Below are 115343 nucleotides of genomic sequence, written 5' to 3'. Positions count from 1 at the left end.
GCGGTTCTCGTCGAACACGATCAGCTTGGCGAGCAGCGAATCGTAGAACGGCGGCACCGCATAGCCCGGGTACAGCATCGAATCGATCCGCACGCCCGGGCCGCCGGGCCAGGTCAGCGCGTCGATCCTGCCCGGCGCGGGCCGGAAATCATGGTCGGGATCTTCCGCGTTGATCCGGCATTCGAGCGCGGCGCCGCGCAGCGCGATGTCGCCCTGGCGGAACCGCAGCGGCTCGCCGTCGGCGATGCGCAGCGTCTCGCGCACCAGATCGATGCCGGTGACGGCTTCCGTGACCGGATGCTCGACCTGGATCCGGGTATTCATCTCGATGAAATAGAACTCGCCGCGCGCGTCGTCGAACAGGTATTCGAGCGTGCCGGCGCTGCGATAACCGACTTCGCGGGCGAGCCGCGTCGCGGACGCGCACAGCGCCTCGCGCAGCGCCGGGGTCAGCGACGGCGACGGCGCTTCCTCCAGCACCTTCTGACGGCGCCGCTGCAGCGAGCACTCGCGTTCGAACAGATGGATCGCATCCCGTCCGTCGCCCAGCACCTGCACCTCGATGTGGCGGGCGCGGCCGATGAAACGCTCGATGTAGACCCCCGCGTCGCCGAACGCCGCCTGCGCCTCGCGCTGCGCGCTCGGCAGCTCCGCGTCGAGCTGCGCCGCGTCGTGCGCGATGCGGATGCCGCGGCCGCCGCCGCCCGCGGCCGCCTTGATCATCACCGGATAGCCGATCCGCTCGGCGACGCGGCGCGCCTCGTCGGCCGAGATCACCACGCCGTTGCTGCCCGGCACCGTCGGCACGCCGGCGCGCTGCGCGGTCTCGCGCGCCTTCGCCTTGTCGCCCATCGTCGCGATGGTGGACGGTGCCGGCCCGACGAACAGCAGTCCCGCCGCTTCGACCTGCGCGGCGAATCCCGCGTTTTCCGCCAGGAAGCCGTAGCCCGGATGCACGGCATCCGCGCCGCATTGGCGGGCGGCGGCCACGATCGCATCCGGATTCAGATAGCTCTTCGCCGCGTGGGCGGGACCGATGTGCACCGCATCGTCCGCGAGGCGGACGGCGAGACTGTCGCGATCCGCGTCGCTGTACACGGCCACCGCGCGCATGCCCAGCTCGCGCGCGGCGCGGATCACCCGGACCGCGATCTCGCCGCGATTCGCGACCAGCACGGTGCGGATGCGGCGCGGCCGGTAGAACGCCGCGCCCGGTTCGATCGTCGTCATCGCGCTCACTCCTCGACCCGCATCAACACCTGCCCGGCATCGACGGGCTCGCCGTCGTCCACCAGGATCTCGATCACCGTGCCCGCCACCGGCGACTCGATGTCGTTGAACTGCTTCATCACCTCGACGATCCCGACCACCGTGCCGCGGCCGATCACGCCGCCCATCTCGACATACGGCGCGGCGTCCGGCGACGCGCGCCGGTAAAACGTGCCCGGCAACGGGCTGACGATCTCATGCTGTGCCATCTTTCGGTACTCCTCGAATCAAACGGAATCTCAGTGCGCGGACGCGGGCAGCGGCGCGGCGATGCGGATGTCGTGCTGGATCAGCGCGGCGCGGGTCGCCTCGACCAGTTGCAGCGCGCCGGGCGTGTCGCTATGGATGCACACCGAATCGAAATCGATCGCGATGTCCGCGCCGTCGACGGTCGCGACGCGGCCTTCCGTGCACGCGCGCAGCACCTTCGCGGCCACCTGCGCGGGATCGAGCCGGCCGACCCGCCGCGTGAAGACGATCGAGCCGCTGCTGTCGTAGTCGCGGTCCGCGTAGAACTCGCGCACCACCGGCTGGCCCAGTTCGCGCGCGATCCGGCAGGTGACGGAGGCTTCCATGCAGTACAGCAGCAGCGTCGGGTCGAGCGTCTGCAGCGTTTCGACGAGCAGCCGCGACAGCTGCTCGTCGCGCGCGGCGAGCATGTAGAGCGCGCCGTGCGGCTTCACGTGCTGCACGCTGACGCCGTGCAGCCGCGCGAACTCGCGCAGCGCGCCGAGCTGGTAGACGATGTCGTTGACGAGCGCCTGCGGCGTCTCCGCGATCGTGCGGCGGCCGAACCCGACCAGGTCGCGAAAGCCCGGATGCGCGCCGATGCCGACGCCCGCGCGTTTCGCGAGCTGCACCGTCAGCGCCATGATGTTCGGGTCGCCGGCATGAAAGCCGGTGGCGACGTTGGCCGAGCTGATGAGCGGCATGATCGCCTCGTCCACCCCATCGCCGATCTTCCACGGGCCGAAGCCTTCTCCCATGTCGGAATTCAAGTCGACGACGTGCTTTTTCATGCTGAGGGTCTCCTAGATTGACGTCCCGTGCGCGTCGGCGCCCGGTGATGCATTCACCTTAACGCCCCGCCCGTCGCCAAAATAGTTCTATTTTTATATGCGCTCATATCTATTTTTCAGATACCTCGAAGGCCGGGCTGCGGATTCGTCGGAGCCCATCCCGGCCCGCGCCGACCAGCGCCGTTATCCATATCGGCCGGAATTTTTTAAAGATATGATAATTACCTCGGGCATTATCGATTTTTCAGGTGACACGATGGCGTTGACCTTGCGGCAACTGAAGTACTTCGTCGCGACGGCGGAACTCGGCCAGATCTCCCAGGCGGCGATCCAGCTGACCATCTCGCAGTCGGCGGTCACCCATGCGATCAAGGAGCTGGAGGACAGTCTCGGCACGCAGCTGTTCGTGCGCAATGCCGCCGGCGTCACGCTGACCAACACCGGTCGGCGCTTCCTCAACCAGGCGTACACGATCCTGTCGTCGGTCGACGAGGCGATGCGCACGCCGAATCTCGAAAGCACGCTCACCGGCACGCTGACGCTCGCCGCGAGCTACACGGTGCTCGGCTATTTCCTGCCGCACCATCTGCAGCGCCTGAGCACGCTGTATCCGCGCCTCGCGATCCAGCTGCACGAGCTGAACCGCGAATCGATCGAGGAAGGGTTGATCGCCGGCCGCTACGACATGGCGGTGCTGCTGACATCGAACGTCGCGAATCCCGAGCTGATGCTCGAACCGATGATCCACTCGGTGCGGCGGCTGTGGCTGTGCGCGCAGCATCCGCTGCTCCGGCGCGACAGCGTGACGCTCGCGGACGTCGCGCCGGAGCCGTTCGTGATGCTGACCGTCGACGAAGCCGCGTACACCGCGCTGCGTTACTGGAACGAAACGCCGTACCGGCCCAACGTGAAACTGCGCACGTCGTCGGTCGAGGCCGTGCGCAGCATGGTGGCGAACGGCAGCGGCGTCGCGATCCTGTCGGACATGGTGTACCGGCCGTGGTCGCTCGAAGGGCGGCGGATCGAGACCATGCAGTTGCGCGACCCGGTACCGCCGATGAGCGTCGGGCTCGCGTGGCGGCGCAATACCGAATTCAGCCCGGCGATGCACGCGGTGCGCGAATATTTCCGGCACACGCTGATGGAGCCGCGCGCGCCGGCCGGCAGCTGACCGGCGCGTCGCGCGCGGCGGCCCCGTCCGTCAGGCCTGCGGATCGACGCGCAGTACCCGCTTGCCGCGATAGCGGCCGCCGAACCCGCAACGGGCGTGCGGCCCCATCCTCCGATGACCGGCATCGCGTCGCCGCGGTTCATCCCACGGCGCCATTTCGCTTCTCTCGCCGTCCATGCATGCGCTGCCCTCGCGCGCAAACCCGCGCCGCGTCACCCGCTCACGAGCCGTGTAGTCCAATCGGTTCGACGCACATGCCCACGTTCAACGTGAACGATCCCCGTCTCCCGAAGCACGCCAGGTATCGCGGCACGCAAGACGGCGGGCGATCAGACGTGGACGGATCGACAAGAAATATGGACGAAGAGAAACCTCGAATCGATACCGCCGACCCTAGAATTTGTCGTGCGAGGTGCCTGCCCCGTGAACCCATCGATCCGCGCATTCACCCCGCCAAACGCACGACGGAATCCAAAACAAACGTGCGGATACAACAAAATATCGAAGCAATGACGCGACTGGAGATCGGCATTTCGCCAAACGAATCATTTCGTTCGCCCATCACTCGAGAGAAGGGATGTCATGAAGAACAGAAAAGTTTTCGTTGCGCTCGCCATGAATACGCTCATGGTGGTTGGCATGGCCATGGCTGCGCCGTCGTTCGCGGAGCCGGAGCGGCCGTCCATATCCGATCAGATCAAGCAGCTTCAAGCGAGCGGCGCGCTCAACGGGGTGAACGTGAGCCCCAACGTACAAGTCACTCAGACTTTCTCCGGCTCGGCGAATCGTCCCACCTATCAGGACGCGTTCAACCTGGCGGTACAAGGTGCCGTTACTTCGGCCGTTCAGGCGGGATATAAAAGCAATGAATGCACCGTGACCAAATATGTGTCGTATCCGATTCCGGTGCTCCCCGGATCGTCCAATTACACATGGAACGTGACGGTGTTCATCAATTGTACGAAGCAAATGTAGACGGACGGCCCGGGCGGCCACACTGCGTTGCCTCGTCGGTCCCGGCGCGTCGAGCCGGACCGGTCCCGATAGGCAGCAGCGGCGAAAGCCGCCCCACCGGCAGCGAAGCCGAGCGCGTCGATCTCCGCTTTTTCCCGGGTCGCCATGCGCGCGGTGCTCGCGCCTATCCGGCACCGCGCCGCTTGAGCCGCGCGCGGCGGCCCCGTCAGGCCTGCGGATCGACGCGCAGCACCAGCTTGCCGCGGTGGCTGCCGTCGAACAGGCGGTTCAGCACGTCGGGCGCATTCGTCAGGCCGTCCGCGACGGTTTCCTCCGCCTTGAGCCGGCCGTCGCGCAGCCAGCCGCCGAGCGCCTGCACGGCTTCCCGGCTCTTCCGGTAATCGAGGATCAGGAAGCCGCGCATCGTCAGGCGCTTCGCGATCAGCACGCCGACGTCGTCGGACGGGCGGCTGTTGTTGTAGTTCGCGATCACGCCGCACAGCGCGACCCGCCCGCCGATCACCATGCGCGACAGCACCGCCCGCATGATCTCGCCGCCGACGTTTTCGAAATTGACGTGCACGCCGTCCGGCGTCGCGCTCTTCAACGCCTGCTTCCAGTCGTCGGCCTTGTAGTCGACGGCCGCGTCGAAGCCCAGTTCGTCGGTCAGGTAGCGGCACTTGTCGGGGCCGCCCGCGATGCCGACCACGCGCGCGCCGTGGATCTTGCCGATCTGCCCGGCGATCGAGCCGACCGAGCCCGCCGCGGCCGACACCACCAGCGTCTCGCCCGGCTGCACCGGCGCGATCTCCGTCAGTCCGTAATACGCGGTCAACCCGCTCATTCCGCAAGCGCCGAGCAGCGTCGGGATCGGCAGGCCCGGCTGCGCCGGCAGCTTCAAGAGCTGCGGCGCCTGCGCGGCCGGAATCCGCGCGTAGTCCTGCCAGCCGACGAGCCCCTGCACCAGATCGCCCGCCGCGAACGCGGGCGAGCGGGACGCCACCACGCGCCCGATGCCGAGCGCGCGCATCACCTCGCCGATCGCGACGGGCGGCAGGTATTGCGGAATGTCGCTCATCCAGACCCGGTTGGTCGGGTCCATCGACAGATACAGCACGCGCACCAGGACCTCGCCCTCGTCCAGCTCGGGCAGCGGCGCTTCGACGAGCGTGAAGTGCTCCTGGCCGACCCGCCCTTCGGGGCGCGTCTTCAGACACAGTTGCCGGTTGATGAGTGTCGACATGTCAGATCACCTGTTGGAATGGAAACGGCGCGGCGCGCGCGTCAGATCGCACAAAGGCCGCCGTCGATCACGAGTTCGGCGGCGGTCACGTAGCGGCTTTCGTCCGACGCGAGATAGACGGCCGCGTACGCGACGTCGTCGGGCTCGCCGAGACGCTTCATCGGCACCCCGCGCGTGAGCTTGCGCATCGCGTCCTTTTCGCCCATCTGCTGGAAGAACGGCTCCACGATGCCGGTGCGGATGAACGACGGATGAATGGAGTTGCAGCGCACGTCCATCTGCTGGCGCGCGCAATCGACCGCAACCGATTTGGTCAGCGACGCAACGGCTGCCTTCGATGCGTTGTACGCGGTGTAGTCCGGTTCCGACTTGAACGCGGCCACCGACGAGATGTTGATGATCGATCCCGGCCGGCTCGCGCGCAGATACGGCAATGCGTGCCGCGTGCCGAGCACGATGCTCTCGACGTTGATCTCCATCACGCGGCGCCATTCCTTCTGCCCGATCTGCTCGACCGTGCCGATCGAGCCGACGCCCGCGTTGTTGACGAGGACCGACAGCCCGCCCATCGTCTCGTTGGCTTCGGCGAGCAGCGCCTGCCAGCGCGCGTCGTCGCGCACGTCCTGCACGGCGGACCACGCGACTTGCGCGCCCGCCGCCGCGTTCAGTTCGGCCGCGAACGCATCGAGCACCACGGCGTCGACCACGTCGGTCAGGAACAGCTTCGCGCCGTGTTCGGCCATCCGCGCGGCGATCGCGCGGCCGAGGCCGCCGGACGCGCCTGTGATGAACGCACATTTGCCGGCGAGACGCCGCGCAGCGATTTGAGTCATGGATACTCCGGGATAGTCAGATTGGAACCGTGCGGCGGCCGCGGGCCGCCGCGCCGATGCGCGGGCGCGCCCTCACGCGGACAGATAGCCGCCGTCCACGTTGAGCACGGCGCCCGTGGTATAGCTCGACGCCGCCGACGCAAGATACAGCACGGCGCCCGCCATCTCCGACGGCTGCGCGGCGCGGCGCATCGGCACGTGCGCGAGCACCTGCTTCAGCACCTCCGGCGCCTTGGTCAGCGCCGACGCGAACTTCGTATCGGTCAGGCCGGGCAGCAGCGCGTTGCAGCGCACGCCCGACGCGGCGCACTCGATCGCGAACGCCTTCGTCATCGAGATCACGGCGGCCTTGGTGATCGAGTAGATGCCCTGCCGGTCGCCCGGAATCACGCCGTTCACCGAGGCGACATTGACGATCGAGCCGCCGTCGCGCTTCGCCATCAGCCGCGCGCCGTGGCTCGACATGAAAAAGTAGCCGCGGATGTTCACGTCGACGGTTTTCTGGAACACGTCCACGCCGGTGTCGACGATCGGGCCGTAGTAGGGATTGGTCGCCGCGTTGTTGACCAGCACGTCGAGCCGCCCGTGTTGCGCTTCGATGGCGGCGTACAGCGCGTCGATCTGGTCCAGTTCGCCGATATGGCACGCGGCCGCCTCCGCGGAGCCGCCGTCGCCGGCGATCTCGTCGGCGATCCGCCGGCAGTCGTCGATGCGGCGGCTGGTCACGATCACGTGCGCGCCGGCCGCGCCCAGCAGCTTGGCGGCTTCCGCGCCGATACCCCGGCTCGCGCCGGTGACGAGGGCGATCTTGCCGGTCAGGTCGAACAGGTTGGGAACGGTCATCGAACAGATCCTGAGTGAAGTAAAGGGGGAATCAGCGGTGCGTGACGAGCGATTCGCCGGCGTCGCCGTCGGATTCGAGATGCGCCCATCCGTTATAGCTGATCAGCTGCCGCGCGCGGCGGCCGATGTGAATCCGGCTCACGCTCGTGTTGACGAGCGGCCAGCTCAGGTCGAAGCTGCGCTCGGGCGGCACGCCGAGCAGCGCGGCCGCGATCACGCCGATCGGGCCGCCCGACGTGAACACCCACAGCTCGCGCGCCGGCTGCTGCGCCAGTTCGTCCCACGCGCCGCGCACCGCCGCCTGGAACTGCGTCCACGTGACACGGTACGCGTGATCGTGCGTGCCCGCCATCCAGCGCGCCACCGCCGCGGCGAACAGCGTTTGAAACGCGCGGCGCGGGTCCGCTTCGGCGGCCAGCACCCGCCGCAGCGCGTCGGGCGACGTCAGATCGGGACGGTAGCCGGCCAGCAGTTCGTCGGCATCGAGTTCGTCGAGCCCCGGCAGCACCAGGGCCGGCGCCTCGACGCCGGCCGCCCGCAGGCATCCCTGCGCGGTCTGCGCGTGCCGCCGCAGCCGGCCCGTGACGATCCGCCCGGGCCGCCGGCCGCGCCGCGCGAACCATGCGCCGAGCAGCGCCGCCTGCCGCTCGCCGAGCGGCGACAGGCAATCGTAGTCGTCCGCGCCGAAACTCGCCTGCGCGTGCCGGATCAGGAAGAGGTCGGTCATGCGTGTCGCCCGCTCTCGGCGATGCGCCGGCGGCAGCGCTCGCCGAGATAGCGCGCGGCCTGCCCGAAGCCCGCGAACTGTTCGTTGGTCGTCTGGCCGAGCACGAAGCGGCGGTAGATCTGCTGGACGATCACCATCAGGCGGAACAGCCCGAACACCTCGTAGAACGCGAAGCCGCTCACGTCGAGACCGGTCCGCGCGCCGTAGTAGTCCACCACCTCGCGGCGCGTCAGCATGCCCGGCGCATGGGTCGGCTGGCGGCGCAACGACTGGAACATCGGGTCGTCGCCGGCTTCCACCCAGTAGGCGAGCGCGCTGCCGAGATCCATCAGCGGGTCGCCCAGCGTCGCGAGTTCCCAGTCGAGCACGCCGACGATCCGCAGCGGATCGGCCGGATCGAGCACGACGTTGTCGAAGCGGTAGTCGTTGTGAATCACGCACACGCCGTTGGCGCGCGCGGGCTGCTGCCGGTCGAGCCAGCCGAGCACGTCGTCGCACGCATCGGTGCCGTCGGTCAGCGCGTCGCGCCAGCGCGCGCGCCAACCGCCCACCTGACGCGCGACGTAGCCGTCGCCCTTGCCGAGCGCGGCCAGCGCCGGCTGCGATGCGTCGATCCGGTGCAGCTCGATCAGGCGATCGACGAACACGGTGCACAAGCGCCGCACGCCGTCGCGATCGAGTGCCAGCGCGGCCGGCAGTTCACGGCGCAGGATCACGCCCGCGAGGCGCGCCATCACGTAGAAATCCGCGCCGAGCACCGCCGGATCGTCGCAGCGCGCGAGGATCGCGGGCACATACGGGTAATGCGGCCCGAGCGCCGCCATCACGGCGGCCTCGCGCAGCATGTCGTGCGCGGAGGCCGCCTTCACGCCGGCGGGCGGACGGCGCAGCACCAGTTCGCGCTCGCCATAGGCGATCAGGTAGGTGAGATTCGACGCGCCGCCGTGGAACTGGCGAATGTCCGGCGCGCCGTGCAGCCCGTCGACGTGCGCCTTCAGGTAGGCATCGAGCTTCGCGACGTCGAGACGATCCTCGGCGCGCACGGCGCGCGCGGTGTCGAGCAGCCCGCTCATGCGGCGGCACCCGGCGCGGCGGCCGACATCGCCGCCATCTGGCGCTTGACCTCCAGCTTCGCGATCACCGCGCGGTGCACCTCGTCCGGGCCGTCCGCGACCCGTAGCACGCGCGCATACGCATACAGCGCCGCCAGCGGAACGTCGTTCGACAAACCCGCGCCGCCGTGGATCTGGATGGCCGCGTCCGCCGCCTGCTGCGCGACGGCGGGCACCGCCACCTTGATCTGCGAGATCAGGCTCAGCGCGGCCTTCACGCCCTGCGTGTCGATGGTCCACGCGGCCTTGAGCGTCAGCAGCCGCGCCTGGTCGATCGCGATGCGCAGGTTCGCGACGACGTCGCCGTTGCCGCCCAGCTCGATCAGCGGCTTGCCGAACGCGGTGCGCGACACGGCCCGCGCGCACAGCAGCGCCAGCGCCTTCTCGGCCGCGCCGAGCGCGCGCATGCAGTGATGGATGCGGCCCGGTCCGAGCCGCCCTTGCGCGATCTCGAAGCCGCGGCCCGGCCCGAGAATGACGTTCGCGGCCGGCAGCCGCACGTCGGTGAAGCTCACCTCGCCGTGACCCGACGGTTCGTCGAACGTGTGGAAGACCGGCAACATCCGTTCGATCTTCACGCCGGGGGCGTCGAGCGGACAGATCACCATCGTGTGGCGGCGATGCGGCTCCGCCTCGGCGTCGGTCAGCCCCATGAAGATCACGAAACGCGCATGCGGATGACCGATGCCCGTCGACCACCACTTGCGGCCGTTCAGCACCACGTGGCCGCCGTCGAGCGCCGCGCGCGCCTGCATGTTGGTCGCATCGGACGACGCGACGTCCGGCTCCGTCATGCAGAACGCCGAACGGATCTCGCCCGCCAGCAGCGGGTCGAGCCACGCGCGCTGCTGAGCCGGCGAGCCGTAGCGCGCCAGCACTTCCATGTTGCCGGTGTCCGGCGCGTTGCAGTTGAACACTTCCGGCGCGATCAGCGAATGCCCCATGATTTCCGCGAGCGGCGCGTAGTCGAGATTGCTCAGGCCCGCGCCATGCTCGGCGTCCGGCAGGAACAGGTTCCACAGACCGGCCGCGCGCGCTTTCTTCTTCAGCGTCTCCATGATCTCCGGCTGCCGCCAGCGGCGCCAGTCCGCGCCGCCCGCCAGCTGTCCGGCATACGGCGCTTCGGCGGGCGCGACTTCGTCGCGCATGAAGCGTTCGAGGCGTTCGCTCAGTTCCCGGCAGCGGGCGGTAGGAGAAAAGTCCATGGCATCCGTTCCTGTTCAATGACCGCCAGCGTAAGCGATCCCCGGAAATCGATGAAATGAATATTCCTAATACAAGGATATAGACAGGATTAATATGTCGATTCCTTCCCGCTCCGCCCCGGAACGCGCACCGTGCCGCACGACCATCGCCTCGACCTGAATCTGTTCCGCGTGCTCGACGCGGTCTATGCGCACGGCGGCATCAGCGCGGCCGCGCGGGCGCTGCACCTGACGCAGCCGGCCGTCACCCACGCGCTGAACCGGCTGCGCGCGCACTTCGACGATCCGCTGTTCGTCCGGCAGGGCAACCGGGTGCTGCCGACCGAGCGCACCCGCGCGGTGATCGCCGACGTGCAGCTGCACCTGAAAGGCCTGCAGGACGCGTCGCGCGCGCAGGCCCGCTTCAGCCCGGACACCCTCGACCTGAGCATGGTGGTGGGCATTCGCGACGTGCTGGAATCGATCGCGCTGCCGCAGCTGGTCGCGACGCTCGCGCGGGAGGCGCCGCATCTGCGGCTCGTGAGCCGCCGCGTGCCCGTCGCGGAAGTGGAGCGCGAACTGGCGTCGGGCAACCTGGATCTCGTGCTCGAGCGCCGCCTGCAGACCGGACCGCGCATCGCCAGCGACTACGTCCTCGACGATTCGCTGGTCGTCGCGATGCGGCGCGATCATCCGCTCGCCGGCGAGCCGCTGCGCCGCGGCGAGTACTTCGCGGCGCGGCACGTGACGGTGTCGCCGCTCGGCGAAGCGAATTCGCTCGACGTGCTGCTCGGCAGCGACGGCCGGATCCGTCACATCCAGCTGGTCTGCCAGCATTACTTCGCCGCCTGCCAGATCGCCGCGTCGGGCGACCTGCTGCTGACGCTGCCGCGCTCCTACGCGGTGCGGATGGCGGGCATGCTGCCGATCGCGATCCGGCCGCTGCCGCTGCGGCTCAAGCCGTTTCCGATCCTCGCGTACTGGCACGAATCGCGCGAGCCGGACCGCGCGCACCAGTGGTTCCGGCAGCGCGTGATCGAGATCGTCCGCGACGCGTCCGACGCCGCTTGAGCGGCCTGCCGCACAGAGCGGCAGCGCAGGTTCGCGCCGGGACGTTTATGCTGCACGTGGGCGGCCGGGCATCCCCGGCCGCTGCCCCAACTCACCGCCTGCTGCCAGCGAGAACCGTCATGCCGCTCATTCACGCCTCGGCCGAAATGGCCGCCGATGCACCCAACTACGTCGTCGACATCGAGGCGGGCGCGCACCGCTTCCAGGGCGACGAGAACGAACACGAAGGCGGCGCGAACCGCGGACCCGCGCCCTACGAACTGGTGCTGTCCGGGCTCGCCGCCTGTACGGCGGCAACCTTGCGGATGTACATGCAGCGCAAGACCTGGCCCGATGCGCGCATTCGCGTGCGCACCGAGCTGCACGTCGATCGCGACGGCGCGCAGTACGTGCGGCGCACGATCGCGGTCGAGGGCGCGCTCGACGACGCGCAGCGCCAGCGCCTGGCCGAGATCAGCGAGAAAACGCCCGTGACGCTGTTCGTCAAGCGCGGCACGCGGATCGAAACCACGCTGCGCTGATGCGCGACCCGGGGCGCGGGGCCGGCCGGCGTCGAATCCGCGCGGCGCCGCCGAACGCCCCGTCCGGTCTCCCGCTCGCGGCGCTCAGCCGCGCCGCGCGTTCGCCGTCGTTCGCGCGGCGCGCTCGACGATCATGTCGTACAGCGCCTGCGCGGCCGGCGACAGCTGTCCGGTACGCCGGCTGACCAGCACCAGCGCGCGCGAAATCACCGGCTCGACCAGGTCGACCACCTTGATGCGCGGGTACGCGCCCTTCTGCACCGCGAGGCGCGGCACCACCGCCGCCGCCACGCCCTCGGCCACCAGCCCGACCGCCGTCGAACTGCGCTGCACCTCGTAGTGCGATTGCAGCGCGAGATCGCCGAGCGCCGAATCGAGCAGCGCGCGGTTCGCGCTCACCTGGCCGGCGAAGATCAGCGGGTACGGCGTCAGCTCGCGCCAGGCGACCCGCCGCCGCCGGCCGAGCGGATGCGTGTCGTGACAGATCAGCACGAACTGATCCTCGGCGATCGGCTCGCCGACCAGTTCCGGGTGCCGCGCGCCCGCGATATGAATGCCGAACTCCGCCTCGCGATGCAACACCGCGTCGGCCACCGCCGACGACGCATGATCGAGCACCTTCACGCGGTTGTGCGGATAGCGCGCCGAATACGCCTGCAGGATGCTCGGCAAGAACTGCACGCCGACGGTCGGCACGCACGCGATCGACACGTCGCCGCGCGCGGCCTGGCCGCTCTCCCGGATCTCGGTCAATGCATCGGACAACTCGCCGAGCAGGCGCCGCGCCTGCGGCAGAAAATCGCGGCCGATCCGCGTGAGCGCGACCGACCGCGTGGTGCGCTCGAACAGCGTCACCCCGAGAAAATCCTCGAGCTTGCGCAGCCGCTGCGTGATCGCGGTCTGCGTCACCGACAACGCATCGGCCGCCGCCTGAAACCCGCCGCGATCGGCGATCGCGACAAATGCCTGTACGCCGAGGATGTCGATTTTCATCAGAAAAATTGAGTAATCGGATTAATAAATTCATTTTACTCGTCCTCCCGGCACGCTCACACTCCGCGCTGCGATCGCACCACCCCCACACCACACCGATATCAGAAAGGAGTGATCGAAATGTCTCAATTCATTCCCCACGCGGCGCTCGCGCGCCTGTACGCCGACATGGCGCGCCGGCTCGCCGTCGTGCGCCGGCGCGTTGCGCGGCCGCTCACGCTGGCCGACAAGATCCTGCTCGGCCATCTCGACGATCCGCACACGCAGGCGCTCGTGCCCGGCGAAAGCTATCTCGCGCTGCGGGTCGACCGCGTCGTGTTCCAGGACGTGCTCGGGCAAACCGGCATGCTGCAGTTCATGCAGACCGGACGCGACCGGGTCGCGGTACCCGCCAGCATCCACTGCGACCACCTGATCCAGGCGCGCGTCGAAGGCCGCGCCGACCTCGGCGCGTCGATCGCCGAGAACCGCGAGGTCTACGCGTTCCTGCGCAGCGCCGCGGCGAAGTACGGGCTCGGCTTCTGGGAGCCCGGCGCGGGCATCATCCATCAGGTGGTGCTGGAGAATTACGCGTTTCCCGGCGCGCTCATCATCGGCACCGATTCGCATACGCCGAATGCGGGCGGACTCGGCGCGTGCGCGGTCGGCGTCGGCGGCGCCGACGCGGTCGAAGCGCTCGCCGGACTGCCGTGGGAAGTGCTGTATCCGAAGCGCATCGCCGTGTACCTGACCGGCCGGCTCGGCGGCTGGACCGCGCCGAAGGACGTGATCCTGAAGGTCGCGGGCGAACTGACGGTCGCGGGCGGCACCAATGCGATCGTCGAATACATCGGCCCCGGCGCGCGCACGATCAGCGCGACCGGCAAGGCGACCATCACCAACATGGGCGCCGAACTGGGCGCGACCACGTCGCTGTTTCCCGCCGATGCGCGCATGGCCGCCTATCTGCGTGCGACCGGCCGCGCCGACCTGGTGCCGCTCGTCGACGCGCACGCCGATCTGCTCGCGCCCGACCCCGCAATCGAACAGGATCCCGAAGCATTCTACGACCGCGTGGTGCGGATCGACTTGTCCGCGCTCGAGCCGCACGTCGTCGGGCCGCATTCGCCGGATCGCGCGCGCACCGTGTCGCAGTTGGCCGCGCAGATGAAGACCGCGCGGCCCGAGGACGGCCTGGCCGCGCACGACGTCGTCGAGGACCGGCTGTCCGCCGCGCTGATCGGCAGCTGCACGAATTCGTCCTACGAGGATATGAGCCGCGCGGCCGACGTCGCCGCGCAAGGCGCCGGCCACGGCGTGATGGCGGCCGTGCCGTTCCTGGTCACGCCGGGTTCGGAGCAGGTGCGCGCAACGATCGCGCGCGACGGCCAGCTCGACGCGCTGTCGGACATCGGCGCGACCGTGCTCGCGAATGCGTGCGGGCCGTGCATCGGCCAGTGGCGGCGCGACCCGTCGGCCGTCGCCGCGCCGAACACGATCGTCACGTCGTACAACCGCAATTTTCCGCGCCGCAACGACGGCGCGTCGACCACCGTCAACCTGATCGCAAGCCCCGAGATCGTGACCGCCTGGGCGCTGGCCGGACGGCTGTCGTTCGATCCGCAGCACGATGCGCTGACGGCCGCGGACGGCACGTCGTTCCGGCTCACGCCGCCGCGCCCCGCGCCGGAAGTGCCGCCGGGTACGTTCGAGCGCGGCCAGGAGCGTTACGTGGCGCCGCCCGCCGACGGGCGCGGGATCGACGTGTCGGTCGACCCCGCGAGCGAACGGATTCACGTGCTGCGCCCTTGGCCGGCGTGGAGCGGACGCGATTTCACGGGAATGCCGGTGCTGATCAAGACGCTGGGCAAGACCACCACCGACCACATCTCGCCCGCCGGTCCGTGGCTCAGGTTCCGCGGCCACCTCGAACGCTTCAGCGACAACCTGCTGTCCGGCGCGACCAACGCCTTCACGCTCGCGACCGGCAGGACGCTCGACGTGCTGGGCGGCGCGCAGGACGTCACGCCGGCCGAGGCGGCGCGCGCCTACCGGGCGGCGGCGCTGCCGTGGGTGATCGTCGGCGATTTCAACTACGGCGAGGGAAGCAGCCGCGAGCATGCGGCGCTGTCGCCGAGGCTGCTGGGCGGCGTCGCCGTGATCGCGCGCAGCTTCGCGCGGATCCACGAGACGAACCTGAAAAAGCAGGGGCTGCTCGCACTGACCTTCGACGATGCGGGCGACTACACGCGCATCCGGGCGGACGACCGCATCGACATCGTCGGCCTCGACCGTTTCGCGCCGGGCGAGCCGGTCGCATGCCGGATTCATCATGCGGACGGCGGTGTCGAGACGATTCGTCTGCGGCACAGCTACAGCGGCGTGCAGATCCCGTGGTTCAAGGCGGGATCGGCGCTGAACGTCGTGCCGAAGGGCGTGGTGGGGGAATTGGCGTAACGGACGGCATCGGCCCGGCGGTCATGCGGATGGGCTGCCGGGTATTCGACGCGCGACGGCGGGGGATATAGCGGTACATTCGCCGCCGAATGTTTGTCGCGGTGTCGCGACGACGCGGGGCTGCCGTGTCGCGCTACCCCGTTCTCGGCCCGCCCGCGCAGCGAGCGAGCCCCGAAAAAAACGCCCGCATCGAGCGGGCGTCCGGCTGACGAATCTCGCGCTTCAGGCGCGCATCACAAGCCGAGCGCCGACAGATCCAGCTTCCCGTCCTTCATCGGCGGACACCAGAAGAACGACCCCGTGATCGGCTGCGTGAAGCGGAACAGGCCGTCGTGGATGCCGTCGACGGCGCCGACCATCCGGCGCATCTGCACGTCGAACGCCCGGAACGAAAAACCGAACGCGACGAAGTAGAGACCCGCGCGGCGCTCGTCGGCCCACGGCGCGGAACGGCGCAGCACGTGCGCTTCCGGCGTGAAGCTTTCCTGCTCGGTGCGCTTCACGTGCGCGTAGGCGGGGGCTTCCTCCAGTTCCTCGTTGTCGCTCTTGCGCCGGCCGATGATGTTGTCCATCTCGCCGCCGGGAATCGCCGCCATCCGGTCGAAATCGTGCACCCACTGCTGCACCGCGACAAAGCTCGACCCGTCGAGCCCCGCGCCCTTGCCCGTCACGAACGCGGTCTCGATCGCCTCGTCGCCTTGCGGATTCTCCGTGCCGTCCTCATAGCCGGACAGGTCGCGATCGTCCGAGTAGCGGAACGCGTTCGCCGCGCTGTCGAGTTCGAACGCCGGCGCGACGAGCCGCTCGATCGCGCGCGAGCGCAGCACCACCTCGCCGTGGTCCTCCGCACGCAGCCAGATCCACAGCGCGGCGGGCGTCGACGGCACCGGCGCACCCGGCACCGACAGGTCGGGAAACTCCTTCAGCCCGTCGATCCTCGCGCCGAGGCCTTGCACGAGCGACGGCCCCACGCCGATCACCGTATCGCTGCCGTCGACCGTGTCGCGCAGCGCGGACAGCACGCGCGTCACCTGGCTCGCGTCCGAGATCCTGAAAGAAAGGTAGCGGCCCGCCGACGAAATCGGCGTCAGGATGCCTTGCTGAAAGTCGCTCATCGATTCCCCAAACTTCACGTCGTTAAACGCCGGATTGTCCCATAACGGCTCGACCGCCCGTCGGCCCGCGTCGAGAACCGCCCGCCGCGGCCGTACACAAGGACACGCCCTCCGAAGCGCGAACCTCGGAGGGCGTGCTCGCCTCTCGGCACGGGAGGCGCTCGCTAACCGTGCGCGATGTCCGCCGCGGCCTCGGCGATCAGCGCGGCGACCTCGACCGGCTTCGACGCAAGCGATGCGTGGCTCGCCTTCAGCGTGATGACCTTGCGCGCATTCATCCGCGCCGACATCCGCGCTTCGTTTTCCGGGGCGATCATCCGGTCGTCGCTCGAAATCTGATACCACGACGGTTTCGCACGCCATGCCGGCGAGCCGATCGTGTCGCCGAACGTGCTGGCGAGCGGCGCCTTCTGCGTGACAGCCATCACGAGCCCCTCGTCGGCGCTCAGATCCTGACAGAAGCTGTCATGAAACGTGTCCTGCCGGACCCACAGATAGCCGTCGCTGTCGGCCGACAGGTTCGCGATCGCCGCAGGCGGATGCTCCTGCGAGATGCTGCCGGGGCTTTCGCCCGTGTCCGGCGCGAACGCCGCGATATAGACGAGCCCCGCGACATTCGGATGATTGCCCGCCTCCGTGATCACCGCGCCGCCGTACGAGTGGCCGACGAGCAGCACCGGCCCCGGTTGCTGCGCGACCATCTTGCGGGTGCGCTCGGCGTCGTCCGCGAGCGACGTGAGCGGCATCTCTACCGCGTGCAGCGACGTGTGCCCGTTGCGCGCCAGCTCGACGATCACCTTGCTCCAGTGCGCCGCGCCTCCCCAGAAACCGTGTACCAATACAATCGCAGGTGTGTTGCTCATGGCCTGACTCCCATCGATGAATGAAGCGGTTCGCCGAAGCTTCGCGTACTGCCGCGGCCCATCGGCGGGTGGGCCGCTGCGTGAGATGGCGGGTCGTTGCGGCGGCCGCCGCCCCGCCGCGGCAAGGTCGGACTCGCAGTGTAGTGCACCCGTTCGCGGCCGGTCGTCTCGCGGCCCGATTGTCGTATGCGCGATGGGCAATGCGGCGACGCGCGCGGCTTTGCTTCGCGCCCGGCGTTGATTCCGGATGCGCCGCACCGCACCATCCCGCACTGCGATCGCATGCCGCGCGCATTCGCGCGGCATGCGTCGTATCGAATCGGCAACATCCGGCCGATGGCCATTGCGGTGCGCTCAAAGCATCGCTAGAATCGCTCCACCAGCTATCGCTCGGTCTCGTTTTTTCAATTCACTCAACACTCAAGGGAGGTGCCAGATGTCACGATCGCCAGCCGCCTCCCTGTACGTGGTCCCACGGCACGAGTCGTAAGTCGCCGTCTTTGCAGGCCGCTCAATAGCCTGCGATCTTTCCAGACAATCCGCCGAATTTGCAAGCCTGCGCGTCGATGCGCATCGGTGTCTGGTTTTTAATTCTCCCGATCGACAAGTCCTGGTGCGCCCGACGCAACCAGGCCATGACAAATGTTCCGCAAAAAAACCAATCCAGGTGGACAGGCGTTCAAGGACGTTCTCGGTTTCACCTTCAGGTACTGGGGCGCCCAGCCCCTGCGTACCCTCGTCATCGCCCTGCTCGCGCTGCTCGGCGCGCTCGTCGACGTGCTGACCCCGCTGTTCGCCGGACGCCTCGTCGACGCGCTGGCGCTCGGCGTCACGAACCGGCAGGCCGCCTGGCAGGCGGCGCTGCACGCGTTCGCGCTGCTCCTGAGCCTCGGCCTCGCCGGCACCCTGCTGCGCCAGGCGATGTTCATGAACATCATCCGCCTGACGCTCAAGATGATGAGCGAGGTCGCCGCGAACGCGTTCCATCGCGTCCAGCGCTTCTCGACCGACTGGCACGCGAACAGCTTCGCCGGCTCGACCGTGCGCAAGATCACCCGCGGCATGTGGGCGATCGACCTGCTGAACGACACGCTGCTAGTCGCGCTGCTGCCGTCGGTCGTGATGCTGACCGGCGCCACCGTGCTGCTCGGCCTGCACTGGCCGATCATGGGCGCGGTGGTGGGCGGCGGCTCGCTGCTGTTCATCGTGGTGACGGTCTGCATGTCGCTCGGCTTCGTCGCGCCCGCTGCCCGGCTCGGCAACGCGTGGGATACGCGCATGGGCGGCGCGCTCGCCGACGCGGTGAGTTGCAACCCGGTCGTGAAGGCGTTCGGCGCCGAGGCGCGCGAGGAAGTCCGGCTCGGCCGCGTGATCGACAAATGGCGCAAGCGGACCCGCCGCACGTGGGTGCGCGGCACGCTCAACGCCGGGCTGCAGGGCATGATGCTGGTCGCGATGCAGGCGGCGATCCTCGGCGCGGCGCTGTGGCTGTGGTGGAACGATCGCGCGAGCGTCGGCGACATCGCGTTCGCGCTGACGATGTTCTTCGTGCTGCAGGGCTATCTGCGCGACGTCGGGATGCATATCCGCAACCTGCAGCGCTCGGTCAACGACATGGAAGAGCTCGTGTCGCTCGAACGTCAGCCGCTCGGCATCGACGACCGGCCGGGCGCGCCCGCGATCAGGATCGAACGCGGCGAGATCCGCTTCGACCACGTGACGTTCCGCTACGGCCCGCGCGCGGCGCCGCTCTATAGCGACTTCTCGATCCGCATCGCGCCGGGCGAGCGCATCGGGCTGGTCGGCCACTCCGGTTCGGGCAAGACGTCGTTCATCAAGCTGATCCAGCGGCTGTACGACATCGATGCCGGCCGGATCCTGATCGACGGACAGGACATCGCGAAGGTGCGTCAGGACTCGCTGCGCAGCCAGATCGCGATCGTCCAGCAGGAGCCGGTGCTGTTTCACCGCACGCTCGCGGAGAACATCGCGTATGCGCGGCCTGCCGCGACGCGCGCGGAAATCGAGCGCGCGGCGCGTCAGGCGAGCGCGCACGATTTCATCGCGGCGCTGCCGGACGGCTACGACACGCTGGTGGGCGAGCGCGGCATCAAGCTGTCGGGCGGCGAGCGTCAGCGCGTGGCGATCGCGCGCGCGTTCCTGGCCGACGCGCCGGTGCTGATCCTCGACGAAGCCACGTCGAGCCTCGACAGCGAAAGCGAGGTGCTGATCCAGCAGGCGATGGAACGGCTGATGGTCGGACGCACCACGCTGGTGGTCGCGCACCGGCTGTCGACGGTCCGCGCGCTGGATCGCCTGCTCGTGCTCGACAAAGGCCGCATCATCGAGGAAGGCAGCCACGACGCACTGATCCGGCTCGAGGGCGGCCTGTATCGGCGTCTGTTCGAACGGCAGGCGCTGGAGCTGGCGAAGGGCTTGATGGAGCAGACCGGCGCGACGGGTGTCGAGGTGAAGCTCGCGCCGGGACACGGCGGGATCGGCGAGCTGGATGTCGTGGTGGCGAAGTAGCCGCCGCGTCAAACGGCCGGCGGCGGAAAGGGCGACAGGGATCCTGTCGCCCTTTTTGCGTTCGGGGGCGCGTGCAATACGGTCGGGGCGGCTCGCCCGGCGGCGCTCCCGCGCCCGCCGAGTTACGGTGCCAGCAGAAGCGAAGCGAGGAACGCCAGCACGCGTTGCTGCGCATCGGCACGCGCGGTCTCGTCCGTCCCTTCGATCGGCACGACGCCCGCCTTCGTCGTATATGCGGGCACGTCGTGCACCGGCATGTGCGGCCAATCGAAGTCATGGTAAGCGTTCGGGTAGATGCGCATCGTCGCCTGCGTGCCCGGCGTCAACGTGCCGAGCAGCGTCTCGCAGCGGGCGAACGGGGTCCAGACATCCTTCGCCCCGACCAGCAGCAGCAGCGGCACCGCGCTGGACCACTGCGGGCCCTGCGCGTCGGTATTGCAGCTTGCCGGATAGAAGGCCACCGCCGCGCGGAAATCGCCCGCGGGCAGGGATGCGGGACGCGCGTCACTCGTGGTCCGGATCGTGTTCAATACCGTTCCCCCGCCTTGCGACCAGCCGATCAGGCCGATGCGATCCGGCCGGATCGTGTCCAGCCCTTGCAAATAGCGAAGCGCGCCGTAGGCATCCGACGGCCGCGCGCGATAGATCGCCCGGTCGAAATGCTCGGGCGCGCACATTTCGCCGTGGCGGCGCGGCCCCAGGCTGTCCACCATCAGCACGGTAATCCCCGCATCGTTCAGGCGGCGCGCCCAGTCCCGCTCGCGGGCATAGATCGCGCCGGCGCGATTGAACAGCCCCGAACAACCATGCAGGAACACCGCGGCCGGATGCCGGCCCGGCCCCGGCGCGGGGAACAGATAGCCGTCGAGCCGAGTCGCCGACGGGAGGTCCAGCGAAGGAAAGTGCACGGGTTCCTGCGCATGCGCGAGCACCGTCAGGCAGCACAGGAACGCGACGAATGAACGACGCATGAGGGTTTCTCCATTGGCCGGCCGGGCGCGATGACCGATCGTGCACAGTCTCCATGAGGCGATACTCGCTATCGCAGCCGCGCGAGCGCGGCCGGCGCGACATCGCCGATCCACGCACGAACTGCCTGCCGGGTTCCATTATCCGCCGCGAGGCGAGCCTCCCGCCGCCCGCGTCTTGGGGACTCGACATGTTCAGCCAGGACGCGGAATCGCGCTCGCCTCAGCCGCGGACAGTCTTCCGGCAGCCCCGTCAACGCGCCGCGAGCGGCGCATCCAGGCGGGAGCCGAAACGCGCCAGCCTCGGCAGGTAGAAACGCGCCGGATCGAGCGAGAACGCCACGCGCCGCGCGCGTCCCATCATTTCATCGCGGGGAAAGAAGCCGAAATAGCGGGAATCCGCGCTGTTGTCGCGATTGTCGCCGAGCATCAGGTACTGGCCCGCCGGCACCGTCACCGGCCCGAACGAACTGCGCGGACTCGGCGCGTACACCGACAGGCGCACGGTATGCGCGACGTTGCCGAAGCGTTCGGTCAGATACTCGCCCGGCGAAGCCGCGTCGCCCGCCAGCGGACGCTGCGCGAGCGGCTGATAGTCGGCCCGCGCACCGTTCAGGTACAGCACGTTGTCCCGCATCGCCACGCGATCGCCGGGCACGCCGATCACCCGCTTGACGAGCAGTTCGTGCGCCGCCGCCGAATCGATCGTCACGATGTCGCCGCGCCGCGGGTCGCCCAGGTGCGCGATCGCGACGTGCGTCAGCGGAATGCGCAGGTCATAGGCCATCTTGTCGACCAGGATGCGATCGCCCTCGCGGATCGTCGGCAGCATCGACCCGCTCGGCACGACGTTCCAGTCGGCAATCGCGCTGCGCAATATCGCCATCAGGAACAGGAAGGCGACGAGGTGCTGGTTGTCGTGCCACAATTTCTTGAGCATGCGCATGTCGGGCGGGATTCTCTCGAAAGCTGATCGAAGGTTTCGATGCGTCGCGCCGGACACGGCGCGTCGCCAGGAATCTATCATGATGCGGCGCGGCATGAGTTCCCGCGACGAGAAACAGGCGGGCGCCGGACAACGCGATGGCTCCGTTGCCCGAGCCGGTCGGGCGGCCGATGCGCCGGACGCCGCCGGGATGCCACGGCGACCGATCCGGTATCGGCACACGCCGACATGAAACGTATTGCGCGCGCGACCACGACCGACCATTCATGACCCTGCTCGATACCCCGCCGCGGCGCCTCGCCGACGAGATCCTCGCGCTCGATCTGCTCACCTTGCGCGACCACACCGAGCGCGCGGGCGATCGGATCGATCCCGTTGCGCATCGCCGGCGCCTCGACGCTTCCATCGAATCCGGCGCCGCGTGCGTGGTGCGCCGCAACGGCGGGCTCGCCGCCTATGCGCTCTTGCGTCGCGAATCGGCTGCCCGCTGGTTCGTCACCGGCCTGAGCACGCATCCGGCGCACCGGACGATCACCGTCGTCGGCGAGTTGCTGGCGCAGCTCGCGGCGCTCGCCGCCCGAATGGGAATCGAGGATCTCGTCAGCCATGTCTACAAGACCAACCGGCTATCGATGGCTTTCCACCGGAAACTGGGCTTCCGCATCACGCGCGAGAACGACAAGGGGGTCGAGTTCCAGGCGTCGGTCGCGACGCTGGCCGGACACCCCGCCGTCCGACGCGTCGTCGACAAGCATCGGGACGCCGCCCGCCGATCGATCGGTGATCCGCACCCGTCCCGCCCGGACACGCCCGCCTTCACGCCGCCCGGGACACTGTTGCGCGGCATCCCGCCCATGCCCGATCGATAGCGGGCAGCCGGAATCGCCGCGCAACGAACATCGGCATGGCGCGGCAACGGGCGAACGGCGTCCGCGTCGACCGCCGCCGAAGCCCGCCCGGACTCACTGCACGTAGATCGACGGCGTGATGGTCACGATGCCGCCCGTCACCGCGTAGTGCGCATGCGGATTCCCCGTCAAGCCGAACGTCGCGCCCGACGTGGCGTTATTCCATCCGACCGACATATCGAGCGCGTAGGCATCGATCGGATCCAGCGACGTCATGTAGATGCGCGCGAGCATGACCTGCGACGTCTGCGGGATCAGCGTGAGCCCGGTGATGCGCATGTCGCGCAAGTTATCGCACGCATCGCTGCCCGAGCGCGTGATCTTGTCGAACACGATCTGGTCGGCCTGGGTGATGCCGGAGAAGGTGTACGTGCATCGTCCGGCGCTACCCGGCGTCGTGACGAGGCTGCCGGTTCCCACCACCGGGATGTTGGCGGGGATGATGGTCTGGGCGTGAGACGAAGCGGCACAACCGAGCGCGGCGACGGCCGCCGCGATAGCGGCGATACGGGACAGGAACATTTTCCCCTCCTGTGAATAGGATCCGATCGGTCCATTCGAATCATCCGACCGATTGCTGCCGATGCTACGAGTGGAATCGCACCGCTACTGTTCGCCATCCCACTCACTGAAACGAATCGGCCCGCTCGAATTCGTGCGATGTCCATCACGCATTCGAGTGCCGAATCCATTGCGAATTTTTCAAACGGGGCATGCCGTCCGTGCCTCGGATCTCGGCGATTTCGTATTCGCGCGAGCAATACGTTCTCTCATGGAAAGCCGCCGAGCGGCGGCGGCTCGACGATTCGCCGGAATCAATCGATACGCCGTCATCGGCGCGATCGAATGCCTCCCCGCCATCGATCTCGAAACCCAAGCCTTCGCCGCTTCTCGAATGGATTCAGCGAAACGCAACAACACGGCAAATCCGAAGCGCGCCGCCGATCGAATGAAAACGGCGCAATCGGCGCCGCCATTGCATTGCCCCGCTTCATCGCGATTGAATGGGCATTCGACTTGATTGCCGCCGGTTCGCGGAATCGCCGCGTCAAACGCGATATATTTTCTTCCGCTTCGCAGTGCGCACCCGCGCATCGGTCCAGTGCCCGGTTCGTGTTCCGACGATCCGGTCGCCGCCATCGGCCGTTGAGCGAAATAATTTTGAAAGAATATCGCGAACCGTGCCGTGCCCGGCATCGCCGGCCGACCGGCTATACTCCGCTTGTCCCCGTAGCCCAGAACCCTACCCTTATGAGGCGGTTATTTTTCCTGCTGTGTGTGTCGTTGAATCTCGCGCAGCCCGCGCTGGCGCAGCAAGACCCCTCCCCGCCGCCTGCGCAGTTGCCGTCGCCGCCGCCCGATGACGGCCGGCTGCCTGCCTACCTGAGCAGAAAGTTCGGACTGGCGAAGGAAAAGGCGCTGCAGATCTCGAACGCCGTGGACCTCGCGGCGGCCAAGTATTCGCTGCCGCCGGCGATGCTGCTCGCGATCATCTCGATCGAATCCCGCTTCAAGGAAAAGGCCCGGGGCTCGCGCGGCGCGACCGGCCTGATGCAGGTGGTCCCTTCTGCGCATCGCAACCTGCTCAGGAATACCAAGGATCTGACCGAGCCGGGCACCAATATCGATACCGGCTCCGCGATCCTGTACGGCTATCTGAAGTCGGCGGGCGGCGACGTGAACGCCGCGCTGAAGAAATACGGCGGCTCGCAGGCCTATGCTGAAAGAATCCAGAAACGGACCGGCGAATTCACCCAGGTGGTCGCCCCGCCCGTCCCGCTGCAAGCCGATGCCCCCGCCGCCAGCGCGCCGAGCGCGAACCCCGCGAACTGATCCCGCGCTTCGGCATCGCCATGCCGTGCCGATCCGGCGGCCGCGCCGCGCGCGGCCGCTCCTCGGCATTTCAATCGCTATCCGAAACGAATCCCCCCGGCACCCGCATCGCGTGCCGCTCCCGCCGGCGCGGCGCAGCACCAGAACCTCCCGGCCCCTGTACGTCGCCTCGCCGTCGCGCCGATAGGCGAACGTGTCCGCCACTTTCAGCGAAGCGGCATTCGTGCCGGAGATGATGCAGACGGTTTCCCTGCCCGGCCAGCGCCGGTCCGCCCACGCCAGCGCCGCCTGGACGGCCTCCGTCGCATAGCCCTTGCGCTGCGCCGCCCGGCAAAGCATCCAGCCGATTTCGGGGGCGTCGTCGAACCACGGCGCGATGCCGCGCCGCAAATGCACGAATCCGACTTCGCCGACAAACTCCCCGCTGCGCTTCTCCCGGACGACCCAGTGCCCGCAGCCCAGCAGCGCCCAGTGCCCGAGCCCCTTGAGCAGCCGCCCCCAGGTTTCCTCCACCGACAACGGCGTCCCGGTGACGTGGCGCATCACCTCGGGATCCGACCACATCGCATGGATATCGTCGTAGTCGTCGACACGAGGCGGACGCAGGGTGAGGCGTTCGGTATCGAGATGCGCGGGCTGTGGGGACATGGTTCGGGAGAGGGCGAAGTCAAGGAAACGGCGGCCGACGTGCGGGGCGGATGAACGACGATGACGCTCGCTATCACCCGACCGCGGCGGCATCGCGCGGCGCGGCCTCGGTGCCGTCGTCCGGCCACGGCGTGAGGATTTCGTGCCCGTCGTCCGTCACCGCGACCATGTGCTCCCACTGCGCGGACAGCGAACGATCCTTCGTCACCACGGTCCAGCCGTCGGCCAGTTCGCGGGTGTCGGGACGCCCCGCGTTCAGCATCGGCTCGATCGTGAAGATCATCCCCGGCGCGAGCGTCAGCCCGGTGCCGGGACGCCCGTAATGGAGCACCTGCGGCTCGTCGTGATAGATCCGGCCGATCCCGTGCCCGCAGTACTCGCGCACGACGCTGAAGCCCTCGCGGCGCGCCACGCTCTGGATCGCGTGACCGACATCCCCCAGCGTCGCGCCGGGCCGCACCTGCGCGATGCCCGCCGTCATCGCGTCGTGCGTCGCGCGCATCAGGCGCTCCGCCAGTTCGCCGGGCCTGCCGACGCGATACATGCGGCTCGTGTCGCCATACCAGCCGTCCTTGATGACCGCGATGTCGATGTTGAGGATGTCGCCGTCCTCGAGGCGGCGGTTCGACGGAATGCCGTGGCAGACCACATGGTTGACCGACGCGCAGATCGTTTTCGGATAGCCGTGATAGCCGACGTTGGCCGGAATCGCCTGCTGCACGTCCACGATGTAGTCGTGGCACAGCCGGTCCAGTTCGTCCGTCGTGACGCCCGCGCGGACATGCGCGCCGATCATCCGCAGCACGTCGGCGGCCAGTCCGCCCGCGCGGCGGGCGAGCGCGATTTCCGCCTGCGTGCGGATGGCGACCTTGCGTTTGGCCACCATCACGCGACCCGCGCCATGCCGCGGCGGGACCCGTCGTCCCCCGCCGGGTCGGCCATCTCCGCCTGGATCAGCAGATGGCAAATCTCGGTGTAGCTGAGGGTGGGGTGCAATTCGGCCATCATGCCGATGCGCAGCCAGTGCTCCGCCTGCGCGTTGATCGAGCGGCTCAGCGCGCCGCTGGCATGGCGCAGCGACGCATGCATCTGCTCGGAAATCTTGACGATGCCCATAATCGATCCTTATACGATTCATATACAAATCGTATATTAACAAAAGCGGCGCGCGCACTGCCGCGCGGCGTCAATTTTTCGATTTTATTTCGATATTTTTTCATGGAACCTGATCGCCGCATGCGCGCACGCCATCCCGCGACGCGGTACGCCAATGCGGGCCATCTCTATCGCGACAGACGGGAATCGAACGATGGAACATCGGGTGCAGGAGCTTACGGGGTTGCGCGCCGTCGCGGTCACGATGGTCGTCGCGGGTCATGCCGAGCACACGCTCGCCGGGGGCTACACGCATGGCTTGGCGGTGCTGCGCCTCTTCTCAGACGGCCGACTCGGCGTGCTGGTCTTTTTCGTGCTGAGCGGCTTCCTGATCACCCGTCTGCTGCATGCCGAACTGCAGCGCAGCGGCCGGTTGCGGCTCGCGCGGTTCTACGTCCGCCGGGCGCTGCGGATCTGGCCGGCGTTCTATGCGTACATCGCGACCGTGGCGCTGCTGTCGGTCGCCGGCTGGATCGACGTCGATCGCCATCAGCTCCTTTATGCCGGTCTGCATCTGTGGAATTACTCGGCGCTGCTCGGCCTGTCCGCCGACAACGCGCTGCATCCCGACGGCGCGTGGTATCTCGGCCATTTCTGGACGCTCGCGCTCGAGGAGCAGTTCTACTGGCTGTGGCCGCTGCTGCTGGTCCGGCTGTGGCGCCGCGGCAGCCAGCGCGCGCTGGTCGCGCTGATCCTGCTCGTGCCGCTGATCCGCGCCGCCACCTATTTCGCCGCGCCGTCGCTGCGCGGCCAGCTGGGCATGATGTTCCATACCGGCATCGACCCGATCCTGATCGGCTGCTTCGTCGCGCTCAACCTCGACCGATTGAGCGGCTGGATCCGCGCGTGGCCCGACGCGTCGCCGCGGCCCACCGTCATCGTGCTGGTGCTGCTGTTCGCGATGCCGGCGGCGGCGGCCAGGCTCGGCGGCTTCTGGACCGCCACCTACGGCACCACGATCGAGTCCGCGCTGGTCGGCCTGCTGATCGCCGTGCTGTGCTGCCGGCCCGGCTTCTGGTTCGCGCGGCTCCTGCGGACGCGGCTGTTCGGGTTCGTCGGCACGATCTCGTTCAGCCTGTATCTGTGGCAGCAGCTGTTCGCGCATCCGGGCCTGCCGATTCCGCACGCGTTTCCGCTCGGCGTGCTGGAGGCGCTGGCCGCGGCGACCGTCAGCTACTACTGCATCGAAGCGCCGTTCCTGCGTCTCAAGGATCGTCTGGCGAAGCGGCCGATGCGCGCGCCGCTGGGCGGCCGGGAGCCGGCGGTCGCGGTCGCCGACGGAATCGTGCCGAAGATCGCGGAATAGCAGCCGCCCGGCGGCGCCTGCGCGCGCCCGGGCAACATTCATGCCGCGTCGCGCGAGCCGGCGCCGGCGCCAACGCCCCGCCTTGCTCCGCATCAAACAACCGAAAGTGAATCGTGGGCGAAACCTAAAGTTCTCCGCCAGCCTGCCGTAAGAATCCCCAAACGCACCACGACAAGCGCCAGCCAGGCGCGCTGCCGGAACACGTCCGCGACCCGTCGCGCACGCATGCTTTCCAACCCGAGGAGACCTCATGAGAGTCGCCAGGATGTTCGGCTTCACCGCTTTATCCCTGCTCACCCTCGCCGCCGCCCCTGCCTGGTCGGCCGCCGGGACGCTCACCGCCCAGTCGCACGTGATCGATTCACCGTCCTCCGATCTCGGCGCGGTGGCCGAACGGCTCAGGGCCGCGCAGGCCCAGGCCCGCACGATTCCCAAGCCCGCCCTGACGCTGTCGGCCCGCGACGTGCAGCAGGCCCAGCTCCGCTCGGCCCGCGCCGCGCGCCAGACCAGCTTCAGCGCGGCCGCCGTCGCGCCGCCCGTGGCCGGCTGCTACGACATCGACCTGAACGCCGCGTACAACGCGCCCACGGCGCCCGCGGGCCAGCTGGACTGCTTCGAGTTCGTCGCGCCGGACGTCACCAAGCTCGTCGCCTACGTGGTGAACCTGCCGGCCGGCGAGGAGCACGATGCGCTGCTCGTGCAGGTCAACGCCGACGGTTCGCTGACCACGCTCGACAGCCAGGTGGACACCGCAACGAACAAGGTCGTCGAGGCGATTCCCGGCGGCCCGGTGCGCGTACTGCTGCTGGTGCAGGCCAAGCAGGGCGCCGGCGGCTCGACCTTCCAGTTTCAGGTACTCGGCACCACCGGCTACGACAGCTACGAGCCGAACGATTCGCCCCGTCATGCGACCAAGCTGAGCGGCGGCCAATCGATCAACGCGAACCTGGATTCGGTCAACGACGTCGACTACTACGCGCTGCAGACGCCGGCGGCGCAAACCGCCACCGCGATCACCTTCGCCGGCACCGGCACGCAGACCGCCGCGCTCGAAACCCAGCCGGGCACCTGGGCCACGCTCGCGTCCAATACCCGCTACACGGTCAACAGCTCCGCGGGCGCGACGCTGATGCTGCGCGTGTCGAACACCGGGACCACCGCGCCGGCGGCCCAGCCCTACACGCTGCGCGCGGTCGACGGCAAGAGCACCGCGGGCATCAACCTGGTCCGGGACAACGAGAACATCACCAATCTCGTGAAAGGCAAGCTCAACTCGGCGCGCACGATCACGATCGGCGTCGCGGCGTGGGACACGACGGGCAACATCCCGCTGCCGCCGGGCGAGCATGTGACGATCCAGGCCTACGATCGCGATCTCAACAACAACAAGGTCCTGCTCGCTCAGGCGAGCGGCTATACGGGTCCGTCGGGCAGCTTCGTCGCGGACTTGAATATCGGCGAATGCAAGAGCGGCGGGATCGCCGGGCCGCAGACGTTCTCGACGCTGTCCGTGCCGTCCGACTGGTGGTCGATCACCTGGAACCCGAATGCGTTCGTGGTGGCGTACACCGACAGCACCGAGATCCGCGACACGTCGTCGATCATCTACTTCTATCACATCTGCGCCGAGACCTACCTGGGCCGGCACTGAAGCACCGCGCGGGCGCCGGAAGCGGGGCGGACGCCCTCGGCCGGCGCCCCGCGCACGAACGGCCGGCGTCTCCGCGACGCCGTTCGAAGGGCGCGCGGACACGATGCGCCACCGCCCGCGCCGCCCGCCTTCCGCCGCGGCGCATCGGCCCCTTCGGGGCCGCTTTTCCCCGATGTCACGTTACATGTTCCGTAACACCGGCCGCCGGCCTGCCCGATCTCGACGGCGCCATCGGCCTCGCGGCGCGCTGCCTCGTGCATTTCCAGTTGGCACCCTTATTGCTGCTGTTCAGGAAAGACAGGCTCAGGGAGGCCACATGGACAGCGTCGAGCACGTGCTGCAGCCAGCACTCGTCAACGATCTCGACATCATCGACGGCGCACGCCTGATCACGGAGCGGGCCGCCGGATCGATTGCATGCGCGCGCAACGTTCTCGGCATCCGGAACCCGCCGCTGACGCTGTACGGCGCGTATCGGCAAGGCGTCGAGGATTATTTCGCGCGCCGGCCCAACCCGTATCGGGCCGGCAGCCGCTTCGCGGCGATCTGGCGGGAAGGACATAACGAAGCGTCGACTCACGACGCATGACGCGGGCGGGCCGCTGCCGATCGGGGTCGCCTCCGACATGACACGCCAGACGACCGGCCCGGCCCGGCCGGGCGGCGGCGCCGTCGGCCCGGAGGGCCGGACATTCGCGTTCCCGGTGTCCACGTTCATCGCATGGCGCGCGTTGCGGGCAACGGCGCAATCCGACGGACCACGCCGCGCGCACTGACGCGGCATCGCACGCACAGGCGAGTCGAATCGAAGAACGCGGCGCGCCACGCCATCGCGCTCCCCGCACCGACCAACCCTCAAACGCCGCGCGACTCCCCCGCCCCATCGCGACGCACATGCAACGCCGCCTCCAGTTCCGACGCGCGCACGCCTTCGGGCAGCGCGCGGTGCTTGCCGTGGCCGGTCCGCTGCGCGCGATAGATGCCCGCGTGCCCCGAGAACAGGTACGCGACGACACAGGCCAGCGCCGCGTAGATGCCGATCGGCGCGCCGAACAGCTCGATCGCCATGAGGGTCGACGCGATCGGCGTATTCGCCGCGCCCGCGAACACCGCGACGAAACCGAGCCCGGCGAGCACCGGCATCGGCAGCGCCAGCACATGACTCAGCGCATTCCCCAGCGTCGCGCCGATGTAGAACAGCGGCGTCACCTCGCCGCCCTTGAATCCCGATGCCAGCGTCGCCACCGTGAACGCGAACTTGCCCGCGAAATCGTAGACCGGCAGCGGTCCGCGAAACGCGGCCTCGATGGTCGGAATGCCGAGGCCGAGGTACTGCGGCACGTTCAGCGCGGCCGCCGCCGCCGCGACCACCGCGCCGCCGACGAACGGCCGCAACGGCACATACGCGATCCGATGCCTGACGAACGCGCCGAGCCGGTGCGTCGATTCCGCGAACAGCATGCCGACCACGCCGAACGCCATGCCCGCCAGCACCGCCGACCCGAAGCCGGCCGGCGTCAGCGCCGGCACCGACGGAATCAGGTAGACGGTATGGCGGATGCCCCACAGCCGGCACACCTGGTCCGCGACGATCGACGACGCCACGCACGCCAGCAGCGCGTCGTAGCGCAGCCGCCCGATCGCCAGCACCTCGAGACCGAACACCGCGCCCGCGAGCGGCGTGCCGAACACCGACGCGAAGCCGGCGGCGATCCCGCTCATCAGCAGGACGCGGCGCGCGTCCCGGTCCAGCCGGCACAGCACGGTCAGCCGATCCGCGAGCGCGCCGCCCATCTGGACCGCCGTGCCTTCGCGCCCGGCCGACCCGCCGAACAGATGCGTGACGACGGTCGCCGCCAGCACCAGCGGCGCCATCCGCTTCGGCACGATCCGGCGCGGATCGTGAATCTCGTCGATCAGCAGATTGTTGCCGCCCTCGACGGCACGGCCGACCCGGTGATACACCCACCCGGTCGCGAACCCCGCGACGGGCAGGCACGCGAGCAGCCACGGATGCGCGACGCGCGTGCCGGTCGCGACGTCGAGCGCGAACAGGAAGCCGGCGGACGCCGATCCCGCCAGCACGCCGAGCACGCCCGACAGGACAAGCCAGCGGCAGAGATGCGGCAGCATCGCGACCGGTTCGATCGATTGAAGGTTTTTCATGAGAAGCAGATTTGACGGAACATCAAACCCGGGCGGCAGAACGCCACCATTTCAGACGGCCTACGACCTCCTGCACCCAGGAACGCGTAGGCATCATCAGCCGGCTGGCCGGCGGTTGTTTGGAGGTATGCCATCTTCAGTAGCGTCGAATTGTACGCGATTCCGGGCCGCGCGCGGCAAACGCCGCGCCGCCCGCGCTCACGCGCCGAAGCGCTCCGCCAGGTCGATGAAATCGGCCGCCACCACGTCCCAGTCCTGCTCCGCGTGCAGATCGGTGGTCTGCGCCGGGCCGTGCTCGCGCGGCCGCGCGACGAACGCGGTGCGGTAGCCGCACGCGCGCGCGGCGGCCAGATCGTAGTTGTGCGCGGCCACCAAGCAGATTTCGTCGGGACGCAGCGCCAGCATGTCGGCCGTGCGCAGATAGACTTCGGGCGCGGGCTTGTAGGCCTGCGCAACCTCCGCGCCCAGGATCGCATCCCACGGCAGGCCCGCATGCTTCGCGACGTCGATCATCAGGATCACGTTGCCGTTCGACAACGGCGCGATGATGTGATGCGCCTTCAGGCGCGTCAGCCCCCGCACCGCGTCGGGCCACGGATCGAGCCGATGCCATGCGAGATTCAGATCGGCGAGCGCCGCCTCGGGCACCGCGGCCCGGTCGATGCCGAACTCGGGCAGGATCGCGTCGAGATTCTCCCGGTGCAGCACGTCGAGCCGGACAAACGCACGCTGGCCGCTGCGCACCGCCTTCATCGCCGGCACATAGCGCAGCCGCCAGGCATCCGCGAACACGACCGGATCGGCGTCCGCGGCGCCGTATTTCGCGAGGAACGCGCCGGCGTCGCGGATCACGCCGGAACGCCAGTCCACCACCGTGCCGAACACATCGAAAACCAGTGCCTTGACGCCTGCTGATTGCATCGCGCGCTCCCGAGTGCCATCGCCTGTTCATGCGAGCCGGCCGGCACTGCGCGGGTGCGGCGTCGATGCGCCGCTCCGCGCGTGCGGGGCTCGCGCCGCCGTCGATTATCCGGTATCGCGGGCCGCTCCGCTGGCGGCCGCGCCGGGCGGGGCGGCCGAGTCGGCGGGATGCCGTCCCATCCGGCGCGCCAGCGCGGGGCTCACCGCGTGGGCGGGATCGAAACCGAAGAATGCGAGCACCTGCCGCGCCACGTCGTCCCGATCGTTGTCCGCGCAGATCATGTGATAGCTGTTTTCCAGCACGACGCTACGCGCATCCGGCAGCGCGGCCTGCAGGAATGCCGCCGAGCGCAGGCTCGTCAGTTCGTCCTCGCGCGCGTGCATGATCAGCGTCGGGCAGGACGTTGCCGGCGCGGCGGCGCGCACCCAGTCGCGCATCCGGTCGACCTCGCGGACGCACGCGAGCGGCACCCACGGGTAGTGGAACGCGTCCTGGCGCTCGAACTTCTTCTTCACGATCGCCCGGATCAGCGGGTTCTTGATGCCGAACGGCTCGCCCTCTTCCACGCGAATCCGCTCCGGGACACCCGGCACGTGATACAGCAGATGGCGCAGCGCGCGATACCACGGCGTCGACCAGCCGTCGATGAACACCGGGGTCGCGAGCAGTGCGAGCCGGCCGCGCGCATGCTGCACGCGATGGCACAGCAGCAGCGCGACGAGCGCGCCCATGCACATGCCCGCGACGTGCAGCGTGTCGTATTCGGCTTCGAGCGCCCGGTACTGCTCGGTGACGGCGTCGAGCCACGCCTCCGCGCGCACGCCGGCCAGATCCTCCGGACGCGTGCCGTGGCCCGGCAGCGTCATCATGTGCGCGTCGCCGCCCGCTCGCCGCATGGCCTTGTGCAGCGAGCCGAGGTCGTATTGCGTGCCGCCGAGTCCGTGGATCAGCAGAACGCCTGTGCGGCCGGTCATGGTAGTCGCGCGCTCCGCCGGTTAAATCCGGACGTCCGCATACTGGCGCTCGATCTGCCAGACGCCCGCGACCACCGTCACGTCGACGTTCGAATCCAGCAGCGGCGCACCGTGGTCGGTGACCACCTGCGTGATGCCGCCCGGCAGCAGGATGCGCAGCGACACGCCGGGACGGTCCTCGCCCGCCGCTTCCGCGCGCCAGTAGTTGCGCAGGGTGTCCCGGTCGTCGGGATGAATCCGTTCGAGCACGAGCGGCACGCTCGCGAGCTGCCCGGGAGCGGCGCCGACACCGAACGCGCGCTGCACGTCCCCGCTCCACTCGATCCGGCCCGACTCGGGATCGAGCACGTAGGCAACCTGGCGGGCGCTCGCGAGCGCCAGTTCCACGTTGTTCTGCACGATCGCCGCCTGTTCGTGCACGCGCTCGCGCGTGGTCTTGAGCGTGCTGACCGTCAACACCAGCAGCGACGCGACGGCCAGGTACAGCTGCGCTTCGAGCAGCGAGCGGCCGTGATGCTCGTCGAGCAGCGCGAACGGGCCTTCGCGCTGCGCGGTCTGCAGGATCACGATCAGCGCGAGCACGAGCACCGACGACGAACCGCTGCGCCCGCCCAGCAGCACGGTCACGACCACGGTCAGGAACAGCGGAATGTAGGTGATCGCGTAGCCCACGCCGGCGCCGAATTTCTCCGCGCTGTCGCCGTCGAAGATCACGATCGCACCGGCCGCGAGCAGCACGAACATCACGATGCCGAGCACCACGTCGAAGCGCTCGTGGTCACCCGACCGGTGCGCGCGAAAGCGCGACCAGGACGCGAGCACCGGCGTGATCAGCAGCACGCCGACAAAATCGGATGCGGCCCACACGAAGCCCACATCCCAGAACGACGCGCCCTTGACGATCGCATACCAACCCGCGCCGCCGATCGCGCCGAGCACGCCCGCGATCAGCGCGGCCACGATCACCGAGCGCAGGAAGTACAGCCCTTCGAGCGAGAAGCGCGTGCGGCGCACGAGCCAGACCGCGAGCGCGGCCGCGCCGACCTCGTCGATCGTGAACAGCAGCGCGTTGAACAGATTGCCGCCTTCGATGCCGGCCAGCACCAGCTGCGCCGCGAGGAACGCGCCGGCGAGCCGCGGCCATTCCCGCACGGGAAGCAGCATGAACGCGCCCACCGTGACGCCGGCGGGCAGCCAGATATAGCCGGTCAGCCGGACCGGCCCGTTGAACTGGTGCGAAATGTAGCCGCTCGCGAGGTACAGCGCCGCCCACAGCAGCGCGGCCACGAGCCCTGGCCTGGAGCGTGAGGTTTCCATCGAGATTTCCTACCTGGGTACTGACGTATTCGCAAGAATGGCCGCGCGGCGAGCGCCCTTTCCGGGAGCGTCCCGGACTGAAACGGCCGGCCGGGGAACACCCGACACCGGCCGCGTATCCGTTCCGGCCGGACCCTGCCGCCGGCGCGCGCGGCCATCGAATGATATTCGTTTATGAGACAAGCCGTTCGACACTCGTCGCCGGACATGCCGCGCCGTGCGGATGCGCGGTGCGTACCTGGCATGCAGGAACCCGGAACGCGACGATGCGCGAGCGCACCGGCCGATGCGGGTTCGCGAGTCGATTCAGGGGAAGTGCGGCGATTTGCCGGAGTAGCGATTTGCCGGCAGGGCGGCCGATTGACGGCGAAGTCGCGGCGCGGGCTGCCGGGCGGATGCCGCCCGGCCCGTGCCGTCCGCCGGACCGCGCGCCACAGGAGCAGACGGGTTATCCGCCCGCGTCGTGCTCAGGCCTGGCGCAGGATCTGCGCGACCGATTCCGCCGACGGCAGCGCATAGGTCCGCCAGATCAACGCACCGTGCCGGTCGATCACCTGCACTTGCGTGCTGTGGTTGTCGAGCCCCGTCACGCCGCCGCCGAACAGCGCCTGCAGCGCATCGACGTCCTTCAGTTCCGGCGCCGCAGCCACCCACCCCGGCCGGGCGTCGAAACGCGCAAGCCACGCGCGCATCCGCTGCGGCGTGTCTTCCAGCGGACTGATGCTGAGCGACAGCAGTTGCACGCCCGGCTTCTCGTGCGCGCCGAGCAGCGCCTGGACGCGCTGGAACACCGCCCCCTGGATCGGACAGGTCGACGAACAGCCGGTGAAAAACAGCTGCAACGCGGTCACCCGCCCGTTCAGCAGCGTTCGCAGCCGGGTCGAGCGCCCGTTCGCCAGCAGGACCGGCAGGTCGGGAACCGGTACCGGCGGCGCGATGCGGCCGCCGTGATAGCCGACCGGTGCCGGCGGCGCGGCCACGCACCGAACCGCCCCGAGCGAAGCCGCCGCCGCGCCCAGCGCGGCCGCCAGCAGCGCGCGACGGCGCGGCGCGAAGACGTCCGGTTCATCCATGCGATGCCCCGTCGAGAAATTGCCAGAGCGCGCCGCAATCCCGATCGCTGATCCGGTAGCGCGGCATTTCGACGTTGATCAGCACATACGCGGGATCGAGCCCGGTGCGCAGCAGCGCACAGAACGACGCGCGATCGTACTGGCTCGGCGGGCCGCCGCGACGGCTCTGCAATTCACCGAGCCACGATGCGTTCAAGCGCGGCGCGATCGAATTCGCGACGCGCGCGTCCTGCCCCGCCGCATGGCAGTTCGCGCAGCGCACCACGCCGGCGGGCAGGTCGGACGGATGCGTCGACAATCGGCCCCGCAGCGGCGCGGCGCCGGTGAACAGCGCCCGCCCGAGCGCCGTATCGTCGGCGTGCGCGCCCGCCGGCAGCCAGCCGAGCAGCACGGCGAGCGCGAGGACGAGGCGCCCCCCGAACGCTCGCCGCCGGGATCGAGTCGCCCGCGAGCGCATCACTGGATCTGGATCGACGCGGACACGCTCGGCACGCCTTGCGCATTCAGCGCGAACAGCATGTAGTAGCCGGGCAGCACGACGCCGGGATCGGACGGGATCGCCAGCTGATACGACGCGCCGCCCGACGACGTCATCGCGAGCGGAATCCGGCGCTGGTCGTTGTTGGTCGTGTGCGTGACCGACGCAAGCCGCATCAGCACGAACGACGCGACGGGCGACTGGGTCGACACGCCGATCGACGCGCCGCGGCTCGCCGTCGCCGGCGCGGACTGGATCACCGGCCGTGCCGCCGCCGTGCCGTCCGCGTTGAGCAGGTACGGCGGCGTCAGGATTTCCGCGTTCAGGTGATTCTGCGCGCATCCCTGGCCGCACTGCCCGCCGCCGCCCGCGAACACGCGGCCGTCCGGCAGCAGGATCGCGGTGCTGTGATAGGTGCGCGGCGTCTGCATCGGCTTCAGCAGGTTGAAGCGCTGCGTGGCCGGATCCCAGATTTCCGGCACCATGATCGCGCTCGTATCGGTGAACGGCATCGGCACGCTCTGGCCGCCGATGATCACGATGCTGCCGTTCGGCAGGATCACGCTGTTCGCGAACGCGCGCTGGTAGGTCATCCCGTTGAGCCGCTGCACCGACACCGGCTGGTTCGGACCGCGAGAGATGTCGATCAGGTACACGGCGTTCGACGCATAGGTCGACGCGCTGCCGTTCTGCTGATACGACTTCGCGCCGCCCACCTTCAGGATCTTGCCGATGTCGAACAGCGACGCGGTGCCGTTGATGCTGAACGGGTCCGCGCCGCGGTTGCCCGCCGACTGGATCGAGCCGTTGCCGCTCGTCGAGATCCAGTTCATCTGCGAACTCGGGCCCGCGTGGAAGACCGTGCCGCCGGCTTGCGCGAACAGCCAGAGATGGTTGTCGCCGCGATAGATGCCCTGCGGATCGGGGCCGACGATGTTGGCCTCGGGCACGCCGGACAGCACCGTCCAGCGGCCGCCGCTCGACCAGATTTCCGCGCTCTTGCCGCCCTGGCCGCCGCTCCACGATCCGCCGAGCGTCAGCACCGATCCGTTCGACAGCAGCGTGTCGCCCTGATAGCCGCGCGCGATGTTCATCGTCGCGGCCGCGCTCCACGTATTGGTCGCCCAGTCGTACAGCGTCGTCTTCGGGCTGCTGTCGCCGCCGTTGACCAGGACCTTGCCGTCCGCGAGCATCGCGGTTCCGGGGCAGAACATGTCCGAGCCGGCCGAGGTCTCCAGATACTGCGTCGCCTTGCCGGTCGCCGGATCGAACAGCGCGGTCTGGGTCTGGGTCACCTTGTTGCCGACGTCGTTCTGGAAGCTGAACTGCTGGTCGGCCGACCACATCACGAGCTTGCCGTTCGGTACGTTGGCGACACCGATCGGGTTGACCGGCAGCGGCATGACCGGGCTCCACGCGGACGGCAGCGTGACGGGGAACGATGCGGGCAGACTCAGCGCGAACTGGTCGTTGGTCGTGTTCGCGCCCTGGCACGGATACTGGATCAGCGGCGCGCCGTCCGAGCGCGAGCCGCCGCTCACGTTCAGGCACATGCCGCTCGCCACCGACACGAGCCGGTAGTTCGATCCCGCCGAGACGAGGGTCCATTGATCGTTGGTCTGCGCGTCGCCCTGGCAGCCGTACTGAATCACCGGCGTCCCGCTCGCGCCCGCGCCGCCCGATACGTTCAGGCACTGCCCGGTGCTCTGCGACACGACGTGATAGCCGCTGCCGGCAGGCAGCAGCGACCAGCCGGTGCTGCCCTGATTCGAGCACGCGCCCTGCACGATCGCCGCGCCGGATGCCGACGAGCCGCCGCTGATCGTCACGCAGCGTCCGCTGTTGACGGACGAGATGGGCGTGAACGCCGTGAGCGGCAGGTACAGGTTGAACTGATCGTTGAGCGTGCCCGCGCCCTGGCAGGGATACTGGATCAACGCGGCGCCCGCGCTCTGCGAACCGCCCGCGACGTTGACGCACATGCCGCTCGATACCGACATGATCCGGTAGCTGGAACCGGCCGCGACGATCGTCCACTGGTCGTTGGTGACCGCGTTCGACTGGCACCCGTACTGAATCAGCTGCGTGCCGCTCGTGCGCGAGCTGCCCGGCACGTTCAGGCACAGGCCGCTGCCCTGCAGCACGATGTGATAGTTGCTGCCCACCGGGACGAACGACCACGTCGTATTGCCCAGGCCGGAACATGGCGTCTGGACGACGCTCGCGCCCGACGACGTCGCGTTGCCGGCGATCGACGCGCACTGGCCGCTGGCCGCGGAAACCACGTCCGTATACGATGCGGCGCCGGCCGCGAACGCGCCCGACGACATCAACATGGCGGCCAGCCACACGCATAGCCCCGCCCCCACCCGTCTCCAGGCGTCCCGATACACTCGCATGAACCCACCCCGTTGCTGATTTATTTGTTACCGGCCGTTTTATACGGGGAGTCGCGAAAACGCTCGGTGCGGTGGATCACCGAATACCCGGGACGGCGAGCACGCGCCTGTCCGTCGCTTTTTGGCAGACCCATGTCCGATTCCGCACATCGCGGGTGTTTTTGCGCGGAGATGCTGATCCGGCCATCCGATGTCCCTCTCGCGCGCCGCCCGCTCGGCCGCCGTCCCGATCCGCTCGATGTATTCGTCAGGAGAACCCGGAATGAACATGAAACGCCGACATTTCGTCCACGCGTTCGCCGGCACGTCGGCCGCCGCGCTTACGCTCGCCTGGTCGCCCGCGCGGGCCGCGGCGCCCGCGAGCGCCGAGGTGCTGTCGCTCGCGCCGGGCCGCTGGGCGCCGCACAATCGCGCGCGGCTGGAGGCGGTGCTCGCCGCGCACGGTCTGCGCAGCCCGTCGTACCGCGACGATCGCAAGCCGTACGCGGTATTCGACTGGGACAACACCTGCATCATGAACGACTGCGAGGAGGCGTTGATGATGTACCAGATCGACGGCCTGCGTTACCGGCTGACGCCCGACCAGTTCGCGGCGATCCTGCGGCAGGGCGTGCCGGACGGACCGTTCAGCACCGAGCTGGGCTACGCGACCGTCGACGGCAAGCCCGTCCGGCTCGCCGACATCGCGGCCGACGTCGAGCACGATTACCGCTGGCTGTACGCGAACTACCAGGGGCTCGGCGGCAGCCGGCCGCTGGCCGAGATCCAGCGCAGCGAGGCGTTCAAGGATTTCCGCGCGAAGCTCTACTTCATGTACGACGCGATCTGCGACACCTATCCGGTCGAGATCGGCTACAAGTGGATCATGTACTGGTATGCGAACATGAGCCCGCGCGAACTGGCGGCGATGGCGTACGAGAGCAACACGCTCAATCTCGGCGACGCGCTGCGCAAGGTGACTTACGAAAGCTCGCGCGAGCAGCCCGGCCGGGCGGGCGTCGTCGCGGCCACGCATTTCCACGGCATCCGGATTCACGAAGAAATCCGCGCGCTGATGGATACGCTGCGCTCGAACGGCATCGACGTCTACGTGAGCACCGCGTCGCTCGACGACGTCGTGCGGGTGTTCGCCGGCCATCCCGCATTCGGCTACGGCGTGCCGGAAGCGAACGTGATCGGCATGCGTCTCGCGATGAAGGACGACGTCTATGTGAACGCGTACGCGCCGGGCTGGCATTTCAACTACGGACCGGGCAAGACCGTCGGCATCCGCAACGTGCTGCAGTCGAAGAAAGGCTACGGGCCGCTGCTGGTGTTCGGCGACAGCGACGGCGACGCTTGGATGCTGCGCGATTTCGACGACACGGCGGTGGGCGTGATCGTCAACCGGATGAAGAAGGGTGAAATCGGGCTCGACAGCCAGCGGGCCGCCGCGCAGATCGGCACGTCCGACGCGCGGCTGGTACTGCAGGGACGTAACGAAAACACCGGCCTGATGGTGTCGGACGAGCGCTCGCTGAAGTACGGCAAGACGGAGCCGAAGCTGCTGGCGTAGCGTTCGCGGGCGGCGGATGCGGCGTGCGCGAGAAAACGCGGCGCAAGGCGGTCTCCGTCTCCCCGCCGCGCGCCGCGCGACCGCTCGAATGGCCGGCGCGGCCGTCTGGCGGAGGTCAGGGTTCCGCTGCGAAGCGAGACGCACCGCGCGCCGCCGCGATCGCCGGGCGCCGCGCTCCGGCGGTTACTTCGAATCGGCGGTGTGCCGGCGGATCGCGTCCGCGGTCTCGCCCGCCTTTTCCTGCACCTTGCCGGCCGCCTTCTCCGCGAGGCCTTCCGCCTCGGTCTTGCGATCGCCCGTCACCTTGCCGAGCGCTTCCTTGACCGAACCCTTCACCTGCTTGATCTTGCCGTCGATACGATTCTTGTCCATGACCGACTCCTTCGAGAGATTCATCGGAACCGGCACGATATCGCGCCGGGGTAGAAGCATCGTCTCAAAGCGCCGCTCGGCCCGACAGGTGCAGATGCGCGTGCCCGGCTAGTGCATCCGCACCGCCCCGACGCCGCCGCGGCGGTCAGCGGCGGCCGTTCTTCGGCGCGCGCGCGCCGGCGGGATCGACCGCGCCGGCAATCCCGCGCTCGCGCGCCCACACGATCGCCTCGCTGCGACTGTGCACGTCGAGCTTGGTGTAGATGGTGGCGACGTGATTGCGCACCGTGTTCGGCGCGAGCCCCAGACGGCTCGCGATTTCCTTGTCGGCCAGACCGTGGCACAGCAGGTCGAACACGTCGCGTTCGCGCGACGTCAGGTCGGCGAGCTGCGCGCCCGCGTCGGGCGCATTCGCGCGGCGCACGTTCGCCAGCTTCTCGATCAGCGTGCGGCTGAACCACGACGCATCCTGCATCGCGGTTTCGATCGCATGCACCAGCTCCATCTCGGTGCGCTTTCGATCGCTGATGTCGAGCAGCGCGATCAGGATGCAGTCCTGACCATGGATCGCCACCGTGTCGGCCGACACCACGCAGTCGCACAGCTCGCCGCCCTGGGTGCGGATCCGCACATCGCCGTTGCGCACGCCGCCCGCCCGTTCGAGCAGCGCGGCGATCCGCCGCTGCGCGCCGTCCTCGCCCCACAGCCCCAGCTCGTCGGCGGATTTGCCGAGCGCCGCCTCGTGCGCGTGCCCCGTCATCGCGACGAACGCATCGTTGACGTCCAGCAGTTCGAAGCGTCCGGCCGTGAGAATCGCCATCGCCACCGGCGCCATGCGGAACGCCTTCGCGAAACGCTCCTCGCTTTGCCGCAGCGCATGCTCCGCCCGCTTGCGCGGCTCGAGATCCATGAACGTGAACAGCATGCACGCTTCGTCGCCGATATCGATCGGCTGCCCGGCGACCACCACCGCCTTGGTGCCGCCGCCCGGCAGCTTCAGCAGCGCCTCCATCTGCGGAATCGTCATGCCGTCGCCGAGCCGCTGGATCGCCAGATCGCGGTCGTCCGCGTGTTCGAGCACGTCCAGCTCGTAGACGGAGCGACCGAGCACGTCGTCGCGCCCGTAGCCCGTCATGTCGAGAAAGCCCTGGTTGACCTTGATGTAGCGGTAATCGGCAAGCCGGCAAATGGCGGCCGGCGCGGGATTCGCGTTGAAGGTGCGCTCGAAGCGCTGCTCGGCGCTCGCCCATTCGGTTGCGTCGTGCAGCACGAGCGCCAGGCAGTCCGGCTCGCCCGCGTGGTTCGTCAGCACCAGGCTGCGGATCCGGTGGACCCATAGCGTGTCCGAGTCGGCGGCCGGCGCGACCTCGACCGTGACATCGCTGAATTCCTCGCCCGCCACCACCCGGTCGAGCGGGTAATGACCGTGCTGCACCGGGTGATTGTTCCGGTAGCGCAGGCGAAAGCGCTCGCGGTATTCGGTGACGTTCGCGCCCAGTCCGGCGACGTCGGATACGCCGTGCATCGACAGCGCGGCCTCGTTCGCCCAGACGATGCGCTGATCGGGCTCGACCAGGATCACGCCTTCCGTCAGGCCGGTGATGATCTGCTGCAGCTGGCGCCGGTCGGTATGCGACTTGAGCGTCTGGTCGTCGGGTACGTCGTGTGCGGGATCGGTCATCGGCTCGTTTCCATCATGCTGCGCCAGCATCGGACGCACCGGCACACGGTGCCATCTTCGCGGCGCTAAGCGCCGCGCGACAGGCGCGAATGCACTACCCGTGGTGGTGCATTCGCATCGAGACGCGCCGGTCCGCGGCTTTCTACACTGCGCTGGCATCGTCAACGGAAGCGCGGCCGCACCGGCGGTTCGCGCGATCGATGTGACGCAACGATCCAAGGGAAAAACAACATGGTGACGTATTCAAGCACATCGGCCGCGATCCCGCTTCCGCGATCCGCGCCGCTTTCGTGGGGCGCGATAGCCGCGGGCTGCTTCGCGTCGTTCATCGTCGGCCTGCTGCTGAGCCTGATCGGCACGGCGCTCGGCGCATCGACGGTCGATCCGTGGCGGCCGGGCAATCCGCTCGCGGACAGCGGCACGGGGATCGGCCTGTGGCTCGGCGCGACCGCGCTGCTGTCCGTCGCCGCCGGCGCATTCGTCGCCGGCTTCACGGCGCCGCGCTTCGGCGCGCTGCACGGCATGCTGGCCTGGTCGGTCACGGCCGCCGCCAGCGTGTGGCTGTTCGCGTCGGCCGCGACGGGCGTGGCGGGCATGGGTCTCAACGCGATCGGCGGCGGCCTGTCGCTCGCGGGCCGCGGCGTCGCCGCCGCGGCGCCGGGCCTCGCATCCGGCGTGCAGGCGCAATTGGGCAAGGCGGGCGTCAGCCTCGACTGGGATACCTTGCAGCAGCAGCTCGACCAGTTGCTGCGCGACACCGGCACACGCGACTTGCAGCCGTCGGCGTTGCGCGCCGAGGGCCGGCAGCTGGCGAGCGGCGCGGCGGCGGCGGCCAGCGATGCGGCCGCCGCGCCGCAACAGGCGGATACCGCGTTGAGCGGCTGGTTCGCGCAGGTCCGCGCGAAGTCGAGCGCGACGCTCGACGCAGCCGACAAGGATGCGCTCGCGAATCTCGTCGCCGCCCGCACCGGCCGTTCGCATGACGAAGCGGTCAAACTCGTCGACCAGTACGCGCAGACCTACCAGCAGGCGCTCGCGAAATATCAGGCCGTGCGCGGGCAGGCGGAACAGGTCGCGCGCGCGGCGGCGGACCGGGCCGCTGCCGGTATCGCCAAGGCCGCGTGGGCGTCGGTGGCGCTACTCGTGCTCGGCACGCTGTTTGCGGCGCTCGGCGGCACGCTGGGACGCCGGGCGGGGCTGCGCACGCCGCTGGACGCCTGAGATCGGGTGGACGATGGCGGAAGGTTCGGCGCGGCGGGTTGAAAACGCTTCGGCGCAGCCGCCGGGGAAAGCGGCCCTTTTCTCTTGAAGTGCGTATCGAATCCGGCATCGATCGTCTCCAAGGCCTCTGCGGGCACCCACGGCCCCGGAGGGCATTGGAGCCGGCACCCGAACGTCGGGCGCCGGCCGGGCGGCTCGGGATGCCGGCCATCACGCCTGCCCCACGCCCGATACGTGCCGCCTCCCCTCTTCTCTATCCCGGCGGGGGATGCCTGTCGGCCATCGATGCGCGATCCCGTGCTAGCGGCGGATCATCTTGATGACGCGTGACACCTGTCCCGCCGTGAAGCTGCACTTCTGGATATAGGGTGCGCAATCCAGCGGGATGGTCAGCGATTCGCCGACGGCGAACTGGCCGACGTAGCGGAACAGATCGGCTTCCATCTTGATGAAGACGGGGATCTCTCCGGCCTGCCTGGCGAGCGTCTTGCCCGCCGCGCGCGCCGAGGCCGCGCCGTTGCAGATGATCACGTCAGGCGCTTGCGGGTTGAGATCGGGCCGCAGGCACGCCGCGACGACCTTGCCGTTCTTCGTCGGAAGAAAGGCCTGCTTGCTGCCGCCGCAGACGGCGTGGATGTACTCGCGGGTATAGTTTTTGTCGATTTCGAACATGATGGACCTCGGTGGAATGCATCGCACAACATTGAAAAATTAAGCATGGCTGAATATGCAATGTCGACGCGGCCGGCAGGAATGCGGCTCCCGGCCGCGTCGACAAACCCTCGAGCCGGCAAACCGCCGTGGCCTCGGCATCGACCGCCGGCCGGACCCGATCAGCGCCGGTCGCGCAATGCGCCCAATGCGCGCAGCACCGCATTGCCCTCGTTCGTGATCGCGAATCGGTACTCCCCGCTTTCCGATTCGATCAGCTCGGCCAATCCCGCGCTGTGAAGCGCGACGACGTCAGGCGTCCTCATTCTCGATTCGATCGGCGCGTAACGCAGCAGGACGAGCGCCGCCATCTCATGCGCGCTCAGGCACCGAGCCTCTTCTGAGAGGCGGCCGTATTCGATCGTTTTCATCACAGTTCCTTTCCCGGACGGGACGCGCGCGTGTCGCCCGGCGACCATCGGCGCAGGCGGGCACACGCACGCGTCACAGGTTCACGCTTGCGCGTCACGGCCGTCCCGGACAGGGGCGAACCCATGCCGGGGCGGCGCTAATCGAGGTGCACGGAGAAAATGACTGCGGCGCGCACCGTCTGCCCGTGGGCAGGACGGCGGCTGAGAAACGAAGAGCGGGCGTCCTGCCGGTCAGGCAGCGAGAGCATTCGGCGGTCGGCGACATCGGCGCTTCATGGCGGCAATGAAAAATTGAAGTTGAGAATATTGTAGAGATCCCGATCGCGGCGACAAGTAAAAAGGTGGTAAAGATCGAGCCGCCTCTTCATTCCCGCCCGCGAGGATTCCCGGGGCGCGCGCTCCCCGTTTCCCGCAAACCCGTCTCGATGATTTAGCATGGGCGGCCCCCGACCTCGCCCCCTCGCCGCCATGCCCATCTCGCGAAAAATGCTGTGCGCCGCCTACGGCCTGATCGCGCTGCTCGCACTGATCGGCACCTGGGGCAACACCCTGCTTGACCTGCCGCCCGGCTTCCTGCGGAGCGGCCCGAGATTCCTGCTCGACACGATGGCCACGCCCGCCAGCCGCTCGATCACCGTCGACATCGGCTTGCTCGCCGTCGCGCTGTTCCTCTGGCTGTTGCTCGAAGCGCGACGTCTCGCGCTACGCGGCGCGTGGCGCTATATCGCGCTCAGCATCGTGGTGGCGATCAGCGCGGCGTTTCCGCTGTGTCTGATTCACCGGGAATATGGATTGGCCGCAAGGAACGGGGCGGCACCCGAAACAAGCAATCTGCGCGCCGGCGATCTGGCGGGACTGCTGCTGATCGCGCTGCTCGTGATCGGATACGGAGTCGCCGCGCTGCGCGGCGCATAGCGGGCCCGGCGCGGCCCGGCGGGGAACGCCGTCCGGCGGCGCATTCCGGTAGCGTCTACCGGAACCGGTTCTTACGTTGCACCAAAGCAATCAGCTGATCGGCGATCCGGTCCAGCGGCAGGATGGCGCTCGCCGCGTCGATCGCGGCGGCGGCCTTCGGCATTCCGTACACGGCGCTCGTCGCCTCGTCCTGCGCGATCGTGTAGTAGCCCTTGGTCCGCATCGCCTTCAGGCCGAGCGCGCCGTCGCGGCCCATGCCGGTCAGCAGCACGCCGATCGCCTCGCCCTTCCAGTGCTCGACGATGCAGTGAAAGAACACGTCGACCGACGGCCGGTACGGCGTTTCCTCCGGGTAGCGCGTGTAGCCCAGCAAGCCGCGCGGCGACAGATTCAGGTGATCGTTGGTCGCGGCGAGCAGCACCTCGCCGCGCTGCGGCACGCTGCCCTGTCGGGCGATCCGGACCGGCAGCAGCGTATGGCCGTCGAGCCACTGCGCCATGCCGATCGCGAACGCCTGATCGACATGCTGAACGATCACGATGGCCGCCGGAAAATCGATCGGCAGACGCTTGAGCAGCGCCGTAAGCGCCGTCGGCCCGCCCGCCGATGCGCCGATCGCGACGAGCGGCGGATAGGTGCCCGGCGGCACCGGCGCCGGCGCGGGCGGCGGCAGGATCGTGGTGCGGGTCGCCAGCAGCCGGCCGATCTGGTCGATCTTATCCAGCAGCGGCGCGGCCAGCACGCCCTGCGCGAGGGTCGGCGTATCGACCGCGTCGAGCGCGCCCGCGCCCATCGCCTCGTAGATATACGACGTATTCGCGTCGACGCTCGCCGTCACGATCAGGATCGCGCACGGCGAGCGCTCCATGATGCTGCGCGTCGCCGCGACGCCGTCCACCTTCGGCATCACGAGATCCATCAGCACCAGATCCGGCGGATTCGCCACGCAAAAATCGACCGCCTGCGCGCCGTCGGTCGCGACCCACAGCACGCGGTGCTCCGGCCGCTGCGCGATCGCGCGGCGCAAAGCCTCGATGGCAAGTGGCAGGTCGTTGACGATGCCGATGTTCATGGCCGGGCGTCCCCAATCAAATCATGGACGGCGTCGAGCAGCGCCTCGTCGTGGAAGCTGCCTTTCGCCAGGTAGTAGTCGGCACCGGCTTCGAGCCCGCGCCGCCGGTCCTCGTCGCGATCCTTGTACGACACAATCATGACGGGCACGGCCTTCAACAGCGGATCGCTCTTGATCAGCGTCACGAGCTCGATGCCGTCCATCCGGGGCATGTCGATATCGGTGACGACGAGATCGAACGTATCGCTGCGGATCGCGTTCCAGCCGTCCATCCCGTCGACCGCGATCGTCACGCCGTAGCCGCGCTTCTCGAGCAGCTTGCGCTCCAGCTCGCGCACGGTCAGCGAATCGTCGACCACCAGCACCCGCTTGCTGCGCTGCGCGAGCGCATGCTGTTCGCCGCGCCGCACCTTGGTCAGCTGGCCGCCGCGAATCAGCTTGTCGATCGAGCGGATCAGATCCTCGACGTCGACGATCAGCACCGGATCGCCATTTTCCAGCAAAGCACCCGCAGCGATGTTTTGAATTTTGTGAAGTCGGCTATCGAGCGGCTGGACCACCAGCATCCGCTCGCCCAGGAAGCGGTCCACGGCAACCCCGTAGGTTTCCGGCTCGCCGCCGACCACCACCACCGCCGTGCTCGGCCGGCTCGCGTCGAGTTCGCCCGCCTCGAGCAGCTGGTGCGCGGTCACGAGCCCGACCCGGCGGTCATCGAGCGGGAAATGCTGCTGCCCTTCCAGCACGTCGATGTCGGCCCGATCCAGTTCGAGCGTGCGGCGCACCTGCACCAGCGGGAACGCGTAGGGCTCGCCGCCCACCTCGACCAACAGGCTGCGGATCACGGAGAGCGTGAGCGGCAGCTGCAGCACGAAGCGCATCCCCTGCCCCGGCTCGTTGAAGATCCGCACCGCGCCGCGCACCGCCTTGACCATCTCCTGCACGGCGTCGAGCCCGACGCCGCGCCCGGACACGTCGGTCACCTTTTCCCGCATCGAGAAGCCCGGCAACAGCAGGAATTCGAGCAGTTCCTGGTCGGACAGCCGCGCGGCGGTCTCCTCGTCGGTCAGGTTGTGCCGGACGATCGCCGCGCGCACCGCGCTCAGATCGGCGCCCGGGCCGTCGTCGAACACGCTGACGAGCAGCGAGCCCGCGCTGTGCCGCGCCTCGAGCGTGATGCTCGCCTCGGCCGGCTTGCCGCGCGCGACCCGCGCCTCGGGCGGCTCGACACCGTGGTCGATCGCGTTGCGCAGCAGGTGGCCGAGCGGCGCATCGAGCATGTCGAGGATGTCGCGGTCGACCTGGGTCGCTTCGCCGACGATCGAGAAGCGCACGCGCTTGCCGAGCGAGCGGGCAAGATCCCGCACTACCCGGGGATACGCGCGGGTCGCGTCGCCGAACGGGCGCATCCGGCATTGCAGCGCCTCGTCGTAGAGCTGCTCGGCGATATGCGTGCTGCGCCGTTCGAAGCGGTCGAGCTCGTCGATGCACGCGGCGAACGCCCGCTGCAGATCGGTCATCATCTGCCGCGCATCGCCGAGCGCGGCGTGCAGGCGCGGATCGAACCGCTCGGGCAGCGCCTCGTAGACGGTATCGAGCACGCGGGCGGCGTCGCGCTGCCCGCGCTTCACGCGCAGCATCGATTCCGCGAACGGCTTGAGCCAGCGCGATTCGACCAGCGATTCGCCGGACAGGCTCAGCAGCCGGTTCAGGCTGTCGGCGCGCACCCGGCGCATCTTGCTCGCGGAACGGTCGAATTCGCCCGGCGCCCCGTCTCGCCCATCCGCATACCGCGCCGGCTCGGGCGATTCCGATACGGGGGCCTGCCCGGTAGCCGGTCCGGAAACCGGCTGGAGCGGCTGAGGCGGCCGGATCGGCTCGGACGGCAACGTGTCGGCCGCCGGTCCGCCTTGCGCGGCCGCATCGAGCGCCGTGGCGAACCGGTCGATGTCGGCCTGCGTCACCGCCGCCGCCGTCTGCGGATCGCCGACCCGCACCAGCAGGTCGACCCCCGCGAGCAGCGCATCGATGTGCGCGGCGGTCAGCACCAGTTCGCCGTGCTGGGCGGCAACGAAGCAATCCTCCATCCGGCCCGCGATGTCGACCCCCTGCGGCACGCCGACGATGCGCGCCGCGCCCTTCAGCGAATGCGCGGCCCGCATGCACGCCTCGAAGGCCGCCGCGTCCCGCGCGCCGTGTTCGAGCGCCAGCAGGTGCTCCGACAGCGCGTGCGTCTGGTTCAGGCTTTCCTCGCGATACAGCTCGAGCAGCGAAAGCCGGCTCAAGTCGTCGTCGACACTCATCGCAGGCTCCGGATCAACGAATCGAACAAGCGGTCCTCGTCGAGCAGCCCGATCGCCTTACCGCGCCAGACGAATACCCCGCGCGAATGGGTCACGCTCGCCCGCGACACGGCCGCCGGCACCGACACCCATTCCGACGGGGTGAAGCGCAGCACGCCTTCGACCTCGTCGACCGGAAACACGACCGGCTCGCCTCCGTGCGCCACCACCAGCATCCGTGTAAACCCGGAGCGGGTGCCGGGCTGGTCGGCGCGTGCGTCGAGATGCAGCAGTTCGGCCAGCGACACGGCGATACGCAGCGTGCCGCGCACGTTGACGATGCCGAGCACGGCGCGATTGCGGCGGTGCGGCAGCGAATGGATCGAACGAGTATCGGTGATTTCGCGCAGCACGCCCGTCGGCAGCGCGAGCCATTCGTCGGCGACGCGAAACGCGAGCACCGAATGCAGCGTCTCGTCCGTCTCGCCGCGCGCCGGGCCCCCCGTCGCGAGTGACGGGCTCGCGGCGCCCGCGAGCCGGGCGGCGGCGCTCAGATCCGCGCCGGTGAGCGGACGGTCGAGCAGCACCGCCGCATTTTTTGCAAATACGGGACAGTTCAGGCAGCGCGAGTACTCGTCGAGCCGCGGGCACGACTGATCGCCGCCGCGCGTACCGATGCGGTTCCAGCAATCGTCGACATCCAGCGTCGTATCGGGGGACTCAACGGCGTCGCGGTCCATGGGTTCCTCTTGAGGTGCCGGCGCCCGTCGGCAGCGATGCCTGATCGTACTGGGCCGCGCGTCGGGCCCGCTGCATCAGCCATTGTGCGCCTGCCCGGTCGCCGGCGACATCGAGCAAAGTAGCAAGGTGTGTCAAGGCTTCGTGGTGGGTGGGTTCAAGATACAACGCTTTACGGTAGAAATCCCCCGCCTCTGTAGCCCGCCCCCGCGCATCCGCGATCAATCCGAGCAGGTAGAACGCGTCGGCGGTGGGGCCTTCCGATTCCGCGAACACCTCGACCGCCTGCTGCGCCGCATCAAACGCGCCCGCGTCGGCCAGTTCCCGCGCGGCATCGAGGGAGCGCACCGGCTTCAGCCCGTGCCCGGGCCACTCGGGCGCCGCCGCGACCGGCACGGACGGCGCCGCGGCCGGCGCGGGCAGCGGCCAACTGATGTCGGCGAACCATTCGTGCACCGGCACGCTGGGCGGCGCCACCAGCGTCGACAGCACGTCGACCGGCGGGACGAACAGCGGCGCCGGCCGCTTCTGGCCGGCGCCGAAGCCGTTGCTGTCCGGCAGCCCGCCGTCGAAGCGGCCGAACCGCAGCGGCGGCGCGTCGGCGGCCGTCGAGCGCCGGAACGCGAACGCCAGCGGGATTTTCGCGGACATCATCCCTTGCCGCATCACCACGCCCGTCTCGGCCGGGCCGACGAACACCATGCCGTCCGGCGCGAGGCGCGCGTCGATCCCGCGCACGACCCGATCCTGCGCATCTTGCTCGAAATAAATGAGCACATTGCGACAAAAAATGAAATCGTACCGCTCCTGGCCGTTCGCGAGCATCTCCAGCAGGTTGGCTTGCCGAAAGCGCACGCAGGCGCGCACCCGCTCGTCGAGCTGCCAGCCCTCCGCCGACGCCTTGAAATGCTGGTCGCGGAATTCGAGCGCATGGCCGCGAAACGAATTGCGGCCGTAGCAGGCCCGCTCCGCATGCGCGATCGCGCGGCCGCTGATGTCGATCCCGTCGATCTCGAAGCGCACCGGGTCGATGCCCGCGTCGAGCAGCGCCATCGCGGCGGAATACGGCTCTTCGCCCGTCGAGCACGGCGCGCTCAGCACCCGCAGCACGCGGGCGGGATTCGCGAACAGCCGCTCGTGCGCGCCGCGCGCGAGCGCGGTGAACGCCTCGCGCTCGCGGAAGAACCAGGTCTCGGGCACGACGAACAGTTCGATCAGCGCGCGCCGCTCGTCGCACGACGTATTGAGCAGCCGCCAGTACGCGTCGACCACGTCTTCCGACACCTGCTGCGCGCGGATCGCGGTCGGCACCGGCCGTTCGGCGTCGCCGTACTGCGTCGCACCGATCCGCTCGAGCAGCGCGCGCGCGACGAAATCGTTGCCGAGCGACGCGGGATCGATGCCGGTTTCGCGGGACAGCCACGCCTGGAAGCGTGGATCGAAGACGTTCATCGCCCGGACCCCGGCGAATCCCCGGGCGAATCGGCGAGCGGCGCCGCCTCGTCGAACAGCAGCGTGCGCGCCGCGCCGTCGAGGATGTGCTTCACCGCGACCCACTGGACGACGCCGTCGGCATCGTTCGCGACCGGGCCGAGCCAGCGCGCGTGCGGCGTGGCGATGCCGCTGTCGTGGAACGCGTCGCGGTCGATCCGGATGGTCTGGGTAGCCCGCTCGACGATCAGCCCGAGCAGGCGTTCGCGCGCCGGCGCCGCCGGCCCGGCCGCGAACGGATAGCGAACCAGCACGAGCCGCGTCGAACGCCACGCGTGCGCGGCGCGGCCGAGCGCGAGCCGCGCCACGTCGATCACGGGGACCGGCAGCCCGCGATGCATCAGGATGCCGGATACCCAGTCGGGCGCGCCGGGAATGGTTTTGGTGGCCGCGAGCGGCAACACCTCGGCGATCTCCGTCGCGTCAAGCGCGTAGCGATCGCCGTTGAGTTCGAACGACAGGAAAAGCATGGCGGTTTCTCGGACGGATTACGCCGTCCTCATGCCTCGACCTTGAAACGGGACACGCTCGTGCGGAGCTGGTTCGCGACGAGCGTCAGATCGTCGATCGCCTGCGACGACTGCCGCAGCGATTCGGCCGTCTGCTGCGCCGCCTCCGAGAGCTGCGACAGCGCCTGCGTGATCTGCTCCGCGCCGCTCGCCTGCGTCTGCATGCCTTCGTTGACCATCTGGAAACGCGGCGCGAGCGTCTGCACCTCGGCGATGATCTGCGACAGCTGGCCGCCGACCTGCTGCACGTCGCGCATCCCGCGCCGCACCTCCTCGGAGAACTTGTCCATCCCCATCACGCCGGCCGAGACGGCCGACTGGATTTCCTTCACGGTCTGCTCGATGTCGTAGGTCGCGACGGCCGTCTGATCCGCCAGGCGGCGGATTTCGGTCGCCACCACCGCGAAGCCGCGGCCGTATTCGCCGGCCTTCTCCGCCTCGATCGCGGCGTTCAGCGACAGCAGGTTGGTCTGGTCGGCGACCTTGGTGATCGTCGCGACCACCTGGTTGATGTTGATCGCCTTCTCGTTCAGGATCGCGAGCTTCGCGTTCACCGAACCGGCCGCGTCCATCACGCTGCGCATCGTCTCTCCCATCCGGGTCAGGCCGCTCTGGCTCACGCCGGCGAGCGTCGCCGACTGCTCGGCCACGCCCGACACTTCGTTCATCGTGCGCAGCAGATCGCGCGAGGTCGCGAAGATCTCGCGCGACGTCGCGCCGATCTCGGTCGTGGTGGCCGCCGTCTCGTTGGCGGTCGCCTGCTGTTCGCGCGACGTCGCGGCGATCTCGGCCACCGAAGTCGTCACCTGCAGCGACGATTGCTGCGCCTGCGCCACCAGCGCGGTCAGTTCGTCCGCCATCCGGTTGAAGCCGGTCTCGAGCGTGCCGAATTCATCGCCGCGGCCCAGATTCAACCGCTGCGTCAGGTTGCCGGTGCGCATCACGTCGTGCACCTCGACGAGCCGCGCCATCGGCACCGTCACCGCGCGGTACAGGAAGTAGCCGAAAGCGAGCGCGGACACCAGCACGACGCCCAGCGCGACCGCGAGCGTGACCACCGTGCCCTGCACGGATTCGCGGATCAGCCGCGCCGACTGTTCGGCGAACGACCGGTTCTCCTGCACCAGGATGTTCGCGTCGCGGATCACCTCTTCCCAGACCGGCGTGACCTTCGCGTACGCCGTCTGGGCGTCGGCCTTCGAGCCGCGGGTTTTCTGCACCGCGTCGTTCAGCAGCGGCAGGTAACGATCGTAGGCAGCCCGAAAGGTGTTGAAGCGCTCGCGGTCGTCGTCGCGGAACGTGGCGTTCTGGTAGGCGACCGACAGCTTGTCGAATTCCTCCAGCACGCCCGGCAGCTTGCCGAGGTCGCGCCGCGCGGTATCCGCGTCGTCGTCGACGAAAATCGCGCGCTGCAGCGCGCTGTACGACTCGTTCGCGGCAGCCCGCAGCGACGATGCGAGATACACGCCGGGCAGGGAGTCCCGCTCGATGCTGACGGCTTCTTCGTTGATCGCGCGCAGCCTGACGTAGGACAGCGCCGCGGTGAAGACCATCAGCACGAACAGCACGCCGAAACTGATCAGGATCCGGTTGCCCAGCGTCAGGCGGCTGCCGGCGAGGGATTGATGAAGGCTCTCATTGCCTGCGCGAGGCGTCACGGTGGCCATGTTCTGTTTGGCTTTCAAGAAAAGCGTTTAAAAAAGCTCCAGGCATCGAGCCGGAGCGGTCGCATCAACCCAAATACTGCAATGCTCAACGCCCTTCGCGATCACATCCGCCATGCCGGGGACAAGGATCGGTCGGGGGTGAACCGACCCTAGGCATGACTTGAATACTTTATACCTGCTAAAACCGAACGAAGCGAGATTCGGTTGGACGCGCGGCATGCGCGCGACGCGGGACGGCGTCGCCGCCCGGCCCCGGCGGATCACGCCGGCGGCGCCTCCTTCGGGAGCTTGAGCCCGGCCATGAAACCGCGCGACGTATAGCGCATCAGGATTTCCCCGCGATGTTTCGCCGCCGTCGCGCGCACGAACGCGAGGCCGAGTCCGAAGCCGCTCTTCTGCGCGCCGTTGGCCGGCACGAGCCGCACGAACGATTCCGTCGCCGAATCGCGCAGCTCGGGCGCGATGCCCTCGCCCTCGTCCTCGACGCAGATCAGCCAGCCGTCGTCGCCGTCGGCGAGCAGGCAGCGGACCTCGGAACCCGCCGGTCCGTATTTGAGCGCGTTGTCGATCAGGTTCGCGACCGCGCGCGTCAGCATCATCCGGTCGCCGATGCACAGGCACTCCACGTCCGGCACCTGCGCGCCGACCCGGCTGCCGAGGCTGCCGGCCTTCTCCCACAGCTGGTCGACCGCGTCCAGCACGATCTCGTTGAGGCTCACGATCTCGCTCGGCCGCTTCTCGGACTGCGCGCGGGTCAAGTGGATGAAGCCGTCGGCCAGCGCGAGCGCGCGCCGCGCGTGCGTCTCGATCCGCTCGAGGATCGGCGGCACCGTGCCGTGCTCGTTGCGGTAGACGTCGAGCAGCGCGAGGATCGAGGTCTGCGGCGAACGCATGTCGTGCGACAGGAAGTCGAGCACTTCGTCGCGCTGGCGCAACGTCAGATAGGAACTGGAGTGATAGCGGATACGCGCGATCAGTTCGATCGCGTCGGGCAGCTTCACCAGATAGTCGTTCGCCCCGGCGACGAACGCCGCCCGCTTCACCACCGGCTCCTCCTTCGCCGACAGCACGATGATCGGCACCTTCGCGGTCTGCGCATCGGCGCGCCATGCTCGCACCAGATCGAGTCCGTCGATGTCGGGCATCACCAGATCCTGCAGGATGACGGCCGGCTTGACCTCGCGGGCGACCGCCATCGCCCGCTGCGCATCGGTGCATACGTGCAGCACGATGTCGCTGTCCACCATCAGCGAACGGCGAATGACTTCTCCGACAAAAGCCTGATCATCGACGAGCAGCACCGAAATGCCGGATTCCATCGAATTTAACGCATTATCCCCAGTCGATTCTTTCATATAGTTAACTAGCACTACTTAATCGTTGCCTTTCCCGCGAACGAAATCCATCGTTCGCCGCCGTGCTGGCCCTGAATCATTGAGCGCTGGGCCACCGTTTTGCACGAAGTGTACCTAGCTTGCTCTCATTATTTCTCAAATTAATTATAAGCCGCTGATTTTAAATGAATTAAGACTAAGACGCTTATCTCGTCACGGCTCCGTCTTCGAGTGTGTGTTCGAAATCGAATCAATCGTCCGCCCGATGAAACGGCAAGGTTCTCAATCCGCTTCGACGTGCCGCGTGTCGGCTATTGCATTGCACAATTTTTGACGCGAAATCCCCGATGCGCCGGCGCGATGCAAAAAAGTATCAGTCCACGGTTTCAATTTTGGTGGCCGCTCGAACACCGCTAGGCTACTTTTCGTGTTAACGATGACAGAACGATGATCGCCCCGCACTCAGGGGCGACGCCGATATGGAGACACAGCCATGACCCCGGTTCACGCCGCCGCGCGCCCGCGCGGTTCTTCCGATTTCCCGGCCCCGGCGGGCCGAGCCGGCGCGTGACGCGGCGGATTCAGGAGAACGCGCGATGCAACCCGATCTCGAGCTCGTGGCCGTGCGCCGCGACGAATCCTTCAAGGTCTGGTCCCACGGCTACCCGTACCGCACGGTGCGCTGGCATTTCCATCCCGAATACGAGATCCACCTGATCACGGCCACCACCGGCAAGATCTTCGTCGGCGACTACATCGGCAGCTTCGCGCCGGGCAACCTGGTGATGACCGGCCCGAACCTGCCGCATAACTGGGTCAGCGACGTGCCGCCCGACACGACGGTCGACGAGCGCTGCCTGGTGCTGCAGTTCGGCGCGGAATTCATCGCGAAGTGCATCGACGTCTTTCCCGACATGCGCGGCATCGAATCCATGCTCGCCGACGCGCGCTCGGGACTGCTGTTCCCGGTGGAAGCCGGCGCCGCCGCGCAGCCGCTGCTGGCCGGGCTGCTGCATGCGCGCGGCCTGCGCCGGGTCGTGCTGTTCATGCAGCTGCTCGAACTGCTGGCGGACTGCGGCGCGCGCCGCCAGCTCGCCAGCGTGTCGTGGCACGCCGATCCGTCCGGCTACGCGTCGACCCGGATCAATCACGTGCTGGCGTACATCGGCGAGCACTTCGCGCAGCCGCTGCACGAAGCCGATCTGGCGCAACTCGCGGGGCAAAGCGTCAGCGCGTTCTCGCGCTATTTCCGCCGGCATACCGGCCTGCCGTTCGTCCAGTACGTGAACCGGCTGCGCATCAACATGGCGTGCGAACTGCTGACGACCGACACGCTGAGCATCACCGACATCTGCTACCGGGTCGGCTTCAACAATCTGTCGAATTTCAACCGGCAGTTCCTGCAGCTGAAGGACATGCCGCCGTCGAAGTTCCGCGCGTACCAGCAACTGAACGAACGCCGCGCGGCCGGCCCGCCGGCGCGCAACCCGAGCGAGGCGCGCGCCGCCGGCTAGGCGCGCCCTCTCCCCCTCCCGTTTCGATCCGGACGCCAGGCGCCACGCCTGGCGCGGGTGAAGCCGCGCCCGCATTTCGGAACGCCGCCGCCGAGCGCCCCGGCGCGACGCGGCAACGGCCAAGCCGCGGCTGATTCGACAATCACGACATACGGAGACATCCATGTTGACGAAGACTCTCTTTTCCGCGCGCCCCGTCGCGACGACGCTCGCGTGCGGCGCGGCGCTGCTGATCGCGGCCGCTCCCGCGTCGGCCGCCGCGCCGCTCAGGATCGGCATGACGTTCCAGGAACTCAACAATCCGTACTTCGTCACGATGCAGAAGGCGCTGAACGACGCCGCCGCGACGCTCGGCGCGCAGGTGATCGTCACCGACGCGCACCACGACGTCGGCAAGCAGGTGAGCGACGTCGAGGACATGCTGCAGAAGAAGATCGACATCCTGCTCGTGAATCCGACCGATTCGACCGGCATCCAGTCGGCGATCACGGCGGCGAAGAAGGCGGGCGCGGTCGTGGTCGCCGTCGATGCGAACGCGAACGGGCCGGTCGATTCGTTCGTCGGCTCGAAGAATTTCGACGCCGGCGCGATGTCCTGCGACTACCTCGCGAAGGCGATCGGCGGCAGCGGCGACGTCGCGATCCTCGACGGCATCCCGGTCGTGCCGATCCTCGAACGCGTGCGGGGCTGCAAGGCGGCGCTCGCGAAGTATCCGAACGTGAAGATCGTCGCGACGCAGAACGGCAAGCAGGAGCGCGCGAGCGCGCTGTCCGTCACCGAGAACCTGATTCAGGCGCACCCGTCGCTGAAGGGCGTGTTCAGCGTCAACGACGGCGGCTCGATGGGCGCGATCGCCGCGATCGACGCGTCCGGCAAGGACATCAAGCTGACCAGCGTCGACGGCGCGCCGGAGGCGATCGCGGCGATCCAGAAGCCGAACTCGAAGTTCATCGAGACCTCCGCGCAGTTCCCCCGCGACCAGGTGCGCATCGCGCTCGGCATCGCGCTGGCGAAGAAGTGGGGCGCCGCCGTGCCGAAAGCGATTCCGGTCGACGTGAAGCTGATCGACAAGCGCAACGCCCAGGGCTTCAGCTGGTAGGCGCGACGGGAGGAGTCCGATGAACACGGTACTGAAGCTGTCCGGCATCGCCAAGCGGTTTCCCGGCGTGCAGGCGTTGCGGCACATCGACCTCGACATCGAACGCGGCGAGATCCACGCGCTGCTCGGCGAGAACGGCGCGGGCAAATCGACGCTGATGAAGATCCTGTGCGGCATCCACCAGCCGGACGAGGGTGCGATCGAGCTGGACGGCGCGCCGCGCACGTTCGCGGACTACCACGACGCGGTGGCGGCGGGCATCGGCATCGTGTTCCAGGAATTCAGCCTGATTCCGGATCTCGACGCGGCCGACAACCTGTATCTCGGCCGCGAGCTACGCACCCGCTTCGGGCTGCGCGACCGCGCGCGGATGCGCGCGCACGCGGCCGCCATCTTCCGGCGGCTCGGCGTCGCGATCGATCTCGACGCGCCGGTCGGCACGCTGTCGGTCGCGCAGCAGCAGTTCGTCGAGATCGGCAAGGCGCTGTCGCTCGACGCGCGCATCCTGATCCTCGACGAGCCGACCGCGACGCTCACGCCGGCCGAAGCGGCGCATCTGTTCGCGATCATGCGCGACCTGCGCCGCCAGCAGGTGTCGATGATCTTCATCTCGCATCACCTCGACGAGATCTTCGCCGTCTGCGACCGCATCACGGTGCTGCGAGACGGACAGCGGGTCGGCATGACCCCGGTGGCGGATACCGACGTCGGCCGCCTCGTCGAAATGATGGTGGGCCGCCGGATCGACCAGAGCTTTCCGCCCAAGCCGGCGCCGCGCGCCGACGCGCCGACTGTGCTCGACGTCCGCGCGCTGCAGTTGCACCGGCACGCGCCCGTGCTGCGTTTCGCGCTGCGCGAGGGCGAGATCCTCGGCTTCGCCGGCCTCGTCGGCTCCGGGCGCACCGAGACCGCGCTCGCGATCATCGGCGCGAGCGCCGCGTACCGCAAGGAGATCCATGTCGGCGGCCGCGCCGCGCGGCTCGGCGATCCGGCCGCCGCGCTTGCCGCCGGCATCGGCATCCTGCCCGAGAGCCGCAAGACGGAAGGGCTCATCACGCCCTTCTCGATCCGCGACAACATCTCGATCAACAACCTCGGCAAATACCGCGCGTGGCGTTTCCTGCTCGACGGGCGGCGCGAGGCGCAAGCGACCGCCGACATCATGCAGCGCATCGGCGTGAAGGCACCGTCGATGGACACGCCGGTCGACACGCTGTCGGGCGGCAACCAGCAGAAGGTCGTGATCGCGCGCTGGCTGAACCACCACACCCGCATCCTGATCTTCGACGAGCCGACCCGCGGCATCGACGTCGGCGCGAAAGCCGACATCTATCAACTGATGCGCGCGCTCACCGCGCGCGGCTACTCGATCATCCTGATCTCGTCGGAGCTGCCCGAGATCGTCGGGATGTGCGACCGGGTGGCCGTGTTCCGTCAAAGCCGCATCGAGGCGCTGCTCGAAGGCGACGCGATCGATTCGCACAGCGTGATGACCCATGCGACCACCGGCGCTCAAGGAGCCGCACATGAACCTGCCTGATTCCTCCTCCTCGCCGAACCCGGCCCCGGCCGCCGCCCGCGCGGTGCCGCATCGCATCGCCCGCTGGTGGGCGAACGCGCGCCGCTCGACGGTGTGCTATCCGCTGCTCGGGCTGCTGGCCGTCTGCGTCGCGATGACGCTCGGCAGCGACAGCTTCCTGTCGGCCGCGAATCTCGAGAACGTGCTGCGCCAGGTATCGATCAACGCGATCATCGCGGTCGGCATGACCTGCGTGATCCTCACGGGCGGCATCGACCTGTCGGTCGGCTCGGCGATGGCGCTGTCCGGCACGCTCGCGGCGGGCCTGATGGTGGCCGGCATGAACGCGGCGGCGGCGCTCGCGACCGGCGTCGCGATCGGACTGGGCCTCGGCATCGCGAACGGCTTCTTCGTCGCGTTCGCCGGCATGCCGCCCATCATCGTCACGCTCGCGACGATGGGCATCGCGCGCGGCCTCGCGCTGATCTACACGGGCGGCTATCCGATCGACGGCCTGCCCGACTGGGTCGCGTTCATCGGTAGCGGCAAGGTCGCCGGGATCCAGACCCCGGTGCTGATCATGCTGGCCGTGTACGCGATCGCGTGGCTCGCGCTCGAACGGATGCCGTTCGGCCGCTACGTGTACGCGATCGGCGGCAACGAGCAGGCGACCCGGCTGTCCGGCGTGCGGGTGGCGCGCGTGAAGCTGATCGTCTATGCGGTGGCGGGCCTCACGTCGGCGCTGGCCGGGATCGTGCTCACGGCCCGCCTGATGAGCGGCCAGCCGAACGCCGGCGTCGGCTTCGAACTGGACGCGATCGCGGCCGTCGTGATGGGCGGCACGTCGATCTCGGGCGGACGCGGCTCGATCGTCGGCACGCTGATCGGCGCGCTGCTGCTCGGCGTGCTCAACAACGGCCTCAACATGGTCGGCGTCAACCCCTACGTACAGAACGTGATCAAGGGCGGAATCATCCTGCTCGCGATCTACATCAGCCGCGAACGCCGCCGCTGAGCGGACGGCCGCACCCTTTCCTCCCCGCTTCGCCAGGAACCGTCATGACAGACCGAAACACCCCGCAGATGACCGCCGTCGTCTGCCACGCCCCCGAGGATTACCGCGTCGAGCAGGTCGACCGGCCGCGCGCCGGACCGAACGAGCTCGTGATCCGGATCGCCGCGTGCGGCATCTGCGCGAGCGATTGCAAGTGCTACGCCGGCGCGAAGATGTTCTGGGGCGGCCCGAGCCCGTGGGTCAAGGCGCCCGTGATCCCGGGCCACGAATTCTTCGGCTTCGTCGACGAACTGGGCCCGGGTGCCGCCGAGCATTTCGGCGTGCACGCGGGCGAGCGCGTGATCGCCGAGCAGATCGTGCCGTGCGGCAAATGCCGCTACTGCCGCAGCGGCCAGTACTGGATGTGCGAGGTCCACCATATCTTCGGCTTCCAGCGCGGCGTCGCCGACGGCGGCATGGCCGAATACATGCGGATTCCGGCAACCGCCATCGTGCACAGGATTCCCGACGGCATCTCGATCGAGGACGCCGCGATCATCGAGCCGCTCGCGTGCGCGATCCACACCGTCAATCGCGGCGACCTCCAGCTCGACGACGTCGTCGTGATCGCGGGCGCCGGGCCGCTCGGCCTGATGATGACCCAGGTCGCGCACCTGAAGACGCCGAGGAAGCTGGTCGTGATCGACCTGGTCGACGCCCGTCTCGACCTGGCGCGCGAGTACGGCGCGGACGTGACCATCAACCCCCGCGACGACGATCCGCTCGAGATCGTCAAGGCGCTGACGGACGGCTACGGTTGCGATGTCTACATCGAGACGACCGGCGTGCCGGCAGGCGTCACGCAGGGGATGGACTTGATCCGCAAGCTCGGGCGCTTCGTGGAATTCTCGGTATTCGGCGCGGAGACGTCGGTCGACTGGTCGATCATCGGCGACCGCAAGGAACTCGATGTGCGCGGCGCGCATCTCGGCCCATACTGTTACCCGATCGCGATCGACCTGCTCGCGCGCGGGCTCGTCACGTCGAAGGGCATCGTCACGCACGACTTCACCCTCGCCGAATGGGACGACGCGATCCGGACCGCGAAATCGCTCGATTCGATCAAGGTCCTGCTGAGGCCGTCGCGATGAGCCGCCCGCGCCGGCCCGCCCGCCTTCCCGCGGCACACTGACGGAGCACGCATGGAATACGTCATCGGCGTCGACATCGGCACGCAGAGCACCAAGGCGCTCATCGCCGACCGCCACGGCGCGCTGGTCGCGCAGCACGCATCGCATTACCAGCCGGACACGCCCAGGCCGTTCTGGGCCGAGCAGTGGCCGTCGGTCTGGCGCGACGCGCTCGCCGACAGCGTCGGCCGCTGCGTCGACGATGCGCGCGCGCGGGGCATCGCGCCCGCATCGATCCGCGCGCTGTGCATCAGCAGCCTGTACGGCGGCTCGGGCATCCCGGTCGACCGCGCGATGCAGCCGCTGCATCCGTGCCTGATCTGGATGGACCGGCGCGCGACGGCCGAGGTCGACTGGATCCGCCGGCATGTCGACGTCGAGCGGCTGCAGGCGATCACCGGCAACGGCGTCGACAGCTACTACGGCTATACGAAGATCCTGTGGCTGCGCGAGCATGCGCCGCAGGTGTGGGCGAACACCCGCTGCTTCCTGCCGCCGAACGCATACCTGGCCTATCTGCTGACGGGCGAAGTCGCCGTCGACCACAGCGCGGCGGGCAACCTCGGCGGCGTCTACGACGTCGCGCGGCGCGGCTGGTCCGCCGAGGCGCTGGCGATGCTCGGCATTCCGGCGGCGATGATGCCCGAGCGGCTGGTCGACTCGTCGGAGCCGGTCGGCACGCTGCTGCCGGAATGGTGCGAGCGGCTCGGACTGGGCGCGGATACGCAGGTGATCGCGGGCGGCGTCGACGCGGCGGTCGCGACGTTCGCGGCCGGCGTCACGCGCACCGGCCAGCACGTCGCGATGATCGGCACCAGCATGTGCTGGGGTTACGTCGACCAGACCGCCGACGCGCGGCACGGCCTCGTCAGCATGCCGCACGTGTTCAACGGCGCGCATGACCTGTACGTGTTCGGCGGCGCGATCGCCGCGGGCGCCTCCGTGACCTGGTATCGCGAGCAGTTCTGCCACGCGGAGGTGGAAGCCGCGCGCGCGACGCCGGACGGCGACCCGCACCGCCTGCTCGAGGCGCAGGCCGCGCGGGTGCCGGCCGGCGCGGGCGGCGTCACGTTCCTGCCGTACCTGATGGGCGAGCGCAGCCCGGTATGGGACGCGCAGGCGAGCGGCGCGTTCGTCGGGCTCAGCCTGTTCCATACGCGCGCGCATCTGTACCGCGCGGTGCTCGAAGGCGTCGCGTTCGCGCTGCGGCACAACATCGAGGCCGGCCGCCTCGGCACCGGGACGCTGGACGACCGGCTGATCGTCGTCGGCGGCGCCGCCCACTCCGATCTGTGGATGCAGATCATCGCCGACGTCACCGGGTTCCCCGTGTGGACCCTCGAACAGGACGTCGAAGCCGCGATGGGCGCGGCGCTGCTCGCCGCGCTCGGCGCGGGGCTCGTCGATCGCGACGCCGCGCGGCGCGGCTGGGTCACGCTCGCGGAACGCGCGCGCCCCGATCCCGTCCGGCGGGCGCTGTACGACGAACGCTTCGGCGTCTACGCCGATCTCTATCCGGCATTGCGGCCGCTCATGCATCGGGTCACGCCATCATGAAGATCCACTGCGATTTTTCCGGGGCGTCGGTGCTCGTGACCGGCGCGTCGAGCGGCATCGGGCGCGCCGTCGTCGAGGCGCTGTGCGCGAGCGGCGCGCGCGTGATCGCGGCGGCGCGCGGCGCGGCCGCGCTCGACCGGCTCGCCGACGCAACCGGCTGCACGCCGCTCGCGCTCGACGTCGGCGACGAAGCCGCGATCGAACGGGCATTCGACGGCCTCGCGCCGCTCGACGGGCTGGTCAACTGCGCGGGCGTCGCGCATCTCGCGGCCGCGGTCGACACGACCGGCGCGGCGTTCGATACGGTGATGGCGGTCAACGCGCGCGGCGCGGCGCTGGTCGCGCGGCAGGCGGCGCGCGGGATGATCGCGGCGCGGCGGCCGGGCAGCATCGTGAACGTGTCGAGCCAGGCGGCGCGGGTTGCGCTCGACGGGCACCTCGCCTATTGCGCGTCGAAGGCGGCAATGGATGCGATCACGCGAGTACTGTGTCTCGAACTGGGGCCGCACGGGATCCGCGTCAACAGCGTGAACCCGACGGTCACGCTGACGCCGATGGCGCAACAGGCGTGGAGCGAGCCCGCGAAGCGCGACGCCGCGCTGCGCGCGATTCCGCTCGGGCGCTTCGCCGAGCCTCGCGAAGTGGTCGATCCCATATTGTTTCTGCTGAGCGACGCGGCTTCGATGATCAGCGGGGCGACGCTGCCGGTCGATGGGGGCTATACCGCGTGTTGAATGCGGGCAGAGTCGCCGGAATCGAGGAATGCGCGCTCGCGCTGAACGGCAGTCCTTGTCTTCGTGCGGGCCGATTCATGCAGCGCCCGGGGGTACCTCATCCCGCCCTCGAGCCGGTTCGTATCGTGGCGTGCGAAGCGGCCGTTCGCCGGAAAGCCCGAGGGACCGCGAGCGAGCCGCCTTGTCGCGAACGCGACCGGCAGCGGCCGGCGAAACACGCCGCGCGCCGCGTCAGGACGATCGATCGTCGCATGCGCGGCGCCGGCCGTCGGCCGGCGCCGCGACCATCGGCGAATACATCACCCGCCGTGGGCGCCGCCCCGCGACTCATGCGGCATAACGCGCTTCGTCGAGATCGGCGATCAGCGTCGGGCCCGTCGGCCGCCACGCCAGCCGCGCCTGCGTGAGCGCGCTGGAGGCCGGCATGTCCATGCCCGCGAATATCGCCAGCCATCCGAAATGCGCGGCCACGTCCTCCGGGGCGATCGACACGACCGGCAGCTTCAGCCCTCGCCCGAGCGCCTCGGCGATTGCCCGGCCGCTGATGCCTTCTTCGCCGACCGCGTGATAGCGCGCCCCCGGCCGACCGGCTTCCGCCGCGAGCCGGTAGAGTCGCGCGGCATCGGACAGGTGGCCGGCCGGCCAGCGGTTGAGGCCTTCGCCCACGTAGGGCACGGCGCCCTTTTCGCGGGCGAGCGCGATGAGCGGCGTGATGAGGCCTTGCCTGTACGGGTTGTGAACCTGCGGCAGCCGCACCACCGATACGTTGATGCCCTGCTCCAGCAGCGCATGCCCGGCCAGCTCGGACGCGATGCGCGGATTGCGATGGCCGGCGTCGAAGACGTCTTCGATGGCCGGCTCGCCCGGCCGGCCGCCGCCCATGCCGGTGCCCGACGTGATCACGAGCGGCCGCCCGGAGCCGGCCAGCCCGGCGCCGAGCGCGGCGATCGCGCGCCGGTCCTTCTCGCAGTTCTCGACGAACTTCGAGAAATCATGGTCGAAGGCCGTGTGAATCACGGCGTCCGCCTTTTCCGCGCCGCCGCGCAGGCTCTCGATATCCTCGAGCGTGCCGCGATGGACATCGGCGCCGGCGGCGGCGAGCGCTTGCGCGCCCGCATCCGACCGGGTCATGCCGGTGACGCGATGCCCTGCCTTGATGCATTCGGCAACGAGCGCCGAGCCGATGAAGCCGGTCGCGCCGGTAACGAAGATACGCATGGTGAGATCTCCTGGTTCGTGACCCGCTCATTGTCCGATCCTTGCTTATCCCGTTAAAGTAGTGACCTCATCATAGTAAAAGGACTAACAGGGTCATCATGCCGGTCAACCGATCCCTTTCGCTGGGCGATTTCCTGAAAAGCCGCCGGACGCGCCTGGATCTGGCCAGCTTCGGATTCTCGGGACGCAGGCGGACGCCCGGGCTGCGCCGGGAGGAGGTCGCCCAGCGCGCGAACATCAGCCCGACCTGGTACACGTGGCTCGAACAGGGGCGCGGCGGCGCGCCTTCGGCGGATGTGCTGGACCGGATCTGCGGCGCGCTGATGCTGACCGACGCGGAGCGCGAGCATCTGTTCATGCTGGGGCTGGGACGGCCGCCCGAAGTCCGCTACAAGGCGATCGACGGCGTCAATCCGCGGCTGCAGCGGCTGCTCGACACGCTCGACGCCAGTCCCGCCCTCATCAAGACCGCCACCTGGGACGTCGTCGCGTGGAACCGTGCCGCGGCCGTGGTGCTGACGGACTACGGCGCGCTGCCGCCCGGCCAGCGCAACATCCTGCGTTTCCTGTTCCGTCATCCGGACGTTCGCGCGAAGCAGCACGATTGGGACAGCGTCGCCCGTTTCGTCGTGGGTTCGTTCCGGGCGGACGTGGCGCGCGCCGGCCTGGTGTCCGAGGCCGGCGAACTGGTCGACGAACTGTGCCGCACCAGTCCGGAATTCGACGCGCTGTGGCGCGACAACGAGGTGCTGAGCCACGGCGACGGAAACGCCGTCAAGCGCCTCGAGCATCCCGTGCTCGGCCTCGTCGAACTCGAACACTCGGCGTTTGCCGTCGACGGCCGGCCGGACCTGAGCATGATCGTCTACACCGCGCTCGACGGCGATGTCGCCCGGCGGATCAGGCTGCTTGCCGCGGCAGCGTGAAAGAGGCGGCCGCGGCCCGCTGAACGCGCCGGTCGCGCGGCGGTGAATCGCCGATAACCGGGGGCGGCGCGGCCTGTCCGCGACCGTCCCCCGGCCACCGCCCCTTACCGCTTGCGCACCACCATCAGCCGCAGTTCCGTCATGTCCTCGATCGCGTAGCGGATCCCTTCCCGCCCGAGCCCCGAATCCTTCACGCCCCCGTACGGCATGTTGTCGACACGGAACGACGGCACGTCGTTGATCACGACTCCGCCCACCTCCAGTTCGTCCCACGCCCGCTGCGCATGCGCCAGCGAATCGGTGAACACCCCGGCCTGCAGGCCGAAATCGCTGTCGTTCACGCGCGCGAGCGCTTCGCCGAAATCGGAGAACCGCTCGAGGATCGCCACCGGGCCGAACGCCTCCTTCCGGTAGAGATCCTGCTCGCGGCCGACGTTTTCCAGCAGCGTCGCCTCGAACATCGCGCCGTCGACCTTGCCGCCCGCGACGATCTTCGCGCCGGCCGCGACCGCCGCATCCATCCAGCCCGACAGACGGCGCGACTCCGATTCCGAGATCATCGGTCCGACGAAGGTCGCCGGATCCTTCGGATCGCCCATCTTCAGCGAGCGGGTCTTCGCGATCAGCTTCTCGCGCAGCGCGTCGTAGAGATCCGCGTGCACGAGAATCCGCTGCACGCCGATGCAGCTCTGCCCGGACTGGTAGTAGGCGCCGAACGCAAGCCGTTCGACCACGTAGTCGAGCTGCGCGCCCTGGTCCGCGTCGACGATCGCGGCGGCGTTGCCGCCCAGTTCGAGCACGACCTTCTTCTTGCCGGCCTTCTTCTTCAGATCCCAGCCCACCGCGGGCGAACCGGTGAACGACAGCAGCTTGAAGCGTTCGTCGGTCGTGAACAGGTCCGCGCCGTCGCGATGCGCGGGCAGCACCGAGAACGCGCCTTTCGGCAGATCCGTCTCGGCCAGCACCTCGCCGATGATCAGCGCGCCGATCGGCGTGCGGCTCGCGGGTTTCAGCACGAACGGGCAGCCGGCGGCCAGCGCCGGCGCCACCTTGTGCGCGGCGAGATTCAGCGGGAAGTTGAACGGCGAGATGAACGAGCACGGGCCGACCGGCACGCGCTTCGTATAGCCGGTGTAGCCGCGCGCCCGCGCGGAGATTTCAAGGTTGACGATCTCGCCGCCGAGCCGCACCGCTTCCTCGGCCGCGACGCGGAACGTATCGATCAGCCGCGTGACCTCGCCCTTCGAATCGTTGATCGGCTTGCCCGCTTCGATGCACAGCGCCTCGGCCAGCTCGTCGAAGCGCTCGCGAAACCGCGCGACGCAATGATCGAGCACCGCCTGACGCTGGTAGGCGGCCATCTCGCGCAGCGGCTTCTCGGCCTGCACGGCCGCCGCGATCGCGGCATCGATCGCCTTCGCGTCGGCCAGCGCGACGCGGGTCGCGACCTTGCCGCTGTACTTGTCGGTGACGTCGAGATCCGTGTTCGCGTACACAGCCTCGTTGGCCAGGTAATACGGATAGGTTTCCTTCAGCATGGGATGGCTCCGTCCGGTTGATTACAGCTGCGCCGACAGGCGCTTGATCTCGCGATTCAGCACGCGTTCGTTGTCCGAATAGTCGATCGGCACGTCGATCACGTGCACGCCGGGCGACGCGAAGCACTCGCGCAGCAGCGGTTCGAGCTGCTCGGCGGCTTCCACCCGGTGGCCGTGCGCGCCGTAGCTCTGCGCATACGCGACGAAATCGGGGTTCTGCAAGGTCATCGCGTAGTCGGGGAAATTCATGTTCTCCTGCTTCCAGCGGATCATCCCGAACGCATCGTCGCGGATGATCATCACGACCAGGTCGAGCTTGAGCCGCACCGCCGTTTCCAGCTCCTGCGAATTCATCATGAAGCCGCCGTCGCCGCACACCGCGATCACCTTGCGCTGCGGATGCACGATCTTGGTCGCGATCGCCGACGGCAGGCCCGCGCCCATCGATGCGAGCGCGTTGTCGAGCAGCAGCGAGTTCGGCTCGTGCGCGCGCCAATATCGGGCGAACCAGATCTTGTACATCCCGTTGTCGAGACAGACGATGCCGTCGACCGGCAGCGACCGGTACAGGTCGTGCACGATCCGCACCGGATACATCGGGAAGCGCGGGTCGTGCTGCCCCTTCGCGAGATGCGCGTCGAAGTGCGCCTTGATCATCTCGAAGCGCGCGAAATCCCAGTGCGCCTGCGGCGCCAGCGCCTCCTTCATCTGCCACACCGCGTTCGCGATGTCGCCGACCACCTCGATCTGCGGGAAATACACCGGATCGACCTGCGCGCCGAGAAAGTTCACGTGGATCACGGTCTTGTCGTCGCTGCGCATGAAGAACGGCGGCTTCTCGATCACGTCGTGGCCGACGTTGATGATGCAGTCCGCATGTTCGATCGCGCGGTGCACGAAATCGCCGTCCGACAGCGTCGCGTTGCCGAGCCACAGCGGATGGGTCTCGTCGATCACGCCCTTGCCCATCTGCGTCGTGAAGAACGGGATGCCGGTCTTGTCGACGAATTCGAGCAGCATCTTGCAGCTGGTCTTGCGATTGCCGCCCGCGCCGATCATCAGCAGCGGATGGCGCGCCGCCTGGATCGCCTCGACCGCCCGCGCGACCGCCTTTTCCTCGGCCACCGGCCGGCGGCTGTAGCTGGCCGGAATCGGCTGGCCGTCGCCTTCCTCGTGCGCGATATCCTCGGGCAGCTCGAGGTGGGTCGCGCCCGGGCGCTCCTCCTCCGCGCGCCGGAACGCCTCGCGCACCGCCGACGGGATATTGCCGATCGACACGATCTGCCGCGTCAGCTTGGTGAGCGGCTGCATCATGTCGACCACGTCGACGATCTGGAAGTGTCCCTGCTTGCTCGACTTGATCGGCTTCTGGCCGGTGATCATCAGCATCGGCATCCCGCCCAGCTGCGCATACGCGGCGGCCGTCACGAAATTGGTCGCGCCCGGCCCGAGCGTCGACAGGCACACGCCGGTCCGGCCTGTCAGGCGACCGTAAGTCGCCGCCATGAATCCCGCCGCCTGTTCGTGGCGGGTCAGTACGAGCTTGATGCGGGAACGGCGGAGGGATTCGAGCAGATCGAGGTTTTCTTCGCCGGGAATGCCGAACACGTATTCGACGCCTTCGGCTTCCAGCGCCTTCACAAACAGATCCGATGCTTTCATGGGGACTCTCGGTTGGTGCCGCTCGCCCGGCCTACGGGCGGCGCGGCGTTAAGCGACGCACCCGCCGGCCTACGGCGCGCGCGACTCGTTACCTTCAAGACACAAGCAGACAAAAGCCGGGAGGAAATCCGCCGCGCCATGCCGCACGCGGCGCGGCCTCCGGTGAACGGAGGCCCGCGGGATGCGCCGGTCCGCCCGGCAAGCGGGGAACCGGGACAGCCGACTGTCTGGATTGTAGAAGATTGGGGGAATCGGCGCTTTCGCAAGCCCGCGGCGAGGCGGCGGCGAGGCGGCGGCGAAGCGGTGTCGAAACGCCCGCGGCGCCCGGCTCCCGGCGGGCGGCCGTCACGCATCGCGGCAACCCGTCCGCCGCGGCGGCGAACCCGTCCAACCCGCCGGACCGGAAACGCTCACGCGGCCCCGAACCTTGCCGGAACGACGGAGCGGCCCCACCGAATGCCGCTCGGTTTCATTCGTCCCATGAAAAGAAACGCCCGAAGATGAACCGGATGTCTCTCGCCTCGTGCACGGCCTCGACAAGACGGCCGGGACGCGCATCGTCGGAACCTCGCATGCCGGCCTCTCCGTCGGGAACCCGCGAACCGGCGACGGGCGCCGCGCCGGCTCCGATATGCAAGGCAACGCACAGATGCAAGCACCGAAGGCCGCCGTGTCGCCTTGATAAGCCCCGATCGATACGCTAACCTCAATACGCCTATTTTCCGTACACCTATTTCGGCGTATCCGCTCGCGCCGGTATCGCGTCAGCGCCCTTCGCCTTCAATCCACCCGAGATGCGACATTGCATCGGCCGTTCGCCGATGCGTGCCATCGACTCACGGAGCCCGATACATTCAGTCATGCTTATCAATAAGACAAGAATCATCCTGCTCTGCGTCATCCTCGGCCTGATCGGGATGCGCCCGGCTTTCTCGCAGACCCAGACCAATACGCCCGTCACCGGCGTCGATCTCGGCGGGGAAATCTTCGACATCATCAGTCGCAACCCCGCCAATCCGACCCAGGCCATCAACAACTACATGGCCGGCGTCGCCGCGATGAACGTTCACTGGGTGCGCATCACGATCGGCTGGTGGCAGATCCAGCCGTCGCAATCGTGGATCATCCCCTTCGATCCGAATCCCGGCGCGGCCAGCGGCCTGACCTGGGGCACCACGGATACCCTCGTCCGGGCGGCCCGCAACAACGGCCTGCGGGTTCTCGGCGTGATTACGTCCACCCCGCGGTGGGCAGCCAATTCGGCCTGCCCGAGCAGCTATCGGCAGGCGAGCGGCGCCTACTGGCAGTGCGCGCCGGATCCCACCGCCTATACGAACTTCGCGAAAGCGGCCGCGAAACATTACGGCAGCGACAGCTACGGCGGAAGAATCGACGCGTGGGAAATCTGGAACGAGCCGAACTGCGGCGTCAGCTTCATCCCCCACGATCCCGGGCTCTATACGCGGATCCTGCGGAGCGTCTATCCGGCCATCAAGCAGGCGAACCCCGGAGCCTATGTCTATGCGGGCGGCAGTTCGGGATGCACCACCTCCCCGAACAACGGGACCGGCGCGCTGCCGCCGAACGGCGTCGCCGGCCTCGTGGGCTCGACGAATCCGGCCTACCCGGCGCCGACGCAATGGGAACCGCGCGACTGGCTCGCCGCGATGTACGCGAACGGCGCGCGCGGCTATTTCGATGCGCTCGCCCATCATCCCCACTGCCATAGCGACGACTGGCAGGCGCCCGGCAATCAATGTCCGAGCACGACGCTCAACTCCACGTACCCCGACTACTCGAACCCGTTCAACATCATGTGGCACACGTTCGCGTCCCCGTCCTACGGCTGGCCGAACAGCAACGGCTACACCTTCGCCAGCTACACGGGAACGAGCCTGCGCGATCTGATGAGCGCCAACGGCGACGGAGGGAAGGCCATCGCGATCACGGAGTTCGGCGTGGCGACCACCGCGTCGGACGGGGCCACCAATTTCACCGGTCGGCTGGGCGGCAATTCGCAGCAGTACACGAACGCCAACTTTCAGACCCTGGCGCCGTCCTATCTGACGCAGGCGAACCAGGCCCGCGAGTACCGCCAGATGATGGCGTGGGTCGCGAGCCAGCCCTACGGCCAGTACGGGCCGGTCTACGCGTACAGCTACTCGGACATGGCGCTGTCGTCGTCGTACAGCGTGGATATCTACGAACCGTATTTCGGCCTCGCGACCCTCTCGCCCACGACCGGCACGACCGGGACGGCGGGGCCGCCGAAGATCGCCGGCACGTCCCAGCCCGTGTCGGGGCCGTACTATCCGGCGTGGCCGAACTTCGGCGCCGCCGCCACGGCGGCGGCGGGCAAAGCGGCCGGGTATGCGCCGATCGGGCCGGGCTGGTACAACGCGCAGGGTAAATAGACCGACGAGGCAGCGCGCCGTCCTCGCCGCGCCGCCGGACCCGCCCGCCTCATCCGCGTCGCAAGACACCCGGGCCGGCGCGATGCCGCTGCCCGGGTCCGCTCGTCACGCCGGCCCGCCCTTCGCATGCTGGGCGGAGATTTCCTGCAGGTCGAGATCGCGTTCGAGCATGTGCAGCATCTCGTCGTGAATCCGGCCGGAGCGATGCAGGCGCAGCAATTCGATCCGCCCCGCGGCGATCGCGGCGAGCACGACGTCGTAGTGCGCGTGGCGCTCGCTGGCCGGAAACGCCGGTTCGTCCTTGTAGCGCTCCGTCACGCTCGCGCGGTACGAATACTGTTCGAGCAGGCGCGGATGGATCACGTTGCCGTCGGCATCGCGCACGAGCGGCTGGATCGCCGCCAGTTGCGCCGCTTCGACATGGGCCCAGGTCTGCGGTTCGTTCAGGTGGTGCGACGCGTGCGGTTCGGCATCGCGCAACCGGAGCAGCCGGATCAGCGGGCCGATCGTCGTGCCCTGCAGCAGCACGGTGACGAGGATCACCGCGAACGATGCGACGAGAATCAGATCGCGGCCCGGCATCTCCTCCGGCAGCGACAGCGCGATCGCCAGCGTGACGACCCCGCGCATGCCCGCCCAGCTCATCACCGTGGCCGCTTTCCAGTCGGCGCGGCGACTGCCGCCCGCCAGACGCGTCGGCAGCTTCAGCACCTCGACCGCGAAGATCCACACGAAGCGCGAGCCGATCACCGCGGCGAGCACCGCGAGGATCGCCGGCGCCATCGTGCCGAGCACTTCGCCGAGACCGCCGAGGCGCACGATCACGCCGCGCAGCGACAGCCCGATCAGCACGAACACCAGCGCTTCCAGCAGGAATACGATCACCTGCCAGAACGCGGTGCCGCGCGTGCGCACCGCGGCCGAAAACACCTCGTGCTGGTGCCAGCCGAGCACCATGCCCGCCGTGACGGTCGCGATCACGCCCGACACCTCGCACATTTCGCCGACGATGTAGCTGATCCACGCGGCGATCACCGCGGTGGTGATCACCAGGTAATCGTCCTGCAGCAGCTTCAGGAACTTCACCACCAGCCAGCCGACGATGAAGCCGACCGCGACACCGCCGATGCCCAGTTCCGCGAAGCGCACCACCGCATGCTCGAAGCTGAACGCGCCGGTCAGCGCCGCCGCGACCGCGAAGCGGAACAGCACGAGGCCCGCCGCATCGTTCAGCAGGCTTTCGCCTTCGAGCAGCACCATCAGCCGGCGCGGCAGCGCGACGCGTTCGAGCACCGCCTTCGCGGCGACGGCATCGGGCGGCGACACGATCGCGCCGAGCGCGAAGCATGCGGCCCACGGCAGGCCCGGCGCGACGAGATGCACGGCGACGCCGACGGCGAGCGTCGTGAATACCACCGCGCCGATCGCGAGCAGCATGATGCCGCCGAGATTGCGCTTGAACTCCTCCCACACCGAGAAGTACGCGCCGTCCATCAGCAGCGGCGGCAAAAACACGATCAGCACGAGATCCGGATCGAGATTGATGGGCGGCAGCCCCGGGATGAACGCGATGCCCGCGCCGCCGACCAGCAGCGCGGCGGCGGGCGGCAGCCTGAGCCGCTTCGCGAGCAGCTCGAGCGCGATGATCGCGAGAAAGGAAAGCAGGACCAGCTTGAATGCCGCCACGGGAGACATGTATTCGCCTTCACGGTAGAGGGTTCGCGGCGGCCGGCGCCGCCGATCGCGGGATTACAACATGCCGATTTATATTGCGTCGAGCTTTCGATTGTCAAACTCGGTCATGCCGCGCCGGCGCCGCCCGAGGCATTTCGTCATCCTCAGCGCATCCCCGGCGCGAAAACCGGAGACGCCGATGCATCAATCTCGCCGCCCGCCGACGCGCGCGTTTCGTGTTTTTTTGTCATTGCCACGCAAAATCCGTGTGACAGGGCTTCCAGCGATGCGGGGAAACAAGGCATTCTATAGACCGTGCGCGAAGGCGCGCACCCTCTCGACCACTCACGTTGCCGCGCATTCGAGCGCCACTCACAGGAGAATCCCGCAATGCGTTCGGCGTTGATCATCGGAGCCGGGTTCGCGCTGTTGATCGCGAGCCTGTTCATTTCCCGCTCGATCGGAAATCAAGACGGCCGCGCGTTCGGCACCGCGGCGTCGTTCTTCATTCCCGTCTGGTTCGTGATCTCGGCCGCGAACATGTTCGTCGGTGTTTACCGGGCCGGTTACACGTTTAGCGACGAGTTGCCGATTTTTGCGCTGATCTTCCTGCTGCCCGCGATCGCCGCGGCGGCGATCTGGTGGCGGTACCGCTAGCCGCGCCTATCGCCATTGCGGCAATGCGCCGGCCCAGTGCGCCGCGCACGACACCAGATACAGGCCGAGCCCGACCAGGCCGCCCACCAGCGTGCCGTTGATCCGGATGTACTGCAGATCCTTGCCGATGTTCAGCTCGATCTGACGGGACATCTCGCGATCGTCCCAGTTGCGCACCGTATCGCTGATATGCCGGGTCAGGAACACGGCGAATTCCGGCGCCATCTCGCCCGCCGCCTTCTCCACGTGCTCGTTCATCGATGCGCGCAACGCCGGGCTGGCCGCGAGCCGCCCGCCGAGCCAGCCGCCCAGCGCCGCCGCCTGCCGGTGCAGCATCGAATCGTCGCGCGCGAGATCGGCCTTGAGCCACGCCCGCAACTGGTTCCATAGATCCTTCGCATACAGATTGAAAGCCTGGCCGTCGCGCACGTAGCGCTTGATCTCCTCGCCCTTCTCGATGAACGCGGGATCGTGCCTGAGCCGCTCGACGAGACGCGCGGCGGCCGCGTCGAAGCTGCGCCGCAGCTGGTGGCCGGGATCGTCGGCGATCTGCGTGAGCACCCGGCTCACCGCGTTCGCGATCAGCTCCGCGCCGTGTTCGCCGAGCCAGCTGGTCGGCATCAGCCGTTCCGCCTTCGGGTATTCGCCCTTGAGCCAGTCGACGATGTAGCCGGCGATCACGCCGCGATTGTCCGGATCGCGCAGCACCGCCACCAGTTGCGCGATGCCGTCGTCGAGCAGCGCCTGATGGCGGCCGTCCTTCGTCAGCGTATCGAGGACCGCGCCCGACGATTGCGACAGGTCGACCTTGTCGAGCGCCGTGCGGAACGCATCCCTGACGAACGACTGAATGCGCGCGTCGTCCGTCATGTCCAGCGCGAAATCGAACAGCTTCACCGCATAGCCGCCCAGCAGCGCGGTATTCGCCGGCGCGGTCAGCCACTGCGCGAGCCGCGCGGCCGGATCGTGCCGCTTCAGCAGCGCGACGAGCGACCCGGGGTCGAGAAACTTCTCGCGCACGAATACGGCGAGATTGTCGGCGATCTTTTCCTTGTGGTTGGGAATGATCGCCGTATGCCGCGACACGAACGGGATCGGCACCCGCCGGAACAGCGCGACGACGGCGAACCAGTCGGCAAGCGCGCCCACCATCGCCGCCTCGGCGACGGCCTTCGCGCCGTCGACCCACACGCCGCGCGGCAGGACGAGCGTCACGACGAACACCGCCGCCGCCGCGAGCAGCAGCCCGAGCGCGCGGCGCTTGCTGTTTCTGAGTTCGAGTTCTTTCGGGTCGGACATGCGGATCGTGGCACCTGGGTTGGACGAGCGGGCGGCGCCTCCCGCGGACATCGGCATGCGGCGTGCCGGCGCGGCACCGGTCCGTCGTACCGCCGTCGTGCGCACCGCATCGCGCCAGAAGTTAGCATGCCGCCCGGAAAGCCGACAGGGGCCACGGCGGCGAACGGCCCTACAATCTTTCATTATTGCAAACATCCGGACCGCCACGGCCGCGTCACGACCCATGCAGACTCCCGACCTGAATCTCCTCGTTGCCCTCGATGCGCTGCTGCAGGAAGGCTCGGTGGTGGGCGCCGCGCAGCGCATGGGATTGAGCGGACCCGCGATGAGCCGCACGCTCGCGCGCATCCGCGCCGCCACCGGCGACCCGATCCTCGTCAAGGCTGGCCGGCGCATGGTGCCGACGCCGCGCGCGCTGGCGCTGCGCGACGACGTGCGCGGCTCGGTGGATACCGCGCGCCGGCTGCTGCGACCGGAACGCGAACTGGATCTGGCGACGCTGGACCGGCGCTTCAACCTGCACGCGAACGACACCTTCACCAGTTCGTTCGGCGGCGAACTGCTCGACCACGTGCGGCGCGAAGCGCCGCGCTCGGTGCTGCGCCTCCTGCCCGAGAACCACACCGAAGACGACGTGCTGCGTGAAGGGCATGCCGACCTCTACATCAGCGTGATGCGGCCGATGGGCGCGGACTTCCACGTGCAGGCGCTGTTCACCACCCACTTCGTCGGGCTGGCGCGCGAGGACCATCCGATCTTCGACGGCGCAATCACGCCGCAACGCTTCGCCGCCTTCGACCATATCAGCGTGTCGCGGCGCGGCCGCGCATCGGGTCCGATCGACCGCGCGCTCGACGCGCTCGGCCTGAAGCGCACCGTATCGCTGGTGGTGCCGACCTTCTACTCGGGGGTGTTCGCACTCTGCTCGTCCGACCTCGTGCTCGCGCTGCCCGAGCACGTAGTCCAGGGCGTGCGCGCGATGGGCGTGCGGGTCCGCGCGTTCGGCCTGCCGATTCCGCTCGAGAAGATCGCCATCGTGCAGGCGTGGCACCCCCGCTTCCATAGCGACGCGGCGCATCAGTGGCTGCGCCGGACCATCTGGACCGCCTGCTCGCGAGGGCGTGTCGCCTAGGCTCCGTTCACGCCGATGTCCGGTTCGACCGGGCGCAGCGCCGCCCCGGAGGCGGGCCCCTTGGAGGACAGCCGGCCGCGCGCATTCGCCGGCCCGTTGCCCGCGTGAGCGGAGCCCGGCGAAAAGCCCGCCGGCCACGCGTTCCCTCCGTCCGGCAGTGCGCCGGACGCACTGCAGCCGTACGCCGCGCGGCGTGTCCGAATCGCGCGGCCGTCTCTAGACTGGCGTCATCGCAACGCTTACGGAGTACGGCGCATGTTTCCCCTTCCGGTGTTCCGCGTCGGCGCGTCGCGCGGGATCACGGCGTGACGGCCGCGCTCGCGCCGCCGCTTGCCCCCACCGCCCGGCAGTCGCCCCGTTCCGCGCCGCCGGCCTTCGGCGCACGAATCGCGCTCGGGCTCGGCGGCGTGCTGCTCGCGGTGATGTGCGCGCAGATCAACGACCGGGTCACCGCGGCGGCGATGCCCGACCTGCGCGGCGCGCTCCATATCGGCCACGACGAAGGCAGCTGGCTCACGTCGCTGTACGACGCAACTCAGGTGTCGGCGATGATGTTCGCGCCGTGGTGCTCCGCCACCTTCTCGCTGCGCCGCTTCACGATCGCCGCGCTCGCGGTGTTCGCGCTCCTCGGCGCGCTGTGTCCGTTCGCGCCGAACGTCGCCGCGCTGGGCATGCTGCGCGCGTTGCAAGGCTTCGCGGGCGGCTGCCTGCCGCCGATGCTGATGACGGTGGCGCTCCGCTTCCTGCCGCCCGGCATCAAGCTCTACGGCCTCGGCGCCTATGCGCTCACCGCGACCTTCGCGCCCAATCTCGGCACGCCCCTCGCCGCGCTGTGGGTCGACCACGCCGGCTGGCGCTTCGTGTTCTGGCAAATCGTGCCGCCGGCGCTGCTCGCGATCGGGCTGGTCGCCTACGGCGTTCCGCAGGATCCGATGCGGCTCGAGCGTTTCCGCCAGTTCGACTGGCGCGGCGTGCTGCTCGGCTTTCCCGCGATCACGCTGCCGGTGCTGGCGCTCACGCAAGGCGACCGCCTCGGCTGGACGGACTCGCCGGCCATCGTCGCGATGTTCGCCGCGGGCGGCATCGCGATGGCGCTGTTCCTGATCAACGAATGGTTTCATCCGATGCCGTTCTTCAAGCTGCAGTTGCTCGCGCGCCGCAACCTGACCTACTCGCTGATCACCCTGGGCGGAGTACTGGTGATCCTGGTCTGCGCACCCGGCGTGCCGTTCGGTTATCTGGCCGAGGTACACGGCTACCGGCCCGCGCAAAGCGCATCGCTCGCGCTCTGCGTCGCGCTGCCGCAGCTCATCGCGTTGCCCGTCGTCACGGCGATCTGCAACCTGCGGCGCGTCGACTGCCGCTGGGTGCTCGCGGGCGGACTCGGGCAGATCGCGCTGTCGTGCGCGGCCGGCACCCTGTTGACCGCCGACTGGCAGCGCGAGAACTTCTACCTGCTGCAAGCGCTGCAGGTGTTCGGCCAGCCGATGACCGTCGTGCCGCTGCTGATGCTCGCGACCGACGGCATGACGCCGCTCGAGGGTCCGTTCGCCTCCGCGTGGTTCAACACCGTCAAGGGCTTCTCCGTGGTCGTGGGCGGAGCCGTCGCCGAAGGTTTCGTGACGATGCGCGAGCATCTGCATTCGGCGCACCTCGTCGATCGGCTCGCGGCGCATCCACAGGCGCTCGCGCTCGCGCAGTACGACCTGGCGAACCGGCTCGGCCTCGACCGAGGCGCGCTGCTCGCGCTGCTCGACCGGCGCGTCCGCGCGCAGGCGCTGGTGCTGGCGTCGGCCGATACCTACTGGCTGATGGTCGCGCTCGCCGTCGCGCTGATCGCGCTGATCCCGTTGTGTCCCACCCGGGTCCATCCGCCCGGTGCAATCGCCACGCCGTCCGCACCATGAAGCTTGAAGGCTCTTCCATGTCCGCATTGAAATCCAGAAAAGGCGCCGCGTACGCCGCCGGCGGCATCGTGCTGTCCGGCGCGCTCGTCGCGCTGACCGGCATGATCCGTCCGTCGTCCGACCCGTCGACCGACGACGCATTCGTGACCGCCGACTTCACGATCGTGAGCCCGCGCGTCGCCGGGCAGATCAGCATCCTGGCGGTCGAGGATAACCAGACGGTCTCGAAGGGGCAGTTGCTTGCCCGGCTCGACGATCGCGACTACGCCGCGGCGGTCGCGGCGGCGCAAGCCGACGTGGCGATCGCCGAGGCAGCGCTCGACCACGCATCGACACGCCTCGTGCAGCAACGCGCGCTGATCGACCAGGCCGCCGCCGCGCTATCCGCCAGCCGCGCCAGCCATACCTTCGCGCAAGCGGATCTCGAACGCTACGCCGATCTCGCGAAACACGGCGCCGGCAGCACGCAGAACGCGCAGCAGGCGCGCTCCCGCGCGGACATGTCGCAAGCCGACGTCGCGCGCAGCACGGCCGGTCTCACCACGGCGAAACAGCAGACCGACGTGCTGCTCGCGGAGCGCGCGCGCGCACAAGGCGCGTTGCAACGCGCGCACGCCGCGCTCGACGCGGCGCAACTCAGCCTGTCCTATACGCGCATCGTCGCGCCGGTCGACGGCACGGTCGGCCAGCGGGCCGCGCGGATCGGCGCGTACGTGACGCCGGGCAGTCCGCTGCTCGCGGTGGTGCCGCTGCGCCACGCCTATGTCGTCGCCAACTTCCAGGAGACCCAGCTGACCGACGTCCGGTCCGGACAGCAAGCCGACGTTCGCGTGGACACCTATCCCGGCCGAGTCTTCCACGGTCGCGTGGACAGCATCGCGCCCGCGACCGGCACGACCTTCGCCGCTATCGCGCCGGACAACGCGACCGGCAACTTCACCAAGGTGGTCCAGCGGATCCCGGTCAAGATCGCGTTCGATCCGGAGCAGGACGGACTCGACCGGTTGCGCGCGGGCATGTCCGTCGATGCGGAGATCCATACCGGCTCGCCCTCGCGCGGCGCGCCGGAGACCGGAGGAACGGCGCGATGAAGCCGCGGCTCCAGACGCTCGCGTTCGCACTCGGCCTGGGCGCGGCCGGCCTCGCGGGTTGTACCGTCGGCCCAGACTTCCATCGGCCGGATGCCGCGGCGCCGCGGCACTGGACCGCGGCCGGCCGGGACGCGGATCCGGCGCGCAGCCGGATCGCGGCGGGCGCACTCGATCCGCAATGGTGGAACGCGTTTCACGACGACGTGCTGACGTCGCTGATCCGGCGCGTCACGGTGTCGAATCTCGACGTGCGGACCGCCACCGCGCGGCTGCTGCAGGCGCGCGCGGCGCGCCGGATCGCCGGCGCCGACACGCTGCCCGCGCTCGACGGCACCGCGTCGTACCTGCATGCGCGTTCGAGCCAGCGCGGCCTCGTCGACATCTCCGGCCTGAACGGTCAGGCCGACTACAACGTCTGGCAACCGGGCTTCGACGCGTCGTGGGAAATCGATCTGTGGGGACGCGTGCGCCGGCAGACGGAATCGGCCGACGCCGCGGTCGACGCGAGCGAGGATGCGCGCCGCGACATGCTGGTGTCGGTGCTCGCGGAGACCGCGCGCGACTATGTGCAGCTGCGCGGCGTCCAGGCGCAGCAGGCGATCCTCCGCGACAACCTCGACATCGCGCAGCACAGCCAGCGCCTCACGCAGGTGCGTTTCGCGGACGGCGTCGCAACGCAGCTCGACGTGGCCGAGGCAACCGCTCAAGTGAAGGCGATCGAAGCGCAGGCGCCGTTGCTCGACCACCAGCTGACCCGGCTCGTCAACGCGCTCGGCTATCTGCTGGACGCACCGCCGCGCGCGCTCGACGACGAACTGCGCCGGGCCGCGCCGATTCCGGCCGTGCCGCCGGAGGTGCCGGTCGGACTGCCGTCCGAGCTGGCGGAGCGGCGGCCGGACATCCGGCGCGCCGAAGCGCGTCTGCACGCCGCGACTGCCGACATCGGCGTCGCACGGGGCAGCTTCTACCCGCGCATCACGCTGTCGGCCAACCTCGCGCTGCAGGCAACGCATGTCGGCGATCTCGGTTCATGGGATGCGCGGATGTTCGGCATCGGGCCCGCGCTCAGCGTGCCGATCTTCGAGGGCGGCCGCCTGAAAGGCATGCTGGCGCTGCGCAGCGCGCAGCAGCAGGAAGCGCTGCTCGACTTCCGGCGCACAGTGCTGTCGGCGTGGCACGAGATCGACAACGCCATGGACGATTACGCCGCACGGCAGTCCAACAGCGTCCGGCTCGGCGAAGTGGTCGACCAGGACCGCATCGCGCTCGAACAGGCGCGGCGCCGGTACGTCACCGGCGCGGCCGACTTCCTCAACGTGCTGACGGCCCAGCAGGCGTTGCTGAAAACCCGGCAGGCGCATGTCGACAGCACGACCGAAGTGTCGCTGGCGCTGATCGGTTTGTTCAAGGCGCTGGGCGGCGGCTGGGAGCGCACCTTTCCGGCGGCGGCCACGCCGCCCCCGCACGGCGGCGACGCGCGATCCCGCCAGTCGGCGGCACCCGCGCGAATCGCGCGGGCGGACATGCGCTGACCGCCCCGCGTTCGTCACGCGCCACGCCGCGCCTACCGCGACGGCTCGCCCCGCATCGCCACGCCGGCCGGCGGCTTGCGCTTGCCCGGATGCGTCTCCGGCATCCGCCAGTACACCGCCAGCGAAATCGCCGCGCACGCGGCGACGTACCAGAAGAACATCGCTTCGCTGCCGCTCGCCTTGAAGCGCAGCGCGACGAACTCGGTCGTGCCGCCGAGGATGGCCGTCGTCAGCGCGTAGGGCAACCCGACCGCGAGCGCGCGGATCTGCGGCGGGAACAGCTCCGCCTTGACGAGCATGTGCACCGACGTGAAGCCGCTCAGCACGACCAGCCCGGCGAACACCAGCGCGAACACGGCGAGCGGATCGTGCACGCGGCCGAGCGCCGCGAAGATCGGCACCGACAGCGCGGTGCCGCCGATTCCGAACCAGAGCAGCACCGGCCGCCGCCCGACGCGATCGGACACGAGCCCGAACAGCGGCTGCAGCGGCATGTACAGCAGCAGCGCCAGCGTGCAGATCCAGGTCGCCGTCTCCTTGCGCAGGCCGACCGAATTGACCAGATATTTCTGCATGTAGACGGTATAGGTGTAGAACGCCACGGTGCCGCCGATCGTGATGCCGATCGCGAGCAGCAGCTGGCGCCAATGGGTCAGCAGATCGGCCGATACGCGGGGCCGGGCGGCCCGCGCGCGGCTTGCGACGAACGCCTCGCTTTCGACGACGTTGCGCCGCATGTACAGCGCGAACAGCGCCAGCACCCCGCCCACCGCGAACGGAATCCGCCAGCCCCAGCGCTCGATGTCATGCGTGCCGGCGAACAGCCGCTGCATCAGCAGCATCAGGCCGAGCGCGAGCAGTTGCCCCGCGACGACGCTCACCTGGAGAAAACCGACATAGAACCCGCGCCGCGCCGGCGGCGCGATCTCGCTCAGGTAAGTTGCACTCGTGCCGTACTCGCCGCCCATGCTGAGCCCCTGCAGCAAGCGGGCAGCCACGAGCAGCACCGGCGCGAACACACCGATCGTCGCGTAGCCGGGCGTGATCGCGATCAGCATCGAGCCGGCGCACATCGCCGTGACCGATTTCGTGAGCGCGGCCTTGCGGCCGCACCGGTCCGCATAGAGGCCGATCAGCCAGCTCCCCGCGGGCCGCGCGATGTAGCCGACCGCCGCAATCGCGGCGGTGTTCATCAGTTGCACCGTCGGCCGGTCCGCCGGAAAGAACGACGGCGCGAAGTAGATCGAAAAGATGCTGTAGGCGAGAAAGTCGTACCACTCGATCAGGTTGCCGGCGAGACCGCCGACGATCGAGCCCAGGCGCGGCGGCGTGCCGGCCGGTCCGGATGCGGGCATTGCCACGTTCGTCTCCTGTTGGCGAGCGCGCCCGGATATCGAACGGGGCCTCGCGGGAAGTGATGCGCGGTTCTTCTATGGCTGAGGTACTGCACGGCGGAACGTCGCCGCCAAGCGAAAGGCATCGGACGATCGTGCCGTGCGCGCCGGACCGGCGACGTCCGGCTGAATCGGGGCACGCCGTGCCTTCCCGGCACCCGCGCATCGGGCAGCGCGAACGCGCCCGCCATGCGCGCCCGGAACCGGAATCAGCTCACGGCCGCCAGGAATTTCACCATCAACAGCTCGTCCGCGTAACCGTTCGCGCTCTTCAGCGCGCGCGGCTCGACCCCGTAGAGCGTGAAGCCGAGGCGCTCATACAGCGCACGCGCCGCGTCGTTGCCCTGCACGACGGACAGCGTGACCTGCTCGACCTCGGTGGCCGCCGCCGCGAGCGCGGCCTCGACCAGCGCGGCGGCGAACCCGCGCCGCTGCGCGTGCGGCGCGACATACATGCCCCACAGAAACCCCTTGTGGCGATCCTTTCCGCCGCTCTCCCGCTTGTAGCCGATCATGCCCGCGATCCGGCCGTCGAGATAGACGGCGAACACGCGCGTCGTCGCGACCCGTTCGGCGAAATGCTCGAACGGCCGCGCCGCCTCGATCGCGTAAGTCGAACCGAAGGCGTCGGGCGCGTCGCGCAGCGCGGCCAGCCGGATCGCGCGGTAGTCGGCCGCACAGGCGGTATCGAGCAGCCGGATGTCGACGCCGGCGGGCGGGGATGGAGGCAAGGATGAGGACATGATCGGCCGGATGAGCGAGGATGGATCGATGGTACACCGGGCCCGCGCGGTTGACCCGCGTCGCGCGCGACACCTAGAATGCCAGCACGCGTGGCGCCCGTCCCCGCTTCACCAAGGAGTCCGCAGCGTGCCGGCCCATTCCGTCCGTTCCCGCGCCGCGGCGCGCCGCCTGGCCGTCCCGGCGGGCATTGCCCGGTGCCTCGCCTGCGCCGGCATCGCCCTCGCGCTGCTCGGCGGCTGCGCCGCCCAGCCGCCCGCCACCGCGCTGCCCCGCACCGTCACGCACGCGCTGCCCGCCGATACCGCCACCCCGCTCTCCGACGCACTCGCGGCGCCCGAGCGCGCGCATCCCGGCGAATCCGGATTCCGGCTGCTGCCGGACGGCGCCGAAGCGCTGCAGATGCGCATCGCGCTCGCCCGCGCGGCCACCCGCACGCTCGACATGCAGTACTACATCGCGACCGAGGACACGACCGGCAAGCTGCTGCTCGGCGCCGCGCTGTATGCGGCCGATCACGGCGTCCGGGTACGGATGCTGGTCGACGACCTGAACTTCAAGGACATCGATCAGGTGATGGCATCGCTGAACACGCACCCGAACATCGAAATCCGCGTGTTCAATCCGTTCGGCGCCGCGCAACGCGGCATGTTCGAGCGCACCGCGAACCTGTTCACGCGGATCGACCGCTTCACGCGCCGGATGCACAACAAGGCGATGATCGCGGACAACCAGCTGTCGATCGTCGGCGGCCGCAATCTGGGCGACGAATACTTCAGCGCGAGCCCGACGCTGCGCTTTCGCGATCTCGACGTGCTCGCGGCCGGCCCGGTCACGCATGACGTCTCCGCGAGCTTCGACACCTACTGGGCGAGCAGCAGCGCGTATCCGCTGAGCGCGCTGAATCATCAGCGCTTCGATGCGAAGGATCTCGACACGACGCGCGACGCGCTGCGCGCGCACTGGCGCGCCAACGCGCAGCCGTACGACGCGAAGCCGCTGAACGCGACGCCGCTCGCCGCGCAGATCGCCGGCGACACGCTGGGGCTCATGTGGGCGAGCGCCGAATTCAAGGCCGATTCGCCGGACAAGATCATCGAGCCGAGCGCCGACTATCGCAGCCCGCCGATGCAGCGTCTCATCGAACTGACTCACGATGCGCGCAGCGAATTCCAGGTGTTCTCGCCGTACTTCGTGCCGCACGACGCGGGTGTGAAGGCGCTCGGCGCGTTGACGGCGCGCGGCGTGCGGGTCGCCGTGCTGACCAATTCGCTCGCCGCCACCGACGCCGTCGCGGTGCAGGCGGGCTACGGTCCGTACCGCGTGCCGCTGCTGCGCCACGGCGTCGAGCTGTATGAATACAAGCCGGAGCAGGGGCGCGGCCGCCCCACCCTGTTCGGCTCGCGCTCCCGGGCGAGCCTGCACGCGAAGGCCTATGTGATCGACCGCAGGATTCTCGTGATCGGCTCGATGAATCTCGATCCGCGCTCCGCGCATCTGAACACGGAGCTGGCACTCGTGATCCACAGCCCGGCGATCGCGCGGCAGGCGGCGACGCTGTTCGATCAGGTGACGCAGCCGTCGATCAGCTATCGGGTCACGCTCGAGACGCCGGACCAGCAGGCGGTACCCGGCGCGACCCGTTCGCCGCTCGTCTGGACCGACGTCGAAGACGGCGAGGCGCGGACCTATCGCGTCGACCCGGGCGCCGGCCTGTACCGCAACCTGCTGACGGGGCTGTGCGTGCTGCTGCCGATCGACAGCCAGCTGTGATCCGGCCCGCCCGCGGCGTTACAGCGCGGGGCGGATCCGCACGGCCAGCGCTTCGAGCCGCGCCGCGTCGGCCATCTCGCGCGCATGCATCGCGAGGTCCTGGCCGTGCCAGCGCGGGATCAGGTGGAAATGCACGTGCGGCACCGTCTGGCCCGCCGCCGCGCCGTTGAACTGGCCGATGAACAGCCCGTCCGGCGCCAGCACCTCGCGCAGCGCGAGCGCCACCCGCTTGACGGTCTTCATGCAATCCGCCGCCGCCGCGTCGGACAGCTCGTAGAAGGTCTCGGCCGGCTCCTTCGGCAGCACCAGCGCATGGCCTTCCGATTGCGGCATGATGTCCATGAATGCGAGCGTCGTGTCGGTCTCGCACAATCGGATGCACGGAATCTCGCCGCGCAGGATCTTCGCGAAAATATTGGCTGAGTCGTAGGCCATCAGGGTCTCCCGGTTTGAAAAGCAATCGACAGCAAGGGGTGTCGATTCTTACCGGTCGCGGCCGATCCCGCAAGTCGCAAACGCATGCGGCCTCCCGTGCGCGTCACAGCATCGTGCGCAGCGCCACCGCCGGATCGGCGAGCCGTTGGGGATCGAGCGGCGCGCCCGCCGCGAGCAGCCGCCGGCACGCGCCGATCTCCCGCCCCGCATTGACCGCCGCCGCCGCGCGCAGCACGCCGCCGGCATCGAGCGCCAGCACGCAGAACGGGCCGGACTCGGGATCGCCGCGCAGCACCAGCGTCTGCCCGGCCTCGAACACGCCGAGCGTCTGCAGGTTGCAGTCGTACTGATCGGACCACAGCCACGGCCACTCCGCGTAGGTCTCGTCGCCGCCCAGCAGGTTCGCCGCCGCGACCGCCGGCTGATGCTCCGCGACCTGCCACGACTCGACCCGCAGATGGCGCCCCAGCAGCGGGTTGAAATGCAGCGTCACCTCGCCCGCCGCGAAGATCGCCGGATCGCCGGTGCGGCAGGCGGCATCGACGCGAATCCCGTTCGACGCATCGAGGCCCGCCGCCTGCGCGATTTCGGCGTTCGGTACCACGCCGATGCCGATCACCACGATATCCGCATCGATCGCGCCCCGGCTGGTCTCGATGCGCGCGCCGCCGCGCGGGCCGCGCAGAATGCGCTCCGGCCGCGTGGCGAGGCGAACCTCGACGCCGCGCCGAGCGTGCAGCGCGCACGCGAACGCGCCGATCGCCTCCGGCATCCCGCGTTGCAACAGGCGTTCGGCGGGATCGATCACGGTCACCGCGCAGCCGCGCTGCACCGCCGACGCCGCCACCTCGAGGCCGATGAAGCCGCCGCCCAGCACCGCGACCCGCCGGCCCGGCTGCAACGCGGCGCGCAGCGCGCGCGCATCGGCGACGGTGCGCACGTAGTGGAGCGGCACGCCGTCGTCGACCGGCCCGCCGAAGCGCCTCACCCGCGATCCGGTCGCGATCAGCAGGCGGCCGTACGCGACGTCCGTTCCATCGCTCAAGCGCACGCGCCGCGCGCCGCGATCGATCGCTTCCGCGCACACGCCGAGCCGCAACTCGATGCGCTGCTGCGCATACCACGCGGCATCGCGGATGAACGCGCGCCCCTCGCCTTCGTCGCTCAGGAGCGCATCCTTGGACAGCACCGGCCGGTCGTACGGCAGTTCCGGCTCCGCGCCGATCATCACGATCCGCGCGGTCGCGCAGCGCTCGCGCAGCGCCTCGGCGGCCCGGCGCGCCGCGTGCCCGCCGCCGACGATCAGGTACGGATCAGCCGACATGGATTTCCGCCCGGCCGTCGACGATGCGGATCGGGTACGCGCGCACCGCCTCCGTCACCGGCGCGCAGCGCGGCGCGCCGGTGCGGATGTCGAACAGCCCCTGATGCAGCGGGCATTCGACGCAGCCGTCCTCGACATACCCCTCCGACAGCCTCGCATGGCCGTGCGTGCACAGGTCGTGCAGCGCGAACAGTTCGTCGCCGACGCGGAACACCGCGATCGGCTTGTTGCCGACGACGCGGGCCGCCGGCTCGTCCTCGGAGAATTCGTCGAGCGCGCCCAGCGCTTGCCATTCGGCGACCGTTTCATCGCTCATGGGGGTTCCTTGTTCGTCCTGGTTCATGTGTCGTTCAGATCGGCGTCGCCAGCAGGGTCTGCACGCGCGACGTGTCGTAGATCACGCGCTTGGTCCGGTAGCGCAGCCCGTCGAGGGTGCGCACCACCGTGTCGTAGTACTTGCCCGCCTGGTAGACGTTCGATTCGCCGTTGCTGCGGGTCTGCACGACCACGTAGTTGCTTTCCGTGTCGAACTCGCCGTCGCGCACGCCGACGATCGACAGCCCCGACGTCATGTGGCGATACGTATGCGCCTCGTAGATGTTCGCGTGGCGCAGCGACACCACTCGATCGCGCAGCATCCGCTGGTTCGTGCAGTGGACGATCCCGACCGGCAGGCCGAGATCGGCGTTCTCCTTCGGAACGATTTCATAGACGCACGCCTCGGTGAACAATTCCGGCCACTGTTCGAGCCGGTTGTTGTCGAGGTGCCCGATATAGCGGTTCTGCAGCATGTGCAGTTCGAACCACAAATAGATGTCGTCAGTCATGTCGCGCTCCGCGTCAATAGCCCATCAGCTTCTGGTAGCCGACCCAGAACTTGCGGATCAGGCTTTCGGTGATCGCCGTGTCCTGCTGGTCGGGATTGCCGCGCGACATCTCGATCACCGACGTCGCATCCTGGTCGCGCACCGTGCCCCGCTGCACCAGTTCGGTCGCCTCGGTGTCCTCCATCGAGATGTAGCCGGCCGGCCCCACGAGATTCGCCTGCTTGATGCGCAGCGCGCGCAGCTCGGGCGTGTCGTCGGCGTAGCCGAAGAAATGGAAGATCAGCTCGAAGCTGTCCGGCCCCTTCGGCAGCAGCTGCCGCGCGACCAGCGTGTTGTGGATCTGCTGGATCACGAGCTGCGGGAAGATCGGCTGGATGTGGTTCGTGGTGTCCTCCTCGTACTCGGAGACCAGCCCGAGGATCGAGTCGTCCTCGAGCGCGAAGCCTTCGTCGAACGAGCGGATGTGCTGCTGCTTGTACGCGGCGGACGTGTCGTCGTTCGTCTTGGTCACGGTGATGATGCTGTGCAGCCCGTGCGTCGCATCCGGGATCGAGCGCGCCTTCATCCCGACCCGGAAGATGTTGAAGGTCGTATGGAACAGATGCAGCATGCTCGCGTGATACGGATCCTTGACGTTCTCGAAGTAGAGCTTCCAGTTCGATTTCGAATACTGCCGCGTGCAGCCCAGATACGCGATCGGCTTGTGGAAGATCCGGTCGATCCACGGCCGCATCTGCTCGCCGAGGTACTCGGGCAGCGGCGCGACCGTCTCGCTGAAGCTCGCGAACACCAGCCCGCGATAGCTGTCGACGCGCAGCTGGCGCAGGCTGTGCTGCTTCGGATCGAAATCCGCGGGCATCCCGGTCATGCCCTTCTGACCGCGCCGGAACGGCACGCCCAGCAGGTTGCCCTGCGTGTCGAAACTCCACTGGTGGTACACGCAGGTGTGCGACGTCGCATTGCCGCGCGACTTGCGGCACACCTGCGCGCCGCGATGCGCGCATCGGTTGACCCATGCGGACAGCGCGCCGTCCTCGCCGCGCGTGACGACGACGGGCGTATCGCCGACGAAGGTGCTCTTGAAATCGCCCGGGTTCGGGATTTCCGCCTCGAGCGCCAGAAAGCTCCAGGTCGGGCCGCGATAGATCCGTTCCTGCTCGCGTTCGTACACCGCCTGCGAGCTGAACACCTTGTAAGGCACGCGCGAGCCGTCGTCGCGCGGGAACCGCACGTCGGACGCGTCGTCGCGATCCATGCGCCGCACCGGCGCCTCGATCTGTTCCATAGGATGTCTCCGGGTCGGGAGGTGGGGATCCACCTGACAGGCCCCGATTTTTGAAACGCTAATATTCCCCGTCTATCCGGAAAGTGCGGTTGCGGCGCTGCACTATCCACTTCCGGCGGCTTTCTGCGTTAGGATGCGCACATCAACATGCCGCCCGGCCGATCGGTCGCTCTCCCGATCAATGCGCCGGCGCTTCGATGCGAGGCAGCACACCATGTCCCCCGATCCATTCGACCCGCTGGCGCTGCGCGGGCACCGGTTGTTCGAATCGCGCGATCTCGACGAGACGCGCGAGCGGATCTCCCGCGTGATGCAGCCGCACGCGCTGATGCCGAACGGGCACCGGCACGGGCCGTCGCACATGGATTTCGTGCGGCTCGGCGGCCTCGGACTCGGCGCGATCGCCTTCGGCGACGCCATGCACGTGAGCGTGGACGCGGTGGACGGCTACTACCTGCTGATGTTCTGCCTGTCGGGCCATGCGCGGGTGCGGGCGATGGGCCGCACGGTCGACGTCGATCGCCGCACGGGCGTGCTGTGCGCGCCCGGCGAGCCGTTCGACGCGCAGCTGTCCGCGGATTGCGAGCAGTTCGTGCTGCGGATCGATGCGGCGGCGCTCGCGACGCTGACGGGCGATGCGACGGCGACGCTGGACCCCGTGATCGGCGTCGACAGCGCGGCGCTGTCCTCGTGGATGCAGCAGCTGATGCTGGTCGCCCGTTCGCCCGCGCTGCTGGACAGCGCGAACGCGAACCCGCGCGTCGCGTCGCGGCTCGAACACCTGCTGCTGGACCTGCTGATCGACGGGCATCCGCCCGTGTCGGCGTCGGCCCGGCGCCACGATCCCGCCCCGGGCTTCGTGCGGCGCGCGCAGGATTACATCGATACCCATTTCGGCCAGCCGCTGCAGCTCGCGGACATCGCGCAGGCGGCGGGCGCGCCCGAGCGGACGCTGCGCGACGGCTTCCTGCAGTTTCGCGGCGTCAGCCCGATGCAGTACCTGCGGCAGATCCGGCTGGAGCACGCCCGCGACCTGCTGCGCGCGGCGGCGCCGGAGCGGCGGATCGCCGACATCGCGCTCGATTGCGGCTTCACGCACCTGGGGCGCTTCGCGATCGCGTACCGGGAGCGGTTCGGCGAACTGCCGTCGGCGACGATCGACGGAAGATAAAAAGCCCGCGGACGCGGGCTCGGCATAAGGTTCGGCCTCCCGCCTTCAACGCGCGATGCATTGCCGGGACGCGCGTGCACGGGTTCTTCTTCAGGGTACATGGCCTGCCGGCGCGTATCCGTATCCATCCCCACCACCCCGTCCGCATCCGTCAAGAAAATGAAAGGACGCCAACCGGCCCGCCCATGCGCCGCCCCGCCCCCTCACCCCGCGAACAACGCCCGCGCCACCTCGCAGAACAGCGCCGTCGCGGCGCGCTCGTCGTGCAGCCGGCGGCTCATGATGATCGGGGACGTCGCGACGGGCTCCGGCAGCGCCCGGTACACCACGCCCCTGACCCGCACCCCGTCGACGCTCTCCGGCACCAGCGACACGCCCACCTGCGCGGCGACCAGCCCCAACGCGGTTTGCAGCTCGCGCACCTCGTGCACGGCGGCCGGCGCGAAACCGCCGTCGCGCAGCGCCGACAATTGCTGGTCCGCGAAGCTCGGCCGCGGCGTGCTCGGATAGACGATCAGGGTTTCCCGCGCGAGATCGGCGAGCGCCAGCGGCCGGCCCGGGTCGGCGAGCGGATGCCCGGCCGGCAGCGCCGCGATCAGCTTCTCCTCGATCAGCGCCTCGCGCACCAGCTGCTCGTCGTCGAAACGCAGACGGCCGAAGCCGACGTCGATGCGGCCGCCCTTCAGCGCGCCCAACTGCTCGAGCGTGAACATTTCGATCAGCGCCAGTTCGATCGACGGCGCGCGCTCGCGGAACGCGCGGATCACGTCCGGCAGCGCGCCGTACAGCGCCGACGGCACGAAGCCGATCACGATCCGCTCCGAGAGCTGCGCGAGCCGGCGCGTGAGCGGCGCCAGCTCGTCGGCCTGATCGACCAGCCGCTTCGCCTGCGCATAGAACACCCGCCCCGCCTCGGTCAGCTTCAGCGGCCGCGCGGCGCGCTCGAACAGCGGCAGGCCGATCTCCTCCTCGATCAGCTGAAGCTGGCGGCTCAGCGGCGGCTGCGTCATGTGCAGACGCTCCGCCGCCCGCGTGATGTTCATTTCCTCGGCAACCGCGATGAAGTACCGAAGCTGGCGCAGTTCCATGCATACCTCGAAAGTATGGAAGTAGTCGGAAAGGGTGTTGGACGCTGCCGGGCGTTTGTTCCTACCATGTGTCCGGACTGGAGGAACGCATGATAGCAACCGCTGCAACAATCGAAAGCGTCGAGACGCTGCTCGTCGACGTACCGACCATCCGGCCGCACCGGCTCTCGGTCGCGACGATGAACTGCCAGACCCTGGTGCTGGTCCGGCTGCGCTGCAGCGACGGCGTCGAAGGCGTCGGCGAAGGTACGACCATCGGCGGCCTGGCTTACGGCGAAGAAAGCCCGGAAAGCATCAAGGTCAACATCGACACCTATTTCGCGCCGCTGCTGAAAGGCGTGGACGCCACCCGCCCGGGCGCCGCGATGGCGCGGCTGCGCAAGCATCTGCAAGGCAACCGCTTCGCGAAATGCGCGCTCGAGACCGCGCTGTTCGACGCGCAGGCGCGCCGTCTCGGCGTGCCGCTGTCCGAGCTGTTCGGCGGCCGCGTGACCGACGCCGTCGAGGTGGCGTGGACGCTCGCGAGCGGCGATACGCAGCGCGACATCGCCGAAGCGCAGGCGATGCTCGAAGCGCGTCGCCATCGCGCGTTCAAGCTCAAGATCGGCGCGCGGCCGGTGGCCGACGACGTCGCGCACGTGATCGCGATCAAGCACGCGCTCGGCGCGCTCGGCGACGTGCGGATCGACGTCAATCAGGCCTGGACCGAAACCGACGCGCTCTGGGCCGCGCCGCGCCTCGCAGAAGCGGGCGTGAGCCTGATCGAGCAGCCGGTCGCCGCCGCGAATCGCGACGGTCTCGCGCGCCTCGCCGCGCGCGCCGACCTGCCGGTGATGGCCGACGAGGCGCTGCACGGCGCGGGCGACGCATTCCAGCTCGCGCGGATGCGCGCCGCCGACGTCTTCGCCGTCAAGATCGCGCAATCGGGCGGGCTGCTCGGCGCGGCGGCCGTCGCGTCGATCGCGACGGCCGCGCACATCGACCTGTACGGCGGCACGATGCTGGAGGGCGCCGTCGGCACGATGGCGTCCGCTCAATTGTTCAGTACGTTCGGCACGCTCAAATGGGGTACCGAATTGTTCGGACCGCTGCTGCTGACCGAGGAAATCCTGGTCGAGCCGCTGCACTACCGCGATTTCGCGCTTCACCTGCCCGCCACGCCCGGCCTCGGCATCGAACCGGACTGGCCGCGCATCGAGCGCATGCGGCGCGGCGCCGCCCCGCGCTGATCCGCAGTCCGCCCCGCCCCCACAACAGGAGACACACATGAACCCGGCAACCATCGACGCACTGCTGAAGTCCATCGACGACAGCGCGACCCACCCCGGCAACGCCCGCACGAAAGCCGTCGTCAACCGCATCGTCCGCGACCTCTTCCACACGATCGAGGATCTCGACGTGCAGCCCGACGAATTCTGGACCGCGCTCAACTATCTCGGCGAAGCAGGCAAGAGCGGCGAGCTGGGGCTGCTGGCCGCCGGGCTCGGCTTCGAGCACTTCCTGGACCTGCGGCTCGACGAAGCCGAGGCGAAAGCAGGCATCGCGGGCGGCACGCCCCGCACGATCGAAGGGCCGCTGTACGTCGCGGGCGCGCCGGAATCGGTCGCACATGCACGGCTCGACGACGGCACCGATCCGGGCCAGACGCTCGTGATGCGCGGCCAGGTGCTGAGCGAAGCGGGCACGCCGATCGCGAACGCGCTCGTCGAAGTCTGGCACGCGAACCATCTCGGCAACTACTCGTACTTCGATCCGTCGCAGCCCGCGTTCAACCTGCGCCGCTCGATCCGCACCGATGCCGAGGGACGCTACAGCTTCCGCAGCGTCGTGCCGGTCGGCTACAGCGTGCCGCCCGGCGGCAAGACCCAGCAGCTGCTCGATCAACTGGGCCGCCACGGCCACCGTCCCGCGCATATCCATTTCTTCATCTCCGCGCCCGGCCACCGCAAGCTGACCACGCAGATCAACATCGACGGCGATCCGTATCTGTGGGACGACTTCGCGTTCGCGACGCGCGACGGCCTCGTGCCCGAGATCCGGCAGGCGGAGGGCGCGGCGGGCAAACCCTACGGCGTCGACGGCCAGTTCGCGCTGATCGATTTCGACTTCACGCTGTTCAAGGCGCGCGACCATGCGCCCGATACGGAAGTCGAGCGCGTGCGCGCGCAGGCATGAGCGCCATGAGCGCCGCAACCCGAACCCCCATCAGGAGCCAGGCATGCTGTTTCATGTGGAAATGACCGTCAATCTGCCTGCCGACATGGACGGCGTGAAGGCGGCCAGTCTCAAGGCGGAAGAGAAGGCGATGTCGCAGCGCCTGCAGCAGGACGGCACGTGGCGGCATCTGTGGCGCATCGCGGGACGCTATGCGAACGTCAGCATCTTCGACGTCGACAGCCCCGCGCAGCTGCACGACGTACTCAGCCAGCTACCGCTGTTTCCGTACATGCAGGTCGAGGTTCGCGCACTGTGCCGGCATCCGTCGTCGATCCACGACGACGACCGCTGAGCACGCGCGCATGACCGCCCTCTACCGCGGCATGGACCGCGCCGCGCTCGACGCGGCCTACAACAACGTCGCCGCCGATCCCGATTTCGCGAGCACGCTGGCCCGCTTCCGGGCGCGCAGCGCGGCGCTTTACGCCGCGCATCCGGTCGAGCGCGACCTTGCGTACGGCGCGTCCCCGCGCGAGCGCTTCGACTGGCTGCCGTGCGGGCTCGCGGCCGCGCCGACCTTCGTGTTCCTCCACGGCGGGTATTGGCAGCATTGCGACAAGGAGGATTTCGCGTTCGTCGCGAGCGGCCCGCTCGCACGCGGCTTCAATGTCGTGCTGGCCGAATACACGCTCGCGCCGCACGCGACGATGACGCGGATCGTCGCGGAGATCGGCCGCCTGCTCGACCACCTGGCCGCCGATCCCGCCCGACTCGGCACGGCCGCCCGCCCGCTGTGCCTGTCCGGACATTCCGCCGGCGGCCATCTGAGCGCGCTGCATCGCGCGCATCCGGCTGTCGCCTGGGCGCTGCCGATCAGCGCGCTGGTGGATCTGGAACCGATCTCGCTGTCGTGGCTCGACGACACGCTCGGGTTGAGCGCCGACGAAATCGCGCGCTATAGTCCGATCCGCGCGATCGGCCCGGGCGCGCCGACGACCGTGGCGGTCGGCGCGGCCGAGCTGCCGGAACTCGTCCGGCAATCGGCGGACTACGCGACGGCCTGCGCCGACGCGGGCGAACCCGCGCACTATCTGCCGGTCGCGGGCCTCACCCATTTCTCGGTACTCGACGATCTCGCCGATCCGGCCGGCGCGCTGATGTCCGCGCTGGCGCGCATGGTATCCGTGCCCCTGCGCTGAACGCGGGGCCGCGTCCCGGACCGCCAACGCAAAACGCCGCTCGATCGAGCGGCGTTTTGCATGGTGCGCGAGAGGAACCGCCGCGTCAGAAGCTCACGCGCACGCCCGCGTTGCCGCCCACCATCCGCTGGTGCGCGCCGCTCAGGTTGAACCAGTAGCCGGCCGACGCATAGACGCTGACGAGCTTGTTCACCCGCGTCGATACGCCGACGCCGACATGGCCCAGCGTGGCGTTCTGATCGCTCGACACCGACGCGCTGTTGCCGAACGACACGGTGTCGGAGCCGCCGAAGTAATGCAGCACGTTCACGCGCGCATACGGCTCCCACACCTGTCCGGCCGCCGTGAACGTGCCGTACAGCCGCGCGCCCACCCGGCCGATCACCGAGTTCGCATTGCCGAACGATACGCTGGACGTACCGTCGTTCAGATCGTTGATGTTGGTGTGCTGGAAGATCAACTGGATCTGCGGCTCGAACATCAGGCTCGGCGAGAACGGCACCGGCGCGCCGGCTTCGACGGATGCCGTCAGCGACGTGCCGTGCGTGGTCGCGCCGACGTTGTTGTTCGACTTCGGATCGATCGTCATCGTGCTGCCCATCAGCACCGTATCCGTGTACCAGCCGCTCGGGCCGATGTGGCTCCAGTAGCCGCCCGCGCTGTACGAATTGATCGACAGATTGCCGACCGGCAGGCCCTGCTGGCCGAGCGCGAAGCCGCTGACGTCACCCGACGCACGCGTGAAGCCGAGGAAGAAGCCGTAGTGATTGCGATGGCCGCTTTCGGTGCGGTCCGCATATAGATCCTGGCCGACCTGGCCGCCGATGATCGAGCCGTCGAACGACTGGTTCACCGTGCCTTCGCTGCCGAGCACCGCATGGTTGCCCCACACGCGCCCCCAGGCCGCCGGCACGGGGCCGGTCTCGGACAGCAGCGTCTGCGAGCCGAGCCGGTCGTGGAACGTGCCGATCTGCTGCACGCCCATCTCGCGGGCCAGCGCCGCCACTTCCGCGTAGATCGGCACTTCGATCCGGTAGGTGGGTACGGGCGGATCGGGCACGATATCCGGCTTCACCGGGCCGATCAGCTGCGAACGCAGATACCAGCTGTCCGGATCGTTGCCGTTCAGGCCGCCGCGGTACAGCGTGTACGTATAGGCGCCCGCGTCGACCGACGCACCCTGCTTGAAGGCGCCCACGGCCGTCGTCGCGCCGTTGGCGGCCTGCACGACCTGGATCCCGTTGCCGCTCGTCAGCGCGCCGCCGCCGCCGACGTTCGTCACCTTGAGGTTGGTGGTGCCGCTCGCGGTGCCGCCGTTCAGCACGACCTTGTCGGTCGGCGAATTGTCGCCGCCGAGCTGCGAATTGATCGCGATCGTGCCGTTGCTGCCGAGATAGTTGCCCGTCACCGTCAGCGTATTGCCGATGCGCGCGCCGCCGAGATTCACGACGCCGGCATTGGTCAGGTTGCCGTTGACCGAGAAATTGCCGGTCGGGCCTGTCGCCAGTTGCGCGAGCGCGTTCGCGACGCCGATCGTGCCGTTGTTCGTCACGTTGCCGGTCACGCTGCCGTAGCCGCCGAGCGTGCCGCCCGCATTGACCGTCACCGGGCCGCCGCCCGACAGCGAGGCGCCCGCATGCGTCGCGTCGCCGACGATCAGCGTGCCCGCGTTGACGGTCGTGCCGCCGCTGTACGGCTGCGTGCCGTTGAAGGTCAGCGCGCCCGCGCCGTCCTTCAGCAGCGCGCCGGTGCCGGTGATCAGCCCGGCATAGGCCGCGTCGGTCGGCTGCGTGACCTGCACGAGGCCGTTGTCGGTGATCGCGTTCGGCAGGCTCTGCGCGTTGGCCTGCAGCGTACCGGGCTGGTCGACGATCATCTTCCCGGTATAGCCGGAGTTGTCGCCGTTCAGCACGAGCACGCCCTGCTGCACTTCCGTGAGCGTCGGGCCGGTGAGCGGCCCCGTCAGCGTCCACGTGCCGCTGTCCTGCTTGTACAACGTCTGGAAATTCGTGAAGGTGGCGGTCATCGAATCGGCGCCGGTGCCGTTCAGCGTCACGAGGTTGTTGCCGCCGCCGCCGTCGATGACGCCGGTGACGCTCGACCCGGTGTAGATGTGCAGCGCATCGTCGCCGCCCATGAACACGAGGTTGCCGATCACCTTGCCGCGATTCGTGAAGTCGATCGGGTCGGGGCCGCCGCCGATCACGCTGCCCTGCACGCTGGAGCCGTCGGCCAGCGGAATCGTGTCGGGGGCGATGATCACGCCGGTCGCGTTGTTGACGACCGTGTTCGGGCCCGTCGTGATCTGGCCGTTGTCGAGCACGTTGTCGAACCAGATCGCCGTCGAATTCGTCGCGCGGATCGTGCCGTTGTTGATGATCGTGTTGTTCGCGCCCAGCGTGTTGATGGGCTCGCCGCGCCACGGTTCGCTGGTGGTCGCCGAGCCGACCGAATACACCGTCGCGCCCTGTCCGATGGTCAGCGTGTTGCCGCTGAGCATCTCGATCGTATTCGCGCCCTTGTTGTAGTTGCCGGGATTGGTCGACGGCGTGTTCTGCACCAGCGAGCCCGCGCCGAGCGAGATCGTGGAGTTCTGGCCGATCGAGATCGCGGGCGCATTGCCCGTCACCAACTGGGCATTCGGATCGAGCGTGATCGTCGAACCGGACGGCGTCGTCGGACCCGTGCCGATCGTCGACGTCCACGGCGACGGATTGGTCGTATCGCACACCGTGCTCACGCCGGTCGTCGTGCAGTTTGCATAAACCGATGCCGGCAGGAACGCGAGCACGGCCGATGCGGCGGTGACGGCGCGCGTCATCGCATGTGCGCCGTCATCCGAGCGCTTACGAGCGGCGAGGGGAATCGAACGCAGAGTGAGGTTGAACCACGAAGGCAGCGGGGCGACGCGCGCCGCAGCTGTCTTCGAGTGCCGTTTAAAACGGTCTCCGAGGGATCGCAGCATTTTTGTCTAATGTCAGAAGTGGAAAATTCGTCATCAGATCCGCGGCCAACGAGCAGTTCAAACTTCAAATACTTAGGTATTCTTAATTAACTGCGTTCTGATGCTGATTACCAAACTACTGACCCCGCCCGCATGGGTCAAGAAGATGCATGCGCAGTGAAGGGATTGTGTAGGCTGAGGCACATTGAAGCGCCGGTTTTCCGCAATTCCGCCACTGCGTAACCGCCGCGATTGCAATCCCGTCGCGATACCGATTGTCAAATCGCCGCACGCTGCACCGCGTCACGCAGGTTGTCGGCTTCATGGCTGTCGAGGCGGCTTGGCCGCCGCATAACGGCTCGATCGCATGGGCGTCACCTGCCACGGATCGATCGTCTCCTCCGCATGCTGCGCGCGCGACCGGGCCACCCGATCCCGGCTGTAGGCGAAGAAGCGCGGCCAGTAAGCGATCAGATAGGCGAGCGGGATGAACGACGTGACCGACGTGAGCGAAAGCGTCGACGTCAGCAGCAGCAGGATCAGCATGCTGAAGCCGTCGCCCACCGTGAAGGCCAGCACGCCGAGCACGATCAGCGCGGGGAACAGTCCCATCTCCGTCACGTTGTCGGCCAGTCCGGCGAAACCCGCGAGGTCGATGTCGGCACGCACGAGCCGGATGTACGGCAGGTTGCCGTAGCGCCGCACGACTTCATGCTGGTCGATGCCCTTCACGAGATCGTCGATCCGCGCATCGAACAGGAACGCGTAGCCGCTGAAGCGATGCCCGAACGTATCCGACTCGAAGAAATTGTGCGCGGCCAGGTACAGCGAGAATCCGCACATCGCCGCGCTGAACAGCACCAGCACGACGAGCGGATGCACGCGCCGCAGCTGATGTCTGAACGGGTACAGCAGCGCGATGATCCCGAGCGCCGCGGTGGATTTCGAGAAGCTGATGAAGAAACCGACCAGATAGATCGCCAGCATTTTCCTGGTCGGCTTCTCCGTGTACAGGTAGACGATGAACGACGCCACCAGCAGCGACGAGAAGAAGCCCGCCTCGCGCGACAGCCCCGATACCCGCGAGAAATAGAACACCTCGAAGAAATTCGTATACGTGAGCGTCGCATAGGGGCCCCACACCATCTCCGAGATCGCCGTCGGCCCCAGCTGGTAGGACAGCGGCCGGTCCACGTAATAGGTCACGAACTGCAGCACCGCGAACGCGATGTTGAACACGACCCAGTGCTGCAGATACGCGATGCGCCGCTCGTAGGTGTACATCAGGTAGCCGATGCTGATCGCGATCGACACGATCCGCATCGCCATCGACGGCGAACCGATCGCGCCCGCCGCCACCGCGAGCAGCAGCGGCGCGCTCCACTTGCGCGCGGTTCCCGCGAGAAAGCGCGAGAAGTCCGGATCGAGAAACGGCACGAAGAGATACAGATAGATCGTGAAGCCGCCCACCTGCGGGTTCAGCACCACGCATGTGAACAGCATGTAGAACAGCACCGAGATGAATCTGGCGTACATGAAAGCCCTTTGTCGTCCGCCGCCGCTACGGCGCGGTCCGGCCGTCCACGGCCGGGATCAGGTATTGCGGCATCGGTCCGAGCGCCCACGCCAGCCCGCCGTCGGGCACGACGAGCGCGCGCGTGACGCCCTGCCAGTCGCGCAGCCAGTACTTGCCCGGCGGCACGGCGATGCGCGTCGCCGGCGCCGTCGCGCCGGTCCGCCAGCCCGCGATCACCGCGTCGCCACCGGTGCCGTACTGATAGACGCGCACGCCGCCGGCGTCGGCCAGCGAGCGGTTCCAGGCCCGCGCGCCGAGCGTGCGCGCCAGCACGGAAGCCGCGACGTACGCCGGCTTCGGCGCGAGATCCGCGCTCAACAGGCCGAAGTTCTTCTCGCCGTCCGCCGGGTCCGTGCCGTCGTCGACGAAGTCGTACCAGAACATCGCCGCGACGGCCGGATAGCGCCGGGACAGCAGATAGCTGCGCAACAGGTATGCGGCCTGCGTCGCATCGGTCATCCGGGTCGACTTCGCGCTCGACGGCCAACCGATTTCCGTCACCCACACGCTGGGCCGCGCCGCCCTGCCGGCCGATTCGCGCGCGACCATGTCGCGCAGGTGCGGCCAGACGGTCGGAATGTTGACGGCGGAGATCGGCGCGCTCGGCGTGGTCGGATAACCGGCGTCGGGATCGAACGGCGTCATGTACGGATGGATGCTGACGCCGTCGAACACGCCGCGCGGCACGCGCTTCAGCAGCGATGCGACGCAATCCCCGCCGGGGCCGCCGCCCGCGCCGCCGCCGCTGCACGCCAGCACCTGCGCGGCGGGATCCTGCCGCTTGAGCGCCGCCGACACGCTCGTCAGCAGCGCCGCGTAATCGTCGATGCTGACGGGGCCGATCGACGGCTCGTTCCATACCTCCCAATGCCCGACCGTCTTCGCATAGCGCTGCGCCACCTTCGCCGCATAGCGCGCGAACAGCGCGCGCTCCTCGACGGTGCGCGGAAATCCCTGCGCCCCCGTGAACAGCCCCGGATAGGCCACCGCATTGCCGTAGTCGAGGACGATCAACGGCTTGAGGCCGATGCGCGCGGCCGTGCCCACATAGCGATCGTAGTCGCCGGGAAACACGAATTGGCCGGGCTCGCGCTCGACGTTGTCCCAATAGATTTCATCGCGGAACCAGCGGAAACCCGCGCGCCGGATCAGCGGCATCACGATCTCCGGATCGCCGCGATGCTGCCCGAAATGCGTCGCGACGCCCGCATCCGGCAGGCCGGCGTCCAGGTCCGCGACCGGCGCCGCCGCCGCGACGCCGAAGCGGCGCTCGGCCACCGTGACGCCCGCGCGGATCAGACGCGCGTCGGCGGCGAACCAGCCCGGGTGCGGCAGTTCGACCTCGATCCGCAGCGCCGGTTGAGCCTTCGCGCGATAGGTCGCGACCGGGGTGCCGCCCGGGGTGCCGTCGCGATCACGGTCGCGCAATTCGACCGTCACGGTCGCGTCGCCCGAGTCCGGCGGCAAGGCTGTCGTGAAGCTCAGCGTCAACGGCCCCGCCCGATCGACGATCAGCGAGCCGGGCGCATTGGCCAGCGCGAGCGGCACGGCGTCCGCCGCCATCGCCCACGCGCTGCCCGCCGCCAGCGCCACGGCCGTCAGCCATGCGCGGACCAGCCGGATACGCCGGGCGTGGATCGCGCGCGTCCGGCCGTGCGGCGAGCTTGACGCCGATGCGCTTGCGCGCCCGCGCGAACGGCTAGTTGAACCGGTGTCCACGTGTCACGCGTAGCGCTCGCTGCGCCGGCGCGGAATCGCATTCAGGATCACGCCGACCACGCACGCGCCCGTCCGTTCGAGCTGCTGCGCGGCCTCCGCGATCTCGTGCGCGCTCTGCGCATTCGGCCGCACCACCAGCACCGACGACCCGGCGATCGCGCCGATCAGGTGCGCGTCGCTGGCCGCCAGCACGGGCGGCGTATCGACGACGATGATGTCGTAGCGCTTCGCCAGTTCGGCCAGCCGTTCGCGCAACACCGGCGTCGACAGCAGCGCCGACGGATTCGCCGGATAACGCCCCGCCGCCATCACCGACAGCCGCTCGATCCCGACGCTGCGGATCGCGTCGCGCACGTCGAGTTCGCCCGTCAGCACTTCCGCGAGACCCGGCCGCAGCGGCTGGCCGAACAGCGCGGCGAGGCGGCCGCGCCGCAGATCGCCGTCGATCAGCAGCACGCGCTGGCCGGCCTGCGCGCTCAGCGCCGCGAGATTCGCCGCGACGAAGGTCTTGCCGGTCTCCGCGGTCGCGCCCATCACCGCGAGGATGTTGTTGCTGGTCTGCGCCATCCGGAACTGCAGCGACGCGCGCACCCGGTGCAATTCCTCGATCGACAGATCGCCGGTGCCGTCGGCCGCCAGCAGGAAATGCTGCCCGGCCTGACGCGGCCCGACCACTTCCCAGTCGCTCGCCCGCTCCGGCTCGATCAGCCGGACCAGCTGCATCCGGTCGAGCTGCGCCTGCCGCTCGCTGTACAGCACGTTGCCGAGCACCGGCGCATTGAGCTGACGCTCGACGACGCGCGGATTGTCGAAGGCCGGCTGCAGCTGCGCGCGGAAGAACAGGAACAGCACCGCCGCGACGAAGCCGCCGACGGCGCCCGCGCCGATGATCAGCAGGCGGTTCGGCTTGAACGGCGACGCCGGCAGCACCGCCGTGTCGATCAGATGCACGTTGCCGAGCGTGCCCGACTGCGTGACCATCAGTTCGTTGGCCTTGTTGACCATCGCGACGTAGATGTCTTCCGCGACCTTCACGCTGCGCGTCAAATCGGATGCGCGTCGCGCCGCGTTCGGCAGCTGCTTGAAATGCGAATCGAAATCGCCCTTCTGTTTCTGCAGCAGTCCGATCTGGCGGTCGAGCACCTGCATTTCGGGCGCCTTGTCGGTGAAGCGCGACGCCATCGCCGCGCGCTGCACCTGCAGCGCGGTGATCTGGCGATCGAGATCGAGGCTCGCCTGCAGATACGACGACGCCTCGGTGGTCGCCGTCATCGAGTTCGACGACGCGCGGTACTGGCTGAGGTTGGCTTCCGCCTGGGTCAGGTTGTCGCGCAAGGTCGGCAGTTCGCTCTCGATGAACGCGCGCGTCTTGCTCGCCTCCTCCTGGCGCTGCGCGACGTGGGCGGCCAGATACGAATTCACGACGCTGTTCGTCACGGCCTGCGCGAGCACCGGATCGGCGTTTTCGTAGCGGACGCCGACGACGCCGGTGTCCTTGCCCGATTCGCTGATCTTGAGATTGCGCATGAAGCGCTTCATCGCGCGCTCCTCGCTGTAGCGGGTGACCGTGAAGCTGTTGCCGGGCCGCGCGGCGAGCTGCTCCACCGTCAGCGACACGCCGCCGCCGGACGCGGGCCGGCCGGCTTCGCCTTCCAGCAGCACGCGGCCATGTTCGTCGCTCAGGCGATAGCGTCCGTCGTCCAGCACCTTCAACGCGAGCGGCCGGTCGACCAGCGCGGCCGGCACGCTCAGGCCGGCGATCGCCAGCGTCTCGCCGCCCCACGCGAACGACGACAGCCCCGGCACCCACAGCGGATCGCCCCGGGTCGCGAATTTCTCGGTCAGCGCGCCGAGCAGCGGAAAGCGGCGCGGCTCGACCAATTGATCGAGTCCGTACTGCGCGAGCACCGGCGCCAGCACGAGACGGCTCTGCATGATCTGGATCTCGGCATCGGTCGGCAGCGTCGACGGCACCGGCCCCGGCGCGCCCGGCGCCGTCGCGACGAGCGGATTCGGATTCGGGAAATCGACCTTCACCGTCGCATCCGCCGAATACATCGGCGTCGCCACCAGCGCATACACCACGCACAGCACGGTCGCGACCGCCACGCAGACGCCCACGAACCCGATGTGGTCGATCACCAGGCGAATCAGATCCGACGCGGAAAACGCGTCCTGATTGTCCCGTAACCGAATCGGGCGCTTGTCGGAAACTTCGCTATTCATGTGCTGCCTGTCCTTACTCGTGTCGCCCGAGGCGTTGGGCGAGCGGTGGGCACGGCCGAGAGGCCGCGCGCGGGAAATCCGGCCGGCGCGCAATGCGCCGGCAAACGCACGTATCGCGCCGACTGGATCGGGCGCGGCACGCGGTCGAAGCGCCGGGAGAGAAACGGCCCGCCGGCGGCGGGTCAGGCCGGCCGCACCGGGCCTATTGGAAGAACGGCGCTGCAAGCAATCGCTGTTTTCGACGAACAGCATGCATTCAAGTACGCCGTCCGTCTGTTAGTTGGCGCACAGTAATTGCGAGTGACGAATTGGCCCGTTTAGCGCGAATTACTTCCCGGCGGAAGGGTTATCGCCCGGCTCGCGCGCGACACGCAAGGCCGGCGCGGGTGGGCGGGGCGGTCCGGCGGCGGCGGACGCCGGCCTGCGGGCAGATCGAACGTTGGTTAAAGATTGCCAAATCCGGGCGTGGCCGGTTTTGTCATGCCGTGGGCGGCGCGTCGGCATTCCCGGCGGCGTCGCACCTGGCTGTGCGGCGGCGCCCGGAATCGAAGGGGTTCGAGGAAACGGCAGGAGGAACGTGCGGCAAAGGAAGTCGGCGGACGTTCGGCGCGGTCCGTCAGCGCGGCGGCGCAGCGGCGCAGCGGCGCAGCGGCGAGCATGCCGCCCCGCCGCCGCACGGGCCGAGCCGCCCGCCGCGCCGCGTATCCGTATCAGAGGCTCAGCGGAATCGGGCCGCTCAGCGCCTGATAGGCGTCGTCGAACAGGTACCACAAGTCGTACTGACCGGACGGCAACACCGCGTTTCCGCCACGGCTCGCGAGCAGCACCGACCCCGCGCCCTTCGGCGCATAGACCCACGCCAGCGACGGCGTCTGGCTGCCCGGGGTCGCGCCGCGCTTGTACACCCCGATCCAGTTCTTCGGGCTTTGCCGCCACGGCGGCGTCACGTAATCGAAGCGGAGCGTCGCGAACGTCGCGCCCTGCGCCGAGAACATCGGCACGAACTGGCTGGTGTTGCCGATCGCCGAATCCGTCAGCAACGCCCCCGTCTGCGGCTGCACGCAGCCCGCCACGCGCCGGAAGTAGGCGGCGTCGTCCGCCACGCGGATGCTGACGTCGTACCAGCCGGCGTCGCCGAGCCACACCACGTCCTGGGTCGCGCCGGCGGCGACCGTGACGGTGGTGTACGGGTTCTGCCGGTAGGCGTTGTCGGTCAGCTGGAAGGCGCCCGGCCGGCTGCCCTTGCTGTTGTCCAGCGTGATGCGGATATTGCCGTTGCGCACGTCGTAGCACACCTGGATCTCGGCGGACGAGCCCGCCTGGCCGGATGCGCCGACGCCGCCGCGCAACTCCTGCAGGAAGCCGTTCGGCCCGTGGATCGCGAAATCGTAGCTGCCGTCGGCATTCATCGGCAGCGCGTCCTGCACGGTCGAGCATGCGCCGCTGCCGGCGCCGATCGTGTAATGACGCGGCGCGGCGGATGCGCCGCCGCCGGCGCGGACCTGCAGGCTGACGCCGGCCTGGCCGGTATTGCTGAAGGTCAGCGCCACCGTCTTGCCCGCGCCGTTCGCCTTGCCCGTCACGAAGAATTCGTACGGCAGCCGGCACGCCGCGCGGCGATTGGCCGACAGCGCGGGCAGCGCCTGCGGGTTCGGCGGCGACGCGGACACCACCGGACCGCTCGGATTCATGTTGCTGCTGGCGGTGCCGATCGACGTGCTGCTCTGATCCGGCGCCGAGAAGTCGAAGGCCGAGGTCAGATCGCCGCAGACGGCGCGCCGCCAGGCGGTGATGTTCGTTTCCCGCAGCGGCGACGCGGCCGTGCCGAAGCGCGCTTCGATGAAGCGGATGACCGACGTGTGGTCGAACACCTGCGAATTGACCTTGCCGCCCTTCGACCACGGCGAGACCACCACCATCGGAACGCGCACCCCGAGGCCGATCTGCTGGTCGCCCGACGCCGTGCCGTCCGATGCACCCTTGGTGCTGCCGTTGTAGAACTCGGCGGCGGTGCCGACATTCGACTTGCCGTTGTTCGCCGAAGGCGGCACGGGCGGCGGCACGTGATCGAAGTAGCCGTCGTTCTCGTCGTAGGTGATGAACAGGACCGTGCTGGCCCAGACGGCCGGATTGGAGGTCAGCGCATTCAGGACGTTGCTGACGTACCACTCGCCGCCGCTCGTCGCCCAGGACGGATGCTCGGAGTACGCATACGGCGCGGCGATCCACGAGACCTGCGGCAGCTTATCGTTGGCGACGTCGTCGCGGAGCTGCTGGAAGAGGCCCGTGTCGTAGGGCTTGCCGCTCCCCTTCGGATCGATCTGCGTGCCGTTCAGCGCCGGGGCGAGCGGATCGGTCGACGACAGGTTCTGGTACTGCTTGAAGTTGAGCAGCGTGTTGTCGCCGTAATTGCCGTTCCACCACAGATCGCTGGTTCCGCCCGTCGGGTATTCGCCGAAGCCGCTGTTGCGGTCCAGGCCCTGTCCCTTGTCCTGATAGAACTTCCACGACACGCCCGCCTGGTTCAGCCGCTCGGGCAAGGTCGTCCAGGCGGCGCCGTAGGTGTTGTTGTCGATGCTGGGCGACGATCCGGCGACGTTCCCGCAACAGCCCGTCCACAGATAGAGCCGGTTCGGATTGGTCGGGCCGAGCAGCGAGCAATGGTAGCCGTCGCACACCGTGAACGCCTGCGCCAGCGCGTAGTAGTACGGGATGTCCTGGCTCGTGAAGTACGCCATCGTCTGCCGCGATTTCGCGGAGATCCAGTTGTCGTACTGGCCGAGGTTCCAGGCGGAATGTCCGCCGTTCCAGTCGTGATTCAGCCCTGCGTAGTAGATATCGGAATTCTTCGTCCCCGGGGCGCTCGGCGTCGGCCGGAACGGCAGCACGTAGGACGCCCCCGAAGGCTGATACCAGACCGGGTAGCCGCTCGACTGCATGACCACCGGACGCGGATCGCCGAAACCGCGCACGCCGGCCGCGTTGCCCAGATAGTGGTCGAACGAGCGGTTTTCCTGCATCAGGATCACGATATGCTTGACGTCCTGAATCGTGCCCGTGACGGTCGCCGCCGGAATCGACTGCGCACGCAGGATACTTTCCGGCAACAGGCCGACGGCGGCGGACGCGCCCACCAGCTTCAGCGTATCGGACAGGAACTGGCGTCTCGTGGAAGGATGTTTCGGCATGATCGCTCTCGGGTTCGGATCGTCACCAGATGCATCGGCAGCGGCGCGGCGTCGTTCGCGATCGAACGGCGGCCGGCCCGGCCCGTTACATCAGGTATGCGAAGTATGGTTGGGGGGGACGCGCTGAATCAGCAGGCGGCCGCGCAATGCCAGACCGGGGCCGACGCGGCCGGTCCCGCCGGGCTGGCCGGACTCGCCGCGCCGCCGGTCGCGGCCGGCGCGGCCGCGGGCGCGGCGTTTTGCGCCAGCGAGACGCCGGCGGCCGTGCCGCCATCGTCGCCCCCGCATGCGCCGAGCGCACCGCACAACAGCGGAATCAACGCCAGCCGCATGAATCGCGGCGCCCGGTTCGCATGACGAGCCGAGGAATCCGTCGGCGCCGCCGCGTCGATCGGTATGGAATCCGTTCCATTCGGGTATTGCGCTGGCATGCCCTCTCCTTTTATCGATACACTGACCACGACAGATTCGCACCGGGCACCGGGTTCGCTTGAATTTAGGTTAGCGAATTAATGACGGAGCGATGCAATCCGCCGTGTTCTTGTCAAAATGCGACCCGGCCTCGTCCATTCTTCACGACATCCGTGTTGATTCATGGGCCGCCGATCCGGCGACGAAGGCTTCGCGCGGCGAGGCGCGATGTCTTCAAACGGCGGAAACCGCAGCGGACAGTGTGCCGCCCGGTTGGGTCAGTTCGATGACGCGCGGCATGTTTGCGGCGTTTCCGTACCGCGCACGGCGATGCGATGCCCGGTTCGCATGCCTCGCCATCGATGCCACCGGTTCCATTCGGAACAACCGGCACGGTTCGGACACCCGCCCCTGTATACGGCGACACGCGCGGCCGCTTCACCGAAGGTCGCCGGCGCAAGTGCGCCGTCGTCCGGCACGCACCGGCGGCGGCGACATGAAGCGCAAACGCGCATTCCCGCGCGCCGCCGACGCTCGCCACATCGCCCCTGCTCCCCGGCCCCTCCACCGGCGATTCTCCGGGCCGAAACGCAAACACGCGTATGATGACCGCATCTGGTCGCGCTCCTTGCACGACGCCCAGCCTGCTCGTCGCGCCTCTCTCCCCTGTCAGCGTGCGCCGCCCCATTTCCTTGCGCCAGCCCGTGCTGGCGCATCCGCCCCAAGTTCATGCGGGTCGTTCGACGAACCGACGTTCCCGCCAGTCATCGCGATGCGCCGCATGCATTCGCCAGGAGTCCATTATGAGCACGCACACTTATCGCGGATTCGAAATCCATCCGCTGATCTATCCGCATCAGGTCGCCGAGGACGGACGAGCCCACAACTACGAGGCGGGCTTCGACGCCGCCGTGCGCATCAGCCTGCTCAGCGCGGACACCTCGCAGACGCAAAGCCGCACCTTCAAGCTCGTCGACGGTTCGCCGTTCGCCAATGCCGGCGATGCGCGCCGGGCCTCGCTCCAGTACGCGGAGCTGATGATCGATTCGCACAACGGCGACCACAAAACCTTCCGCGAGACGCTGCAGCAACCGTAGTCCCCCGAGCGTGGCCGGCGGCCGCGCACCCGCGACGAACGTCGGACGGTTTCGACGGTCGCGCAAGACCGCCGACGCGGTATCCGAACCGGCCCGCATCGCGCGCCGGTTCGGGACGAACGGATGCCCAACCCGATTCACCCTTCACCCTTTCAACCCAGGATCACCTTGACCACCATCACGCCCAAACTCAACGAACCCATCGATGTCACGATGCGACGCTTCCGCCGGGAAATCGAGCGTACCGGCCTCATCCGCGACCTGCGCGCCCGGCTCAGCTACGAGAAGCCGACCACCGAGCGCAAGCGCAAGAAAGCGAGCGCCGTGGCCCGCCTGCGCTCGCAGATCAGACGGTCGATGCTGCCGAAGAAAAAGTATTGACGCACAACCGCCGAGAACGGCGGGCATACGCGCCGGACTCGGGGAATCGGGATCAGGATGCGGCATGGGCCGTGTCCCGAGCCGCGCCCGGCGCGTAGCGCTCGCGCTTCCTCTTCGGCAGCCTGGGCGCCGGGCCATCGCGATACGGTCGGCCGGGTAAGCCCCGGTCGATCCGGATCGACGAATATACCGGGGACGGCATCCGGCTTCATGATCGTCGGCGACATATCGGCTGCCATCGCGCGACAGACCACCATCGACCCGGATGAATTCCATGCCCTCACGCAGCCTTCTGCCTGCCCTGCTTGCCGTCCTTGCCCTCCCCGCGCTGGCGCAGACCGCGCCGGACGCCCCCTCGGCTATCTGCGCGCCGATAACGGTCAAGGGCAAGGTCGTCGGACCGGCCAACGCCGCGATACCCGGCGGCGCCCGTTTGGACATGCGGCTCTACGACAGCGGACTCGCCGACGCGCCCGCTTCGATGACAACCGCGGCGCGCATCGAGCGCCCCGTGCGCGGACGCTTCCCGATTGCCTATACGTTGAAGTCCGGCGCGTCCCGATGCCTGCACATGCCCGCGGTATCCGCGACGATCACGCATCGAGGCAAGCTGCTGTTCCTCAACGACACGAGCATCCAGGTCAGCCGGCAAGGCGCGGACGGTGTCGACGTGCCGGTCATTCGGGTGAAGTAGCGGGTTGCGGGGACGGGCATGTAACGGTCAGCACCCCGCCCGAGTCGGGCCGCTGTCTGCGCCCGCGAGGCCCCCACCCGATTCCTCCGATGCGCGCTCAACGCGCGGCACCCCCGCCTTGCCGCCCCGCATCGATCCGCCGCCGGTTGGCGAAACCCGTCGGTCGGATGCGTTACGCGTCGCCGTCACCATCCGGCGCCGGCTCGATCCGCTTGCCCATCTCGAGTGCCCGCACTTCGTAACCGAGCCTCTCGTACAGATGGACCGCAGCGTCATTGAAGGTCCAGACGGCAAGCCGGACATCGGCCGCGCCTTGCTCGCGCGCCCACGATTCCGCCAGCCGCATCAGCGCGCGGCCGATCCCCCGGTCGCGTTGCGCGTCGGCGACGGCCACCGAGCCGATCCGCGCGAACTTCACCGGCTGAAACAGCGAGATCGAAGGCTGCGCGACATGCACGGTAATGAAACCCACGGCCGTACCGTCGCGCTCGGCGATGAAAGTCGCCCGGTCGGCATCCTGCAGACTCGGCAGCCAACTGGCCTGATCGCGCGCGATGTCGGGCGTCGCGGCCGCATAGATGTCGGGCCGCGCATGGTGGTGGATCCGGTTGAGCATCTGTCCCAGCGCGCAGATGCTCGGCAGATCTTCGAGCGTCGCGCGGCGATACGTGATCGATTCGGCCATCGCAATTCGACTCCTTCAAATCCGGGTTGTCATCGGAACCGGCATCGCGCCGCGGTTGCGTGAGCGCCTTCGCATCGGGTCCGCGCCGCGCCATGCCGTGGCTGACTTGCCGCCTTTCCCTGGCGGCGCAGCGCTGTCACCAGGCGGCCCCGCCCATCACGCTGCCGGCCGCGCGGCGGACGGCCGATCGCCCGGCAACAGACCGTACAGCGCGGTATCGGAAACCTCGCCGTCCACCAGCCAGCGCTCCCGGAGCAAGCCTTCCCTGACGAATCCCGCACGCTCGAGCGTGCGCGCGGATGCGTGATTGCGGGGGTCGATATCGGCTTCGAGGCGGCGCAACCGCAACGACGAGAACGCGTGATCGATCAGCGCCTCCAGCGCCTCGGCCATGTAGCCCTGCCCCCAGTGCGCACGATGGAGGCCGAAGCCGATTTCCGCGCGGCGGCAGCCTTCGTCCGCATTGAACAGCGTACAGGTGCCGAACATCACGCCGTCCGTTCGCCGCGTCAGCGCGACGAGGAATGCGCTGCCTTCGGCCGATGCCCGCATCAGACGCGCCACCCGCTCGGCCGCCTGCTCCAGCCGGGTCATCGCCGGGAACGAGTAGTAGCGCATGTACGCCGCATCCGAATGCATCTCGAACATCGGCGCGACATCCGCCTCGATCAGCGGACGCAGGATCAGACGCGGGGTAGACAGGGTAAGCGGCTCGAAGACGGGCATGGTCTCGAATGCGGGGTCGAGGGAGGATCGCGCATTAGATCACGCGCTCGTGCGCACGGGCAACGGCGGCGGCCGTCTAATAATCGAGCCGCCCGAACAGCTCGCCGAACGGAATCATCACATGCTCGCGGTACGCGGGACGGCGCTGCAATCGCTCGTACCACGCCTCGACATGCGGGACGCGCGGCCGCCGGATATCCAGTTCGAAATACCGGTACAGGCTGGTGCCGGCCGCGATGTCCGCCAGGCTCGCCCGCTCGCCGGCGAGAAACGGCTGCCCGGCCAGCACCCCGTCGACCAGCGTGAAGTAGCGCGCGCACAACGCGACGTTCGCGTCGATCCGGGCCGGATCCCGCTGCGCGGCGGGCGTCCGGTAGAACGCCCAGAACACACCGGTCAGGAACGCCGGCTGCAGGCTCGTCTGCGCCCAGTCCATCCAGCGGTCGGCACGCGACCGCCGACCCGGGTCCGGATCCCAGAAGCCGGGTTGCCCGTAGCGGGCGGCGAGATACCGCAGGATGCTGTGCGATTCCCAGACGACCGTGCCGCCGTCGTCGATGAGCGGCACCCGGCCATGCGGATTCATCGCGAGAAATTCGGGCGCCCCGTTCAGACCGAAGCCGCCGCCTGCATCGATGTGCCGGTGCGGCAAATCCAGCTCGCCGACGAGCCACATCACTTTTTGCACATTGAACGAGTTGCGCCGTCCCCATACGGTCAGCATGCGGTCTTCTCCTTCGTCACGCGGCGGAGGCCGGCCCGCCCCTTCACTCCGTGCGACGCGCCTCTCGCCGCGCCGCGCGGGATCTCCGCCTAGCTCGCGAACCGGTCCGTCGCGGTGAGCAGCGCCCGCAGGATGCCGGGTTCGTTGTACGCATGCCCCGCGTCGGACACGATCTCGAACTGCGCGCGGGGCCACGCCTTCGACAGCTCCCACGCGGTGCGCGCCGGCGTCGCGACGTCGTAGCGGCCCTGCACGATCACGCCCGGTATGTCCGCCAGACGGCCGGCGTCGCGCAGCAGCTGGCCCTCCTCCATGAATCCCTGGTGCACGAAGTAGTGGTTCTCGATCCGCGCGAACGCGACCGAGAAATCCTCGTCGCCGAAAATCTTCGCGAGATCCGCGTCGGGCAGCAGCGTGATCGTGCGTCCTTCCCACAGGCTCCACGCGCGCGCCGCCTCGCGCTTCGCCGCCTCGTCGTCGCCGACCAGCCGGCGCCGGTAGGCCGCCATCAGGTCGCCGCGCTCCGCCGGCGGGATCGGCGCCAGGTACTCGTCCCAGAGATCCGGGAAGAGCCACGACGCGCCTTCCTGGTAATACCAGAGCAGCTCCGCGCGGCGCACCGTGAAGATGCCGCGCACGATCAGCGCGCTGACGCGCTCGGGATGCGTTTCGGCGTAAGCGAGCGCCAGCGTGCTGCCCCACGATCCGCCGAACACCAGCCACGCGTCGACGCCCATCATCGTGCGCAGCCGCTCCATGTCGGCGACCAGATCCCAGGTGGTGTTGTTCTCGAGGCTCGCGTTCGGGGTCGAGCGGCCGCAGCCGCGCTGATCGAACAGCAGGATGTTGTAGCGGGACGGATCGAACAGCCGGCGATGTTGCGCATTGCAGCCCCCGCCGGGGCCGCCATGCAGGAAAACAGCGGGCTTGCCGCGCGGATTGCCGCACAGCTCCCAATACACGCGGTGACCGTCGCCGGTCTCCAGGAATCCATGCTCGTAAGGTTCGATCGGGGGATACACGCGTTTCTCCAAGGGGTGAAGTCCGTCTCTGCGTCTCGTGGCAGCCACCGCGATTTGCCGTGGCCGCGCGACGCCGCGTCAGTACGCGAGGGAGTCTAATACGGCCGGCCGTCTTTGTGCGCGAACGCCTGCGCCGGACGGGCGCGCCGCGTCATCGCGACGCCGCATCCACCAGCGCCGGCCATTCCGCCAGCAGCGCATCGCGCGCGCGAACGCCCGCGTTCGGGGCCGTCGGCACATCGTCCTGGATCAGCCGCGCGAAAACCAGCGTGCGCGTCCCCTTGCTCGCCCAGCCCACGAACCACCCATACGCGTGCGCGCGGTCGTAGGTTCCGTCGAGCGCCGCCGTCGTCGGCGATCCCGTGCCGGCCTTGCCGTGCACGTCCCAGCCGTCCGGCTGCGTTCCGATGCCGGTGATGCGCTCGGTCATGTCGAACGCGCGAGGCGTCACGGGCAGCTGCCGGTTGACGACCTTTCGCAGGAACGCGATCTGCTCGAGCGGCGAAATCCGCAGCGACGAGTTGTTCCAGGCCACCGACGTGCCGTTGTGCTTGCCCACCGCGCCGGACGCATCCCGGTTGCCGTACCCGAACGCGTCGATATAGCGCTGGAAGCGCGCCTCGCCGAGCGCATGTCCGACCTGCCGCGAATACCAGACGACCGAATACCGGATCCAGCGGGCAGGATCGGTCGGCTGCCGCCATGCGTCGCCGCCCCAGTCGGGATAGCCGTCGCGATACGGCAGCGTCGGCGCGTGCTCGTCCTTGAGAAAACCGGAATCGAAGCCCATCAGGCTGATCGCGATCTTGAAGGTGGACGCCGGCGTCACCCGGCCGGCGCAGTCGCCCTGCTCCACCAGCGGCTTGCCGGTCGCCGCGTCCGCGACCACCGTGCAGATCGTCCTGGCGGATGCCGCCGAGGCAGCCAGGCAGCCAGCGAACGCTACCGGGATCAGAATGCGGGTGGACATCACGCTCCTTGCCGGGTCAGCGCCGCCGCCGCGCCAGCCACGCGCGGCACGGCGAACGCGCGAATCGAAAAGCCGTCATCATGCCACGCACGCGCGCCGGCGGCTCGCGCATTTCGGCGGCGGCATGCCCGCCGCCGCGCACCCGGCCCGGCTCCCCCACGCGAACGGCTCAGACCGGATACGCTTTCGTGTAGCTCCGGTAGGCGGCATACGCCGCCTTTCGCGTGATGCCGTCGGTCTGGAGCATCCCCCAGTTCATCGCCGCCGTTTCGCCCTGGTTGGCCGGATTCGGGAACAGCGCGTAGAACAGCGCGGCGACGATGTTGTATTCGCTCCGGTGGGTCCGCCACACGTCGAGCTGGCTCGTCAGGTAGCGCGCCTGGTTCGCGTCGGTATCCCACGCGCCGAACTCGGACACGATGATCGGCTTGCGCGACGTGACCGCATTCAGTTGCTGCAGCACGTTGACGAACTGATTCGTATGCGTCGACGGTCCGGCCGCCAGGATGTCGTTCTGGCTGCTGTACCAGTGCATGCCGATGAAATCGAGCGGAATCGGGGTCGTCGTCGTCGCGCCCGTCGTGTCCTTGCCGTTGCACAGCATGTCCGCGACGACATGGCCGTACGCAACGCCCGACGCATAGCCGCACTGCGCCGCCGGAATCACGCGCTTGATTCCCGCCAGCATGCCCGCCGTCCAGCCGCGCAGCACCTCGATCGACGCCGGCCGGTAGTCGGTCGGCACCGAGCCGTCCACCGGTTTGGCGTCGACCGGGTTGACCCTGCCCCGCGCCAGATAATCGACCCGGCACGCGAAGTCGAGTTCGTTGCCGCATTCGAAGTACCGGCAATGCCCGTTCAGCGGACCGGCGATCGCCAGCCCGAGCGCATGCGCCGCCTGGTAGTTCGTCTCATACGACCCGGCGAGATCGAAACCCTGGTCGATCACCACCAGCGGCACGATGCCGCTCGCGGCGAACGACTGGAAGAACGGCACCAGCCCGGCCGCGCCCACCGCGTCGCTGATGTTGGTGCGCACCACCCGTGCGCCCAGATCGGCGAGCGTGCCGACGTAGTCCGACGACAGCCACGCGGGCAGCGGCGCGTAGTCGTCGAGCAGATGCGCGTTGACGCCGTAGAACGGCAGTTCCGGCGTGACCGGCTGCGTCGGCGGTGTCGCGTCGCCGGTGGCCGCCGGCGGCGCGGTCGGCTTGCCGCCGTCCGTCGATGGCGCGGTCGGCTTGCCGCCCTCCGCCGGCTGCGTGCCCGTGGTGCCGCCGACCACGGGCGTGGCGGCCGGCGTTCCGTCGCCGCCGCCGCAGGCGGACAGCGCCCGGGCTGCGCCGGCCGCGGCCGCGGTCAGCAGAAATTGTCTACGCGTTGCCATGATTTACCCCCATCCATCAAATCATGTGGATTGGAAATTCCGCACAGAATCTCCATCCGAATCAGTGAAAAGCTCATGAAAATCCAGCGCGTTCCGGTGCGCGCCGTTTCGAATCCTATTTTTTACGAGGTCGATGTAAATTGGACGATGGTCCCGGGACGTCCGGGATCCGGCGGTCTGAACCGGCCCGTGGTCATGCAGAAATGATTCTTTTTGGATGCCTTATAAATCAAGTTGTCATTTTCAGAACGATTGGCCGCTTGCGGAGCCGCGCATCGATAACGCCTTTCCGATCGGTTCAACCCTATCGCGAGCGCATCGCGCGACGTCGCGCGGGCCGGATATTACCTGAATCAATACCGTCAGCTGACCAAAACAGTCGGATCGACACACTACGAGCCGGTTCGATCGGCGCCGCTTCCACCGATAACGGCCTCGCGGCCGCCGCCTGAAGGGCCGGCGGCAAGCCGGCACGAAGCAACGAAGCGGAAGGCTTACGCGACGGCGCAAGCGGCCGCGTGCAGCCGAATGAAAAACGGGGCCGTCGCGACAGACGGCCCCGCTGGAACGGCAGGCGGAATTCGACGAACCGGGACGGCTAGAACGACGTCCCGATCTGAAACTGGAACTTCTGGTACTGATCGCCCGTATGCTTGACGATCGGGAAACCCAGGTCGAGCTTGAGCGGGCCGATCGGCGAGATCCATTCGAGCCCGGCGCCGTAGCTGTAGCGCAGGCCGTTCGCGCCGATGCTGCTCCCCTCCGAGCCCCACACGTTGCCGCCGTCGACGAACGTGAACACGCGCAGCGTGCGGTCGTAGCCCGTGCCCGGCAGCGGGAAGGTCATTTCGATGTTGCCCACCACCATCTTCGAGCCGCCGATCGGATCGTTGGTCGTCGCATCGCGCGGCCCGAGGGAACTCGGCTCGTAGCCCCGTACCGAGCCGATACCGCCCGCGTAGTAGTTCTTGAAGATCGGATACGGCTGGCCGCCGAGCCCGTTGCCGTATCCGCCCTGCAGATTCATGCCCAGGATGAAGCCGCGCGCGAACGAGTAGTAGTACTGCGCCTGCAGGTCGGTCTTGTAGTAGGTGGTGCGCGCGATGGGGGTCCCGTACTCGGCGTTCGCCTGCGTGAAGTAGCCCTTGCTCGGAATCAGCGCGCTGTCGCGGGTGTCGCGCGACCAGCCGATCGTCAGCGGCACGTTGTTCGACACGCGGCCGAATGCGTTCACGTAGTCCTTGTAGGACTGCGGGGTGGTCGAATCGATGTCGAGGCGGTTCTGCTCAATGCCCAGCCCGAAATACACCATGTCGGACTCCGAGAACGGAATGCCGAACTTGGTGGCCGCGCCGAGCGTGATGACCCGGAAGCTGGTGTCGGTCGTGCTCGAATAGTAGAGCGGCTGCGTGGTGCGGTAATACACGTCGGTGATGCGCTTGATGCCGTCGATCGTGAAATACGGATCGACCTGCGTGACGGTCAGCGTCCGGTAGGTCGTCGCCGTGTTGATATTGACCGCGAGACTGGTGCCCGAGCCGAACACGTTGTCCTGCGACACGCCGGCCGAAATGATCGGCCCCTCCCCCGAGCCGTAGCCCACGCCGAGCGTGATCGAGCCGGTCGGCTTCTCGGTCACTTTCACGTTCACGTCGACCTGGTCGGTGGTGCCTTCGACCGGCACCGTCGTCACGTCGACGTCGGTGAAGTAGCCGAGACGGTTCACGCGGTCCTTCGACAGCGCAAGGCGGCCCGAATCGAACCACGAGCTTTCCAGCTGACGCATTTCGCGGCGCACCACCTCGTCGCGGGTACGCGTGTTGCCGACGATGTTGATCCGGCGCACGTACACGCGACGGCTCGGATCGACCACCAGCGTCAGGTCCACCTTGTGGTTCGCCTGATCGATATCCGGCTGCGCGTTGACGGTCGCGAACGCATAGCCGTACTCGCCGAGCTTGTCGACGATCGCGCGCGTGGTCTTCTGCAGCTTGTCCGC

At 68.5% G+C, this 115343-nt stretch carries 99 protein-coding genes, 1 pseudogene and 1 riboswitch (1 of these 101 running past the window's edge); of the genes and pseudogenes, 38 read left to right on the top strand and 62 right to left on the bottom strand.

Going from position 1 to position 115343, the window contains the following annotated elements; genetic code table 11:
• The 3 genes in view from RZR99_RS23090 to RZR99_RS23080 are tightly spaced (at most 30 nt apart) and all read right to left on the bottom strand, a layout consistent with a single transcriptional unit that may run on beyond the window.
• Nucleotides 1-1230: the 5' portion of an acetyl-CoA carboxylase biotin carboxylase subunit gene (locus tag RZR99_RS23090; RefSeq protein ID WP_323122094.1), read on the bottom strand. It extends 195 nt beyond the left edge of the window; the window shows 1230 of its 1425 coding nt (coding positions 1-1230); its start codon is at nt 1228-1230; the stop codon falls past the left edge of the window.
• A gap of 5 nt (nt 1231-1235) precedes the next feature.
• Nucleotides 1236-1478: an acetyl-CoA carboxylase gene (locus tag RZR99_RS23085; protein ID WP_323122093.1), complete on the bottom strand. Its 243-nt coding sequence runs from the start codon at nt 1476-1478 to the stop codon at nt 1236-1238.
• Between the two features lie 30 nt (nt 1479-1508).
• Complete coding sequence (locus RZR99_RS23080) at nt 1509-2288, bottom strand: 5-oxoprolinase subunit PxpA (RefSeq protein ID WP_323122092.1); 780 nt, start codon at nt 2286-2288, stop codon at nt 1509-1511.
• 256 nt (nt 2289-2544) lie between these two features.
• Between RZR99_RS23080 and RZR99_RS23075 the strand changes: the two genes are divergently transcribed.
• The gene (locus RZR99_RS23075) at nt 2545-3459 is read left to right on the top strand and encodes a LysR family transcriptional regulator (protein ID WP_323122091.1); all 915 of its coding nucleotides are present in this window, start codon (nt 2545-2547) and stop codon (nt 3457-3459) included.
• Nucleotides 3460-4041: 582 nt separating this feature from the next.
• Entirely contained in the window at nt 4042-4434 is a 393-nt protein-coding gene (locus tag RZR99_RS23070; protein ID WP_323122090.1) for a hypothetical protein, read from the top strand.
• A gap of 205 nt (nt 4435-4639) precedes the next feature.
• Here RZR99_RS23070 and RZR99_RS23065 read toward each other — a convergent pair whose 3' ends face one another.
• From RZR99_RS23065 to RZR99_RS23040, 6 genes are all read right to left on the bottom strand, one after another.
• On the bottom strand, nt 4640-5656 hold the full coding sequence (locus tag RZR99_RS23065) for an NADP-dependent oxidoreductase (protein ID WP_323122089.1): 1017 nt from the start codon (nt 5654-5656) through the stop codon (nt 4640-4642).
• 41 nt (nt 5657-5697) lie between these two features.
• The gene (locus RZR99_RS23060; protein ID WP_323122088.1) at nt 5698-6489 is read right to left on the bottom strand and encodes an SDR family oxidoreductase; all 792 of its coding nucleotides are present in this window, start codon (nt 6487-6489) and stop codon (nt 5698-5700) included.
• Nucleotides 6490-6561: 72 nt separating this feature from the next.
• Nucleotides 6562-7332 (bottom strand): SDR family oxidoreductase, encoded by a 771-nt coding sequence (locus RZR99_RS23055; RefSeq protein ID WP_323122087.1) that lies wholly within the window; start codon nt 7330-7332, stop codon nt 6562-6564.
• A 31-nt stretch (nt 7333-7363) separates the two neighbouring features.
• Complete coding sequence (locus RZR99_RS23050; protein ID WP_323122086.1) at nt 7364-8059, bottom strand: histidine phosphatase family protein; 696 nt, start codon at nt 8057-8059, stop codon at nt 7364-7366.
• Entirely contained in the window at nt 8056-9132 is a 1077-nt protein-coding gene (locus RZR99_RS23045; protein WP_323122085.1) for a phosphotransferase family protein, read from the bottom strand. The genes RZR99_RS23050 and RZR99_RS23045 overlap by 4 nt, the downstream gene beginning before the upstream one ends.
• Nucleotides 9129-10376, bottom strand: coding sequence for an acyl-CoA dehydrogenase family protein (locus RZR99_RS23040; protein ID WP_323122084.1), 1248 nt, complete (start codon nt 10374-10376; stop codon nt 9129-9131). Before RZR99_RS23040 ends, RZR99_RS23045 begins: the two co-directional genes overlap by 4 nt.
• Nucleotides 10377-10508: 132 nt before the next feature.
• Here RZR99_RS23040 and RZR99_RS23035 point away from each other — a divergent pair, with 132 nt between their 5' ends.
• Nucleotides 10509-11426 (top strand): LysR family transcriptional regulator, encoded by a 918-nt coding sequence (locus tag RZR99_RS23035; RefSeq protein WP_323122083.1) that lies wholly within the window; start codon nt 10509-10511, stop codon nt 11424-11426.
• A gap of 119 nt (nt 11427-11545) precedes the next feature.
• The gene (locus RZR99_RS23030) at nt 11546-11947 is read left to right on the top strand and encodes an OsmC family protein (protein WP_323122082.1); all 402 of its coding nucleotides are present in this window, start codon (nt 11546-11548) and stop codon (nt 11945-11947) included.
• 84 nt (nt 11948-12031) lie between these two features.
• On the opposite strand, the gene RZR99_RS23025 is transcribed toward RZR99_RS23030, so the two are convergent.
• Nucleotides 12032-12940 (bottom strand): LysR family transcriptional regulator, encoded by a 909-nt coding sequence (locus RZR99_RS23025; RefSeq protein WP_323122081.1) that lies wholly within the window; start codon nt 12938-12940, stop codon nt 12032-12034.
• Between the two features lie 120 nt (nt 12941-13060).
• Between RZR99_RS23025 and RZR99_RS23020 the strand changes: the two genes are divergently transcribed.
• Complete coding sequence (locus RZR99_RS23020; protein ID WP_323122080.1) at nt 13061-15376, top strand: aconitate hydratase; 2316 nt, start codon at nt 13061-13063, stop codon at nt 15374-15376.
• Nucleotides 15377-15609: 233 nt separating this feature from the next.
• Here RZR99_RS23020 and RZR99_RS23015 read toward each other — a convergent pair whose 3' ends face one another.
• Nucleotides 15610-16491, bottom strand: coding sequence for a Dyp-type peroxidase (locus RZR99_RS23015; RefSeq protein ID WP_323122079.1), 882 nt, complete (start codon nt 16489-16491; stop codon nt 15610-15612).
• 164 nt (nt 16492-16655) lie between these two features.
• Nucleotides 16656-17354, bottom strand: a complete 699-nt coding sequence (locus RZR99_RS23010) for an alpha/beta hydrolase (RefSeq protein ID WP_323122078.1) — start codon at nt 17352-17354, stop codon at nt 16656-16658.
• Nucleotides 17355-17996: 642 nt separating this feature from the next.
• Here RZR99_RS23010 and RZR99_RS23005 point away from each other — a divergent pair.
• Nucleotides 17997-19883 carry an ABC transporter ATP-binding protein gene (locus RZR99_RS23005; RefSeq protein WP_323122077.1) on the top strand — a complete coding sequence of 629 codons (1887 nt, stop codon included), beginning with the start codon at nt 17997-17999 and terminating at the stop codon, nt 19881-19883.
• Between the two features lie 122 nt (nt 19884-20005).
• Here RZR99_RS23005 and RZR99_RS23000 read toward each other — a convergent pair whose 3' ends face one another.
• Together RZR99_RS23000 and lepB are read right to left on the bottom strand one after the other, a co-directional pair.
• On the bottom strand, nt 20006-20854 hold the full coding sequence (locus RZR99_RS23000; protein ID WP_323122076.1) for a dienelactone hydrolase family protein: 849 nt from the start codon (nt 20852-20854) through the stop codon (nt 20006-20008).
• A gap of 250 nt (nt 20855-21104) precedes the next feature.
• Nucleotides 21105-21797 carry a signal peptidase I gene (lepB, locus tag RZR99_RS22995; RefSeq protein WP_323122075.1) on the bottom strand — a complete coding sequence of 231 codons (693 nt, stop codon included), beginning with the start codon at nt 21795-21797 and terminating at the stop codon, nt 21105-21107.
• 266 nt (nt 21798-22063) lie between these two features.
• Between lepB and RZR99_RS22990 the strand changes: the two genes are divergently transcribed.
• Complete coding sequence (locus tag RZR99_RS22990) at nt 22064-22666, top strand: GNAT family N-acetyltransferase (protein WP_323122074.1); 603 nt, start codon at nt 22064-22066, stop codon at nt 22664-22666.
• A 93-nt stretch (nt 22667-22759) separates the two neighbouring features.
• Here the strand turns inward: RZR99_RS22990 and RZR99_RS22985 are convergent, their stop codons facing one another.
• Nucleotides 22760-23227, bottom strand: coding sequence for a hypothetical protein (locus RZR99_RS22985; protein WP_323122073.1), 468 nt, complete (start codon nt 23225-23227; stop codon nt 22760-22762).
• Nucleotides 23228-23956: 729 nt separating this feature from the next.
• On the opposite strand from RZR99_RS22985, the gene RZR99_RS22980 reads away from it, so the two are divergent.
• Nucleotides 23957-24538, top strand: a complete 582-nt coding sequence (locus tag RZR99_RS22980) for a transglycosylase SLT domain-containing protein (protein WP_407655490.1) — start codon at nt 23957-23959, stop codon at nt 24536-24538.
• Between the two features lie 216 nt (nt 24539-24754).
• Here the strand turns inward: RZR99_RS22980 and RZR99_RS22975 are convergent.
• A pseudogene (locus RZR99_RS22975) lies at nt 24755-25102 on the bottom strand (GNAT family N-acetyltransferase); the annotation flags it as partial.
• 3 nt (nt 25103-25105) lie between these two features.
• Between RZR99_RS22975 and RZR99_RS22970 the strand changes: the two are divergent.
• On the top strand, nt 25106-25240 hold the full coding sequence (locus RZR99_RS22970; RefSeq protein WP_323122072.1) for a hypothetical protein: 135 nt from the start codon (nt 25106-25108) through the stop codon (nt 25238-25240).
• 19 nt (nt 25241-25259) lie between these two features.
• Here RZR99_RS22970 and map read toward each other — a convergent pair whose 3' ends face one another.
• Complete coding sequence (gene map, locus RZR99_RS22965) at nt 25260-26072, bottom strand: type I methionyl aminopeptidase (protein ID WP_323122118.1); 813 nt, start codon at nt 26070-26072, stop codon at nt 25260-25262.
• Complete coding sequence (locus RZR99_RS22960; RefSeq protein ID WP_323122071.1) at nt 26072-26302, bottom strand: ParD-like family protein; 231 nt, start codon at nt 26300-26302, stop codon at nt 26072-26074. The genes map and RZR99_RS22960 overlap by 1 nt, the downstream gene beginning before the upstream one ends.
• Nucleotides 26303-26495: 193 nt before the next feature.
• Here RZR99_RS22960 and RZR99_RS22955 point away from each other — a divergent pair, with 193 nt between their 5' ends.
• The 3 genes from RZR99_RS22955 (at nt 26496) to RZR99_RS22945 (ending at nt 29887) form a co-directional block, all read left to right on the top strand.
• The gene (locus RZR99_RS22955; RefSeq protein WP_323122070.1) at nt 26496-27647 is read left to right on the top strand and encodes an acyltransferase family protein; all 1152 of its coding nucleotides are present in this window, start codon (nt 26496-26498) and stop codon (nt 27645-27647) included.
• Nucleotides 27648-27897: 250 nt separating this feature from the next.
• The gene (locus tag RZR99_RS22950; RefSeq protein WP_323122069.1) at nt 27898-29298 is read left to right on the top strand and encodes a hypothetical protein; all 1401 of its coding nucleotides are present in this window, start codon (nt 27898-27900) and stop codon (nt 29296-29298) included.
• A 316-nt stretch (nt 29299-29614) separates the two neighbouring features.
• Nucleotides 29615-29887: a hypothetical protein gene (locus tag RZR99_RS22945; protein WP_323122068.1), complete on the top strand. Its 273-nt coding sequence runs from the start codon at nt 29615-29617 to the stop codon at nt 29885-29887.
• 266 nt (nt 29888-30153) lie between these two features.
• On the opposite strand, the gene RZR99_RS22940 is transcribed toward RZR99_RS22945, so the two are convergent.
• From RZR99_RS22940 to RZR99_RS22910, 7 genes are all read right to left on the bottom strand, one after another.
• On the bottom strand, nt 30154-31464 hold the full coding sequence (locus RZR99_RS22940; protein WP_323122067.1) for a voltage-gated chloride channel family protein: 1311 nt from the start codon (nt 31462-31464) through the stop codon (nt 30154-30156).
• Nucleotides 31465-31544: 80 nt separating this feature from the next.
• A riboswitch (Fluoride riboswitch) is annotated at nt 31545-31611 on the bottom strand.
• A gap of 51 nt (nt 31612-31662) precedes the next feature.
• A complete protein-coding gene (locus tag RZR99_RS22935; RefSeq protein ID WP_323122066.1) occupies nt 31663-32385 on the bottom strand; it encodes a haloacid dehalogenase type II in 723 nt (240 codons plus the stop codon).
• A gap of 105 nt (nt 32386-32490) precedes the next feature.
• Nucleotides 32491-33360: an alpha/beta hydrolase gene (locus RZR99_RS22930; protein ID WP_323122065.1), complete on the bottom strand. Its 870-nt coding sequence runs from the start codon at nt 33358-33360 to the stop codon at nt 32491-32493.
• Nucleotides 33361-33381: 21 nt separating this feature from the next.
• A complete protein-coding gene (locus RZR99_RS22925; RefSeq protein WP_323122064.1) occupies nt 33382-34677 on the bottom strand; it encodes an MASE1 domain-containing protein in 1296 nt (431 codons plus the stop codon).
• 467 nt (nt 34678-35144) lie between these two features.
• Nucleotides 35145-35750 carry an SCO family protein gene (locus RZR99_RS22920; RefSeq protein WP_323122063.1) on the bottom strand — a complete coding sequence of 202 codons (606 nt, stop codon included), beginning with the start codon at nt 35748-35750 and terminating at the stop codon, nt 35145-35147.
• Entirely contained in the window at nt 35743-36207 is a 465-nt protein-coding gene (locus RZR99_RS22915; protein WP_323122062.1) for a hypothetical protein, read from the bottom strand. Before RZR99_RS22915 ends, RZR99_RS22920 begins: the two co-directional genes overlap by 8 nt.
• Nucleotides 36207-38627, bottom strand: a complete 2421-nt coding sequence (locus tag RZR99_RS22910; RefSeq protein WP_323122061.1) for an RICIN domain-containing protein — start codon at nt 38625-38627, stop codon at nt 36207-36209. The genes RZR99_RS22915 and RZR99_RS22910 overlap by 1 nt, the downstream gene beginning before the upstream one ends.
• Nucleotides 38628-38889: 262 nt before the next feature.
• Between RZR99_RS22910 and RZR99_RS22905 the strand changes: the two genes are divergently transcribed.
• The gene (locus tag RZR99_RS22905; RefSeq protein WP_323122060.1) at nt 38890-40182 is read left to right on the top strand and encodes an HAD family hydrolase; all 1293 of its coding nucleotides are present in this window, start codon (nt 38890-38892) and stop codon (nt 40180-40182) included.
• 183 nt (nt 40183-40365) lie between these two features.
• On the opposite strand, the gene RZR99_RS22900 is transcribed toward RZR99_RS22905, so the two are convergent.
• Together RZR99_RS22900 and RZR99_RS22895 are read right to left on the bottom strand one after the other, a co-directional pair.
• On the bottom strand, nt 40366-40554 hold the full coding sequence (locus RZR99_RS22900; protein WP_323122059.1) for a CsbD family protein: 189 nt from the start codon (nt 40552-40554) through the stop codon (nt 40366-40368).
• Nucleotides 40555-40699: 145 nt separating this feature from the next.
• On the bottom strand, nt 40700-42235 hold the full coding sequence (locus RZR99_RS22895) for a helix-turn-helix transcriptional regulator (protein ID WP_323122058.1): 1536 nt from the start codon (nt 42233-42235) through the stop codon (nt 40700-40702).
• A 231-nt stretch (nt 42236-42466) separates the two neighbouring features.
• On the opposite strand from RZR99_RS22895, the gene RZR99_RS22890 reads away from it, so the two are divergent.
• Complete coding sequence (locus RZR99_RS22890; RefSeq protein ID WP_323122057.1) at nt 42467-43456, top strand: hypothetical protein; 990 nt, start codon at nt 42467-42469, stop codon at nt 43454-43456.
• 300 nt (nt 43457-43756) lie between these two features.
• Here RZR99_RS22890 and RZR99_RS22885 read toward each other — a convergent pair whose 3' ends face one another.
• Together RZR99_RS22885 and RZR99_RS22880 are read right to left on the bottom strand one after the other, a co-directional pair.
• Entirely contained in the window at nt 43757-44128 is a 372-nt protein-coding gene (locus tag RZR99_RS22885) for a DUF6697 family protein (RefSeq protein WP_323122056.1), read from the bottom strand.
• 161 nt (nt 44129-44289) lie between these two features.
• The gene (locus RZR99_RS22880) at nt 44290-44538 is read right to left on the bottom strand and encodes a hypothetical protein (RefSeq protein WP_323122055.1); all 249 of its coding nucleotides are present in this window, start codon (nt 44536-44538) and stop codon (nt 44290-44292) included.
• Between the two features lie 468 nt (nt 44539-45006).
• Here RZR99_RS22880 and RZR99_RS22875 point away from each other — a divergent pair, with 468 nt between their 5' ends.
• Nucleotides 45007-45453 (top strand): DUF2834 domain-containing protein, encoded by a 447-nt coding sequence (locus RZR99_RS22875; RefSeq protein WP_323122054.1) that lies wholly within the window; start codon nt 45007-45009, stop codon nt 45451-45453.
• A 55-nt stretch (nt 45454-45508) separates the two neighbouring features.
• On the opposite strand, the gene cheB is transcribed toward RZR99_RS22875, so the two are convergent.
• From cheB to RZR99_RS22840, 7 genes are all read right to left on the bottom strand, one after another.
• Complete coding sequence (gene cheB / locus RZR99_RS22870) at nt 45509-46525, bottom strand: chemotaxis response regulator protein-glutamate methylesterase (protein WP_323122053.1); 1017 nt, start codon at nt 46523-46525, stop codon at nt 45509-45511.
• Nucleotides 46522-48825 (bottom strand): hybrid sensor histidine kinase/response regulator, encoded by a 2304-nt coding sequence (locus tag RZR99_RS22865; RefSeq protein WP_323122052.1) that lies wholly within the window; start codon nt 48823-48825, stop codon nt 46522-46524. The genes cheB and RZR99_RS22865 overlap by 4 nt, the downstream gene beginning before the upstream one ends.
• The gene (locus tag RZR99_RS22860; RefSeq protein ID WP_323122051.1) at nt 48822-49544 is read right to left on the bottom strand and encodes a chemotaxis protein CheW; all 723 of its coding nucleotides are present in this window, start codon (nt 49542-49544) and stop codon (nt 48822-48824) included. Before RZR99_RS22860 ends, RZR99_RS22865 begins: the two co-directional genes overlap by 4 nt.
• Nucleotides 49525-50994 (bottom strand): CheR family methyltransferase, encoded by a 1470-nt coding sequence (locus RZR99_RS22855; RefSeq protein ID WP_323122050.1) that lies wholly within the window; start codon nt 50992-50994, stop codon nt 49525-49527. Before RZR99_RS22855 ends, RZR99_RS22860 begins: the two co-directional genes overlap by 20 nt.
• Complete coding sequence (locus RZR99_RS22850; protein WP_323122049.1) at nt 50991-51503, bottom strand: chemotaxis protein CheW; 513 nt, start codon at nt 51501-51503, stop codon at nt 50991-50993. The genes RZR99_RS22855 and RZR99_RS22850 overlap by 4 nt, the downstream gene beginning before the upstream one ends.
• Nucleotides 51504-51532: 29 nt before the next feature.
• Complete coding sequence (locus RZR99_RS22845; RefSeq protein ID WP_323122117.1) at nt 51533-53209, bottom strand: methyl-accepting chemotaxis protein; 1677 nt, start codon at nt 53207-53209, stop codon at nt 51533-51535.
• A gap of 260 nt (nt 53210-53469) precedes the next feature.
• Nucleotides 53470-54564 (bottom strand): hybrid sensor histidine kinase/response regulator, encoded by a 1095-nt coding sequence (locus tag RZR99_RS22840; protein ID WP_323122048.1) that lies wholly within the window; start codon nt 54562-54564, stop codon nt 53470-53472.
• 575 nt (nt 54565-55139) lie between these two features.
• Between RZR99_RS22840 and RZR99_RS22835 the strand changes: the two genes are divergently transcribed.
• From RZR99_RS22835 to RZR99_RS22805, 7 genes are all read left to right on the top strand, one after another.
• Nucleotides 55140-56057 (top strand): AraC family transcriptional regulator, encoded by a 918-nt coding sequence (locus RZR99_RS22835; RefSeq protein WP_323122047.1) that lies wholly within the window; start codon nt 55140-55142, stop codon nt 56055-56057.
• Nucleotides 56058-56220: 163 nt separating this feature from the next.
• The gene (locus RZR99_RS22830; protein WP_323122046.1) at nt 56221-57156 is read left to right on the top strand and encodes a substrate-binding domain-containing protein; all 936 of its coding nucleotides are present in this window, start codon (nt 56221-56223) and stop codon (nt 57154-57156) included.
• A 19-nt stretch (nt 57157-57175) separates the two neighbouring features.
• On the top strand, nt 57176-58696 hold the full coding sequence (locus RZR99_RS22825; protein WP_323122045.1) for a sugar ABC transporter ATP-binding protein: 1521 nt from the start codon (nt 57176-57178) through the stop codon (nt 58694-58696).
• Nucleotides 58683-59690, top strand: a complete 1008-nt coding sequence (locus RZR99_RS22820; protein WP_323122044.1) for an ABC transporter permease — start codon at nt 58683-58685, stop codon at nt 59688-59690. The genes RZR99_RS22825 and RZR99_RS22820 overlap by 14 nt, the downstream gene beginning before the upstream one ends.
• Before the next feature lie 44 nt (nt 59691-59734).
• The gene (locus RZR99_RS22815) at nt 59735-60820 is read left to right on the top strand and encodes an alcohol dehydrogenase catalytic domain-containing protein (protein WP_323122043.1); all 1086 of its coding nucleotides are present in this window, start codon (nt 59735-59737) and stop codon (nt 60818-60820) included.
• A 51-nt stretch (nt 60821-60871) separates the two neighbouring features.
• The gene (locus tag RZR99_RS22810; protein ID WP_323122042.1) at nt 60872-62416 is read left to right on the top strand and encodes an FGGY-family carbohydrate kinase; all 1545 of its coding nucleotides are present in this window, start codon (nt 60872-60874) and stop codon (nt 62414-62416) included.
• Nucleotides 62413-63150, top strand: coding sequence for an SDR family oxidoreductase (locus tag RZR99_RS22805; RefSeq protein WP_323122041.1), 738 nt, complete (start codon nt 62413-62415; stop codon nt 63148-63150). The genes RZR99_RS22810 and RZR99_RS22805 overlap by 4 nt, the downstream gene beginning before the upstream one ends.
• A gap of 327 nt (nt 63151-63477) precedes the next feature.
• On the opposite strand, the gene RZR99_RS22800 is transcribed toward RZR99_RS22805, so the two are convergent.
• Nucleotides 63478-64368 carry an SDR family oxidoreductase gene (locus RZR99_RS22800; RefSeq protein ID WP_323122040.1) on the bottom strand — a complete coding sequence of 297 codons (891 nt, stop codon included), beginning with the start codon at nt 64366-64368 and terminating at the stop codon, nt 63478-63480.
• A gap of 98 nt (nt 64369-64466) precedes the next feature.
• On the opposite strand from RZR99_RS22800, the gene RZR99_RS22795 reads away from it, so the two are divergent.
• Entirely contained in the window at nt 64467-65294 is an 828-nt protein-coding gene (locus tag RZR99_RS22795; protein WP_323122039.1) for a helix-turn-helix transcriptional regulator, read from the top strand.
• Between the two features lie 104 nt (nt 65295-65398).
• Here RZR99_RS22795 and RZR99_RS22790 read toward each other — a convergent pair whose 3' ends face one another.
• Together RZR99_RS22790 and RZR99_RS22785 are read right to left on the bottom strand one after the other, a co-directional pair.
• Nucleotides 65399-66832, bottom strand: coding sequence for an aldehyde dehydrogenase family protein (locus tag RZR99_RS22790; protein ID WP_323122038.1), 1434 nt, complete (start codon nt 66830-66832; stop codon nt 65399-65401).
• Between the two features lie 21 nt (nt 66833-66853).
• Nucleotides 66854-68494, bottom strand: coding sequence for an acetolactate synthase large subunit (locus tag RZR99_RS22785; protein WP_323122037.1), 1641 nt, complete (start codon nt 68492-68494; stop codon nt 66854-66856).
• An 860-nt stretch (nt 68495-69354) separates the two neighbouring features.
• Between RZR99_RS22785 and RZR99_RS22780 the strand changes: the two genes are divergently transcribed.
• Entirely contained in the window at nt 69355-70908 is a 1554-nt protein-coding gene (locus tag RZR99_RS22780) for a glycoside hydrolase 5 family protein (protein WP_323122036.1), read from the top strand.
• A 105-nt stretch (nt 70909-71013) separates the two neighbouring features.
• On the opposite strand, the gene RZR99_RS22775 is transcribed toward RZR99_RS22780, so the two are convergent.
• A complete protein-coding gene (locus tag RZR99_RS22775; RefSeq protein WP_323122035.1) occupies nt 71014-72603 on the bottom strand; it encodes a Na+/H+ antiporter in 1590 nt (529 codons plus the stop codon).
• Nucleotides 72604-72897: 294 nt separating this feature from the next.
• Here RZR99_RS22775 and RZR99_RS22770 point away from each other — a divergent pair, with 294 nt between their 5' ends.
• The gene (locus tag RZR99_RS22770) at nt 72898-73239 is read left to right on the top strand and encodes a hypothetical protein (protein ID WP_323122034.1); all 342 of its coding nucleotides are present in this window, start codon (nt 72898-72900) and stop codon (nt 73237-73239) included.
• Between the two features lie 6 nt (nt 73240-73245).
• Here RZR99_RS22770 and RZR99_RS22765 read toward each other — a convergent pair whose 3' ends face one another.
• Entirely contained in the window at nt 73246-74538 is a 1293-nt protein-coding gene (locus RZR99_RS22765; RefSeq protein ID WP_323122033.1) for a DUF445 domain-containing protein, read from the bottom strand.
• 223 nt (nt 74539-74761) lie between these two features.
• Here RZR99_RS22765 and RZR99_RS22760 point away from each other — a divergent pair, with 223 nt between their 5' ends.
• From RZR99_RS22760 to RZR99_RS22745, 4 genes are all read left to right on the top strand, one after another.
• Nucleotides 74762-75670 carry a LysR family transcriptional regulator gene (locus RZR99_RS22760; protein ID WP_323122032.1) on the top strand — a complete coding sequence of 303 codons (909 nt, stop codon included), beginning with the start codon at nt 74762-74764 and terminating at the stop codon, nt 75668-75670.
• A 305-nt stretch (nt 75671-75975) separates the two neighbouring features.
• Nucleotides 75976-77577 (top strand): MFS transporter, encoded by a 1602-nt coding sequence (locus RZR99_RS22755; RefSeq protein WP_323122031.1) that lies wholly within the window; start codon nt 75976-75978, stop codon nt 77575-77577.
• Nucleotides 77578-77594: 17 nt separating this feature from the next.
• Nucleotides 77595-78668: an HlyD family secretion protein gene (locus RZR99_RS22750; protein ID WP_323122030.1), complete on the top strand. Its 1074-nt coding sequence runs from the start codon at nt 77595-77597 to the stop codon at nt 78666-78668.
• Nucleotides 78665-80200, top strand: coding sequence for an efflux transporter outer membrane subunit (locus RZR99_RS22745; protein ID WP_323122029.1), 1536 nt, complete (start codon nt 78665-78667; stop codon nt 80198-80200). Before RZR99_RS22750 ends, RZR99_RS22745 begins: the two co-directional genes overlap by 4 nt.
• A gap of 32 nt (nt 80201-80232) precedes the next feature.
• On the opposite strand, the gene RZR99_RS22740 is transcribed toward RZR99_RS22745, so the two are convergent.
• Both RZR99_RS22740 and RZR99_RS22735 read right to left on the bottom strand, forming a co-directional pair.
• Entirely contained in the window at nt 80233-81555 is a 1323-nt protein-coding gene (locus RZR99_RS22740; protein ID WP_323122116.1) for an MFS transporter, read from the bottom strand.
• A 248-nt stretch (nt 81556-81803) separates the two neighbouring features.
• Nucleotides 81804-82337 carry a GNAT family N-acetyltransferase gene (locus RZR99_RS22735; protein ID WP_323122028.1) on the bottom strand — a complete coding sequence of 178 codons (534 nt, stop codon included), beginning with the start codon at nt 82335-82337 and terminating at the stop codon, nt 81804-81806.
• A 127-nt stretch (nt 82338-82464) separates the two neighbouring features.
• Here RZR99_RS22735 and RZR99_RS22730 point away from each other — a divergent pair, with 127 nt between their 5' ends.
• Entirely contained in the window at nt 82465-84108 is a 1644-nt protein-coding gene (locus tag RZR99_RS22730; protein ID WP_407655489.1) for a phospholipase D family protein, read from the top strand.
• A gap of 18 nt (nt 84109-84126) precedes the next feature.
• Here RZR99_RS22730 and RZR99_RS22725 read toward each other — a convergent pair whose 3' ends face one another.
• The 5 genes from RZR99_RS22725 to andAc all read right to left on the bottom strand — a co-directional run bounded on the left by RZR99_RS22725 (nt 84127) and on the right by andAc (nt 87979).
• Complete coding sequence (locus RZR99_RS22725) at nt 84127-84543, bottom strand: HIT family protein (RefSeq protein ID WP_323122027.1); 417 nt, start codon at nt 84541-84543, stop codon at nt 84127-84129.
• Nucleotides 84544-84646: 103 nt separating this feature from the next.
• The gene (andAa, locus tag RZR99_RS22720; RefSeq protein ID WP_323122026.1) at nt 84647-85867 is read right to left on the bottom strand and encodes an anthranilate 1,2-dioxygenase system ferredoxin--NAD(+) reductase; all 1221 of its coding nucleotides are present in this window, start codon (nt 85865-85867) and stop codon (nt 84647-84649) included.
• The gene (gene andAb / locus RZR99_RS22715) at nt 85857-86183 is read right to left on the bottom strand and encodes an anthranilate 1,2-dioxygenase ferredoxin subunit AndAb (protein WP_323122025.1); all 327 of its coding nucleotides are present in this window, start codon (nt 86181-86183) and stop codon (nt 85857-85859) included. Before andAb ends, andAa begins: the two co-directional genes overlap by 11 nt.
• Before the next feature lie 34 nt (nt 86184-86217).
• Nucleotides 86218-86694: an anthranilate 1,2-dioxygenase small subunit AndAd gene (gene andAd, locus RZR99_RS22710; protein WP_323122024.1), complete on the bottom strand. Its 477-nt coding sequence runs from the start codon at nt 86692-86694 to the stop codon at nt 86218-86220.
• Between the two features lie 13 nt (nt 86695-86707).
• Entirely contained in the window at nt 86708-87979 is a 1272-nt protein-coding gene (andAc, locus tag RZR99_RS22705) for an anthranilate 1,2-dioxygenase large subunit AndAc (protein WP_323122023.1), read from the bottom strand.
• 214 nt (nt 87980-88193) lie between these two features.
• Between andAc and andR the strand changes: the two genes are divergently transcribed.
• The gene (gene andR / locus RZR99_RS22700; RefSeq protein WP_323122022.1) at nt 88194-89150 is read left to right on the top strand and encodes an anthranilate 1,2-dioxygenase regulatory protein AndR; all 957 of its coding nucleotides are present in this window, start codon (nt 88194-88196) and stop codon (nt 89148-89150) included.
• Nucleotides 89151-89353: 203 nt separating this feature from the next.
• Here andR and RZR99_RS22695 read toward each other — a convergent pair whose 3' ends face one another.
• Complete coding sequence (locus RZR99_RS22695) at nt 89354-90238, bottom strand: LysR family transcriptional regulator (protein WP_323122021.1); 885 nt, start codon at nt 90236-90238, stop codon at nt 89354-89356.
• A gap of 89 nt (nt 90239-90327) precedes the next feature.
• Between RZR99_RS22695 and RZR99_RS22690 the strand changes: the two genes are divergently transcribed.
• From RZR99_RS22690 to RZR99_RS22675, 4 genes are read left to right on the top strand one after another with little or no spacing between them, the layout of a single operon-like run.
• Nucleotides 90328-91467 carry a muconate/chloromuconate family cycloisomerase gene (locus tag RZR99_RS22690; RefSeq protein ID WP_323122020.1) on the top strand — a complete coding sequence of 380 codons (1140 nt, stop codon included), beginning with the start codon at nt 90328-90330 and terminating at the stop codon, nt 91465-91467.
• A gap of 37 nt (nt 91468-91504) precedes the next feature.
• Nucleotides 91505-92413, top strand: coding sequence for a catechol 1,2-dioxygenase (gene catA / locus RZR99_RS22685; RefSeq protein ID WP_323122019.1), 909 nt, complete (start codon nt 91505-91507; stop codon nt 92411-92413).
• Nucleotides 92414-92456: 43 nt separating this feature from the next.
• Nucleotides 92457-92747 (top strand): muconolactone Delta-isomerase, encoded by a 291-nt coding sequence (gene catC, locus RZR99_RS22680; protein WP_323122018.1) that lies wholly within the window; start codon nt 92457-92459, stop codon nt 92745-92747.
• A gap of 10 nt (nt 92748-92757) precedes the next feature.
• On the top strand, nt 92758-93594 hold the full coding sequence (locus RZR99_RS22675) for an alpha/beta hydrolase (protein ID WP_323122017.1): 837 nt from the start codon (nt 92758-92760) through the stop codon (nt 93592-93594).
• 85 nt (nt 93595-93679) lie between these two features.
• On the opposite strand, the gene RZR99_RS22670 is transcribed toward RZR99_RS22675, so the two are convergent.
• From RZR99_RS22670 to RZR99_RS22645, 6 genes are all read right to left on the bottom strand, one after another.
• Nucleotides 93680-96415 carry an autotransporter family protein gene (locus tag RZR99_RS22670; protein WP_323122016.1) on the bottom strand — a complete coding sequence of 912 codons (2736 nt, stop codon included), beginning with the start codon at nt 96413-96415 and terminating at the stop codon, nt 93680-93682.
• Nucleotides 96416-96859: 444 nt separating this feature from the next.
• Complete coding sequence (locus RZR99_RS22665) at nt 96860-98074, bottom strand: hypothetical protein (protein ID WP_323122015.1); 1215 nt, start codon at nt 98072-98074, stop codon at nt 96860-96862.
• 25 nt (nt 98075-98099) lie between these two features.
• Complete coding sequence (locus RZR99_RS22660; protein ID WP_323122014.1) at nt 98100-99833, bottom strand: beta-glucosidase; 1734 nt, start codon at nt 99831-99833, stop codon at nt 98100-98102.
• A 3-nt stretch (nt 99834-99836) separates the two neighbouring features.
• The gene (locus RZR99_RS22655) at nt 99837-102059 is read right to left on the bottom strand and encodes a polysaccharide biosynthesis tyrosine autokinase (protein WP_323122013.1); all 2223 of its coding nucleotides are present in this window, start codon (nt 102057-102059) and stop codon (nt 99837-99839) included.
• A 710-nt stretch (nt 102060-102769) separates the two neighbouring features.
• Nucleotides 102770-105247: a phosphocholine-specific phospholipase C gene (locus RZR99_RS22650; protein WP_323122012.1), complete on the bottom strand. Its 2478-nt coding sequence runs from the start codon at nt 105245-105247 to the stop codon at nt 102770-102772.
• Nucleotides 105248-105375: 128 nt separating this feature from the next.
• Nucleotides 105376-105678, bottom strand: coding sequence for a hypothetical protein (locus RZR99_RS22645; RefSeq protein WP_323122011.1), 303 nt, complete (start codon nt 105676-105678; stop codon nt 105376-105378).
• 783 nt (nt 105679-106461) lie between these two features.
• Between RZR99_RS22645 and RZR99_RS22640 the strand changes: the two genes are divergently transcribed.
• From RZR99_RS22640 to RZR99_RS22630, 3 genes are all read left to right on the top strand, one after another.
• Nucleotides 106462-106755: a hypothetical protein gene (locus RZR99_RS22640; RefSeq protein WP_323122010.1), complete on the top strand. Its 294-nt coding sequence runs from the start codon at nt 106462-106464 to the stop codon at nt 106753-106755.
• A gap of 168 nt (nt 106756-106923) precedes the next feature.
• A complete protein-coding gene (gene rpsU, locus RZR99_RS22635; protein WP_323122009.1) occupies nt 106924-107136 on the top strand; it encodes a 30S ribosomal protein S21 in 213 nt (70 codons plus the stop codon).
• Nucleotides 107137-107410: 274 nt separating this feature from the next.
• A complete protein-coding gene (locus RZR99_RS22630; protein ID WP_323122008.1) occupies nt 107411-107830 on the top strand; it encodes a YbaY family lipoprotein in 420 nt (139 codons plus the stop codon).
• 172 nt (nt 107831-108002) lie between these two features.
• On the opposite strand, the gene RZR99_RS22625 is transcribed toward RZR99_RS22630, so the two are convergent.
• The 7 genes from RZR99_RS22625 to bamA all read right to left on the bottom strand — a co-directional run.
• Nucleotides 108003-108515: a GNAT family N-acetyltransferase gene (locus RZR99_RS22625; protein WP_323122007.1), complete on the bottom strand. Its 513-nt coding sequence runs from the start codon at nt 108513-108515 to the stop codon at nt 108003-108005.
• Between the two features lie 156 nt (nt 108516-108671).
• Nucleotides 108672-109241, bottom strand: coding sequence for a GNAT family N-acetyltransferase (locus RZR99_RS22620; RefSeq protein ID WP_323122006.1), 570 nt, complete (start codon nt 109239-109241; stop codon nt 108672-108674).
• A gap of 76 nt (nt 109242-109317) precedes the next feature.
• A complete protein-coding gene (locus RZR99_RS22615; protein ID WP_323122005.1) occupies nt 109318-109965 on the bottom strand; it encodes a glutathione S-transferase family protein in 648 nt (215 codons plus the stop codon).
• An 89-nt stretch (nt 109966-110054) separates the two neighbouring features.
• Nucleotides 110055-110987: a prolyl aminopeptidase gene (gene pip / locus RZR99_RS22610; protein ID WP_323122004.1), complete on the bottom strand. Its 933-nt coding sequence runs from the start codon at nt 110985-110987 to the stop codon at nt 110055-110057.
• A 151-nt stretch (nt 110988-111138) separates the two neighbouring features.
• Nucleotides 111139-111957, bottom strand: a complete 819-nt coding sequence (gene blaOXA / locus RZR99_RS22605) for a class D beta-lactamase (protein ID WP_323122003.1) — start codon at nt 111955-111957, stop codon at nt 111139-111141.
• A 169-nt stretch (nt 111958-112126) separates the two neighbouring features.
• Nucleotides 112127-113344 carry a glycoside hydrolase 5 family protein gene (locus RZR99_RS22600; RefSeq protein WP_323122002.1) on the bottom strand — a complete coding sequence of 406 codons (1218 nt, stop codon included), beginning with the start codon at nt 113342-113344 and terminating at the stop codon, nt 112127-112129.
• Between the two features lie 598 nt (nt 113345-113942).
• A partial coding sequence (bamA, locus tag RZR99_RS22595) for an outer membrane protein assembly factor BamA (RefSeq protein ID WP_323122001.1) occupies nt 113943-115343 on the bottom strand: 1401 nt, incomplete at its 5' end.

The sequence above is a fragment of the Burkholderia alba genome (genome assembly GCF_034721475.1).
GTDB classification, from domain to species: Bacteria; Pseudomonadota; Gammaproteobacteria; order Burkholderiales; family Burkholderiaceae; genus Burkholderia; species Burkholderia alba.
This window is presented reverse-complemented; position numbering and strand designations above follow the sequence as displayed.

Coding starts and splice junctions, on each gene's coding strand:
- RZR99_RS22655 (WP_323122013.1), bottom strand. CDS start 102,059: ATGAATAGCGAAGTTTCCGACAAGCGCCCGATTCGGTTACGGGACAAT.
- RZR99_RS22920 (WP_323122063.1), bottom strand. CDS start 35,750: ATGGATGAACCGGACGTCTTCGCGCCGCGCCGTCGCGCGCTGCTGGCG.
- RZR99_RS23060 (WP_323122088.1), bottom strand. CDS start 6,489: ATGACTCAAATCGCTGCGCGGCGTCTCGCCGGCAAATGTGCGTTCATC.
- andAd (WP_323122024.1), bottom strand. CDS start 86,694: ATGACTGACGACATCTATTTGTGGTTCGAACTGCACATGCTGCAGAAC.
- RZR99_RS22850 (WP_323122049.1), bottom strand. CDS start 51,503: ATGCTTTTCCTGTCGTTCGAACTCAACGGCGATCGCTACGCGCTTGAC.
- RZR99_RS22830 (WP_323122046.1), top strand. CDS start 56,221: ATGTTGACGAAGACTCTCTTTTCCGCGCGCCCCGTCGCGACGACGCTC.
- RZR99_RS23055 (WP_323122087.1), bottom strand. CDS start 7,332: ATGACCGTTCCCAACCTGTTCGACCTGACCGGCAAGATCGCCCTCGTC.
- RZR99_RS22900 (WP_323122059.1), bottom strand. CDS start 40,554: ATGGACAAGAATCGTATCGACGGCAAGATCAAGCAGGTGAAGGGTTCG.
- RZR99_RS22935 (WP_323122066.1), bottom strand. CDS start 32,385: ATGCAATCAGCAGGCGTCAAGGCACTGGTTTTCGATGTGTTCGGCACG.
- RZR99_RS22845 (WP_323122117.1), bottom strand. CDS start 53,209: ATGGCCACCGTGACGCCTCGCGCAGGCAATGAGAGCCTTCATCAATCC.
- RZR99_RS22835 (WP_323122047.1), top strand. CDS start 55,140: ATGCAACCCGATCTCGAGCTCGTGGCCGTGCGCCGCGACGAATCCTTC.
- RZR99_RS22875 (WP_323122054.1), top strand. CDS start 45,007: ATGCCCATCTCGCGAAAAATGCTGTGCGCCGCCTACGGCCTGATCGCG.
- RZR99_RS22600 (WP_323122002.1), bottom strand. CDS start 113,344: ATGGCAACGCGTAGACAATTTCTGCTGACCGCGGCCGCGGCCGGCGCA.
- map (WP_323122118.1), bottom strand. CDS start 26,072: ATGGTGGCCAAACGCAAGGTCGCCATCCGCACGCAGGCGGAAATCGCG.
- RZR99_RS23050 (WP_323122086.1), bottom strand. CDS start 8,059: ATGACCGACCTCTTCCTGATCCGGCACGCGCAGGCGAGTTTCGGCGCG.
- RZR99_RS22910 (WP_323122061.1), bottom strand. CDS start 38,627: ATGCGAGTGTATCGGGACGCCTGGAGACGGGTGGGGGCGGGGCTATGC.
- RZR99_RS22765 (WP_323122033.1), bottom strand. CDS start 74,538: ATGTCCGACCCGAAAGAACTCGAACTCAGAAACAGCAAGCGCCGCGCG.
- andAc (WP_323122023.1), bottom strand. CDS start 87,979: ATGGAACAGATCGAGGCGCCGGTGCGGCGCATGGATCGCGACGACGCG.
- RZR99_RS22750 (WP_323122030.1), top strand. CDS start 77,595: ATGTCCGCATTGAAATCCAGAAAAGGCGCCGCGTACGCCGCCGGCGGC.
- RZR99_RS22990 (WP_323122074.1), top strand. CDS start 22,064: ATGACCCTGCTCGATACCCCGCCGCGGCGCCTCGCCGACGAGATCCTC.
- RZR99_RS22650 (WP_323122012.1), bottom strand. CDS start 105,247: ATGCCGAAACATCCTTCCACGAGACGCCAGTTCCTGTCCGATACGCTG.
- blaOXA (WP_323122003.1), bottom strand. CDS start 111,957: ATGTCCACCCGCATTCTGATCCCGGTAGCGTTCGCTGGCTGCCTGGCT.
- RZR99_RS22960 (WP_323122071.1), bottom strand. CDS start 26,302: ATGGGCATCGTCAAGATTTCCGAGCAGATGCATGCGTCGCTGCGCCAT.
- RZR99_RS22805 (WP_323122041.1), top strand. CDS start 62,413: ATGAAGATCCACTGCGATTTTTCCGGGGCGTCGGTGCTCGTGACCGGC.
- RZR99_RS22670 (WP_323122016.1), bottom strand. CDS start 96,415: ATGACGCGCGCCGTCACCGCCGCATCGGCCGTGCTCGCGTTCCTGCCG.
- RZR99_RS22640 (WP_323122010.1), top strand. CDS start 106,462: ATGAGCACGCACACTTATCGCGGATTCGAAATCCATCCGCTGATCTAT.
- RZR99_RS23080 (WP_323122092.1), bottom strand. CDS start 2,288: ATGAAAAAGCACGTCGTCGACTTGAATTCCGACATGGGAGAAGGCTTC.
- RZR99_RS22985 (WP_323122073.1), bottom strand. CDS start 23,227: ATGTTCCTGTCCCGTATCGCCGCTATCGCGGCGGCCGTCGCCGCGCTC.
- RZR99_RS22810 (WP_323122042.1), top strand. CDS start 60,872: ATGGAATACGTCATCGGCGTCGACATCGGCACGCAGAGCACCAAGGCG.
- RZR99_RS22790 (WP_323122038.1), bottom strand. CDS start 66,832: ATGCTGAAGGAAACCTATCCGTATTACCTGGCCAACGAGGCTGTGTAC.
- catA (WP_323122019.1), top strand. CDS start 91,505: ATGAACCCGGCAACCATCGACGCACTGCTGAAGTCCATCGACGACAGC.
- RZR99_RS23075 (WP_323122091.1), top strand. CDS start 2,545: ATGGCGTTGACCTTGCGGCAACTGAAGTACTTCGTCGCGACGGCGGAA.
- RZR99_RS23070 (WP_323122090.1), top strand. CDS start 4,042: ATGAAGAACAGAAAAGTTTTCGTTGCGCTCGCCATGAATACGCTCATG.
- RZR99_RS22940 (WP_323122067.1), bottom strand. CDS start 31,464: ATGAAAAACCTTCAATCGATCGAACCGGTCGCGATGCTGCCGCATCTC.
- catC (WP_323122018.1), top strand. CDS start 92,457: ATGCTGTTTCATGTGGAAATGACCGTCAATCTGCCTGCCGACATGGAC.
- RZR99_RS22620 (WP_323122006.1), bottom strand. CDS start 109,241: ATGCCCGTCTTCGAGCCGCTTACCCTGTCTACCCCGCGTCTGATCCTG.
- RZR99_RS22690 (WP_323122020.1), top strand. CDS start 90,328: ATGATAGCAACCGCTGCAACAATCGAAAGCGTCGAGACGCTGCTCGTC.
- RZR99_RS23005 (WP_323122077.1), top strand. CDS start 17,997: ATGTTCCGCAAAAAAACCAATCCAGGTGGACAGGCGTTCAAGGACGTT.
- RZR99_RS22625 (WP_323122007.1), bottom strand. CDS start 108,515: ATGGCCGAATCGATCACGTATCGCCGCGCGACGCTCGAAGATCTGCCG.
- RZR99_RS23065 (WP_323122089.1), bottom strand. CDS start 5,656: ATGTCGACACTCATCAACCGGCAACTGTGTCTGAAGACGCGCCCCGAA.
- RZR99_RS22735 (WP_323122028.1), bottom strand. CDS start 82,337: ATGTCCTCATCCTTGCCTCCATCCCCGCCCGCCGGCGTCGACATCCGG.
- RZR99_RS22930 (WP_323122065.1), bottom strand. CDS start 33,360: ATGACCGGCCGCACAGGCGTTCTGCTGATCCACGGACTCGGCGGCACG.
- RZR99_RS22840 (WP_323122048.1), bottom strand. CDS start 54,564: ATGAAAGAATCGACTGGGGATAATGCGTTAAATTCGATGGAATCCGGC.
- RZR99_RS23025 (WP_323122081.1), bottom strand. CDS start 12,940: ATGAAAATCGACATCCTCGGCGTACAGGCATTTGTCGCGATCGCCGAT.
- RZR99_RS22675 (WP_323122017.1), top strand. CDS start 92,758: ATGACCGCCCTCTACCGCGGCATGGACCGCGCCGCGCTCGACGCGGCC.
- RZR99_RS22915 (WP_323122062.1), bottom strand. CDS start 36,207: ATGCGCTCGCGGGCGACTCGATCCCGGCGGCGAGCGTTCGGGGGGCGC.
- RZR99_RS22800 (WP_323122040.1), bottom strand. CDS start 64,368: ATGCGTATCTTCGTTACCGGCGCGACCGGCTTCATCGGCTCGGCGCTC.
- RZR99_RS22645 (WP_323122011.1), bottom strand. CDS start 105,678: ATGCCAGCGCAATACCCGAATGGAACGGATTCCATACCGATCGACGCG.
- RZR99_RS22780 (WP_323122036.1), top strand. CDS start 69,355: ATGCTTATCAATAAGACAAGAATCATCCTGCTCTGCGTCATCCTCGGC.
- RZR99_RS22855 (WP_323122050.1), bottom strand. CDS start 50,994: ATGAACGTCTTCGATCCACGCTTCCAGGCGTGGCTGTCCCGCGAAACC.
- RZR99_RS22950 (WP_323122069.1), top strand. CDS start 27,898: ATGAGAGTCGCCAGGATGTTCGGCTTCACCGCTTTATCCCTGCTCACC.
- cheB (WP_323122053.1), bottom strand. CDS start 46,525: ATGAACATCGGCATCGTCAACGACCTGCCACTTGCCATCGAGGCTTTG.
- RZR99_RS22955 (WP_323122070.1), top strand. CDS start 26,496: ATGGAACATCGGGTGCAGGAGCTTACGGGGTTGCGCGCCGTCGCGGTC.
- RZR99_RS22945 (WP_323122068.1), top strand. CDS start 29,615: ATGGACAGCGTCGAGCACGTGCTGCAGCCAGCACTCGTCAACGATCTC.
- RZR99_RS22860 (WP_323122051.1), bottom strand. CDS start 49,544: ATGGACCGCGACGCCGTTGAGTCCCCCGATACGACGCTGGATGTCGAC.
- RZR99_RS23010 (WP_323122078.1), bottom strand. CDS start 17,354: ATGAGCAACACACCTGCGATTGTATTGGTACACGGTTTCTGGGGAGGC.
- RZR99_RS22865 (WP_323122052.1), bottom strand. CDS start 48,825: ATGAGTGTCGACGACGACTTGAGCCGGCTTTCGCTGCTCGAGCTGTAT.
- RZR99_RS22740 (WP_323122116.1), bottom strand. CDS start 81,555: ATGCCCGCATCCGGACCGGCCGGCACGCCGCCGCGCCTGGGCTCGATC.
- RZR99_RS22630 (WP_323122008.1), top strand. CDS start 107,411: ATGCCCTCACGCAGCCTTCTGCCTGCCCTGCTTGCCGTCCTTGCCCTC.
- andR (WP_323122022.1), top strand. CDS start 88,194: ATGTCCCCCGATCCATTCGACCCGCTGGCGCTGCGCGGGCACCGGTTG.
- RZR99_RS22895 (WP_323122058.1), bottom strand. CDS start 42,235: ATGACCGATCCCGCACACGACGTACCCGACGACCAGACGCTCAAGTCG.
- RZR99_RS22820 (WP_323122044.1), top strand. CDS start 58,683: ATGAACCTGCCTGATTCCTCCTCCTCGCCGAACCCGGCCCCGGCCGCC.
- RZR99_RS23040 (WP_323122084.1), bottom strand. CDS start 10,376: ATGGACTTTTCTCCTACCGCCCGCTGCCGGGAACTGAGCGAACGCCTC.
- RZR99_RS22795 (WP_323122039.1), top strand. CDS start 64,467: ATGCCGGTCAACCGATCCCTTTCGCTGGGCGATTTCCTGAAAAGCCGC.
- RZR99_RS22925 (WP_323122064.1), bottom strand. CDS start 34,677: ATGGAAACCTCACGCTCCAGGCCAGGGCTCGTGGCCGCGCTGCTGTGG.
- RZR99_RS22665 (WP_323122015.1), bottom strand. CDS start 98,074: ATGTACGCCAGATTCATCTCGGTGCTGTTCTACATGCTGTTCACATGC.
- RZR99_RS22825 (WP_323122045.1), top strand. CDS start 57,176: ATGAACACGGTACTGAAGCTGTCCGGCATCGCCAAGCGGTTTCCCGGC.
- RZR99_RS22885 (WP_323122056.1), bottom strand. CDS start 44,128: ATGTTCGAAATCGACAAAAACTATACCCGCGAGTACATCCACGCCGTC.
- RZR99_RS22970 (WP_323122072.1), top strand. CDS start 25,106: ATGGATATCGTCGTAGTCGTCGACACGAGGCGGACGCAGGGTGAGGCG.
- andAb (WP_323122025.1), bottom strand. CDS start 86,183: ATGAGCGATGAAACGGTCGCCGAATGGCAAGCGCTGGGCGCGCTCGAC.
- RZR99_RS22980 (WP_407655490.1), top strand. CDS start 23,957: ATGAGGCGGTTATTTTTCCTGCTGTGTGTGTCGTTGAATCTCGCGCAG.
- andAa (WP_323122026.1), bottom strand. CDS start 85,867: ATGTCGGCTGATCCGTACCTGATCGTCGGCGGCGGGCACGCGGCGCGC.
- RZR99_RS22695 (WP_323122021.1), bottom strand. CDS start 90,238: ATGGAACTGCGCCAGCTTCGGTACTTCATCGCGGTTGCCGAGGAAATG.
- RZR99_RS22760 (WP_323122032.1), top strand. CDS start 74,762: ATGCAGACTCCCGACCTGAATCTCCTCGTTGCCCTCGATGCGCTGCTG.
- RZR99_RS23000 (WP_323122076.1), bottom strand. CDS start 20,854: ATGCGTCGTTCATTCGTCGCGTTCCTGTGCTGCCTGACGGTGCTCGCG.
- RZR99_RS23085 (WP_323122093.1), bottom strand. CDS start 1,478: ATGGCACAGCATGAGATCGTCAGCCCGTTGCCGGGCACGTTTTACCGG.
- RZR99_RS22815 (WP_323122043.1), top strand. CDS start 59,735: ATGACAGACCGAAACACCCCGCAGATGACCGCCGTCGTCTGCCACGCC.
- RZR99_RS22890 (WP_323122057.1), top strand. CDS start 42,467: ATGGTGACGTATTCAAGCACATCGGCCGCGATCCCGCTTCCGCGATCC.
- RZR99_RS22745 (WP_323122029.1), top strand. CDS start 78,665: ATGAAGCCGCGGCTCCAGACGCTCGCGTTCGCACTCGGCCTGGGCGCG.
- RZR99_RS22775 (WP_323122035.1), bottom strand. CDS start 72,603: ATGTCTCCCGTGGCGGCATTCAAGCTGGTCCTGCTTTCCTTTCTCGCG.
- RZR99_RS23020 (WP_323122080.1), top strand. CDS start 13,061: ATGTCTCAATTCATTCCCCACGCGGCGCTCGCGCGCCTGTACGCCGAC.
- RZR99_RS23030 (WP_323122082.1), top strand. CDS start 11,546: ATGCCGCTCATTCACGCCTCGGCCGAAATGGCCGCCGATGCACCCAAC.
- lepB (WP_323122075.1), bottom strand. CDS start 21,797: ATGCGCATGCTCAAGAAATTGTGGCACGACAACCAGCACCTCGTCGCC.
- RZR99_RS22725 (WP_323122027.1), bottom strand. CDS start 84,543: ATGGCCTACGACTCAGCCAATATTTTCGCGAAGATCCTGCGCGGCGAG.
- RZR99_RS23045 (WP_323122085.1), bottom strand. CDS start 9,132: ATGAGCGGGCTGCTCGACACCGCGCGCGCCGTGCGCGCCGAGGATCGT.
- RZR99_RS22905 (WP_323122060.1), top strand. CDS start 38,890: ATGAACATGAAACGCCGACATTTCGTCCACGCGTTCGCCGGCACGTCG.
- RZR99_RS22785 (WP_323122037.1), bottom strand. CDS start 68,494: ATGAAAGCATCGGATCTGTTTGTGAAGGCGCTGGAAGCCGAAGGCGTC.
- RZR99_RS22880 (WP_323122055.1), bottom strand. CDS start 44,538: ATGAAAACGATCGAATACGGCCGCCTCTCAGAAGAGGCTCGGTGCCTG.
- RZR99_RS23015 (WP_323122079.1), bottom strand. CDS start 16,491: ATGAGCGACTTTCAGCAAGGCATCCTGACGCCGATTTCGTCGGCGGGC.
- RZR99_RS22615 (WP_323122005.1), bottom strand. CDS start 109,965: ATGCTGACCGTATGGGGACGGCGCAACTCGTTCAATGTGCAAAAAGTG.